The organism is Winogradskyella eckloniae, assembly GCF_013249045.1.
Lineage (GTDB): Bacteria > Bacteroidota > Bacteroidia > Flavobacteriales > Flavobacteriaceae > Winogradskyella > Winogradskyella eckloniae.
Map to the genome: position 1 here is coordinate 1 of NZ_JABRWP010000005.1, position 115,343 is coordinate 115,343.

Sequence of the window (115,343 nt, forward strand, 5' to 3'; positions counted from 1 at the left end):
AATTATCGGACAGAAGAGCTAAATCTACTAGAGAATATATTATCTCTAGAGGTATTGAACCTGACAGAATTGAAAGCGCTAGAGGATTTGGTGAAACTAGACTCCTTAACGAATGTGCTAATGGTGTTAAATGTTCTGAAGAAATGCATCAAGCCAATAGAAGATCATACTTCTATATTGTGGATAAAGAAGAGCAAAACTAATTACCTTTACTAAACGCTTAATTTGTTCTAGAGCAAGCTATATATAGCTTGCTCTTTTTTGCTTTGATGTTAATTGTTGTAAATTTGTACTTACTCGTATGAAATATTATCTAATTTTTACTTTTCTATTTTTACAGTTTTCGGTACTATCTCAATCACTAAAAGGCACAATTTTAGATAGTATTACAAATCAAAAACTGGCATATGTTCACTTATCTATAAAAGGTCAAAACATCGGAACATTCAGTAATGAAAATGGAAAATACATCTTAGATTTAGCAACAACTAAAAAGAAAGATTCATTAGTAATTTCTTTAATTGGATACCAAAATCAATATATTCCCTTGCTTCGATTATTAGAGTCTAAAAAGGATTCCTTAAATTTTAAAATGGTTTCTTTACCTGAATCTTTAAACGAAGTATTACTTCAAAGTAAGAAATTAAAATACAACAATAACACCATTAATCTTACTACAGGTAACAGAAAACAAACCTTCCCTACTTCCGTTACTTATGGGTCTGAAACGGCCACTTTAATAGAAAACCCAAAAGAAAAAACAGGAAAAATAGTTGCGTTACAATTATCATTTAAAACACGAACAAATAAAAATTTTAAAACATATCAAACTTATTATGGTTTAGCGTTTTACGCGATAGATGACCAAGGAAACCCTGGAGAACTACTTCATTTTGAAAATATCATTATAAAACCTAAAAAGGATCAAAAAAAATTAAAACTTAATCTCGAAAATAAGGATATTCCGATTACCAAAGAAGGTGTATTTATAGGTATAAAAACGATTAAACCAGATTATGTAATTACAGAAAGCTCCATGTATTTAACTACACCAAATATACTTTATACACATACCAATAAACCACTAAAATATTCGCGTTCACTATCAATGGATTGGGTAAAACATTCTAAAAAATCAGTGTATAAAAAGAAGTTTTACACCGTACCCTTTATTAAAATAGCGGTAAATTATGAGATCGATAAATAATGTGAACTTCATTTAAATTTACAGGAATATTCAAAAAAAATCTCTGATTAAATAGTAACCAGAGATCTAAAATAGTAATTCTATTTTGAGCTTATTCTTTAAAAATTTTAAGTGTTTGACCATTTTCGGTTTTTAACAAATAGATTCCAGAATTTAAATCAGAAAGATCAAGATTTTCATTATTATGTATTATTCCTTTCATCACTTGATGTCCTAATATATCATACATCACAAAACTTTGGGCTGTATTAAGTCCCGAAATATTTATCATTTTTTTAGCCGGATTTGGGTAATATTTAATCTTATTACTACGCGTCAAAACATCATTTACAGACAGTGTGTAACCTTGTAATGTCACCATAGTGTCTAACGGGTCTTCTTCCCAACATACACCTGCAAACAAAAGTGTATTCTTAGTATTAATATTCCATTCTGATTCTATAAACGTATTACTAGGTCCACTTCCATTATTTCGCGTTACAAAAGAATTTGAAAAATTCCACGATTTGGATTCGCCGTTTTCTCCATCAATTCCAAAAATATCTAGTACGTTATCATTATTAGAGGCATCCACTAGCCTAACTTTATCACCTCCTTCTACGCTAGACAATAAAGTACCCACTGTTGTATTTTGTGCCGTTCTAATTCCTGCAAAATTTTCATCAAATGCGTCGATATCGTTTACCAAATACAAAAAAGTATCTGTATATTGACCAACACCTATTGAATTATTTGTTACCCAATTACTTGCTGATGCAAATTGAAATTGAATTTTTAAATTAGTCACATCAACCGTGCCATCAACATATAATTCTATAAATCGAGGCGCTACTTCACCTGTTGGGCAATCCCCTTCTACCATAGTTGTTATTTTAACACTTTGTGCAAATGCCATACCTGTTAATAAAGAAACTAATAAGCTTAAAAGTAGAGTTTGTTTCATAATTTAAAATTTAGGATGAATAGGTTAGTAAAAGATTAAAGGTTTAATCTTTTTATTATCTGTTTTCTAAAAATGTAATCAATTTAAGTAATGCGCCTAAGACAGGACTAACGTTTAATAAACATATTAGTAAAATACCATTTACCTTCAGAATTTTGTTCTGCAGACACATCAAAATCCGTATGATCTCCTTCTATATTAGCTCTATGACCAGGACTAGCTAACCATGCATTTACTACTCCTTCTGCTGTATAAAAACCATAACCTACATTTTCGGTTACTTCATTTGCACTTGCATTTACTTCCAAACTTTGTTTTCTTAAGAAAAAATAATCATGAGAAACGTTATTTTCTTCAATCATATAATTGGTGTGTGTTAATGCTACTGCTTTTACCGTATCATGATTTTCTAAAGTATTTAAACCAATACTAATTCTATGTGCATTAATCAATTCCATGATTTCGATTTCTATTAATTTTGCTTGTGGTGTTGCTGGCACCTCAATTGTATTGATGTCTTCATCTAATGGTTCTGAAGAACATGAGGTTAAACTAAAAAGTACAATTAATGTTAGGATCGGAAGGAGTTTCAAAGCTTTCATAAGTTAGGTTATTTAGGTTTGGGATTACTAAATTAACCTCACATATATATTAAAATGTTAAAGAAATGTTAAAACCGATAAAATACATGTTATTCATCGGTTTTTAATGCAAAACATCGGCGAAATGCACATTTTAATCAAAATTTAGTGTAGAACAACGTCAAAAAAATGTATTTCGTCGTCTTTTTAAAAAATACACAATGCGCAAATATGATTTCTATATTTAGAAACAATTTTTAATACAATAACGAAGTGTGGATTGATAAATCTTAATTAAAAATTGATGTTATCAAGGTGATAAACGTTCAATTTTCCAATTGTAATCTAATTGTAACTTATACCGAATTCTATCATGTAGTCTATTTGGTCTACCTTGCCAAAATTCTAATTCGATTGGTCGTATTAAATATCCTCCCCAATATTTAGGTCGTTCTATTGGCTTACCTTCCAGTTTTGTTTCTAGATCACTTAAATTAGATTCTAATTCTGCTCTGTCTTTTACAACGTCACTTTGATTAGATACAACTGCACCCAATTGACTTCCTCTTGGCCGAGATTCAAAATAACCATCACTAAGATTTTCTGATATTTTTTCTGCTTTTCCCTTTATTATCACTTGTCGTTCTGCGCCATGCCAAAAAAAGGAAAGACACACATTAGGATTTTGTAGTATCGCTTTTCCTTTTTCACTATTATAATTAGTGTAAAAAATAAAACCTTCATGTGTATATTTTTTAAGTAGCACTACTCTACTTTTTGGGTAACCATCTAATCCCATAGTGGAAACAGTCATGGCATTGGTTTCCCCAACATTAAAATGCGTATCTACTTCTATAAACCAGTCTCTAAATAACTCTATTGGATTTTCAGGTACAGTATTTAACAACAGTTCACCCTTTTCATATGATTTTCTATAGTTGCTTAAATCTTTTTCCATAGCTGAAGTAAAATTATGTGGTTGTCTTAAAATTCAAAAGTTTTACCGTCTTTAGATAACTCTACATTTTCAAAAACGGTTTGGGCTTCTGCTTTAAATAAATCGTAATCATTATATCTGGTAGAATAATGCCCAAGTATTAAAGTATCTACATTAGCCTTCTTGGCTATTATGGCTGCTTGGTTGGCTGTACTATGTTTTGTTGGGTAACAACGTGCTTTGTCTTTTTCTAAGAAGGTAGATTCATGATACAAGATGCTGGCATCTTTAATTAAAGGAATCATTTGCTCATTGTAAATTGTATCACTACAATAGGCATAGCTTTTTGCAGGTGTAGGATCTTTAGTTACTTTTTCATTACTGATTAATACGCCGTCTTCATTGACCACATCATAGCCTTGCTTTAATTTACTAAAATATGCGGTATGGATATTGGCTTCATTGATTAGATTAATATCTAATTTACGCTCATTTTCCTTCTCTTTAAATAAAAATCCGTTGGTATAAATTCGATGTTTTAAAGGAATCGTATGGACTTCTACCTTACTATCTTCGAAAATTAATTGAGATTCATTAGAACTTAACTCATGAAAAATGAGTTCATATCTTGTCCAGCCACCAGCTAATTTCATTTGTAATGTTATAATCTCCTTTAATCCTTTTGGTGCATATATATGAAGTTCTGTTTCTCTGGTTAATAAGCTGAAGGTATTAACTAAGCCTATTAATCCAAAATAATGATCACCATGTAAATGTGAAATAAAAATATGTTTAATTCTAGAAAACTTAACCTTATTGCGTCTTAGCTCAACTTGCGTCCCTTCTCCACAATCTATCAGAAACATATGATTTTTTATCTCTAATACTTGAGAAGTTGGGTTTGTGTTAATACGAGGTGTTGCGCTGTGACAACCTAATATGGTTAATTTCATTTAATGTTTTTAATGCATTGAAAAGCAACTTTATCAATGGTCATTGAACTGTACCGTTTTAAAAGCCTAAATCGCGTTCCATATCTTCCATTTCAATAATATCATACGCTTCTTGTATGGTAGGCACTACTACAATTTCGTCTGGCATTTGATCGAGATCAACTTGGTCTGAAACGACAACAAAACTTTTTTTAGCACCTCGATGATTATTACTTAAACGCAAAAACTCAATAACATCTTCTAATGAAATTTTTTCTAAGCTAGACAATCTTACAATTAAATGATAATTTTTATAAGTATCATAAGCTTGTTCAATATTATGGACTAATGTTTTTACTGAAGCTTTTTCTTGCGCTATGATGGTGGTATTGCCGTCTCTATCTATAATCATATCTTACTGTTTTATTTTAGAAGCTAATAAATATATTACTGCCATCCTAACGGCTACACCATTTTCTACTTGATTTAGGATAATAGCTTGTTTAGAATCTGCTACATCACTTGTAATTTCTACACCTCTGTTTATTGGTCCTGGATGCATAATTACAATTTCTTTATTTAAACTATCTAATAGTTCTTTATTCACTCCAAATTGTTGTGTATACTCTCTTGTTGAAGGAAAATAACTAATATCCATACGTTCATTCTGAACACGTAACATATTAGCTACATCACACCATTCTAATGCTTTCTTTAGATTAGTTTCTACTTTTACACCTAGTGCTTTTATATACTTTGGCAATAAGGTTTTTGGTCCACAAACCATTACATTAGCACCTTGTAATTGTAAGGCATAAATATTAGACAACGCTACTCTACTATGTAAGATATCACCAACAATAAGTACGTTTTTTCCTTTAACAGTTCCTAATTTTTCTCGTATAGAATAAGAATCTAATAAGGCCTGTGTAGGATGCTCGTGTGCACCATCACCTGCATTAATAATACTTGCATTTACATGTTGAGATAAAAATACACCTGCTCCTGGATTAGGATGACGCATCACTACCATATCTACTTTCATAGATAATATGTTATTCACAGTATCTATTAATGTTTCTCCTTTTTTAACTGAAGATTGAGAGGCCGAAAAATTAATCACATCTGCAGACAATCTTTTTTCTGCTAGCTCAAAAGAAAGTTTTGTTCGTGTTGAATTTTCAAAAAACAGATTCGCAATAGTTATATCTCTTAGTGATGGCACCTTTTTTATTGGTCTATTTATAACCTCTTTAAACTGATCTGCAGTTTCAAAAATAAGGTTGATATCTTCTTTTGTAAGATATTTTATTCCTAATAAGTGATTGACACTTAATTCGCTCATTCTTATTTGCTTTTAGCTATTAGCTATTCGCCTTTAGCATTTCACTTAATATTTTATGCTATAACTCATTTATTTATTGACCAAATACACAGCGTCTTCTCCTTCATTTTCCAGCCACTTCACCTTAACTTTTTGATGATCTATTGCATCTACTTGTCGTCCTCTATAATTTGGTTGAATTGGTAAATGCCTGCTAAAACGTCTATCTATTAAGGTTAATAACTCAATATCTTTGGGTCTACCAAAAGACTGAATTGCGGTTAATGCAGACCGTATACTTCTTCCTGTGTATAACACATCGTCAATAAAAACTACATTTTTATCTTCAACAATAAAATCTATAATCGTTGTATTCGCTTCTAGTGGCTTTTCTCCTCTTCTAAAATCATCTCTAAAAAATGTAATATCTAAATGACCGAGTTTTATATTTTTAATCTTATGATCTTCCGTTAAAATTTTAGCCAATCGATCTGCCAAAAACTTACCTCTTGGTTGTATACCAATTAATACGGTTTCAGAAAAATCATCATGATTTTCAATGAGTTGACAAGCCAATCTATGAAGGGTAATATTGACTTCTTTAGAGTTAAGTAGTACTTTTTGACTCATATCGTTTCCAAACGTTGTTGGCTTACAAAGTTAGGGTAAAAAAATTTGTTTTCAATGGTTTTTCTTGCAAAGCCGAAAAGCGATTTATACTAAAAAACATAAATTCAGTCTTTTCGTTTTTGTTTTATGCGCAACAGGCCGAAACAGATTATTGCACCAATAACAAATCCAAGTAATAGATAATATTCAAAATTAAAGCTATCAATGTGATACGACATTTTAACGCCCTCATTGAATTTTACACGAGATAAAAGTTCTAATTCTTGAAATATATAAACAGCTCTTAGTATTGAAGTTAAGCCTCCAAATATGATGATAAAGATGAGGACATAAACACCATCAAACCAAAAGTTTATTTTAGTTAGCTTTTGAATAATATAATAAATTGGTGTAATGCCGCTTAAAATTATTGCAAAAACCAGTTGTGTTTTAAATCTCGAACTGATCGCAGTACTTGCCAATTCTACTTGATGAAGATCAACTATGCTAATTAAAGTTTCAAAAAACGATGGATAGCACAAAAAGCCAATTACAAATAGTAACAAAAATGATACAAGGAAGTTTATTTTTTTCATAGTACTAAAAATAAAAAAGCCTCTCGAAAAACGAGAGGCTTTTAATATAGATTAATGCTATTCCTTATTTTTTAAGGAATTGGGATTATTTTTTCCCGTCCATTTTATCTTTAAGCGCTTGTAAAGCATCATTTGCATCACCTAAAGTTGGTTTAGCTTCTGCTGCTTGAGCTTCTTGTTTTCTAACAGCTTGCTTAACGATTTTAGCTTCTTCTTCTCTAAATACTGCTGTATGAGATGCTACAACACGTTTGAATTCTTTATTAAATTCAATGATTTTGAATTCTGCTTCTTCACCTTTACCAAGTTTAGAACCATCTTCTTTTTCTAAATGACGTGCTGGTACAAATGCAACGATATCTTCGTTAAATTCAATAGTTGCACCTTTGTCTACCATTTCAGTAATTGCAGCTGTGTGCGACGTACCTAGAGCAAACTCAGTTTCGTACTTATCCCAAGGGTTTTCTGTAGTTTGTTTATGACCTAAAGATAATTTACGTCCTTCTACATCTAACTCTAATACAACAACATCTAAAGTATCTCCAACGTTACAGAACTCAGATGGATGCTTAATTTTCTTAGTCCAAGATAAATCAGAGATGTAAATTAATCCATCAATACCTTCTTCTAATTCAACAAAAACACCAAAGTTTGTAAAGTTACGTACAATACCTGTGTGCTTAGAACCTACAGGATATTTGTTAGTAATATCAGTCCATGGATCTGGTGTTAATTGCTTAATACCAAGAGACATTTTACGATCTTCTCTATCTAAAGTTAAGATAACAGCATCGATTTCATCACCAACAGATACGAAATCTTGAGCTGAACGTAAATGTGTAGACCAAGACATTTCACTTACGTGAACCAAACCTTCTACACCTTCTTCTACTTCAACAAAAGCACCGTAATCAGCGATAACTACAACTTTACCTTTTACTTTATCTCCAACTTTTACAGCTTCACCTAAAGCTTCCCAAGGATGCTTAGATAACTGCTTAAGACCTAATTGGATTCTTGATTTGTTTTCATCAAAATCAAGGATTACAACATTTAATTTTTGATCTAACTCAACAATCTCATTTGGATGGTTGATACGAGACCAAGATAAATCTGTAATATGAACTAAACCATCTACACCACCTAAATCTATGAACACACCATAAGACGTAATGTTTTTCACAACACCTTCTAATACTTGTCCTTTTTCTAGTTGACCAATGATTTCTTTCTTTTGTTCTTCAATATCTGCTTCAATTAAAGCTTTATGAGAAACTACTATGTTTTTGAATTCGTGGTTGATTTTCACAACTTTAAACTCCATAGTTTTATTTACATACTGATCGTAATCTCTAATTGGCTTCACATCGATTTGAGAACCTGGTAAGAACGCTTCTATACCAAATACATCTACAATCATTCCACCTTTAGTTCTACATTTTACAAAACCGTTAACGATTTCGCCAGTATCGTGTGCATTGTTTACACGATCCCATGCTTTAATTACTCTCGCTTTTCTGTGCGATAATACTAATTGACCAGTTGCATCTTCACGTACATCAATTAATACTTCAACTTTGTCACCAACAGCTAAGTTAGGATTGTAACGGAACTCGTTAAGAGAAATTACACCTTCTGACTTTGCGTTAATATCAATAATTGCATCACGATCTGTGATTGTAATAACAGTACCTTCTACCACTTCGTCATCTAATGTGTCAACGAAATTTTCTGATACTAATTTTTCAAACTCTTCTAATTTAGTGTCCTCAACTTGCTCAATTCCTTCTTCGTAATTGTGCCAATCGAATTCTGCTAAAAACTTTTCTGGGTTTGCTTGAGCTTCAGATACTACAGGAGCTTCTACTGTTACTGCTTCAGTTGCTTCAACTTCAGCTGGGTTTGTTTCTTTTTCAGACATGTGCTGAATTAAAATTTGTATTCTGTAGCCATAGAAATAACGCGAAAAACCTACAGAAGATATTAATTAAAATTAAGTTTAATTCCTTTTCATTTTCTTTAATTCGCTAAAAAGGGCTGCAAATGTACAACATTTCTAAGTTAAAACAAAACATTTACATCTAAATACTAACACCCTTAATTAGGTTAATTTCAACCGCTTAAGCCATTAATTTTACAAAGAGATAACCTAGAGATCAAATCTAATTCATTCTATTAAATTAATTTTATACCAAACTATATAAAAGCATGAGAACGTCGCTGTTATTTTTTACTTTCATATCTATATGTTTTTATAGCTGTAGTAATGACAATTCTGAACCTAACCCTCTTATAAACACTGGCATAATAGGCGAATGGAAAATTAACAGTAGAGGCATTGACAATACGTCTTCTACCGAAGTTGTATGTTGTGAAACCCTAATTTTTACAGATAACGATAATGACAAAGACTATATAGGTTATTACACCTTTATATATGAAGAAGAATATTATGGCGCTTTTACACTTAATACCGAAAACAATACAATAGCGTTTACAAATGGTAACGGGAACATAAATACCGAAACATTTTCACTTACAGATAACACGTTAGAACTTTGGTATTATGAAAATGAAAACCGTCATTGGACCATTTATACTAAAGTAATCGACGAATGAATTAAAAAAATAATGTGACTTTACTATAAATAATGTTTCACATAAATAAGAATATCAAAATGATGAATTTAGCATATAACTTGGCACATATTTTGGTATCTTTACAATACTATTAACAATTAAAATATTTAAACAATGGTTAAAGCAAAATACCAAGGCGTATTAGACTTAGGAGAAAAATTAAACATTCAGAATGGTGATGTTAGTGAAAAAGATGGTGTACTTCAGGTAACTGGAACTGCAGCAACTCAGTACGAAAAAAACTTAATTTGGGATAAAATTAAAGAAGCAGGTGGAGAAAACCCAGCTGATATTGTAGCAGATATTAAAGTTGCAGATGAGTCTGTATATGCTAGACACACTGTTGCTTCTGGTGAAACTTTAGGAAAAATTGCTAAGCATTACTATGGTGACGCAATGAAGTACAAAGAGATTTTTGCTGCGAACTCTGATTTACTTAAAAATCCGGATGTTATTCACCCAGACCAAGAATTAATAATTCCTAATCTATAATAGGAATTCATATAAAATTTTAAAAGCGACTTTAATGAGTCGCTTTTTTTTATTCATTAATCAATGCTGTGGCTAACATTGTTAGTCGTTCTAATTGCGCTTCAATTGTTAAATTAGAATTATCAATTTCTATAGCATCATTTGCTTTAATTAAAGGCGAGTCTTCTCTGGTAGAATCTATGCGATCTCTTGTGGTTACATTTTCTAAAACATCTTCGTACTTTAAATTATGACCTCGATCTAATAATTCTTTAAAGCGACGTTTCGCTCGTGTTTCTGCAGAAGCTGTCATGAATATTTTTAACTCGGCTTCCGGAAAAACAACTGTCCCAATATCACGACCATCCATCACAATACCCTTATCCTTGCCCATTAACTGTTGTTGTTCTACTAGTTTTCTTCTAACTTCAGATAATGTTGCTACAGGACTCACATATTTAGAAACGGTAAGTGTTCTAATATCGGCTTCTATATTTTTACCATTTAGGTAAACTTCTGCAAATCCAGCTGTTTCATTAAATTTAAATGTTATGGTGATCTCTCCTAACCTATCTATTAATTCTTCGGTATTAAAAAAATCTTCTCCAATACATTTATTTTCTAGTGCAAAATAAGTCACAGCTCTATACATAGCACCTGTATCTACATAGATATAATTGAGCGTCTTTGCCAATTGCTTAGCTATGGTACTTTTTCCTGTAGACGAAAATCCGTCTATGGCTATGACAATCTTTTTCATTGATGTGTTGTTTGTTTTATCTTCTTCTACCATCTAAATCAATTTGAAGCCCTAAAAAACTAGTATTAGAAGCACCTGAGTATCTTGCGTGTGTATAACTGAGTTTCATTTTATTTAGCTTTACACCAACACCAAACGACAAACCCGAAAAGTTTCTTTGATCTACAATTCGTAATTCCTCTGCTCGTCTAAAGTTATAACCAAATCTTAAATTAAATCCGCCTTCTGGAAACAATTCTGCTCCCAAAATTAAATGCCGTAATCCCTTATTAAAAAAACTTAATTTTTCTTGAGTTTGATTTCCATCTAAATCTGTAGTTGCTCTAGCAGGATTTTCAACAGAAATAGGCCATTGTTGCAAGTTTTCTAACGTTAAATGCCAACGCAATGGCATATTTTCTAATGTTTGCGACATTCCAAAGTTAATCTCAAATGGCAAAGGTTCGTGACTTCCGGCATATGTAGAAAACTGTGTACCAACGTTTCTTACAGTTAAAGCGGCATGAAAATCTAACTTTTCATTAATATACATAACACCGAAATCGAATGCGCCACCAACGGAATTGTACTGTTCTAATAGCGATGTTATAAATTTAATATTAGCACCTACATAAAAATCTGAATATGGAATCTGATAATTATAGCCAAATGAAATCGCTGTTTCATTTCCATTAAAAGTTCCTGTTGAGTTTCCATTTAAATCATAACCATCAAACGAGCCATAATTTATATAGGTTACACCAAAGTGAAAGGTTTGCACATGTCTATCCCAAGTGTAAGCGTAAGCTGCCGTTCCATAACTGATGCCACCTAAATAATTAGAATAATTTACAGCAAGCTGGTTATTCATTTGCCAATTAATGGACGCAGGATTATATAAAGCTTCTGTAACGTCATAATCAAAATTAGTGATTATTTTTCCGCCTAAAGCTGCTTGTCTTGGCGACGATACTAAATTTAGAAATTGATACGTCGATTCTCCACCTAATTGCGCGAACATTGGTATACTTATAAGTAATACAAATAGGGTAAAAATCCTTTTAATCATAGATTTTGCGAAAATATATCATTTTAATTAAAAAGTATATAACTAAATCTATCTTAAAACGGTTATATGATTTTTTTATTTTTATGGTAGAATTTATTTTTATCTCAGCTTTAATTCTTGGCCTACAATAATCAAGTTACTTGTTAATCCATTTAAACGCTTTAATTCACTTACCGTTGTGCCATTATTAAGTGCTATTCTATATAAATTATCACCATTTTTCACAATATAATATGTAGCATCATTTGTATGATATGTTGCTTCTGGCGTCGTTATTCTAAGCCTTTGACCAACTATAATTACGTTAGAACTTAAATTATTCATTTGTTTTAATTCATTAACACTTAAATTAAAACGTCTGGCTAAACTAAACAATGTATTGCCTCGTTCTACTATATAATAATCTGAATACGTTGTGGTTTCTGTATTAGAATAATTAGGTTCCGAAACTTGGTCAAGATTATAAACCCTAAGCCTTTGACCTTGGTCTATTAAAGTAGTTTCTAAATGGTTGGCTTCTTTTAACTGAGTTAATGAGACATTGAATTTTTTAGAAACATCTAATAAAGTTTCACCTGCCTTAACGCTATAATAATCCGAATTTACCATCTCTTGCTGCCCTTCGGTTTGCGAAAGAATTTGTTCACTACTAGTAGAATTATGTTGTGCTGTGTTTTCAACAGTTTTGGCTACAACTTCTACTAATTTAACCTCACCTGTCGCGACATTTAGTTTAGCTGGTTTTCCATCTAAAAAAACATCTTTATACTCAACAGCACTGGCAACTATTGAATCTTGTGCCATTGCACTAATACTTGATAATCCGAGGGTAAAAATGGATATAATTAATCTATAATTTCTTTGCATTTTTTACTTTTTGCTTGGTAAGTGCAAGTTTTAGCACATCACTCATATCTGTTACATAATGAAAGGTTAACCCTTTTAAATATTCAGGTTTAATTTCATTAATATCTCTTCTGTTGTCTTCACAAAGTAAAATTTCTTTGATTCGTGCTCGCTTGGCTGCTAAGATTTTTTCTTTAATTCCACCAACTGGTAATACTTTACCACGTAATGTAATTTCACCTGTCATGGCCAAACTCTTCTTAACTTTACGTTGTGTAAACAAAGATACTAAAGATGTTAACATAGTAACACCTGCACTTGGCCCATCTTTTGGTGTAGCACCTTCTGGCACGTGAATATGCACATTGTACTTCGCAAAAATTTCAGGGTTAATCCCAAACTCTTCTGCATTGGCTTTAATGTATTCCATAGCGATAGTTGCCGATTCTTTCATCACTTTACCCAAATTACCAGTAATAGACAATGCGCCTTTTCCTTTAGATAATATAGATTCTATAAATAAAATATCGCCACCAACACTTGTCCAAGCTAAGCCTGTAACAACACCAGCAACATCATTGTTTTCGTATTTATCGCGTTCTAATCTTGGGCTTCCTAATACTTCAATGACATCATCATTAGAGATTTTAATATTGTAAGCTTCTTCCATTGCAATATTCTTGGCAGCATAACGTACCATTTTTGCAATTTGCTTTTCTAAGCCTCTAACTCCAGATTCTCTAGTATAACCTTCCACTATTTTTTCTAATTGTGGTTTTGCGATTTTTAAAGCCTTATCATCTAAACCATGCTCTTTAAGTTGCTTTGGTAACAGATGACGCTTTGCAATCTCTACTTTTTCTTCAATCGTATAGCCTGTGACATTAATGATTTCCATTCGGTCTCTTAATGCAGGCTGAATGGTATTTAAACTATTCGAAGTAGCAATGAACATAACTTTAGATAAATCGTATCCCATTTCTAGGAAGTTATCATAAAACTCACTGTTTTGTTCTGGATCTAAAACTTCTAGTAATGCAGACGATGGATCACCTTGATGACCAGAAGATAATTTATCAATCTCATCTAATACAAATACTGGGTTAGACGTTTGCGCCTTTTTTAAACTCTGAATAATACGCCCTGGCATTGCACCAATATAGGTTTTTCTGTGTCCTCTAATTTCGGCTTCATCGCGTAGACCACCTAAAGAAATTCTCACATATTCTCTACCCAAAGCTTCGGCTACAGATTTTCCTAAAGAAGTTTTACCCACACCTGGAGGTCCATATAGACAAAGAATTGGCGATTTCATGTCATTTCTAAGTTTTAAAACGGCCAAATACTCTATAATTCTTTTCTTAACGTCTTCTAAACCAAAATGGTCTCTATCTAAAATTTTCTGAGCGCGTTTTAAATCGAATTTATCTTTGCTAAACTCATTCCAAGGTAAATCTAAAAACAGGTCTAAATAGTTACGTTGAATGGAATACTCAGCCACCTGAGGATTCATACGTTGCATTTTAGATAATTCTTTTTCAAAATGTTCCTTTACTTTATCGTCCCATTTTTTGTCTTTTGCACGTAATCGCATGTCCTCAATTTCTTCACCAGAAGACACTCCTCCACCCAATTCTTCTTGAATGGTTTTCATTTGCTGGTGTAAGAAATATTCACGCTGTTGTTGATTCATATCGCTCTGAACCTTATTCTGAATATCGTTTTTAAGCTCTAGCTTTTGATATTCTAGATTCATAAACTTCAACGTTTGAAGCGCTCGCTCTTTTAAATCGTTAATTTTTAATAATTCTTGCTTCTCCTCTACTTTTAGATTCATATTAGAAGACACAAAATTTATTAAAAACGAACTGCTTTCAATATTTTTAATAGCAAAACTAGCTTCAGATGGAATATTAGGACTTTCCTTTATAATATCTAAAGACAAATCTTTAATAGAATCTATAATCGCTTTAAACTCTTCATTATCTGGAGCAGGTTTTGCTTCTGGTATGTCAGATATTGTTGCCGTTAGATACGGTTTTTCTGAAACAACCTCATTTATTGCAAAACGCTTTTTACCTTGTATAACAACAGTAGTATTACCATCTGGCATTTTTAGCACCTTTAAAATACGTGCCACTGTACCTGTTTTATAAATATCTTTTGCAGTTGGATTTTCTACAGTTTCGTCTTTTTGAGATACCACACCAATAACTTTTCCGCCTTTATTGGCATCATTAATTAGCTTAATAGACGTATCTCTTCCTGCTGTAATAGGAATAACAACACCAGGAAACAATACCGTATTTCTCAACGGTAAAATAGGTAACGATTCTGGTAACGATTCGCTGTTTATTAATTCTTCATCTTCTGGAGTCATTAATGGAATTAATTCTGAATTCTCATCGAAATCCTGAAATGACAGATTGTCTAAATTTAAAAATTTGGATTTTTTCATATATATTTTCTAGCCATTCTGTCATAAACGCTTACAGAATAACATTATTTTAAATGTATTAAAAATTAACTTATTATTGAATATCAGCTATTTACAAGATATTCAAAGTTATTCACACTATAGTAATTTCAATTGTTATGCCATTACCTTTGATTGTCAAAAAAAGGTTACAACATTTTTATTTTAGTTAGTTTTTTAAGGCATCGCATATCATTTAATAAAAGCTTTATGTATGACAAAAATGTTGAAATTGAACTCGAAGCTGAACTTTAAAATTGTTTCCTTGACAGGAATTTACGGCTGTTTTTAAGATTTATTTAAAAAAAAATATTAAAACTGTAACACTTCAAAAAAGACGTCATCTATTAGTAAAAGCAATTGTTTTTTGACATCAACCAATCAAAATATCGAACAGTTATTAATCCTTTGTCAATCTGGTAACCAACGTGCACAGTTGGAAATTTACAACAGATACAACAAAGCGATGTATAACACAGCCATAAGAATAGTAAAAGATTCTTACAAAGCTGAGGACATTATGCAAGAGTCGTTTTTAACCGCTTTTACAAAACTAAAGTCCTTAGAAGACACCAACATGTTTGGTGCATGGCTAAAACGTATTGTAATAAACAATAGTATTGGCTATTACAATAAAAAAGTAAAACAAAATGAAGTGCCATTAGACACTGTAATTTATAAAGTAGACGATAACGACGGCATTGTTGAACCTAACCAGAACAATGAGAAAGTAAAACAAATCCTAGACGTTATGAAAACTTTAAAGCCCAATTACAGCTTAGGATTAACACTTCATTTAATAGAAGGTTACGATTACGAAGAAATCTGCGAGATAATGAATATCTCTTATGCCAATTGCAGAACTTTAATATCGAGAGCAAAAGAAAGTTTAAGAAAAAAATTAGTGCTAAAAGCATCTTAGTTTAATTATGAAAAACGATAATTTAGATAGTTTATTTGATGATTTAAAGGGTCAATTTGATATTGAAACACCTCAAAACAATCATCAACAACGGTTTTTAGATAAATTAAAATCTAACGATATAGCTTCAACAGAAGTTAAAAAATCCTCTGGTTTTAACTGGAAACCTTTTCTAGCAATCGCAGCTTCCATAATTATATGTTTAGGTCTTTTTACAACGTTACAGAATCAACCTGAAGATTTAGATTTAGCAAGTGTATCACCAGAAATGTCTGAAACACAAGATTTCTTTACAGTTACGATTGAAAACGAATTAAAAAAACTAAACAAAGAACGCTCTCCATTAACTGAGCAGATTATTAGTGATGCTTTAGCGCAAATTCAACTTTTAGAGAACGATTATCAAAACTTAAAAACAGATTTAACCGAAAGCGGAAAAAACCAACGTGTGATACATGCGATGATTTCTAACTTTCAAAACCGAATAGATATTTTAAATACTGTCTTAGAACAGATTGAAGTTATTAAAGAACTTAAAACAAATACAAATGAACCTAAAAATACATTATAAAATAGCCTTTTTACTTTTACTCATACCAAGTATTGTATTAGCAAACACTGGAGAAGACCTCAAGAAATCTTCAAAAGAACGCAGCATAAAAAAGACCTTTAACGTCTCATCTAACGCCACATTAAAAGTAGATAACAGCTTTGGTAGTGTCGATGTCATTACATGGGAAGAAAATCGTATTGATTTTGATATTCTAATCAAAGTTACAGGCAATAATGCCGAAAAGGTAGAAGAAAAACTAGAAGGCATTAATATTGAATTTTCTTCTAGTAACGACATAGTCTCAGCCATAACTCATATTAGTAAAAACAAAAGTAGTTGGTGGAATTGGGGAAAAAACATGAGCCTACAAATTGAGGTTAACTACGTGATAAAAATGCCTATTTCCGGGAATGTAGACTTATCGCAAGATTACGGATCTATTAACTTAGATCGTTTAAATGGTGTTGCAAACATTAGCTGCGATTACGGAAAAATAACAACTAAAGAACTCATGGCAGACAACAATAATATTCGTTTTGATTATAGCTCTAATTGCTATTTTGAATATATAAAAAGCGGAAAAATCACAGCAGATTACAGTGGTTTTACTGTAGCCAAGACAAAAGATTTATTCGTTAAAGCAGATTATACAAAATCTATTATTGAAGCTGCCGAATACGTAGAATACGATTGCGATTATGGCTCTTTAAAAGTAGATAACGTTAATAATTTTAGTGGTAAAGGCGACTACTTAACCTTAAGATTAGGTAATGTGTATAAATCCGTTGAGCTCAATGCAAATTACGGTTCCGTAAAAATTGACAGAATGGCCTCGAAAGCAAATCGTATTGATATCACTGCAGAATTTACAGGCATTACTATTGGACACGACGCTAACTATAATTTTAATTTTGATATCGATCTTGAGTTTGCTTCCTTAAGAGAATCTGACGGCTTTAATTTTACAAATAAAGAGATCGATCATACCGAAAAAAAATACAAAGGTTACTATGGCTCTAAGAATTCTGGGAATTTTGTAAAAATAAACTCTGAATACGGCAGTGTAACCTTTAAGAAGGACTAAACTCCATCAGTAGCACAAGATTACATCAATACAAAATCAATTAAAAAACGAACAATTATGAAATTATTAAAATCAATTACCATCCTCACGATTCTTTGCTCTACATCTCTTATGCAAGCACAATGGGGAAAATGGAAAAAAATTAAAGGTAGCGGAAACATCACCACAGAAACATTTTCTACAGCATCGTATGACGGCATAAAAACCGCAGGTGCTATGGATTTTAATTTGATACCAGGTAAAGAAGGACAAATTACTGTCAAAGCAGATGACAACTTAATGTCATACATTGTTGTAGAAGTTAAAAATGAAACTTTATCCGTACGTGTAAAAGATGGATATAATCTTAAGCCAAGCAGTACTATATCTGTTACTATTCCTTTCACTTCAATAAACGCGGTTTCTCTTGCAGGTTCAGGAAACGTAAAAAACTCAGGTACTATTGAGAGTGACGACATTAATATATCTTTAGCAGGTTCTGGAGATATTGAATTAAATATAGATACCAATGAAACCGAAAGTCATATTGCGGGTTCTGGTGATATTAAATTAGAAGGAAGCACAACAGAATTAACTCTAAAAGTTACAGGTTCTGGAAATTTTGAAGGCGATGATCTCAACAGTACTAATGTAACTGCCAAAGTTACAGGATCAGGAGGTGCTGATGTGGTTTGTAATGGCGAATTAATAGTGAGAATTACAGGCTCTGGCAATGTACATTACTCTGGCAAGCCTACACAAAAAGACACTAAAATCACAGGTTCAGGCAGTATAAACAACTAAACGAAAACACGTTTAACTACAAAATGGGATAAACCTTTGTTTATCCCATTTTTATTTTCGCCATTTTTATAAGCAATAAAATAATTTATATCACTTGGTACCCGTTTGAAAATCTGCTTTCCATTTCCCCCAATCATCCAAGAAATAATTTAAAATAATAGGATTATCTAAGGTATTTAATTTAGTGTCGGCAATCTTAATATCTTTTGGAAATACAAAGGTTTGCTCAACTTGGTTGGGATTTAAAAATTTTAAATCTTTTGGCAGTGTGTTTGCATTAATATTATTTGTAAGACCACTATTTTTAGCAATAATAAATCCCCAATCTCCAAAGGAAGGAATATAAGTATGATAAGGCTTTACTGTTTCAAAAACAGATTTTAGAGTATTGTTAATACAACTAAAAACAGTATTCGAAAAATATATTTCTCCTGCCTGAGTGACAAAAACACCATCCCTTTTTAAATTTCGTTTCACCATTAAGAAAAACTGTTTACTGTATAACCTCGCAATTGCTTGATTCGTTGGATCTGGCAAATCCGCAATAATAATATCGTATTGCTCATTATTATTAAACAAAAAGGTAAAAGCATCTTCAGCAATAAGATTTACTTTATCATTAGTTGCTGCATGGTTATTAATTTCTTTTAAATATTGGTTTTCTTTTGCCAATTGAAACATGGTACTATCAATATCTACAACATCGATTTGTCTAACTTTATGATTTTTTAGCACTTCTCTACTCGCTAAATTTTCACCACCACCTAAAATTAAAACACGCTTAGGGCTTGTGTGCATTGCCAATGGTACATGCACTAATGATTCGTGATAACGATATTCATCAGAAGACGAAAATTGAATAACTCTATTTAAATACAAACGCACATCATCACTATTCTTAGTCATTACAATTTTTTGGTAAGGGGTTTGCTCGTTTAAAACAATAGGCCTTTTATAAATCTTTTGATCCCAAACTTCTAAAAATCGGCCGCCAAAAATCACAAGAACAACTAACACTGAAATAACTAGAAATCCGTAAATACTGTTTCTTTTTTTGTCTTTTAATAAAGTATAATTCAACACAATACCTAAAAGGATATTAACAATTCCAAAAATTAACGACGAATAATATAAGCCAACAAACGGTAAAATTATAAACGGAAAAATTAGTGTTGCAATCAAACCTCCAATGTAGTCTAATGACAAAATATTAGATAAATTGTTTTTTATATTACTATCCTCTAACGCAAATGTTAATAATGGCACTTCCATACCAGTTAGTAAACCAATAATAAAGATAATCGCCAAACAGCTTATTTGTAAAACTGTAGGAGAAACATAAACAAACAACATGTAAAGCAACGGCACCGAAATACCACCAATAAATCCAAGTAAATATTCTACATTAATGAAAAAAATGAGTGGTTTGTTTTTTAGAAATTTAGTGAAAAAAGCGCCTATTCCCATTGAAAACAAATAAACACCAATGATTATTGAGAATTGTCTCACGCCATCGCCAAGAAAATAAGTTGCTGTTGTACTTATCAGTAATTCATAAATAATAGAACATAATCCTGCAATAAAAACAGCAAAAGGAATAATGGCTTTTTTTTTCATAAAAATTTGACTATGTTTGGTGTATAATAACACCTCAAAGATGAAGAAAAATTTTATAACAGGTCTTGCTTTAACTAAAAAAATAACTTTAATCGCAGCCGTGTCTGCTGCCCTAGCTTTTCAAAGTTGTGGAGAAGAAGATGGAAGCCCAAGAATTAAAGATGCACAAGAAGAAACGATTTACGAATCTACTAAAGGTGTAATTACAGAAGTTGAAGAAATAGAGCCAGGCGAAGATTATAAAATTATCGATGAGCGTATTATCGATGATAAAGAAAAATCTATTGCAATAGTGCACACTTTAGAAGGCACAGTAGATACTTTATCTTTAAGAAAACTAAAAGATGACGAATCTTCTTCTTACCGTCACTCAGGATTAAGAAGTATATTATATTACTCGTTAGCTGCGTCTTATTTTAATAGAAACATGGGTAATGTTTCGCCTAAACAAAGCAACTATAAAAACGCTTCGGCTTACAATAAGTCTACAGGTTTAAAAAATGATTTAAAGAGTTCGGCTACATCACGTCGTGTGAGTGTACCTGGTTCATCATCTAAAGGCTATGGCAGTGGAAAGTCGTTTAGATCGTTTGGAGGATAGTCGTTTTAAGGAAATTAAACGTCTTAAAAAGAAACACGTCCCAAATCGTTTACATTGGTTTTTAGGAGAAGATTATTTTTCTGAAGAATTATTAGGTATTTATCGCTCTGAAGTAGAACAATTACGTCGTATTTCTGATGAAGCTTTCTATTTATTTCAGCGTGCTACAGATAAAATTATTGCCGATAATAAATTAGGAGATCTTAATATTCCTTTATCATTTCAAAACAGTATTATTCATAGCTGGAAAAACAAGTCTAAGCATCCTTTTCTTTACGGTCGTTTTGATATTAATGGTGGATTAAAATCTGATTACGGCAGAATTATAGAATTCAATGCTGATACCTGCAGTACCATTCCAGAAACACTTTTATGGCAACCACTACAGTTGGCAGAATTAAAAGGCAACCCACAAAATTTTAATACACTAAGTGAGGATATTAAAATGACGCTTACTAATTTAAAAGCGACATTAACAAAATCCAGCCCAACTTTTTTGGGAACTTCTTTTGGTTATGTTGAAGATGTAGAGAACGTTAATTGCATAATTGATATCGCTTACCAAGCAGGTTTCAAGCCATTATATTCAAATCTTGAGAATGTAATTTTTTCAGATGAAGGTGTATTTTATGAAATCGGTGGAGAGTTTGAAGAAATCGATGTACTTTTTAAAATGGTCCCTTGGGATTGGATGTTTAATGACGAGCCAGAATTAGCCCAAACACTTTCTGAGCTCATAATAAATGATAAGGTTGTTGTTTTAAATCCACCATATACAGCCATTTGGCAGAATAAAAAATTCCTTGCTTATATTACTCAAAATTTCCCGAATAATATTTTAGCAGAAACCTATCTTCAACAAGAGGCACGATTAGGTGAGTATGTTAAAAAGCCGGTTTACGGAAGATTAGGCGAAAATATTGCTATAGAAACGGCAACAAAAGCAAGACTAGAATCTAAAGGTGACTACGGAAAACAAGATATGGTTTTTCAGAAATATTATCCTTTAAATCAAGACCTAGAAAAGTATTATTACCAAATTGGTATGTTTTATACTACAAAAGCTTCAGCGATCAACTTAAGAGCGCAAGACTCTCCAATTATTACGGATGATTGTGAATTTATGTCACACTTTATTATTTAAAAGCGTACACCTTTCTAAGGGCCAAATCCCACCTCATTTCTCAAATAATATATAAAATGTATCCTTGCAAAAAGTTACTAAAAACACGCTATGATACGTTATTATTGGAATGAAGAGTGGAAAACAATAAAATTTGACGATAATATTGCTGACAATGAGTTGTTTAAAATCTCTAACTACGGTCGTATAATAAATTGCAAAACACCAGAAGACACCTTAGTAAAAAAATACTACATTAATGGTTATCAAAATTTACCTGTAAAACAGAAAAAGAACGGAAAACAAACTAGTAGATATGTTCATAAACTTGTTGCAGAACATTTTTTAGACAAAAATGATGGTGAATTTGTGATACATCTTAATTACGATAAAACGGACAATCATGTAAAAAACTTAAAATGGGCAACTAAACGAGAAAAAGAAATCCATCAGTTTAGTAATCCTAAATTTAAAAACATTGTTAGAAAAAAACCTTCTAATACAAAACTTACCGAAACCAAAGTAAAGCTTATAAAAAGAAAAATAAACGATCCTAATCGTAGAACTAGAATGAAAATGATTGCCAAACAATTTGGTATATCTACAATGCAGCTTTATAGAATAAAATCTGGAGAAAATTGGAAATCTGTAACGGAATAATTAAAGTACCTTAGGTGTACTATTTCCTATTGCTTCACCTCTTTCAATTTGCTTAATTATTACATTATTTGAACTAAATGATTCCATAAGTAAATTCTGAATTATTTCGGCATTGAAAGGCTGACAAGAAAATATATCAATGGCAGCAAATTGATGTTCTGGCCATGTATGAATACTCACATGACTCTCTTCTAATAAAATAAAACCTGTGACACCAACAGGTTCGAATTGTTTAAAAGATTCATTTACTTTAGAGAGTTGAAGCTCTTTAACTATAGCATTTAAAACCTTTTGAACTTTAGGAATAAAAGATAAAGATTCTGCGTTGCAATTATAGACATCCCAAGTGATGTGCGTACCAAGCGAAGTTTTTAACATAAATAGATTGTAGCTACAAATTACTCTTCACCAGAGTATGAACTCATCATTAGAGCCATAAATTCTTGCGCATCGTATGCTTTTACCAAACTGGTGTAAGATTCGTCAGAATCTACCTCAACCATTTCTGGCAATGCTTCTCTAGGTCCATAATCCCATGTTACTTCATTTATAACATCACTAATAACATCATAGTTCCCTTCTATTGGAATCCCTAAAAATGTAACCTCTTTTCTTGTAAGATTTGCAGCATAACTATCTTGATACATTTCTGGTCCATAATATTCATCTGTTAATAAATACTCAGATAATGACGGATTAATCATATACACAGACTCTGTAAAATTAAATTTAATTATACTATCATTCTCTAATGTTAACTGATGTTCACCTTTGCCCATCTCTACCCAAACCACTTCTTTTGGTGGTACAACTACACGTAACGTGTCTACCACAACTTCAACAGAAAAATCTGTAGGATTATCTATAGCCAAATCTACATTATCACTACAAGAAGTCAATAATAAGGTTAATAACACGGAAAGTAAAAGTAGTTTTTTCATGAGTAAAAATTTAGTTACACGCAATATAAGAATAATTGATAATTATTTAGTTTGATTACATTGTAATTTTAAAAATTACAATTTCAAGTTAATACAAAACGGGTTATTTCATCATTAAATTTAATTTCGACTTCACGCTACTTTTCAAAAAAATAATGCTTCTTTACGTATATAGATCAAAAATAAATGTCATCAAATTGTAGTCAATATATTTAACTGAATCTACCGTTGAAATATTCACAATGAAATCCAGATAAAAAAACCTTATCGTTTACAAATTCTACTGGATGTGAATTTGTAACAAACCTTGAATATTAGACTTTACTTTCTTGTTTTACTTTTGGCACTCTAAACAATAGCGCAATACCTGCTAAAAAGAATATCACTAACAACAAAATGGCATTTCTCATACTACCTGTTACTTGATCTATCGTTGCAAAGATGCCCATTCCTATTACAATGCCTATTTTTTCCGCGACATCATAAAAACTAAAATAAGATGTTGTGTCTTCTGTTTTTGGTAAAAATTTAGAGTACGTAGACCTCGCTAAAGATTGAACGCCTCCCATAACCAAACCTACTAAACCTGCTGCGATATAAAATTGTAAAGGGGTTACCATAAAATAAGCGTACAGACAAAGTGCCATCCAAAAGAAGTTTATAACAATGAGCGTTTTAATATTTCCAAATTTGGATGACGCACGAGACGTAAAATACGCTCCTAAAATAGCAACTAACTGAATTATTAATATGCTCACAATTAGTCCTAATGTTTTTGCATCTGAATCTCCCCAAGCAATTTCCTCTTCTCCAAAATAGACCGCGACCAACATAATTGTTTGTACCGCCATACTAAAGACAAAAAAGGCTACTAAATATCGCTTTAATCGTAAGTTTTGCTTTAACTGTATCCAAACCTGTTTTAATTCTCGTAAACCATTGAATACAACATCTTTTGTTACTTTATGTCCATTAGAAACTCCGACTGGCAAAATATAAAATGTGTATTGACTAAATAGCAACCACCACAAACCAACCATTATAAAACTATACCTCATACCTACCTGAGCCGCAGTTTCTATAATCTCTCCGTTTTCGCCAATATTATCTGATATAAAAAATACATCTGGATACATAACCATAATAAGGTTGATGACTAATAAAATAACACTACCAACATAACCCATACTAAATCCTTTTGCACTAACACTATCTTGTTGTTCTGGAAATGCAATATCTGGCAAATAAGAATTATAAAAAACGAGACTTCCCCAATAACCTATTAATCCCATAAAATAAAACAACATACTCAAGTGAATGCTATCTAAACTAAACCAAAAAAGACCAATACAACCTGCACTGCCTACATAGCAAAAGAACTTCATAAAATTCTTTTTGTTACCTACATAATCGGCAATACCCGAAAGAATTGGAGAGGTAATTGCAACAATTAAGAACGTAAAGGCCGTAACATATGTAATTAAGGCTGTACTTTTAAAAACCATACCAAAAGCATTTACCGTTTTTTCGGTTTGACCTAAAAACAGAGCTGAATAGAATATAGGAAATATTGAAGACGCAATGGTTAAAGTATACACGGAATTGGCCCAATCATAAAATGCCCATGCATTGAGAAGTTTTTTACTACCTTTTTGAAGTTTATCCATATCTAATTTAATAAAAAAAGCTGCTCAATATGAGCAGCTTCTAAAGTAATCAAATATTATTAATTTTTTAATTTATTGGTCTAAATGATGTCGTACCAAATTTAGCCGCTTCAGCTTTTGCCGTTGGCGCTAAATCTTGTAAATTTTTAATTCTTGTATCATTACTTGGATGTGTACTTAAAAATTCTGGTGGTGCTTCACCTCCACTATTCGCTTTCATACGTTTCCATAATTCTGCAGCTTCATCTGGATTATAGCCTGCAATTGCCATAATTATTAATCCAACTTTATCTGCTTCAGTTTCGTGACTTCTACTAAATGGTAATATACCTGCTACATTTGAAACAACGCCAAAAGACTGATTAAAAATCCCTAAAGCTTGTTGGTCATTCGCCAATGCAACGTTACCTGCAACAGCTAATCCTTGTTGTAAATAAGAGGCACTCATTCGTTGTTGTCCATGATTTGCTAAAGCATGTACCACTTCATGTCCCATAATTGCTGCAATACCTGTTTCATTGGCAGCAATTGGTAAAATCCCAGTGTAAAATGCTATTTTACCACCTGGCATACACCATGCGTTTACTTGATCATCTTGAATTAAGGTATATTCCCATTGGTAATCATCTAAATACCCATGATTTCCATTAGCGACTAACCAACGCTCTGCCGCAGCTGCTATGCGTTGTCCAACTCTAGTAATCATTTCTGCATCTGAGGTTCCTGTAATTACTTTACTCTCCGATTTTACTTGGTTGTATTGCGCAAAAGCTGAAGGAAATAATTGATCGTTACTTACAAACGCTAATGTCTTTTTACCAGTAAAAGGGTTCGTTGCACACGCGTATACTATTCCAAAAATTAATACAACTAAAAGTACTTTACTATGTTTCATATTCAATAGTTTATTTTGTTTTACTAAAATACAAAAAAATCAATTTTAATTTTTAGACACATCTTTTGCGCAACAGTCACTTTAAATTAAGATTTAGTCTTAGCTCCTAGTATATGTAATTCAGAAAAATTCTTATCTATTACAATTGAGGTAATACCATTTACTTTTAAACTTTCAAGTTTAATCTTTTCATTATCCAATTGTATTTCTACAACATCAAATGGCAAGCCATGAAATTGAATTTTAAAAGTTTCATATGGTGTTACAAATTTACCTTCCTTATATTGGTTTATTATAAGCTCGTTTGCTTTACCTGTTAAGGTAAAGTTTCTTAAACTATAACGGCCTTTTGTATAATCAAATCCATCATTAGCATCACTAAAAAGTTCGCTATTTTCTTTTCCTAACTTATAATACACATCTAAGGTTATTTCAGTTATTTCTTTTTCACCAACGTATTGCTGTACTGGGAATTTTGGTAAAATAGCACCTTCTTTGACAAAAATTGGCATACTATCGATATCTGCATCAACCCACATCTCTTTACCTCCTTTTACAATATCATCATTCCAGAAATTGTACCATTTACCATGTGGAATATACATTCTTCTTCCTTTGGCATTTGGCTCTAATATTGGGCATGCTAAGATTTGCTCTCCAAAGACAAACTCATCTGTTCTGTAGTGCGTCTGTACATCTTCTTGGTCGTATAATACTAAAGACTTTAATAATGGTGTTCCGTTTTGAACATAATTCCAAAATGCAGTATATAAATATGGTAGTAATTCATAACGAATTTCTATGAATTTTCTAACAATTCCTGTTACATCTTCATCAAATGCCCAAGGCTCTTGATCGCCATGATCACCAGAAGAATGCACTCTAAAAAAGGGATGAAAAATTCCTAATTGAATCCAACGTGTAAAAAGCTCACCTTGTGGTTGCTCTGCAAATCCTCCTATATCACTACCTGCAAAAGAGAAACCAGACATAGCCATACGTTGTGCTTGTATATTTGCTATCCACAAATGTTCCCAAGTAGCGACATTATCACCTGTCCATGTTGACGTGTAGCGCTGCGTACCCGAATATGCTGAACGTGTTATTACAAATGGGCGTTTTGGATATGAATATTTCTTTAAACCTTGATACGTGGCTCTTGCCATTTGCATACCATAGATATTATGTGCTTTTCTATGACTACATGGATTACCATCATAATCATGTCTTACATCATCAGGAAACGTTTTGTTAGGTACCTCCATTACAGCAGGTTCATTCATGTCATTCCAAACACCTTTTACACCTATTTCTTCTATTAATTCTTGAAACAAGCCAGACCACCAATCTCTAACTTCAGGATTTGTATAATCAGGGAAATAACATTCTCCTGGCCATACTTTTCCTTTCATATAATCACCATCTGCACGTTTACAGAAATAATCTTTCTCTAATGCTTCTTTAAATACAGAATAGTCTTTATCTATTTTTATTCCTGGATCAATAATGGCTACCGTTTTAAAGCCGTCATCCATTAATTCTTTTACCATACGTTTTGGATCTGGAAAATATTCTTTATTCCAGGTAAAACATCGAAATCCATCCATATAATCAATATCTAAATAGATGGCATCACACGGTATTTGTAGTTTTCTAAAGGTTGACGTTATTTCTTTTACTTTACTCTCTGGATAATAACTCCATTTACATTGATGAAATCCTAATGCCCAAAGTGGTGGCAAATGATGTGGTTTTCCTGTTAAATCGGTATAACTTTCAACAACATCGTTCATTTTAGGACCATAAAAGAAATAATAGTTCATCTCACCTCCTTGCGCCCAAAAACTTGTTACATTTCTGCGCTCTTGAGCAAAATCAAAAGATGCCATAAAGGTATTATCAAAGAAAATTCCGTAGGCTTTACCATGATGTAATCCGGTATAAAACGGAATTGCTTTATATATTGGGTCTGTTTCTCTTCCATAAGCATAAGAATCTGTTACCCAATTGCTATAGCGTTTTCCCTTTAAGTTTAAATGATTTGGCTTATCTCCTAATCCATAATAGCTTTCACCATCATTAGAGGTCTTACTCATCTTAACTATGTTACCACCATATTGGTAGCTTTCTTCCCAGTGAAAACCACCTTCGTCTTGGTTAATAAGAACGCCATCTATTGCATCATAGATAGACACTTTCATATCATTTTTTGCAATTTCACATCGCAACTTAGACGTCGTAATCTCAAAAAATGTTTCGTGTTCTTCTATTTCTAACTTATTGTAACCAATACTAGCGTATTTGGTAATGGCATAAGAAAAATCGTTATCAAAGTTTCCTACCGTAGTATATCTAAAACGCAATAAACTATCTCTAACCACAGTGAGCTCTAATATAACATCATTCGCTGCTGTAAAATATAGTTTATCTACATCTTTTTTAAACTCAATTATATTCAGAGGAAATAAATTCCCTTTATTTTCTAATTCCGTATTTACAATCATAGGTCGTTTTTATCATAAAAATCTAATACAAAAAAAAGGAAAAAAACCAACAATCAAAAGGGATTACATCCGTTATTAGAAAATGTTACCAACTATATCGTTTTAGAGTGGTGTTTTTGCGATTATAGGAATATAAAACTTATATATAGTATATATCGCAACACTTAAAACAGCCATGTGATAGATAAAATTTCTAGTTTACCTAAATACCTCAAAAAATTGTACTAGTGATAGCCCATTTTAGCCATTATTATTAAAATACAGACCATGAGAATAGCAATATAGATTAACTTTTGCTTTAAACTTGTACATAAAAACAATCCACATATGGCAAGGAGAGACATAAAGCCTGTTTCTAATTTGGTAAAAAGAATACCGCAAATCATTATTATCAAAAAAAGGTGAGTCCAAGTACTTCTTGGTTTCCAAATTAAGAACAAAGCGACAATAGCTTCTACCAAAATTGTTAACCACGCATAGATTACCGTCATAATTCTTAGATTAGGTACAATATCAATTACAGCTATACTATGTTCTAAATTAGGATCTGATTCTTTTAATTTTTTTATGTTGTCTACATTCTGATTGGCTATTTCTAAGCTATCTGGAAAAAGATAAAATAAGGGTCTAAACATAGCACCTTGATTTATATCATGATAATAGAAATTTCCACTTATAAATTGACTTGAAAATAGCTTTTGAAAAACAGATAGCAATAATACAATGACTACGAGAGTTTGAATATTAACGAAGAGGATACTGCTGCGCTTGTGATAAAAAAAGGTAATCATTGATAGCACCATAAAACAAAGTAAAAAATGATGATTAGCTACCCAAAAATACGACCCAATTACATCAATAATTAGCAATACTAAAATAGTTAGCCAAAGCACGGGAAACGCACGTTTTTTATAATCTATAATCCAAAATACCAATCCACCAACGAGAATTGGAATTTTAAATACAAAAAAGTCATCTGCTAGTAACACTAAATAAATAACTGCAAATAGTGCTAATAAAAATTGTGCTATTTTAATTGGATCTTTTAAGCTATTTTTTATGTGAATCAATATACTCAAAGATCAGATTTTTTTAAATAAATTTCGTTTACTAAAGCCCTTGTAAAGGTTTTGTTTTTTAAACTTACTACTGGCTTCCATAATTGCACAAAAACACTATCCCTTTGTGTTGTTTCTAAAATTAACTTCGCCGCGTTTTCAATATTTTTATCGTTTGGCATTACCATTAAATAGCCCAACGTCTCTTTCATTTCAAGACTTGTTTTTACCAATGAGTCCACCGATAAATCAGGAATATAAATTTGGTTATAGTAATAATGAATTTCAGAATACATACCATAGCCTCCTCCTTTCCATTTACTCAGTTGTCTTTCTGACACAAAAAATAGCTGAACAGCAACTACAACAACAGAAAGACATGGAATGCCATATTTTAATAACAGTTCTTTTTTTGTATTAGACCTCATTTTTTAAAAGATATAATTTATAGACTTCAATTCTATAAAAATACAACCCATATGTCTATGTGTTTTAATGATAAGCGCCTTTCTACGAATGGCCTTATCTTATCTGTTTATTTAAAAAAGACCTCAAAAGTAGCTGAGTTCTTTTGAGGTCGGTTTACTATTATTTTTTACGTTTTTTTGATTTCGGTTTTTCTTTTTTTACTGTCTTTGAAGCCGATAATGCTTTTGCTTTACTCTCGTATTTAAAGACAACCATACCTAATGGTGGAATATCCACAGCTACGGACTGATCTCTAAAATGCCATGGCTCATCTTTAGTCGTTTTCAAGGAGTTCTTAAACTGACCACTACCAAAGTATGGTTTTAAATCACTATTAAATACTTCTTTTAATGTTCCTTTTCTAGGCAAACCTAATGTGTAGTTTTCCTTTGGAATAGGCGTCATATTACAAGCAATAATTAAATCATCTTTTTCGTCATTCCCTTTTCTTATATACGAAAACACCGAATTTTTAGAATCATTATAATCAATCCACTCAAAACCTTCTGCAGAAAATTGCTTTTCGTATAACGCTGGTTCATTTTTATATAGTGCATTTAAATCTTTTATTAATTTCTGCACACCTATATGTGGATCGTATTGTAATAAATACCAATCGAGGCTAGATTCAAAATTCCATTCACCGCTTTGCCCAAATTCTGCACCTTGAAATAATAACTTAGTGCCTGGATGCGTAAACATATAACTGTATAGCAATCTTAAATTTGCAAATCGCTGCCACTCATCACCTGGCATTCTTCCTAAAATAGATTTTTTTCCATATACAACTTCATCATGACTCAGTGGTAACATAAAGTTTTCCGTAAAGGCATACGTCATAGAAAAGGTTAAATCATTTTGATGAAACTGTCTATACACAGGTTCTTTTGCAAAATACTGCAAGGTATCATGCATCCAACCCATCATCCATTTCATCCCAAAACCTAATCCTCCCATATATGTAGGCTTAGATACCATAGGGAATGCCGTAGATTCCTCTGCTATGGTTTGAACATCTGGAAAAGCAGAATATACAGCCTCATTCATTTCTCTTAAAAATGACATAGCTTCTAAATTTTCTCTACCTCCAAACATATTTGGCTCCCATTCACCATCTTCTCTACTGTAATCTAAAAATAACATGGACGCAACAGCATCTACACGCAATCCGTCTGCATGATACTGATCTAACCAAAAAATGGCATTACTGATAAGAAACGATTTTACTTCATTTCTACCATAATTAAAAATTAAACTCTTCCAATCGTTATGATATCCTTTTCTAGGATCTGGATGTTCATATAATGCTGAACCATCAAAAAAGCCTAATCCATGAGCATCCTCAGGAAAATGCGATGGTACCCAATCTAAAATAATTCCTATGTCATTTTGATGCAACTTATCTACCAATAATTTAAACTCTTCAGGATAACCAAATCGTGATGTTGGTGCAAAATAACCTGTCACTTGATAACCCCAAGATGGATCATATGGAAACTCCATTACTGGCATTAATTCTACATGTGTAAAATTCATATCCTTGATATAAGCCACTAGCTCGTCTGCCATTTCTACATAAGACATAAATCGTCCTTCATCTACTTTCTTTTTCCAAGAGCCCAAATGAACTTCATATACAGAAAATGGTGCATCTTGCGCATTATGCTCTTTACGCTTTTTCATCCATTTGCTATCCTTCCATTTATACGTTTCGTCCCAAACTATAGAGGCTGTTTTAGGATTATGCTCTGCACGTCTGGCATAAGGATCTGCTTTTTCTGTTTTTATATCATTATTATTGCTTTGTATTTTATATTTATAGGCATGTCCTTTTTGAGCTCCAGGTACAAATCCTTCCCAAATACCACTAGAATCCCAACGTACATTTAGCTGATGTTCGCCTTCTACCCAAAAATTAAAATCGCCTATTACAGAGACGTTTTTAGCACTTGGCGCCCAAACGGCAAAATAAACACCTTCAACACCATCTAATGTTGTGACGTGCGAACCGAATTTTTCGTATAAACGATAATGTTTACCAGCTTTAAATAAATTTATGTCGAATTCCGTGAACCGACTGTATGCAATTACTTCTGCCATATATTAGTTGTTAATTATATTTGAAATTCCCTTTAACGGAATGACTGCCCATTGAGGACGTGAATTTAGTTCGTAACCTAATTCATAAACTGCTTTTTCTAGCATAGAATATTTTAGTAAAAATATTCGTTCTTGGTTGTAACCAATATTAAGATTGGCCTCTTGTACTTTGGTTACATATGTTTCTAAGAACACAGATTGTAAATATTTATATAAAATTTCGCCTGCTTCAAATAAATGTTCTTGATTATAGTTGTACAACTCAATATTATTAAAAATTGTAGCGTAAATAGCGTAATGAAAAGAACGAAACAAACCTGCAATATCCTTTAATGGAGGCTGTTTTACTTTTCTATCTCTAATGGTACTTTCTGGTTCGCCTTCAAAATCTAAAATATAAAAGTCGTCTTTCTTTACAAGGACTTGTCCAAGATGATAATCACCATGTACTCTTATTCGTTCGCCTTTTAATTTAGTCCAATCAAAATCAACAAAACGTTTTCTTATGAGATTCTTTTTTTCTAAAAACTCATTTGCTAATTCTAAAGCTAAACCGCTAAGTTTATCTATATTGTTTTCAATAATATTCAGTCTATTTTGAAACTGATATAACAATCTATTTTTTAACCAAACCTCATAATCACCATTAAAATGTGATGGTGTGAAGGCAGTATCTTCAAATTCACTTCCTAAAGCGATATGCATTTCTGCAGTTCGCATGGCGAGCGTTTGTATTTTATTAAAAACATTTAACCCAACCCAATCAATAATTTGAGCAGGCACATCTTTTATTTGTAATCTACCAAAATCTTCTACCTTCGGTAATGTTGAAATATCTATTTGTTTATACTCTAAATTTGAAAACACTTTATGAAACTCCACCAACATATATTCCCAGGCATCACCTTGATTCTCTACCATTTCTTGCATTAAACCAATAGTAACGTTTAGATTGTCTGCGTCCTTAATTTGAACACTTCCTAAATAGGCTGGAGTATTTTTAAAATCTTTTTTATCTGAAAGAAACCGACTCATTTCATAATCTGGATTGCGATCAGAATAAATTCTTCTAAAGAATTTCAACACATATTTTTCATTATATATGATGGACGTGTTACTCTGTTCTAAACCCATATGACGAGACGACTCGTACTTACAATCTTTAAACAACTCGCTTTTATGATAACGTACGCGTGTTTTATCTTTTGGTACTGCCGTTAATATTCGCTCAAAAACTACGCGTCTAAAGGCTTCAAGATTTATGGCATCAATAATAAACCCTTCTTGATTTTGAATGCTTATAGGAAGTATTCTATCATCTTTTGCAAAATTCTCATCAGACACAAACGCAATTGGCAAAAAATAGTGCTGGTAGAAGGACTCTTCAAAATTAACTTCTAAAATTAAGCCATAATAGACTTCACCATCTTTTTGTATTCTAAATGACTCTGCTAATTCTATATATTTTAAATGACTAGACTTACCACCATACCAACGTTGTTTTACGATATAATCTTCAAGAACATCAGACAAAAATGCTTTAATAAATGCCTTGTTTTCTAGAAGTTCTTCCCACTTATCATTAAAATTAAAAGGTGGATTATTGGGTTTAGTCGCAGTCATAATTTTTAGAATTATTTATGAATCTTAAAAATATGAAACGGTAAAGTTGGGTGTATTTCTACATAATTCCATTCGTTATGCCAGTTATAACTGCTTGCCGTTATTAGATCTTGAACTTGTAGTTGATGACCTGCTCCAATTCCTAATGCTGCTAATGGTAATTTTACGCTTCCTTGTTGTGCATAATGGTGATCTAAACTAATGATAATTAATAATTCATTTGTTTTATCTGCATTCCATTTGTAAAACGCAATAAGATTATCATTATGTATATCACAAAATTTAATATTATTGGTTTGCTGCAAGGCTTCATTTTCATGACGAACCGCATTTATTTTTGAAATTAATAAGGTTAATTTACTAACCTTAAACCAGTCGTAGTGTTTTACTTCGAACTTCTCGGACATGTAATACTCTTCTTTACCAGGAATGGCATCGTCTATCATTTGTTCAAAAACAGGACCATATATACCAATACTAGAACTTAACGTGGCCGCCAATGCATAACGTTGTAAATATTTCGCTTCGTTTGCACCTTGCAAATGGTAAGGATTAATATCTGGTGTATTAGGCCAGAAGTTGGGTTGCATATACTCGCGTTGTTCTGTTTGGGTTAACTCGGTCATATACTCAATAAATTCTTGCTTTGAATTTCGCCATGTAAAATACGTATAAGATTGAGTATAGCCTTGTTTAGCTAATTGCTGCATTACTTTTGGTCTGGTAAAGGCTTCTGCCAAGAATATAACATCAGGATGTTGTTTCTTAACTTCTGTGATTAGCCAATTCCAAAAATAGTATGGTTTTGTATGCGGATTATCTACTCTAAAAACATTAACACCACAGGCTACCCAATAAAGCATTGTCTCTAAACATTCTTGCCATAAATTTTTATAGTCTTCGCTTTCCCAATAAATTGGTAAAATATCTTGATACTTTTTTGGTGGATTTTCTGCGTATTGTACGGTTCCGTCTGGACGCCATTTAAACCAATCTGGATGTGATTTTACCCAAGGATGATCTGGTGCAGCTTGCAATGCGTAATCCATTGCAATTTCTATATTATGTTTTTTTGCTTCTTCTATTAAGCTTTTAAAATCTTCTACAGAACCTAGTTGTGGATGCAAATCTTTATGACCTCCATATTGAGATCCAATGCCCCAAGCAGAACCTACATCACCTTCTTTGGCTTCTGTTGTGTTGTTTTTACCTTTTCGGTTAACTTCACCTATTGGATGTACTGGTGGAAAATACAAGGTATCAAATCCCATCTGCTCTATTCTTGGCAACAATCGCTTGCAATCATTAAAAGTACCATGTTTACCAACTGTTTCAGATGCCGAACGTGGAAAAAACTCATACCACGTACTAAATCTCGCCTTCTTTCTATCAACGTAAACTTGGAGCTCCTTAGATGTATTTGCCAAATGCTTTTCAGGATATTTAACAAAAATCTCATGAAGCTTAATACTCATGGCCTCAGCTATGGCATCGTCATATTTTACGTCGTGTTTAAAACATTCTATACAATACGTTAAATAATCTTTTTCTTCTTTCGTCGCCTTTTTTAATAATGGTTCTAATAATGTAACGCCTTCTAGCAACTCTGATTTGACGTGTTGATTATCATCAATTTTTCGTTTTATTCCATGTTGCCAGTTTAATGCATAATCTACCCAACCTTGAACTTTGTAGATGTAATAACCTTGTTTTTCTACTAAGAACGAGGCTTTCCACTCATCGTTACCCATGTCATGCATTCTAACTTCATGCCATTTTTTTGCATTTTCGTGCTTGTATAATACGGAAGCTGCAATCACATCATGACCATCTACTAATACATGTGCATCAACATTTACTATTTCGTTTACAATACGTTTTATAAAAAACTCTCCGCAGTTAATTTGAGGTTGTACTGCATCAATAACTATTCGACTTTGGTTTTGCATTTTGGTTGGTTAAGTATTAGCGTTACAAAACAAAGCTAATAAAATTAGCCTCTGTTTTATGAATTAGAAAATGAATTTTTAAGGTTATATTAAAGTGGATTTATTGAATAATTGTACCTGACGGAATATGTGCATCTTTCTTAACGACAACAATGCCATCTTTCACAAAATAACTATCTGTTTCTTTATCTTTTAGTTTTTTTCCACCATTGATTCTTACATCATCACCTATTCTACAGTTTTTATCTAGAATCGCATTTTTTATAAAACAACGTTCTCCAATACCCATAAAAGTACTAACGTTTTGCTCTTGCACTTCTTCTAAAGATTCATAACGACTATTACCCATCATATAACAATTAATAACCGTAGACTCAGCACCTATGCGTGATCGTATACCAATTACCGAACGTTCTATTTTGGCTGCATGAATTAAACAACCATCTGCAATCACAGTCCGATCTAATAACGTACCAGAGATTTTTGAGGTTGGTAATATTCTTGCATTTGTGTAAATACGTTTCTCATTGTCATACAAATTAAATTGAGGAATAGCATCTGTTAAACCTAAATTAGCTTCAAAAAATGAATCTATATTTCCTATGTCTGTCCAATAGCCTTCGTATTGATAACTTAAGGTTTTATGCTTACCAATGGCTCCTGGAATAATTTCCTTACCAAAATCTACAGTTCCATCATCTTTCATTAACTTTACTAAAAGGTCTCTATTAAAAATATAAATTCCCATTGAGGCTAAATAATGTCTACCGCTATTTTTCATCTCATCACTTACGTTAGATGTCCAATCTGGCAATAACGACGCATCTGGTTTCTCTACAAACGACTTAATAATATTATTCTCATCTGTTTTCATAATACCAAATGAGGTTGCGTCTTTAGCATCTACAGGATAAGTTGCGATAGAAATCTCAGCGCCACTTGCTTCATGAGCGTTAATCATTTCGTTAAAGTCCATTTGATATAACTGGTCTCCAGATAAAATTAAAGCATATTCAAAATCATGTTGTAAGAAGTGATGCATACTTTGACGAACCGCATCTGCAGTGCCTTGAAACCACTCACCACTATGTATAGTTTGTTCTGCTGCTAAAACATCTACAAAAGCAGAACTAAAGAAACTAAAGTGATACGTATTCTTTATATGTTTATTTAATGATGCCGAATTAAACTGCGTCAATACAAACATTCTTTTTATATCTGAATTGATACAATTTGAAATTGGAATATCTACTAATCTGTATTTACCAGCAATTGGTACTGCTGGTTTAGAGCGGTTTTCTGTTAAAGGATATAATCTTGATCCTTGGCCTCCTCCAAGAATTATGCTTAGTACTTTATCGTTAATCATTATTTTGTTATTAGAGATTTATATATCGTTTCAGTTTGTTTTGCAATTGCGGTCCAATCGAAGAAATCTTCTACACGTTTTCTTCCATTTTTCGCCATTGTTCGTTGTAATTCTTTATCGCTTATTACCGTGTTAATGCCATTTGCTAAGTCCCTAGAAAACTGATCTGGATTTACAGGCTCAAATGGTGCACTTTTTTGTTGTTCTAATGCAATTAATAATCCCGTTTCTCCTTCTACTACAACTTCTTTAATACCACCAACAGCACTAGCGACAACAGCGGTTTCACATGCCATAGCTTCAATGTTAATTATTCCAAATGGCTCGTAAATAGATGGACAACAAAACACATCTGCATGAGAGTATAATTGTATAACATCTTTCTTATCTAGCATTTTATCTATCCAAACAATATTATCTCGAGTTTGAGATGCTAAATCTACAGCAGCCTTCATTTCTTGGCCAATTTCTGGCGTATCTGGTGCACCAGCACATAAAATAACTTGTGTATCTTTATCTATATATTTAATCGCATTGACTAAGTGAATTATACCTTTCTGCCGTGTAATCCTTCCTACAAATAACACATAGGGTTTATTTTTATCTATACCATAGGCTTCTAAAACTGTCGTATCCTCAACTACTACATATTCTTTAAGATCTATGCCATTATAAACCACTTCTATTTTACTTTCATCTACATCAAAATGATTAAGCACATCGACTTTTGTTTCTTCAGAAACCGCAATTAAACAATCTGCCATTTCTATTGCTGTTTTCTCAATCCAAGACGAGGCATCGTAACCTCTACCTAATTGCTCGCGTTTCCATGGTCGTAAAGGCTCTAAAGAGTGTGTTGTTACCACTAACGGAATGCCATAACACAATTTAGCCATAATACCAGCAAAATGAGAATACCAAGTATGACAATGTACAATATCTGCATCTATAGGATTGGCGTTCATTAAAAGCCCAGTACTTAAAGTTTTAAACACAGCTTTTAATTTATCATCAGCACCATCAAAATCTGAATTATCAAAAGGAAATCCTTTTACACTTAAGTTATTAGCCTTAACATCTTGATCTCCAAAGGCTCTTACTTCCATTTCCATAAGCTTTGAGAGCTCGCCTGCTAAATATTCAACATGTACTCCAGCGCCACCATAAACATAGGGTGGGAATTCTCGTGTAAAAAAAAGTGCTTTCATTAAATAAATTGTAAGTTTAAGGTTAGTTTTAAGACTAAAAAAAAAAGTGAATTTCAACTTTTCTATTTAGACTATCAATTTACAATTAAATATTAATATGTTAATTTAAAAGTGAAATTATTTCAATAAAAATAAATTTTAACACTGTTTACAGCAGAATACGCAGAAAAAACAGTTATAAGATTATTAAGTATTAACAAAAACACCTAATTTTTAACGAATCTATAATTTAAAAAACACTATGAAAACAGCACTTCCATTTATTATCATCTGCTTTCTTTTTAGCTGTAATTCTTCGGCTCAAAAAAAGGAAAAGAAAGAAGAAACTTTTGAAATCACAAAAACTGAGTCTGAATGGAAAGACATTCTTACTAAGGAGCAATACTATATTTTACGCGAAGCCGGAACAGAACGTCCATTTTCTAGCCCATTAAATAAAAACTACAAAAAAGGTGTCTACCATTGTGCTGCCTGTGATACGCCTTTATTTAAAAGTGAACATAAATTTGACTCTGGTACAGGCTGGCCAAGTTTTGACAGAGAAATTGAAGGCAATGTTGCTTATGGCACAGACACAAAGATAGGATACACAAGAGATGAAGAACATTGCGCGACTTGTGGAGGTCATTTAGGACATGTGTTTAACGATGGCCCTAAAGAAACAACAGGAAAACGTCATTGCATTAATGGTCTTGCTTTAAAATTTGTAGCTTCAGACGAAGAATAAACACACTTCTTCACCAAAATTAATTACTTGAAAACATTGTACTTCGTTTAAAATTAAAATTTGAATTATTACTTTTAAAGTTAGCAATTCAATTTTATGGAACAATCGTATTTAACAAGCGTAATTAAACAATTTGAATATTACAAAAGTCTTGGAGACAAAACATTAGAACAACTCTCAATAACAGCGTTAAAAACAGAACTTGAGCCCGACTCTAATTCAATAGCGATAATTGTAAAACATTTAGCAGGTAATATGCATAGCCGATGGACTAACTTTTTAACCGAAGATGGCGAAAAATCATGGCGAAATAGAGACGATGAATTTATTGATAACTATGGCTCAAAACAAGAACTAATTGAAGCATGGAACACAGGCTGGCAGTGCCTACTTTCCACAATTAAAAATCTAAACAACAAAGACCTAGAATCCGTTATCTTCATTAGAAATGAAGGTCATACAGTGACAGAAGCTATTAATAGACAGATGATGCATTATGCGTATCATGTCGGTCAAATTGTATTTATTGGCAAACTCATTAAAGGTAAAAATTGGACTTCCTTATCAATACCAAAAGGAAATTCACAGGTTTATAATGACGTAAAATTTAGCCAAGCCAAGTCTTTAAAACATTTTACGGACGACAGCTAAAAATTTTTGAAAGACTTGGCTTATTAAGGTCATTAATTAATTCATTCTATTATTTTTTGAATTAGAATTTGCTATAAAGTTTTGGGAATTTCATATTTTTGTAATTCATAGAACTAAAATAAAAAAACTTATCCATGAGTAAATACGATATTATAGTATTAGGAAGTGGTCCTGGAGGCTACGTAACTGCAATTAGAGCATCACAATTAGGATTTAAAACAGCTGTTGTAGAAAAAGAAAACCTAGGTGGTGTTTGTTTAAATTGGGGATGTATCCCAACTAAAGCGCTATTAAAGTCTGCTCAAGTTTTTGAATACCTAAAACATGCTGAAGATTACGGTTTAAAAGTAAAAGATTATGAACATGATTTTGATGCTGTTGTAAAACGTAGTCGTGGCGTTGCTGAAGGCATGAGTGGAGGTGTTAAGTTTTTAATGAAAAAAAATAAAATCGATGTTATTGAAGGTTTTGGCAAGCTTAAAACCGGAAAGAAAATCGATGTAGACGGTAAAGAATATTCTGCCGATCATATTATAATTGCTACAGGTGCACGCTCTAGAGAACTGCCAAGTTTACCTCAAGATGGTAAAAAAGTTATTGGTTATAGACAAGCTATGTCATTAAAAAAACAACCAAAGAAAATGATAGTTGTTGGCTCTGGTGCTATTGGTGTAGAGTTCGCTTATTTTTATAATTCAATGGGCACTGAGGTTACTATTGTAGAATATTTAGATAAAATTGTACCAGTAGAAGACGATGACGTGTCTAAACAATTAGAACGTAGTTTTAAGAAATCTGGCATAAAAATAATGACTTCTTCTGAAGTTACTTCTGTAGATACATCTGGAAAAGGTGTTAAGGCTACAGTAAAAACTAAAAAAGGAGAAGAAATATTAGAAGCTGACTTAGTATTATCTGCTGTTGGTATAAAATCTAATATTGAAAATATAGGATTAGAAGATGTAGGTATTGTTGTTGATAGAGATAAAATCTTAGTTAATGATTTTTACCAAACTAACATACCTGGTTACTATGCTATTGGTGATGTAACGCCAGGACAAGCTTTAGCGCATGTTGCTTCTGCTGAAGGTATTTTATGTGTAGAAAAAATTGCAGGACAACATGTAGACAAATTAGACTACGGTAATATTCCTGGCTGTACATATTGTTCTCCTGAAATTGCTAGTGTAGGATTAACCGAAGCACAAGCAAAAGCAAAAGGACTAGACGTTAAGATTGGTAAATTCCCATTCTCTGCATCTGGTAAAGCAAGTGCAAGTGGCGCAAAAGATGGTTTTGTAAAAGTAATTTTTGATGCGAAATATGGTGAATGGCTAGGATGCCACATGATTGGTGCAGGCGTTACTGATATGATTGCAGAAGCTGTGTTAGGTAGAAAATTAGAAACTACTGGTCACGAAGTTCTAAAAGCAGTTCACCCTCACCCTACAATGAGTGAAGCGGTAATGGAAGCTGTTGCAGATGCTTATGACGAAGTGATACATTTATAAATAAAATTTATAAGTCTAAATACAAAAAATGCGATTCAGAAATGAATCGCATTTTTTTATAATAACAATTATATATGCTACTTATAATTTTAACCCAATACCTAAAAACACACCATTTGGAGATATCTCTTGAAAACCAATAACATATTTCATATGTATGTCTAAATCTGAAAATATATTATAAGACAATCCTAAATCAGCTCTCACTTTTAGTTTAGCATTAAAAAAATCAAAAAAGTAATTTAAACTTGGTCCAACAAGAATATGAAAATCTTTTGCTGCACGATATTTTAGATATATCGGCGCATTTATAAATTTAAAGTCATTAAGACCTATATAAAGTAATTCTATTTGTAAATTGAAGGTCTCATCTACTTCAAAGTCGAGAAACACGCCTCCATAATAGCCTGTTTCTGCTGAAGAGAAGTTTCCAAAGCCACCAGTGTCCGTTTTAAAAAACGTTTTATTTAGTCCGCCTTTAACACCAAAATCAGATTGCGCCAATGATGTTAAAGAACCACCAATGGCAAACACCACAACTAGTATTTTAATTAGAGATTTCATTTAAAATCAATGACATTACCAAAAACTCTCTATTGCTAAATCATAGCTTTGCATTCCAAATCCTAAAATAACGCCTTTAGCATTAGGAGAGATATAAGATTGGTGCCTAAAGTCTTCTCTAGAAAACGTATTAGAAATATGCACTTCTACAACTGGAGTTGAGATTGCTTTTATAGCATCACCAATACCAACTGATGTATGCGTGTACGCTGCAGCATTTAAAATGATACCATCAAAACTAAACCCTACATCTTGTAGCTTTCCAATAAGCTCTCCTTCAATATTAGATTGAAAATAATGCAGTTCTATATTCGCGTATTTTTGCTTTAAAATTTCAAGGTAATCTTCAAAGGTCTGATGCCCATAAATTTCGGGTTCACGCTTCCCTAATAAGTTCAAATTAGGGCCATTAATAATTATAAGTTTTTTCATATAAAAAGAAAATAACAATCTATAAATCAAGAAGTAACAAACAACTTGTAACCTAACTGTTTTTTATAAACAATCAAAAATAATACTTAAAAAAGAATTATATTTTCTTGATAAAAACCTTGCTTCTATAGAATATATTTTATCTTTGAAATCTAATCAAATTAATTATAATTATGAAAAAAAACTTATTAAAAGGTGCTTTCGTAGCATTCGCAGCATTATCATTAACTGCATGTTCAATCACAATGCCAGTAACTGCAACTAGCAACCCTGTAGGTTCTAAAGTAGGTACTTCTACTGCAACTGTAATTTTAGGTGTTTTCGCTTTTGATGAAGACGCAAGTATCAGAACTGCAGCTAAGCAAGGTGGTATTACTAAAATTTCTACTGTTGATATTAAAACGACTACAGTTCTAGGTATTTACGGTACTTACGAAACTATTGTAACTGGTGAATAATATCAATTACATAAAAAAAATGGGTAAAGTAACTTTACCCGTTTTTTTTTACTTCTTTTTTAGCTGTGGAAATGTTTCGCAAAAAGAGATTTCTTTGTTTGACGGTCATTTATATGTGTTAAAATCGGGTGAACAAGAAATTAATAAAACAGCAGTAGAAGTTAAAGCGTCTGATGAATTAAAAAGCATATTTAACAAAAGCAATTTAATTTTATTTAAAGCAATTAAACACAAAGACTACAGCACGTATCTTTATATAGATTTAGATTCTTCTATAGTAAAAGAAAATAGCTACAAGACTAAACACATTGCTAATAATACTGTTATACTCTACCAACATATGGTAGATTCACTAAGTGAAATCACTGGCATAACTTATTTAAAAAACAATAAATTTGAGAATAGATTTTCTAAAGACTCTATTGCACATCAAAGATTTATTATTTCAAACGAAACACATGTTCAAGATTAAAAAAGTTCCTTACCTTATACTTATTTCTATATTCACAATTAGCTTTTACAATTGTGGTATAGTGAAACCTAAATCTACAGGGAAAATATCTAAATACGTTGAAGACTTTTTCTTAGGTGATGGTAAAATGCAATATTTTGTTCAGCCTTTAGACTATAGTAGCACCTTAGGTGAGGATGCCACTTTAGATGCAACATTTAGAAGAGCCGATAAAAAAAATGACTCCGTAACGGTAAACTTTTCGGTATTACTAAAAACCAATAGCAACATTAATACGGTTCTCATTAACAGCATTGATGGTGAATATACAACTAGTTCAGTAAGTACTTTTTACATGAATAAAGAAGAAAGTCTCATTTTACATAGAGCCAGTATTAAACTACCTTACAACGCTTACCAACAGCATTTACTCAAAGAAAATCATACTATTACTGTAACTTCCGAAGATGATACAGCAACCATTACGCCTACCAATAAATCTAATCAAAAACTAGAAAGCATCATTGCCATCTTAAGTGATTTGTTATAACATTATACAGTTTATCCATAACGAGTGTCATCACAATTTAAGCTGTAAATTATATTTTAGACCTTGGGTTTCAACCAAAATGCTATCCTTAAATTAAAGCTATGGTTTTAATCTAAGTGTGCACATATTCTATCCTCACCATTAAACTTTCAAGATTAGATTTTAAACATAACTCACTTACCCAAACAGGCTACCACGACTTCATAAGTCTATTTTCTTTGTTAAAAAAGAAATTGACTTTAGTAATAATGCGACTTCTGCGATATAATTCTTAACTTTCATTATGAAATGGAAACACGCAATCGCAGACTATAAGCATTACCTACAAATAGAACGTGGTTTATCAAAAAATTCTATTGAGAATTATTGCTATGATATAAAGAAACTTCTTGCTTATTTAGAAGAAAACACCATAAAAGAAACACCTTTAACAATTGATAAAAACGTTGTAAAAGACTTTATTTATCATGTTTCAAAATCTATTAATCCGCGCTCTCAAGCGCGTCTTATCTCAGGATTACGGAATTTTTTTGACTATCTCATTTTTGAAAATCACAGAACAACCAATCCATTAGAGCTTATTGAATCACCTAGAATTGGTAGAAAATTACCAGACACGCTTTCTATTGAAGATATTGACCGATTAATAAGCGCCATTGATCTTAGCTACCAATATAACGGTGTAAATCTAGGTGAACGCAACAGAGCTATTTTAGAAACTTTATATAGTTGTGGCTTAAGAGTTAGTGAGCTTATTGAGTTAAAAATTTCGGATTTATTTTTTGAAGAAGGTTTTATAAAAGTTACTGGAAAAGGAGACAAACAGCGATTTGTTCCTATTGGTGTTTCGACCATAAACTTAATTAATATTTGGATATCTATAAGAACCCATATCGATGTACAACCAAATTCAAAAGATATTCTCTTTTTAAATTTTAAAGGAAAAAAACTAACACGAGCAATGATTTTCACTATTATAAAGAAATTAGTGGACGCCATTGGTTTAAAAAAATCAATATCGCCACATACGTTTAGACATTCATTTGCCACACATCTCTTAGAAAATGGAGCTGACCTTAGATCTATACAAATGATGCTTGGGCACGAAAGCATTACTACCACAGAAATCTATATGCATGTCGATAGGTCACATCTTAGTGAAGTGTTAAACAAATTTCATCCAAGAAAATAATTTTAATTGCGTAATTTAACAGTGACAAATACAGACTAACAGTGTCTTAGTACAAAGGAAAAAAATATGAAATTCTCCAAATTCAACCTAACTAACTACAAGTCAAAATTTTACGAAAAGAATACGCTTTCGGATGAGGCTTTCGAGGATAAGAAACATCAAGTTGCACTTGAAATTTCTAAAGTCGGCATTTGGGATTGGGATATAAAAACCAACAAAGTAACGTATTCTAAGGAATCTAAAGAAATTATTGGATATGCTGCGGATGAATTAAAAAACACTGCTGATGCTTGGAATAATAAAATTCATTCTGATGATAAGGAGTCTTATTTTAGTGGCTTTAAGTCGCACTTAAAAGGTGAAATTGATTTTTATGAAAATGAATATCGTATAAAGTGTAAAAATGGTAGCTATAAATGGATTTTACATAAAGGCAAAGTTGTAGAGCATGATCACAACGGAAAACCGAGTCGCATTATTGGGACACACACTGATATTACCAACCTAAAAAGTACCGAAGAAAAGCTAAACCAAAACTTACATCTTATTACCAACCAAAATAAGAGGTTATACAACTTTACACATATAGTGTCACATAATTTAAAAACTCACATCGGAAACTTTAAAAACCTATTGGAGTTCTATGATGACGCAAAATCAGATGACGAAAAAGAAGATTTAATTGAACATCTTAGAACTATTTCTAATTCGTTAACCACTACCATTGTTGATTTAGACGATGTCATTAGCATTAAATCTAAAGCGCAAAACAATCAAATAAAAGAACGTGTTTACTTATATAATTGCTGTAATAAAATTATAGATAGTTTAAAAAGTGACAAGAACAAAAATGAGGTTACCATACATAATGCCCTTAGACAAGATGAAGTTATATTATCTAATACATCTTACTTAGATAGTATTTTTCACAACCTTATTTCTAACGGAATAAAATATGCTGATCCTAATAAAAATTCTCAGATAATAATTCAATCTATACATGATAAGGATAGCATCAAAATTTTAATTTCTGATAATGGTATTGGGATCGATTTAAATAAATTCAAAGATCAAATTTTTGAAATGTACCAAACATTTCATGGAACAGACAGAAAAGATTCTAGAGGTGTGGGCTTATACATTACTAAAACGCAAGTTGAAGCTCTTAATGGCACTATTGAAATTGAGAGTGAATTAGGGAAAGGCACTGCGTTTACAATTACCTTTAAAAAACAACGACGGTAATTTTTATATCCTAAAAAGATTTGCGTTCAAAATAAACAAATTGCATTTAAGCAACTTATGAATTAACATGCTGTAAATTGCCATGCTCTGGCACTTGCATTTCTGTTGGTGGCAATGTCATATAATCTCCATAGAACGTACTTAGGTATAAATCATAACCATCTAAAATCATTAATTCTTTACCTTCAAAATTAGTTTTTGAATACGTTTGTAAAATGGATTTTGGCAATATTTTACCTAAATATGCATATTTATCAAGAGACGAAAACATAACATCTGTTGCTTTATGATTATAATATGTTGCTAGTTTATGATATAGGTTAAGCTTATATTTTTTACTAAAAAGACGTCCAATAACATATAAAGTGCCAGTAGACATATAGCCAAACACACCTTTGTCTTTTGTAATTTTACCTTTTAAAGTCCCTTGAACAGCCTTTAATGCAAACAATTGTAATTTTTGCGGGATTTTAGCACTAGAAATATTATCAAAAACAAAAATATCGATACAGATGTTTGGGTTATCCTCAGCGACAAAACGGGTAACCCATAAATTGTTGCTCGTTATTTTAAAACCTTCTGGAATAACTTTTAAAAATTTATCATACTCACGTCTCTCAAATACCACATCAGCATCATCATCCCAAGGAATAAATCCTTTGTGACGTATGGCTCCTATCATTGTACCAGCAAATAGGCTATATTTTAAATTATGCGTAGTACAAATTTGGTCTAATGCCACTAAAAGCGTCAACAACTCACTATGTAATTTCTTAATATCACCCATTAAGTAATTGTTTTAATTGCGATGTAGATACGCCTTTAGTTCTTGGTAAATAAATGACTTCACAAAAGTCCTCAAGATGATTAAACTTTCCTTCCCAATCATCTCCCATAACAAAAAAGTCCACTCTATGTTCAACTATATCTTGTGATTTTTGCTCCCAGTTATCTTCAGGTATTACTAAGTCTACAAAATCTAAGGACTCTAAGTAGCGCTTTCGCTTTTTGTAATTAAACTTACACGTTTTTCCTTTGACTTCATTAAACTCATCTGTAGATAAGCCTACGATTAGCTTATGACCATAATCCTTAGATCTCTTTAATATTTCTAAATGTCCATAATGTAATAAATCAAACGTGCCATAAGTGATCACAGTTTTAAATTTATTTTTTAGAATTAGAGAAAAATCGACATTAAGTGTTTTTGTGGTTTTAAATATGAAAAAATTAAATAACGTATCTAATATAGGAAGGTTTTTAATGAGCTTAGGTTCTATAATTTTATGTAAAAGATTTAAGGTTTTTATGTCTTCTAAAACTACATTATTGGTCTTATCATCTGCGTTATAAAACCCTTTTTCTACAATTAATCCTAGTGTTCTGTTTCTACTTAAATCTGATAACGAGTTTAAACATAGATTACCAATACCACAACCCAAATTTGCTGTTTTGGTATCACATTTAAGATACTTTAATAGTATTTTTATTTCCTTAAAGCATTGTGTAAGAATAAAATAATTAGTGTTACTAGAATTAAACTTACCATCAATGTTACCCATATAAACAGCATAAATATTATTCAGCGCACAGAGGTATTCTGCACCATTGTTGTCTGAAGTAAAGTCGAAGAAAAAAACGGTATCTCTAAATATCTCTTTTACCTTAATGATATCAACTCTATTTTTATAACTCATGGTTAACAATGTAGGTGCGTTTCTTATAACTTCTACATTAAACGATGGTCCTTTAAGACTTATAAAATTCTTAAACTTAAGATCAATTGTAAAATAATCATGTATCGTTTTGCCTTGATCTAATAAGCCCTTAGACATATTTATAATCAGCGCGTCTTTATCAATATAAGATTCAAATATGAATTGATAATCTTTAAAAGAATGACTTGGAATGGCTATCAGTATTATTTTAAACTCCTTTAATAATTCAAAATTATATTCTGAATTTATCTGTTTATTGAGTCTAAAATTTTGGAAATACTCCTTATTTCTATGCTCTTTTTTTATTTGTTCGCTCTGTTTTTTGCTTTTTACAAATAAAGTAACCGAATTGGTTTTATTTAGTGAGAGTTGTTGAGCTACGGCAGTTCCTGTAGTTCCTGCGCCAATTATTGCAATGTTATTCATAATTTTTAATACTCTAAAATTGGTGCTTGAATTCGATTATTTTATTAATTCAAACTAACAATAGATAACTTAATAAATTACTAATAACATGGCATTAGCCAACATTATAAGGTTAGGTCTAATAATTTATTTTGGCAAGATAAACATTATTCTTATTCCTATTTAAATAGTAGGACAACTTACATAAATGTTCTATTAACTTACAAAAAACACAAATTTTATAGATCAAAATAACCCAACGCGCTCATCTTAAAAAATGTTTACTAGTACAAAAAAGCACGAATAAATTTCACATATAAAAAAAGGCAATCAAAAAAATGATTGCCCATTATATCTATTTTCTAATACATTATTTCGCAATATTAACAGCTCTGGTTTCTCTAATAACTGTAACCTTTACTTGTCCTGGATAGGTCATATCTGTTTGTATTTTTTGTGAAATCTCAAAAGATAAACTTGCCGCTCTTTCATCAGATACTTTTTCACTTTCTACAATTACACGTAATTCTCTACCTGCTTGTATAGCATAAGCCTTTTTTACACCTGTAAACCCAAATGCAACATCTTCTAAATCCTTTAATCGTTGAATATACGAATCCAATACTTGACGTCTAGCTCCTGGTCGTGCTCCTGAGATGGCATCACAAACTTGTATTATTGGCGACAATAATGTGGTCATCTCAATTTCATCGTGGTGAGCACCAATGGCATTACACACTTCTGGCTTTTCTCCATGTTTTTCTGCCCATTGCATACCTAATATAGCATGTGGTGTTTCTACATCAGTTTCTGATGATGGTACTTTACCGATATCATGCAATAAACCTGCTCTTTTTGCTAATTTTGGATTTAACCCTAATTCTGCAGCCATAACACCACATAATTTAGCAACTTCACGCGAGTGCTGCAGTAAATTTTGACCATACGAAGAACGGTATTTCATACGACCTACCATTTTAATTAATTCTGGGTGTAAGCCATGAATCCCTAAATCAATAACCGTACGCTTACCAACTTCAATAATTTCTTGCTCTATTTGTTTTTCAGTTTTTCTGACTACTTCTTCAATTCGCGCTGGGTGAATTCTTCCATCTGTAACTAACTTATGTAATGATAGGCGTGCAATTTCACGTCTTACAGAATCAAAACAAGATAATATTATCGCTTCTGGTGTATCATCAACAATAATCTCCACACCTGTAGCAGCTTCTATCGCTCTAATATTTCGTCCTTCTCTACCAATGATTCGGCCTTTTACATCATCTGATTCTATATTAAATACAGACACACAATTATCAACGGCTTCTTCCGTTCCTATACGCTGAATCGTATTTATAATGATCTTTTTAGCCTCTTGCTGAGCCGTTAACTTTGCTTCTTCTACTCTATCTTGTACAAACGCCATTGCATCTGTCTTCGCTTCTTCTTTAAGTGAGTGAATAAGTTGTTCTTTTGCTTCTTCTGCAGATAGTGCAGAAATTACTTCTAATTGCTTTATTTGGCTTTTATGTGCCTTCTCTAATTCCTCTTGTTTCTTTTCAAGAAATTCAGTTCGGTAATCGTAGTCTTTAATTTTAGACTCTAAAGATTGATTTGCCTTTTTAGCTTTATTAAGCTCATTAGAGATTTGAGATTCTTTATCTCTAATGCGTTTTTCCGCTTCTGCCATTTTTTTATCTCTCGATAAAATCACTTTTTCATGCTCAGCTTTTAACTCAATAAATTTTTCTTTTGCCTGAAGAATTTTGTCTTTTTTAATAGACTCTCCATCAGATTTTGCTTGTTTTAGAATTGTTTTTGATTCTAATTCTGCATTAGAAATCAATTTAGATGCTTTACCTTTTTCTAAAGATTTCGCTATAATATATCCTAATATTACTCCTAATATTGTGCCTCCAACTATATATATAATTGTGTTAGTATCCATGTTAATTGTTTAGTTTAGTATATAAAAAAAGCCTATATCAGTTATCGGTTTTGTATAAACTCCTTAAAAACAAGTTTAGGGCTAACAAGTTGATCAAAAATCTGTCTAAGATACTGCACTACTAAAACTAGTTTAGTAAGGACAGCACTAACAGCACGATTTTACAACTAAAACTCACCCTTTTTAAAGAATTGATCGTTGAGTTTATCAAAAAATGTAACTAATATAGGCAGTAACCTTAGTTTATTTTAAAGAACGTACGAGTTTAAATATGTTCACTTAACAATTCATTTAAAGCTTCTAACTTTTCTTGAATCTCTTCATTAACATACTCTTTATCTATTGATTTTTGCTCTACTTGAGCAGCAAATTGTAATGCACACATCGCTAATACATCTTGCTTATCTCTTACAGAATAATTTTGCTCAAATTGCCCAATCATCGCTTCAATTTTCTTAGAAGCTTTACGTAAACCTTCTTCTTGTACAGGATTTATCGTCAACGGATAAACTCTATTTGCAATAGAAAGTTTAATCTTTAATTGTTCTGGCATATCGTTTAAATTTACAACTTTATTCTGAGAGTTGACCTATACAATGGTCTATATCTCTTATAAGTGCATTTATTTTGAGCTTCGTTTCTCGTTTATTTTCGTCACTACCAAGTATTGAATTCGCCATTTTGAGTGTGTTATGTTTATCTACCCAATCCGCAATTTCTTCTTCTTGCTTCTTAAGCTTTAGCTGTTGTTGCTCTATTTCATTAGAAAGCTTAATATTCGCTTGTTTTAAAGCTTCTTGCTTATGTAAAATCTTACTGATTTTATTTTCTAACGCATCAACAATGTCTTCTATTTTACTCATTAAAGCAATTCAATACTATTGAAACAAAGTTAACATACCTATTTAAAAAACACAATTCTTTTGTGATTATTTTTAATAATCCTTAGTCTCACTTTAATAAAATTAGATTCTTATGCCTTAACTTTCCTATAACACGCTATAAATTAATCTCATTAAAAATAAAATTGGTGTAGAAAATATGATTGTATTAAAAATAATACAGTTTTAACATTTGTATTTCGTATCAAAATAATATTTTAGCTATTCGAGTCCATTTTATGAAACCATTTTTGCTTTTTTTATTAGTTTCTTGCTCTATTTATGGGCAATCTGAATATCCTCAAGACTATTTTAGGCATCCATTAGATATTCCTCTTGTACTTTCTGGAACATTTGCAGAATTGCGTTCTACACATTTTCATGGTGGTTTAGATATTAAAACACAACGTAAACAAGGCTTAAAAGTCTATGCAGCCGCAGAAGGTTATGTTAGTCGAATAAAAATTTCGCATTACGGTTATGGCAAGGCTATTTATATTACGCATCCTAACGGCTACACAACCGTTTATGGCCATTTAAAAAAACTATCAGACCGACTAGAAGAATATATCAAACAATGTCAATACGATAAAGAATCATATGAAGTAGAAGTGTTTCCTCATTCCGAAGAACTTTTAATAATGCCAAATGAAATTATTGCCTATTCAGGAAATACAGGTAGTTCTGGCGGACCTCATCTCCATTTTGAAATAAGAGATAATGAAGAACGACCAATAAATCCGTTGTTGTTTGGTTTTAAGGTAAAGGACTCTAAAGCACCTTTTGTTTCGGCTGTATTTGCTTATCCAAAAGATGAATTTGCTACTATAAATGGAAAAAACAAACGCACTCAATTGCGTTTAATACCGCAAAAATCAGGCGATTATAAAGTTGAAGAAATTACAGCTTATGGAGACATTGGTTTTGGTGTTACGTCTTACGATAAACAAGATTTAGCGCCTAATAATAATGGTGTTAGCAACATACAAACTGTTTTTAATGGTAATAGAAGCATTGAAGTGGACTTTAAGCGTTTTAGTTTTGAAGAGACTAAACACATTAAACGTTATGTTGATTACAGTTATTTTAAATCTAAAAAATCTAGAATTCAGAAACTATTTATTGAAAAAAATAATCCGTTAAGCTTATTTAAGGATGCCAATAACGACGGCTACGTAACCGTTGAAGATAGCACATCTACAGTTTACAAAATTAGAATTAGAGATTTTCATGATAATGAAACTTGGGTTACAGTACCTGTAAAAGGCAAACATATGGAAGCCATTACAGATAGTATAGTAGATGATTCAGAAAAATCACTTGTCTATAGTGATAAGACAACCACCTTAACTTCTGGTTTGGTTACGGTTAATTTTTATGAAAACACCTTATATGATGATGAGTTTATAGATTTCAAAGTCAATTCAGATACGCTCATATTACATGAAGACAAAATTCCTCTGCAAAAGAATTTTTATATAAACTACGATTTGTCAAAGTTTAAGTCTGAGCATCAGGATAAAATATTCATTGCTCAATTATATGGTTATTACAAAAGACCCAATTATCTAAATACCACTAGAAAAGGTGATATTCTCAGTGCTAAAAGTAAAACATTTGGAACCTTTGCGCTGGCTATGGATACTATTTCACCGACCATAAAACCCATTAACTTTCAAGATAAAAAATGGCTCAGTAAATACAGATATTTAAAAGTTAAAATTGACGATGACCTATCTGGAGTAAGTAAATACAGAGCAACGGTAAATGGCCAATGGATTTTAATGGAATACGATTATAAAACCCATACACTTACACACGATTTTAACGATAATGTCGTTAAAGACACCAAGAACGAATTAAAAATAATAGTGACTGATAATGTTGGAAATAGCACTACATTTGAAGCCATCTTTTATAGAAAATAAAACTAAACTATTTGAAACGCTTACACTTTATTATTTTTATTAGCCTACTATTTAGTACGCTTTGTTTTGCTCAATCTTCAATAATACGAGGTGTTATTTTAAATGAAGGTAATGTACCCATTGAAAACGTGAATATTAAAGCAAGTACTGGTGAAGGCACAGCGACCAATAGCAATGGGTTCTATGAATTAAAAATTCCTTCTGGTTCGGAAATCACAGTTGTATTTACCCATGTTTCTCATAAAAAAATTGAACAAAAATTTAATTTAAAAAATGGACAAGAATTAGAATACAACCCAGTAATGCTCGTAGAATATGAACAAATTACTACTGTTGTTATTAATAGTAATACCAGACTAACTACAGAAGGTGTTGTATCTATTGACCCAACAACGTTAAGAACCATTAAAGGTGCACAACCTGGTGTTGAAAACATACTTAAAACGTTACCTGGTGTTAATATTTCTAACGAATTAAGTACGCAATATTCTGTAAGAGGTGGAAACTTTGATGAAAACCTAGTCTATGTAAACGAAATTGAAGTTTACAGACCATTTTTAATTAGATCTGGTAATCAGGAAGGTTTAAGTTTTGTAAATACAGATTTAGTACAAAATGTGGACTTTTCTGCTGGAGGTTTTCAAGCTAAATACGGTGACAAACTTTCATCTGTATTGGATATTACATATAGAAATCCTGTAGATTTTGGCATAAGAGCAGATTTAAGTTTATTAGGTGGTAGTCTTGCCGCAGAAACCGTTTCTAAAGATGGTAAGTTTTCTGGAATCGCTGGTGTACGTTACAGAGATAATAGTTTATTACTAAATAGTTTAGAAACAGAAGGCAATGTAGAGCCTGTTTTTGCAGATGCTCAGACTTATTTAACCTATAGATTTTCAAGCAAATTCCATTTAAACTTTTTAGGGAATCTATCTCTAAACAAGTATAACTTTCAACCAGAGAATAGACAAACAAATTTTGGTACTCTTCAAGACCCAGTTGCATTGTTAGTCTTCTATGAAGGTCAAGAAAAAGACCAATACCAAACAGCTTTTGGTGCGTTTAAAGCTAATTATTTTGTAAATGACGACTTAACTTTAAAATTAATTGCATCTGCTTATCATACCACAGAACAAGAATATTTTGACATTTTTGCGCAGTATAGATTAGGTCAAGTAAACACCAATATTGGTGATGAGAATTTAGGTGAAGTAGAATTTAGTGAAGGTATTGGTTCTCAATTGACACATGCACGTAATGACTTAGATGCTTTTATTGTAAATGCAGAACATAGAGGTGATTATAAAATCGATGACAAAAGTACTATTGAATGGTCTGTAAAATACACTAATGAAGATATTAGAGATCGTTTGGTAGAATATGAGATTATTGATTCTGCTGGTTTTTCCATAAGACCTCCGCGATTTAGCGAACCCAATTATCAACCCTATGAGTCTTTTTCTGGTCCATTAACAGCATTTGAAGATATTAGAGCCTTAAATAGAGTTACCATCAACAGATTTCAAGCCTTTGGTCAATACAGTAAAAAAACAGAATGGAATGGTCATGAAGTTTTTTATAATGCTGGTATACGAACGCATAGTTGGTCAGTTTCGGGTGATAACGTAGAAGGTAAAACGCAAACGGTATTTAGTCCAAGAGGACAATTTGCCATAAAACCAAATTGGGAAAAGGATGTGCTTTTTAGAGTCGCAGGTGGTCTCTATCACCAACCTCCATTTTACAGAGAATTACGAGATTCTCTAGGCACCATTCAACCTGATGTTAAGGCTCAAAAATCATTTCATGTTGTCTTAGGAAACGAACAAAGTTTTCAGCTGTGGAAACGTCCTTTTAAATTAGTGGTAGAAGCCTATTACAAAGGAATGACCGATGTTAATCCTTATACTTTAGAAAATGTTAGAATTCGATACAGTGCTAAAAATAATGCAGAAGCCTATGCGTATGGATTAGATTTAAGACTTAATGGTGAGTTTGTTCCTGGTACAGAATCGTGGTTTAGTTTTGGCTATTTAAAGACAGAAGAAAATATTGATAATCGTGGCTATATTGCTAGACCTACAGATCAACGTTTAAAATTTGGTGTGTTATTTCAGGATTATGTACCCAATATGCCAGACTTAAAAATGTATCTTAATTTAGTTTATAACACTGGAGTTCCTGGAGGTTCTCCAAGTTATGCAGATCCTTACGTGTATCAATTAAGGTTAAGAGATTACAGACGTGCCGATTTAGGAATTTCATATCAATTGGTTAATCCAGAAAACACCTATAAGGCTAAATGGAAATCATCCGTAAGAGAACTGTCTATTGGTTTTGAAATCTACAATATGTTTAACAACCAAAATTCTATTACCAATACTTGGGTAAGAGATGTTTACAGCAAAGGCCAATATGCCATACCAAATTATTTAACACCTCGTGTTTTTAACTTAAGACTTTCTGCTAGATTTTAATTATTTTTCAAAAAACAGATCAATTTATCTCAAAAATCAGAGGAAATACCAATATCAACGACAAGTGATGCTTCAATAAATTATAAATTAAGTAATTTTGTAATTATCTAACTCACTTTAGATTACCCTACTAAGCTTTAGTGCAAAAATTTAAGAATATGAAACTTTCATTCTTTGCATGTGCATTATTTTGTTTTTCACTTTCATTCGCACAACTAAGTGTCCGCAACGACGCCTATCTGTTTGTATCTGATCAGGTCTTATACGTTAATGATGATGTGAATTTACAAGAAGCGGATTCAAAAATTTATTTACGAAACGAGTCTCAACTTATTCAAGGCTCAGGAACTACAGGAAATTCTGGTGTAGGAGAAATAAGTGTTTACCAAACGGGTAACGTGAATCAATGGAGTTATAATTATTGGTGTTCACCAGTAGGAAACAATTCCGCTAGCTATGGCAATGAAGATGCGCGTGTCAATTTAATTGATGATGCAACAGGCTTAATAACTTCAACAGATGCTTTATTTACATCTAACCATAATGGTAGCTCTAGCCCATTAACAATTTCTAACCGCTGGTTATGGACCTATCAACTATCTAATCAATATATAGATTGGGTATATGCTGGTGCTACAGGAAATATTGCGCCAGGCTTAGGTTTTACAATGAAAGGTAATGGCACAGGATTAACTGGTAGTCAACGCTATGATTTTAGAGGTAAACCCAATAACGGTACCATTGGAAATAGTGTAGCAAACGGATTGCATACTTTAATTGGAAATCCTTACCCAAGTGCTTTAGATGCTTCACTTTTTATTCATGACTCAAGTGTACAAGCAAACACTACTGGAACATTACTTTTTTGGGAACAAGATGGTACTGTTGCCTCGCACACGCTACAGGATTATATTGGTGGCTACTATACATTTACAATCAATTCTGCAGGTACTTTAATTACAGATGCACCTGCACCATTTTCAACCTATGATGAACAAGACAACTCATTTCCGCTAGCGATTCCTGCGAATGGAATGAAATATTCTAGACGTTATATCCCAATTGGACAAGGATTTATGATAGAAGGTACAACTGGTACAACGGCTGCACCTTCAATAATATATACAAGAAACGCGCATCGTGCTTTTGCAAAAGAGAGCGATGGTGAAAGTATTTTCTTTAGAGGAACCAATAATGAAGAAGAAAATCTGAATACCACTACAACGCAAATTCAATTTCAAGAAAATGGGTTACCAATTGTACCAGATGATTTTAAACGATTTAGAATTAATGTAGATTTTAACGTAAATGGATCTTTTTATACAAGACCGTTAATTTTAAACTTTCATGATTCTGCGACAGCAGGATTTGATTACGGCTTAGAATTAGTTAGGAATGCAAGTTTAGTTAATGATGCCTACTTTTATTCAGAAAACACTATATATTCTGGACAAGCTTTTCCTTTTGAAACAACCTTAGCCATTCCTGTAACAGTAGATATTGAACAGCAACAAGCATTGCGAATTAGAATTTTTGATATTCAGAATTTTGAAGCTTCGCAAGGTATTTATTTACATGACGTGGTAAATGATTCTTATATCAATTTAAGAGATCAAGATTACGAATTAAATATAGAACAAGGGAGTTATACAAATCGTTTTGAAATTGTATTTACTACGGAAAGTACGTTACATGTAGACGACATAGCTGCTTCCACGTTAAGTATAGTTCAAAACAATAACAATAGGCAATTAACGGTATTTAATCCTAATAGTATAGCCATTAAAACCATAGAGTTGTTTGATGTTTCTGGTAAACGCATTTATGATCTACCAATACAAACTATTTCTGATCATTATAATGTAGCTACGGCTTCAATAAGTGATGGTGTGTATGTTGTAAAAGTGTCTACTGCTGCCAATACCACCTTAAAATCGCAGAAAATAATCGTTAAGAACTAGCAAACTCTTTTAATATAGCAATAACATAATCTATTTCTTCCTTTGTATTATAAATACTAAATGAAAATCGAATAGAAGGTTGTTTTAATTGGTCTGTATGCAGTATTTCGGTTAAAACATGAGATTGTTGGTTGCTTCCACTTTGGCATGCACTGCCTTTAGAACAGGCAATACCTTTTAAATCGAGTTGAAATTGCAACATGGCTGCTTTCTCGGCGGCAATTGGTAAACACACGTTCACTAATGTATAGGTACTCATCGTTTCATTGTCACAACCACCATTAAAATGCACTGCACTTAGGTTAGATTTTAATTGATTTATAAAGTAAGACTTTAAATCTGAAACATATGTTTTATCCGATTCAAGATTTGTATAGGCTATTTTTAGTGCCTCATCCATACCAACAATGTTGTGTATAGATTCTGTACCTGCTCTAAATCCTCGCTCCTGCTCGCCTCCAAAAATTAATGGTTTTAGACCTGATTCTTTTCTCACAAAACAAAACCCAACACCTTTAGGCCCATGAAACTTATGAGCACTTGCTGCTAAAAAATCTATTGCAATCTCACTTAAATCTATTTTATAATGACCTACGGACTGCACAGTGTCTGAATGAAATAAGGCATTATTTGCCTTACATAAATCCGCAACTTTTTTAATATCTAAAATATTGCCTATTTCGTTATTAACATGCATTAAACTAACAATAGCTTTGTTACTTGTTTGTAGTAAATGCTCTAAATGTGCATAATCAATATAGCCACAACGATCAACATTAACATAAGATAATTTAATATTGTATTCTTTAACTAACTGCTCTGCAGTATGCAAAACGGCATGATGCTCAATTTTAGAAGTAATTATTTCAGTATATTCTAGATCTCTAATAGCACTGCGCAAAGCCAAATTATCTGCTTCAGTACCACCAGAAGTAAATACGATCTCTGATGCAGAAACCTTAAAGTAGGCTGCGATATTTTTTCTACACTGCTCCAATAAAGCTTTAGATGAACGTCCAAAACTGTGCGTTGAAGACGCATTGCCATAGTTTTCTTGCAATACTGTAGTCATACGATCTATAACTTCTTTACGAATTACTGTCGTTGCTGCATTATCTAAATAAACGTGTTTCATAAGGCAAAAATATTGCAAATAAAATTATTTAGATAATGGAGCGTTATAATTTTACAAATCCTTTATTTTTGTTTAAAATTGTTTCTATGATACGTCGTATATTACTACTAATTTGTTTTGCTTTTATTGTCGCCTGTGATGACGGTGATATCCTTACCATAGATCTTGAATTTGATGGAGAATTAGCTCGATGCGATAATAATATAAACTCATATTTATTATATGATACACGGACGAGTCCTAATGAAGCATTAATGCTTATTATTGATAGAGATGATGAAAACGAATTGTTATTTACCGAAGCCACCACATCAACCCTTACTATTGATGAAAACAATACAAGATTTATTTTAAGATCTTATAATAGATCTATAGAAAGCGACGAATTGTGTGATGAAATACCTCCTGGAGATTTAAATATTGTTGAGGATTATGAAGCCGATAGTGGTACCGTTAATATTACGTCTACCATTATAGATGATGACAACGATGGTATACCAAGTGAAGACGAGTATGGACCTGGTGGTATTGATGATCCGCAAGATTCCGATGGTGACGGCTTACCAGATTACAAAGACGATGACGATGATAATGATAATGTAAGAACGGCGTTAGAAATTGATGTAGCGAATGCTGATGGTGATGACGATCCGCTAACCAATGGGCTAGATACTGATGAAGATGGTACATTAGATTATTTAGACGACGACGATGATGATGACGGTGTTCTCACTCGTTTAGAGGATGCCTCTATTGGTCAAAACCCAAGAGCTCAAGAAAACATAGTTGCGGATGCTGAAGATATCGATACTTATCGCTATTTATACAACCATACAAGCGCTAATGATCCGTATGAGGATTCTGGTTTTATTTTAAGCACTTATACCAGATCCGTAACAACAAGTTTTATCATAGAAAATGCAGGATTTGACATTATCAATTCTACATATATAGATTACGGTGACTTTGAGATATCGTATACAGTAACTTATGTTCCGGAAACTACAGATTAAGGCGCAATATTCTGAAAAATTCTTACCTCAGTGGCACCTAATCCGTAAGTTTTATAATCTGCATCATAAAATTTAACATTATTGTACCTACCAAATAGCGTCTCTAATTCTTGGCGTAAAACCCCTTCTCCTACTCCATGTATAAATACAATTTTAGGAATTCGTTTTTTTATGGCAAACTCTAATTGCCTACGTGCTGTATCTAATTGTAGGTTAAGCATATCATATTTAGACATGCCTTTAGATGATTTTGTTAAATGATGAATATGTAAGTCTACTTCAAACTTTGGTGCATGTCGTTCCTTTGGCTTTACCGCAGGTGTGGCTGTACGTTTTTTTACTTCTTTTTCTTTTTTTACTGCATCAAAATCTGTGTTATAAATAGCATGTTCTAGGGTCGTACCAGACCCTAAAAGCATCAGTTCTTGTTTTTCAAATTGAAAATCAAAACCATCTATATCTTCTACTGTGACCGTATTTTCAGAAATCTTTGTTATCGTACCTGAGATATCATCATCTATAGTTTCTACCTTATCACCTATTTTAAATTTCATCTTCTTTTTCAGTTTTTATAAAAGACTCTTCTGGTTTATCATGCTTACTCGGGATATTTCGCGATGTTCTATAAATTCCAAACATCAATAAAGCAATACCACCAATTAAAACATAAGTGTTTTGTTTTTGTTCTGCTTGTGCAAAAAAAGCCACTAAGCCACCAACTACAATACAAACTAAATTAATGGTTCTGGATATATTCATAATTCATGTATTAAAACACAAAAGTACGCTTTAGAAAAATAATAAATTCAATAGTCATAGTATTTAGTAAAATCTTAATTTAGCGTTATGCTTACCACAATTAAAGGATTAGAAGATTTTATGTTACCTTGTCTAAATAAAAAGATATTTGGATATGAATGTATGGGTTGTGGTCTACAACGCTCAATAGCCTTAATTTTTAAAGGTGAATTTGTAGATGCTTTTTTTATGTATCCTGCGATTTATACTTTGATTGGTTTTTTTGTGTTTTTAATAATTAACAGTTTTAAAAATTTTAAAAACAGCAATAAAATTATCTTTATATTAGCAATCTCTAACGTTATAATAATCGTTGTAAACTATCTAATCAAAATATATTTAAAACAAATTTAACCATGGAACAACAAAAATTAAATACTGCAGCTGTATACGTTTTATCTATTATTGGATTATTATGTTGCTGTTTTGGCGGACTCGGTATTTTTCTTTCAGCGCCTGCTTTTTTTATGGCAAATAGTGGATTGAAAAAAGCTAGCCTAAGTCCGGATGACTATGAGCCAGCTAGTGTAAAAGCAATGACTACAGCAAAAACTGTTGCTTTAGTGGTTACTATAATTTGTGGTATTACCTTATTATATAATATCTATGACCTCTCTACAGGTGGATGGGAAGCTAGACAAGAGATCATCAACGAATTTATGGAAGGCTACCAACAAGGTCTTGAGGATGCTGGAGAATAATTGATTCTTAATTATATTAAACTCAAAAAAGCGATTTTCATTTAAGAAAATCGCTTTTTTTTATCTTTAACTCTAATTAAATTATTATTCAAATTCCTTTAAAGTCTTAATTATAATTGAAATACAATCTAATAATTGTTCTTTAGTCATCACTAAAGGTGGTGCAAAACGAATAATATTACCATGTGTAGGTTTTGCTAATAAACCATGGTCTCTTAGTTTTAAACAAATATTCCATGCTGTGTCACTGTCTTCTGTGTCATTAATTAAAATAGCGTTTAATAAACCTTTTCCTCTCACAGCAGAAACAATAGGGCTTGCTTCAATAAATTTAGACAACTCACTTCTAAATAATTGCCCCAATTCCTCGGCATTATTAGCCAAATCTTCATCCTTAACAACATTTAAAGCGGCTATAGCAACTGCTGCAGCTATTGGGTTTCCGCCAAATGTACTGCCATGATTTCCAGGTTTAATAACATTCATGATAGGATCATTGGCTAAAACAGCCGATACAGGATAAGCGCCTCCTGATAACGCTTTTCCCAGAATAAGAATATCTGGTTTTACATTTTCATGATCTACAGCTAGCATTTTACCCGTTCTAGCAATACCTGTTTGTACCTCATCTGCAATAAATAAAACATTATACTTTTCACAAATTGCCTTTGCTTTAGACAAATACCCTTCGCTAGGCACATACACACCAGCTTCACCTTGTATTGGTTCTACCAAGAAACCTGCTACATTAGCATTATTCTGTAAGGTCTGCTCTAACGCATCAAGATTATTGTATTCTATTTTAATAAATCCATTGGTATATGGTCCAAAGTTTTTACGCGCCACTGGATCGTTACTAAATGAAATAATTGTTGTCGTTCTTCCGTGAAAATTATTTTCGCAAACTACAATTTCGGCTTCATTTTCATCTATTCCTTTAACCTCATAGGCCCATTTTCTACAGAGTTTTAAAGCTGTTTCTACAGCTTCTGCACCAGTATTCATTGGTAATAGCTTATCGAAATTAAATAATTCTGAAGCAAATTTTTCATACTTACCAAGCATATCATTATAAAATGCTCGTGATGTTAACGTTAATGTTTGCGCTTGTGCAGTCATTGCAGCCACAATTTTTGGATGACAATGTCCTTGGTTTACTGCAGAATATGCCGAAAGAAAGTCATAGTATTGTTTTCCTTCTACATCCCAAACATGTACACCTTCTCCTCTACTCAATACTACTGGTAATGGGTGATAATTATGTGCACCATACTTGTTTTCTAATTCTATCGCTTCTTGCGATGTTACTTGGTCTAAAACAGCCATTTTAAAAATAATTTAATAAATGAATAAAATATCCATTCCTTATCTACCTTTATCCTTTCGAGAAGTCGAAAATTCAGCGTGGGAAAGAAATCATCCCTAGAGACTGCAAATTACTAAATAATAGTCTTCAAAAATAAATTAGTCCTTATTTTTTAACATCAATTTTTAAGATATATAACTTTTTTTTCAAAAAAAATCAATTCCTATGGAGTAGCTATAATTACACTTGCTACCACGATTTTAATAAATGCGATTTAGTAAAAAACAGAGGCATCTATGTGTCTTTTAAAAATATTAAGTGTCTCAAATATAAATCATTAACTATTCAACTTTAATTATCCATGGACTATTTAACAGAATTATTTAACAAATTAACGGCATCATTTGGTGAAAGCTTATCTGGTGTTATTGCAGCCGTTTTAATACTTATAATTGGTTGGTTTATTGCCGGTTTTGTAAAACGAGTAACGACTAAACTTATTAAAAAAACTGGTGTAGATGAGAAACTAAAAAACTCAAAACTTAAATTATCTTCATTTATCGGTAAACTACTTTACTTTTTAGTTATGATATTTGTTTTTATGTTGGCTTTGGGGAAACTTGGCTTAACAGATGTTTTAGACCCAGTAAAGAATTTACTCAACGGATTTACAAATTACATTCCTAATATTATTGGTGCAGGATTAGTCGCTTATATTGGTTATATGCTAGCCACTATTGTTTCTGAGCTGGTAGAGTTATCTGGTGATACTATTCAGAAATTTACACCTAAATTAAAATTACCAGAGCACATCAATGTTGTTTCAATTTTAAAGAAAATCGTTTTTATATTCATTTTTATCCCAATATTGATTTCTGCATTTCATATTTTAGACATGAAAGCCATATCAGAACCAGCGACAACAATGCTAAGTTCTTTCTTTGAAGCTATTCCTAGAATATTAGTTGCCACTATTATTATATTAGTTTTTGTCTTTGTTGGTCGTTTTGTCGCTCAACTCTTAAAAGAACTATTACAAAGTCTAAATGTAGATGGCTTAGTTTCAAAAATGAACATATCTGAGTATGTTGGCACTAAAAGTGTAGCTCATTTTATATCTAATATTGCCTATGCGCTGATTGTTGTATTTGGTATGCTAACGGCATTTGAAAAACTAGAATTCACACAACTTACTGAAATCATTGACACCGTATTAGCTTATGCTGGTAAAATCTTATTTGGTATTGTGATTATTGGCATAGGACTCATAATCTCTAACCTATTTACTAAAGCTTTAAATAGCAAAAACAACCCTTTTGTTGTGTCTATCGTAAAAATTAGCATCATAGCCATTTTTCTGGCTATAGGATTACGTTCTATGGGCATTGCAGATGAAATAGTGAATCTAGCCTTTGGTATTACCTTAGGTACAGTAGCACTTACCGTTGTATTATCATTTGGTCTTGGCGGACGAGAAGCTGCAGGAAAACAAATGGGAAAAATCCTAGAAAAATTTAATAAGCACTAAACGCCTTACCCTTAATTAATCAAAGCGGCTTAGAGAAATCTAAGTCGTTTTTTATTTGTGTTTACGCTAGAAGTATTCGCATCATTTTCAGCTTTAGTATTCGCAAAATTGCACCTATCTTTGCAGCCTAATTATCATAGAAAATGCCAAGAAGAGAACGGAACAAATTTGTAAAACGCGGACAAATTATAGAGCTATTAATTGAAGATTATGCATTTGGAGGCAAAGGCATAGGACGCATAAGAAATGAGCATGGCGAATTTGTTGTTTTCGTACCCAATACGTTACCAGGTCAGCTCGTAAAAACTCAGATTAAAAAGAGCAGTAAAAAATACGCAGAAGGTAAACTTTTTGAAGTCTTAAAGCCTTCAGAAGATGAAGTAGATATGCCATATCAAAGTATTCCGGGTGCACCTTATATGAATTTACCTATTGAAAAACAACATCAATATAAAAAACAAAGTACACTAGAGCTATTTAAGCGAATTGGAAAAGTTGATGATATCGAAGACAAATTTGATGAATTTGTAACCTCTCCAAATACGTTTCATTATAGAAATAAAATGGAATATGGCTTCTCTGCCATAGGTTATGACCACGATAAAAAAACTGATGTTGATGAATTTACCCTCGGATTTAAAAAACGTGGCACTTGGTGGTGTGGTGATGACTTAAAGAAAGATTCTGGTCTATTTGATGCCGAACTAGAAAATCATCTAAAAGCTATTAAGGCCTATTGCGTAGACACTGGTTTAGCGCCATGGCATCCACCAAAAAGAGAAGGCTTCTTTAGATATTTTGTGGTCAGAAAATCATACAAAACCAATCAACTATTATTTAATTTAGTGACCACATCTTATGATTTACCTCAATTTGACTTAAATAAATTTGCTCAGTATTTGGTGGAATTATTTGGTGACAGAGTTGCAGGTTTATTACATACTATAAATGATGAAACAGGTGATAGAACCATTGCAACCACAGGCCAAATCTCTTTAGTTTATGGTGCTGATAAAATCGTAGAAGAATTACTCGATCTAAATTTTGAAATTAGCATGAAAAGCTTTTTTCAAACCAACCCTAAATGTGCTGAAAAATTATACACTAAGGTTGTAGATTATGCCTTAGAAAACAAAGACGCCGTAGATAACACGGTTGTTTTAGATTTATTTTGTGGTACAGGAACTATTGGACAAATCATAGCCAACAAAGCCGAAAACACTAAAATTGTTGGTGTAGATATCGTTGCGGCAGCTATTGAAGACGCTAAAGAAAATGCGAAACGAAATCACATTGAAGGCCTAAAATTCTATGCTGCAGATGTAGGCAAATTTTTAAGTGAACACCCAGAATACACCAATAAAATAAGAACTATTATTTTAGATCCTGCCAGAGCTGGTATTGCGCCAAAAACTCTTAAAAAAATAATAAACCTAAAGGCAGAACGTTTGGTTTATGTATCTTGTAATCCAGCAACACAAGCAAGAGATACCGAGCAATTAATGGAAGCAGGTTATGCAATTAAAAAACTAAGTTTAGTAGATCAATTTCCGCATACAGCACATATCGAAACCGTAGTTTTATTTGAGAAATTATAAATGAAAAACATAAAATACCTTGTACTATGTATGGCCATTGCACTCATTAACTGTGAGCGCGATGATATTTGTGCATCAACGACAACGACCACGCCAAGATTAATCATTGAATTCTATGATATGGATGACGCTGAAGAATTAAAGGATGTGCCTAGACTCACAGCCTACGGTGAAGGTTTAGTTGTTGATGAAAATGGTATGGTTACAGAACCTACAGCTTCCTCTGATAGTATTATAGTAGATTATGAAAATGAAGATTTATATGTATTTGATACCAATACAGATATAATTGCATTACCATTAAAACTTACGGACGATTTAGGAAATAATTTTGTTACCACACGCTATGTTTTAGAAAAAGACACGAGCTCAAGGTTAGACACAGATGAAGATACAGTATCTAATATTGATATACTTGAAATCACCTACCAAATTGACTTTAGCTATGTTTCTAGAGCTTGTGGTTACAAAACAATATTTACGCAACTTAATGTTACTAGAATTTTAGACTCCAACCCATGGATTTCTAGTATCATAATTGAAGACAACATAGAGAATTCTGTAGAAAATGAAAACACAACACATGTACGCATCTATCATTAGAATTGTAACAATACTGCTGTTGTTTTCGGCAATGGCTTATGCACAAAACGACAAGAAAACAATTAACGATACCTTAGTGTACAAGCAAAAGTATGGTTTAAGGCTAGGCGCAGATATTAGTAAATTAGCGCGTACCTATTTTGATGATGACTATACAGGATTTGAAATTATGGGTGATTATCGTCTTTCTAAACGTATCTATATCGCAGGTGAAATAGGTAACGAAGAAAAAACACTTGAAACAGATTACCTCAATAACACAACCAAAGGCAGTTATTTTAAAGGAGGAATAGATATTAATTTCTACAAAAACTGGCTCGACATGGAAAACATGATCTATGCTGGCTTTAGAGTTGGTGCGAGTACATTTAGTCAGACTTTAAATAATTATACCATTTACAATGTGTATAATCAGTATTGGGACCAGCAATATTCAATTACTGAAGGAACAGAATTTACGGGATTAACTGCCCTTTGGACCGAATTACAAATTGGATTGAAAGCAGAACTATTTAATAATTTCTTTGCCGGAATTAATCTTCAATTAAAGGTGCTAATAACAGATAAAGACATTGACAATTACGAAAACCTCTACATTCCTGGTTATAATAGAACTTATGACAGTAGTGCTTTTGGAGGTGGATTTGGATTTAATCTATCGTATTTAGTTCCTATTTTCAAAAAAGATAAAGTAGTTATTCAAGAAAAAGAGGTTGAAGAATAGCGCCTTGTCATAATAACTGAACGATGCATGAGCGACGAGAAATCTCATAATTAGATGGATTTCTGAATCAAATTCTAATTATTAAATATTACATGGTATCTCGCCTTCCTTTGATAGGAATAAATATTTCTACTTTAAATACGCCAAAACATTAGCTTCTATTCTACTCTGAATATCCGAAACATCTGCTTTTACAAATGTATCACCAGTGATGTTTTCGTACAATTCTATATAACGTTCGCTTACAGATTCTATATATTCATCACTCATAAAAGGTACCGTTTGCCCTTCTAATCCTTGAAAATCATTAGCAATTAACCATTGTCTTACAAATTCTTTTGACAATTGTTTTTGAGATTCACCTTTATCTTGACGCTCTTGGTAACCGTCTGCATAAAAATAACGTGAAGAATCTGGCGTGTGTATCTCATCTATTAATACAATTTTTCCGTATTTGGTTTTACCAAATTCGTATTTGGTATCTACTAATATTAAGCCTCTTGCTGCTGCGATTTCTGTGCCGCGTTGAAAGAGTTTTTTTGTGTAATCTTCTAATACTTTATAATCGTCTTCTGAAACAATTCCTTTTTTTAGAATGTCTTCTCTAGAAATATCTTCATCATGGTCTCCCATTTCTGCCTTAGTCGCTGGTGTAATTATTGGCGATGGAAATTTATCGTTTTCCTTCATACCTTCTGGCATTGGCACACCACAAAGCATACGTTTACCTGCTTTATATTCTCTTGCTGCATGGCCAGACATATAACCTCTTATCACCATTTCTACTTTAAATGGTTCACATAAATGACCTACAGCCACATTTGGGTCTGGTGTAGCGACCAACCAATTGGGTACCAAATCTTCGGTTTCTTTCATCATTTTGGTTGCAATTTGGTTTAGAATTTGCCCTTTGTACGGAATTCCTTTTGGCATAACCACATCGAAAGCACTTAAACGATCTGTCGCTACCATTACTAATTGCTCATCGTTAATATTATAAACAGCTCTTACTTTGCCTTTGTATAGACTTTTTTGATTAGGAAAATTAAAATTGGTATCTGTAATTGTATTGTTCATTTTTTATAATCGCTTTTAACTACTTATGTCTTGTAATTATTATGGTTTGGTAAGCCCTAGCCCAGATTGAAGCGGCATCCTTTTTTGCCATTAAAGCAAAAAAGATATAGCGGAAAGCTGGAAATAGCTTCTAAAAAAAATTAATCTCTGTTTTCTATACTTTTATAGGCTGCTATGACTTTTTTAACGAGTTTATGTCTTATAACATCTTTATCATCTAGATAAATCATACCAATGCCATCTATATTTTTTAAAACTAATAGTGCTTCTTTCAATCCTGAAGTGGTACGACGTGGTAAATCTACTTGGCCAGGATCTCCTGTTAATAGAAATTTAGCGTTTTTTCCCATACGTGTTAAAAACATCTTCATTTGGGCATGGGTTGTATTTTGTCCTTCATCTAATATAACGAAAGCATTATCTAAGGTACGACCACGCATAAAAGCCAAAGGTGCTATTTGTATAACCCCTTTTTCTATATAGCTGTCTAGTTTTTCTGCGGGAATCATATCGCGTAAAGCATCGTACAAAGGTTGCATGTAAGGATCTAATTTTTCTTTTAAATCGCCTGGTAAAAACCCTAAGTTTTCGCCTGCTTCTACCGCAGGACGTGTTAATATAATACGTTTTACTTCTTTACTCTTTAACGCTTGTACGGCTAGTGCCACACCTGTATAGGTTTTACCAGTTCCGGCAGGTCCTATAGCAAAAACCATATCATTTTTACGCACACTCTCTACTAGCTTACGCTGGTTTGCGGTCTGCGCTTTTATAAGTTTTCCGCCAACGCCATGCACTATAACTTCACCGCTTTTTGCTGATGTTGCATAATCATCACTACTCTGACTTGTTAATACGCGCTCTATGACATTTTCATCTAACTTATTGTACTTGGCAAAGTGCTTAATGAGCATGGTCATTCTACGATCAAACTCTTCGAGAAGATCTTCGTCTCCATAGGCTTTAATTTTATTGCCTCTAGCCACTATTTTTAGTTTTGGAAAATACTTTTTAAGTAGTGCAATATTTGCATTTTGTGCACCGAAGAATTCTTTTGGTGTGATTTCTTCGAGTTCTAGGATAAGTTCGTTCAAAAGCGTGCTTTATTTAATGCGTTAATCTGTTTTCTTTTATTAATTTTGTACACCATACGTGTACACACAAAGCTAATAATTTTACAATCATAAATTTAAAAAAAATATCAACAATCAATCCATGGCTATAATCACTTTAACGACTGATTTTGGAGAAAAAGACCACTTCGTTGGTGCTACAAAAGGCGCTATTTTTAGTGAGCTTAATGAAATTAATATTGTTGATATTTCGCATTCTATTTCGCCATTTAATATTTCTGAAGCGGCTTATATTATTCAAAATGCATATAGTAGTTTCCCTAAAGGAACGATCCATTTAATTGGAATAGATTCTGAGTTAAGTCCTGAAAATAAGCACATTGCAGTTAAGTTAGACGACCATTACTTTATATGTGCCAATAACGGCATTATGAGTATGATTTGTAATGAGATTGCTCCTGAAAAAATTGTAGAAATTAATATACATGATAAGGTAGAAACTAATTTCCCTGTTTTAGACATTTTTGTAAAAGTGGCTTGCCATATTGCACGTGGTGGAACCTTAGATGTCATTGGAAAAGTTATTAACACTATTAAACCGATAAAGAATTTAATCCCGTTTGTTAATGATGAACAAAACCAAATTATTGGTAGTGTTATATATATAGACAATTATGGCAATGTGGTTACAAATATTAAACGTCCATTTTTTGAATCGGTTCAAAAATTAAGAAAGTTTGAGGTGTCTGCACGTAATCATAAATTTGATAAAATCTATACCAAGTTTACAGATATTATTGATTTTAGTGTTGAAGAATCTAAACGCAATGTTGATGGAAAAGGTTTAGTGGTATTTAATTCTTCTGGCTACTTAGAAATTGCGGTGTATAAGAGTAATTGCTTAACCGTTGGTGGTGCATCTACTTTAATGGGATTGAAAAATATGGATACGGTTACGGTGAATTTTTATAAAAATTAAAGGATTTGTTAGTAAGAATTGTAAAATTGAGTTTTGAACCTTCTAAAATTGAAGAATTCTTGGCTAATTTTGAAACGGTTAAAGATAAAATTAGGAATTTTGAAGGTTGTAATTTTTTAGAACTCTATAGAGATCAGCATAACACCAACATCTTTTTCACCTACAGTTATTGGAATTCTGAAGAGGATTTAAATACGTACAGACATTCTGATTTGTTTAAAGCTGTTTGGTCTAAAACGAAACCTTTATTTAATGATAAACCTGAAGCGTGGAGCGTAGATAAAATTGCGTCCCTTGGTTAGGTTGATGGTTGATAAGATAAAAAATGAAAAACTAAAAATTGAACACGAAATACTAATTACTGAACACTGAACACTGAACACTGAACACTGAACACTGAATTTAAACTATGTTAGCAATACTTAAAAAAGAAATAAGCACCTTTTTCGCCTCTCCAATTGGCTATTTAGTAATAGGTGTGTTTTTATTACTCAATGGTTTATTTCTTTGGGTTTTTAAAGGCAATTTTAATATTTTAGATAACGGCTTAGCCAGCTTATCTTCCTTCTTTTTATTAGCGCCTTGGATCCTTATTTTCCTTGTACCTGCGGTAACGATGCGTAGTTTTAGTGATGAGAAAAAACAAGGTACTTTAGAGTTATTGGTAACTAAACCAATTTCTCATTTTCAGATTGTATTAGGTAAATATTTTGGAGCATTTGTATTGATTATCATGGCTTTGATTCCAACATTGCTCTATGTTTACACTGTTTCGCAATTAGGAAATCCTCAAGGTAATCTAGACATGGGAAGCACTATTGGTTCTTACTTTGGTTTATTGTTTTTAGTAGGCGCTTACACAGCCATTGGTGTGTTTGCCTCTACGCTTTCAGACAATCAAATTGTCGCATTTATCATTGCCGTTTTTATCTGTTTCTTTTTCTATTTTGGTTTTGAAGGTATCTCTAATTACAATGTTTTTGGCGATCTTATTTACATGGAAAATTTAGGAATGTCTGCCCACTACAACAGTATGAGTCGTGGTGTAATAGACACTAGAGATTTAATATATTTTATAAGTATTGCCTTAGCCTTCTTATTATTTACAAAACTTAGAATTCAAAAACACTAATATGATCATCACACCTTTATTAATCCTATTTTTAATCGTTGTGTTTGTGCTATTGTTTTTGTTTTTAAACACAGTAGATAAACGCAAGTGGTTAACAGCAATAATTAGCCTGGTGTTAACCCCTTTTGTGTATTTCTATATGTTTTATCCGTTTATAAACATCATAAGCAACTATCATCATCAAAAACATTTTGATAGTGAGGCTTGGCTAGAAAATCCGGCATTACGTTACGAAATGATAGATAACACTATTGAATCTAACACACTCATAGGACTTTCAAAACAAGACATAACTGCACGTTTAGGAAAAGCAGAATGGCTCAGTTGGGACGATGCCAATAAAACCCATGACACCAATATATGGAATTATGGACTTGGTATAGAACCTGGCGCTTTTAATGACCAAAAAGAATGTGTGCAAATAATATTTAAAGACGATAAAGTTGTTGCTGTAAAACCTTATCAAGAAGAAATAACCTTCGAGAATGAAAAAGAATAAAACTATACTATATATCATAGCCATTATTATTGGGCTTGTTATTGTTAATGCCATATCGAGCTCCATATACCAACGCTTTGATTTAACCAAGGATCAGCGTTATACGTTGTCTGATGCTTCAAAAGCATTGATTAGCGATTTAGATTCGCCTTTGGTAATCGATGTGTTTTTAGAAGGTGACTTTCCTTCAGAATTTAGGTTACTTCAAACTGAAGTCAAACAAATGGTTGAAGAATTTCAACTAGAATCAAAACAAATTTTCGTTAACTACATTGACCCAGTAAAAGATGAAGCGACCCGTCAGCAATACATAGAAGAACTTACAAATGCTGGTTTAGAACCTTATATTAATACTGACAACAGTACCGGAAAAGTAACACAAGACATTATTTTCCCTTGGGCTTTTGCTAGTTACAAAGACCAAACTTTAAAGATTCCGCTTTTAAAACGAAGTATTACACTTGGTTTACCAGAGCAGATTAATAATTCAGTTCAATCTTTAGAATATGCCTTTGCGGATGGATTTAGTAAATTGGTTAAACCTAAAGAAAAAACGATTGCCATTTTAAAAGGTAACGGCCAGTTAGATGATATTTATATTGCAGATTTTCTAAAAACAATAAAACCATACTACAATTTAGCGCAATTTACTTTAGACAGTGTAGCGACCAATCCACAAGGGACTTTAGAAAAGTTAGAACAATATGACCTTGTCGTTTCTGTAAAACCTAGTATAGCGTTTTCTGAAAACGAAAAACTCGTTTTAGATCAATTTACCATGAATGGTGGAAAAAGTCTTTGGCTTACAGAAGCTGTGGTAATGGACAAGGATAGTCTGTACAATGCCACAGGAACTGGAGTTTCTATTATGCGAGATTTAAAGTTGAATGACTTTTTCTTTAAATATGGTGTTCGTGTTAATCCTACTTTAGTAAAGGACCTTTACTCTGCGCCTATTATGTTGTCTATTGGCGAAGGTAGTCAGGCGCAAATGCAACCTATTCAATGGCAATATTCGCCATTGGCAGCGTCTAACCCAAAACATCCTATTACGAAGAATTTAAACATTGTAAAATTTGATTTTGCCAGTCCGATTGATACCTTAAAAAATGGAATAAAAAAATCCATACTATTGCAAAGTTCACCTAAATCTAAAACCGAAGGTGCGCCAACAACAATTTCATTGGCCAATGTAACACAAGCTCCAGATGAAGCAAGTTACAACTTAGGCTCTCAAAACTTAGCTGTTTTATTAGAAGGTGAATTTACGTCTGTGTATGATAAACGTGTTTTACCATTTAAGGTAAAAAATTATAAATCTAAAAGTACAGCTACCAAAATGGTTGTTATTTCAGACGGCAACGTCGCAAAAAACGACGTTATAAAAAATAGACCTTTAGAACTAGGCTTTGATCAGTTGACAGGAAAATCGTTTGGCAATAAAGAATTTCTGCTTAATGCAGTGAATTACCTTTTAGACGACACAGGACTTATAAACATTAGAGCCAAAGAAATTACTGTCGCATTTTTAGATGCTGATAAAGTAAAAGAAACAAAAGGTACTTGGCAATTTATTAATATAGCCTTGCCACTCATACTTTTAGCTGTATTTGGTTTTGTATTTTATTTTTTAAGAAAACGCAAATACGCATCTTAAAATTCTTTAAAAGATTTATTACGAATTGTGTATTCTTAAGCCCATTTTGTTAATAAGTTTGTTTTATTAAACCCATCTATTAAGATATATTTGTAAGACCAATTAAAAGTATTAAACACATATATTTAGTATGAAATTTATTGTTTCAAGCACATATTTATTAAAGCAACTTCAAGTATTAGGAGGCGTTATTAATAACAGTAATACACTTCCTATTTTAGATAATTTTCTATTTGAACTCAGCCAATCAAAATTAACGATTTCGGCTAGTGATTTAGAAACAACAATGTCTGCGACGATCGATGTAGAAAGTGACTCTGAAGGTAGTATTGCTTTACCTGCACGTTTACTTTTAGATACTTTAAAGACTTTTCCGGAGCAACCATTAACTTTTGTTGTTGAAGAAAATAATACGGTTGAAATTAGCTCTAATCATGGTAAATATGCCTTAGCTTATGCTGATGGTGCGGAATTCCCAAATGCAGTTTCTATCGAAGATGCTAGTACCACAACGATAATGGGAGACATTTTAGCCACTGCCATTAGTAAAACTATTTTTGCAGCTGGTAATGATGATTTAAGACCTGTAATGAGTGGTGTGTTTTTTCAGTTTTCTCAAGATAACTTAACGTTTGTAGCAACTGATGCTCATAAATTGGTGAAATATACTAGAAATGATGTTAGTGCTACTGAAACTGCAGAATTCATTATGCCTAAGAAACCTTTAAATCTTTTAAAAGGAATTTTAGCAGGAAGTGATGATGATGTTTTAGTAGAATATAATGAATCTAACGCTAAGTTTACTTTTGAAAACTCTGTATTAATTTGCCGTTTAATCGATGGAAAATATCCTAATTACGAAGCGGTAATACCAAAAGAGAATCCAAATAAATTGGTAATAGATAGAACGCAATTTTTAAACTCTGTTCGTCGTGTTAGTATATTTTCTAACAAAACAACCCACCAAATTAGACTTAAAATTGCTGGTGCAGAACTAAATATTTCTGCTGAAGACATCGATTACTCAAACAAAGCCGAAGAACGTTTAACTTGTGATTATCAAGGTGACGACATGCAAATTGGTTTTAACTCGCGTTTCTTAACCGAAATGATTAATAATTTAGGTTCTGACGACGTACAGTTAGAAATGAGTTTGCCAAATAGAGCAGGCATCTTAACACCAATTGATGGATTAGATGAAGGCGAACTTGTTACCATGCTTGTAATGCCAGTGATGCTAAATAGCTAAATAGCTAAATAGCTAAATATAAGATAATTAATAAAGAAAGCACACTATTAGAAAGTGTGCTTTTTTTATAGTCTTAATCTGGTAACTTCTAATCTAAATAAAATTCATTTATATAAATATACGAACCATCGTAAACTCCCGTAATTTCAATACCATCTGCCCTTGTAAACGCAAAACTTAACTGAATACCATCTACGTCATAATCTATAATGGTTAAGCTTCCTTCAGTTATTTCTAAGCCAGTATTATTTCCGTTTTTGTAGCACTGAACAAATCCATCTTCATTTTCTCCATCAATAATACTTCCATTTACAACAAATTCTAAGCTTAAAATTTCATCGAAATCATAAGTGGAATTAGGAGTAAAATCAGAATCATTAATTTGTGCCGTAAATAAATCGACATTATTAATTGTAGTCCCTGAAAAAGAGTCTTCAATTTGTGCCTCTGTAATATTCGTTAAATTTAAATACACACTATTGAATGAAGTCTCGACAACAGCAGCATTCATTTCATATGCAGAAGCTTCTATTGTAATATTATTTTCATAAGAATTATTACTATCATCTGAGGCACAAGCGGTCATAACCAGTGCATATAATACTATCGCACCATATTTAAGTAATTTCATAATATATATTGTATGTGATTTTATAAAAAACGCTCACAAAAATGAGCGCTTTTATATGTTACTAATCTAGTTTTTAAAAAACTTCTGAGTTACCGATTTTGTTGCCGTTTTCATTTGAATAAGATAAAATCCTGCAGGTAAGTTAGACGTATCAATTCCGTGGTTAATAACCTGAGATTTTTTAACCAATTGTCCATTAACATTGTAAATTGCTACACTTTCAATTTGTACCTCAGATTGAATATATAATGTATCATTTACAGGGTTTGGATATAAATTTACTGTATTTGAACTTACAGACACCTCATCAAATCCTAAAGCGGAATTATATTCGTAGGCACCTAAATCTATAGTTGTATTAAAAAATCTATCGTTTCCGGATAAATCTAAACTTGAAAAAATTGCTGTGTTATAATACGTATTATCTCCTTGATCTATAATATAATTTGAAGCTGATGTTGGTTTATAAGCAGCATCTAAATTTAAATTATCCATTGATGGGTCTAATATCGTCAAATTACTTGCATTGTAAGTCCCAGAAGTTGCAGCTGATGTAACCTGCGCTACAGTGTTGTAAACATTAATGGTTTGGCTATTACCTTCACTTGTTTTACTGTTTTCAATATCTACCGTACTGAATTGGCTTCCATTATATTTATTTTGCCAAAAAATACTGTTTCTTGTTTCAAGACGAATCCAACCACTTCCACTAACGTTAACGACATGTTGTACGGAAGCATGGTTGTTAACGTTATTTACAATTGTAGCATTATTTAAATAGTGAACTATACTTCTGTTACCATTTGAAGACGTACTTCTTCTAAACCAAATTGCACCAAAGTCTGAATTATACGTATTATCTGTAAATAGAATATTTGACCAATGAGACGTTAACTCATCTAAATTTGAGGCACTATGCTCTACTAAAACAACACCATTATTGGTCGCATTGTTGGTTATTGCTACATTTTCAACCACCAAGTCTCCAGAAAATCTTCTCCAATCTAATAGTAAGCCTCCACTGTAATTTTCTGAAATCCATGTATTTTTCAAAGTAAAATTGGTAACATTGGTATTAGTTGCGATAACAGGACTAGCCCCATAGGTATACGCATTCTGAAGAACAAAACCATCAAAAATGACATTATCATCTTCAAGACTTACTAATGTTGTGGCATTATCGGTTTTATTAGCTGTAAAATCACCTTCAATATCATCACCATTAATATCTCCAGAAATAATAGTAGCATTATCTGTAAATACTTTAGTTAAATCGCGATCTGTTAAGGTTAACTCAGTACCATCAAAACCACCATAGATTTTTAAGTTTTCTAAATCTAATGTTAATACTGAAGCTGCTGTTACTGGAGTATAAACACCACTTGACACCCAAATTTCATCATTTAATAATGCATTATTTAGGGCATCTTCAATGCTAGTAAAAGCATCTGTCCAAGAGCTTCCGTCATTATTTCCTGTGGCGTTTGCATTAACATAATACACTGTAGGAATACAATTTTCACTATAGTTTGTGGTTGTATCTTTTGTCCATCCATTATCATACACACCTACTTGGTTTGGTGTATATCCTGAATCTATTTGTACACATGTTAAATCAGGATTATTATATACCTTCATATATACAAAATTAGAGTTATTGCCATTAGCCACATTTAAACTAGTAAGCTGATTGTCATATATTAACAATTGATTTATTTGAGGATAAGCACTAATATCAAAAGTTGTAAATTGGTTAAAAGCAGCGTGAATTCTAGTTAAACTAGGGTTATTGCTAATATCTAGACTACTGATTGAATTATCTTGGAAATCTACAGCAGTAAGCGTTGTGTTATTAGTAATATCTATACTTGTTAAGCTATTACTCGCCACAATTAATTCAGTTAATAAAGTATTATTAGAAACATCAATACTAGTTAAGTTATTATCGTTTGCTGTTAATGTATTTAAATTTGAATTCGCGGTAAGCACGATAGACGATATGGTATTGTCACTAATATTTAAAGCTGTTAAAACTGCTAAATTAGTCACATCTACATTTGTTAAGCTATTATCACTACAATTTAAATCAATAAGATTCGTATTTAAACTTACATTTAACGTAGATAAGCTATTATCGCTACAATTTAAAACCTCAAGACCAGTTGCCCCTTGAAGATTTAAATTTGAAATATTATTAGATCTTGTATTTAAAGTTGTTAAGGACGCTAAATTTGAAACATCTAAACTCGTTAAACTGTTATCTTCAGCATCTAAAATTATTAAAGAAGTCCCCTGCACATTTAAACTACCAATATTATTTTCTTTACAATTTAAATTGGTAAGACCTGTAATAGTTGACACATCTAAAGCCGTAATTGTATTATCACTACAATCTAATGCGATAAGATTGATGAAAGCTTCAATCCCAGTTAAATCTGAAATTGCCAAACTACTTACATCTAGTGCTCCCGAGACAGCCTGAGCTTCTGCAACAGATATTTCTTGATCATAATCTGTGTTAATTGCACTGTTACTAACTAAATAAGACTTAAAATTAGCATCTGGAATAGTGATGTAAGTTACGCTAACACTACAGTCTTCTACGACTCTAGTTTCTAAATCTCGCGTCCAACCCACATCATACAATCCTACGTTAGCGGGTGGCACAGTACCTGCATCTACTTGTATACAAGTAAGGCTAGAGTTGTTATAAGATTTCATATATATAAAATTAGCATTGTTGCCATTAGCTAAATTTAATTCTACAAGCTGATTGTTTTGACAATGAACTTGATTTAATGTTGGAATATTACTAACATCTAATGTGGTTATTTGGTTGTCCGCACAATGTAATCGTGTTAAACTAGTATTATTACTAACATCTAACGATGTTAGGTTATTTGCATACACTTCTAAAATGGTAATATTTACAAAGGCTTCAATTCCTGTTAAATCTGTAATGCCAAGTCCTGTTGCAGATATAGTTCCTGTAAAAGCCTGTGCTTCTGCTACAGAAATTTCTGAATCGCTATTGGTATTAATTGCTGTATTTCCTAATAAATAGTTTTTAAAGTTAGTATCTGGAATGTTCACATTTTGGGCCATTGCCGAAAACACACCAAAACACAAGCAGGTTATAAATAAGAGTACTGTTTTTTTCATTGTAGTTGAGAATTTTTATATTAATAGACTACAAAACAATAGTTATTGCCTGATTTTTCAATTTGTATTTTTCTGAAACTCTGCTATTTTTTTCTAAATAAAAAAAGAGTTTACAAGTTGTAAACTCTTTTTAAATAGAAAGTAAATGATTTATAAAATTTTATTCTATACAAGCAATATAATTACCATAAGGCGCTTTAATTGTACCTCTATTTATACCATTAAAATAAGCATTACCATACTCTCCACCTCCAGTGTAATCCCGTCTTAGAATAAACTCATAAAGCATACATTGGCCATCCGAGTTTTTCTGAATAACTGCACCAACAGCCCATTGATATAAAGGAAGTCCCGTTTCTTTATGTTTTACAGTAGACCAATTATTAGATGTTATATATTGGTGCGTATTACTCATACTATGCTTACTGTAATACAAATCTAAACCTTTTACAGCAATGGCTTTTAAAGCTTCATCGTTATCTAAAGTACCAGCATCTGGCAGCTTAATATTTTTTCTTTTTTCTAGCTCTTCTTCACTTAATTTTTTATCTTTCTTTTTAATCAAAGGTTTATCTAGTTTATCTTTTATTTTTTTTAAAAATTGTGCATGCGTCGGTTGAACAGCACCAATAGCTATAATAGTTAGAAGTATAAATAACTTTTTCATGATAAATAAAGTATTGAAAATTGATTGTTTATAACGTTTTAATTAGCATTTTCACAATTCATAATTTGTCCGTAAGGCATTTGGCCATGGATAACACCACCAAATTCTGAACTTCCATAACCAGCGCCATTGTAGTGTTGCTTAATTAAAAAGCCTTGTAAGTAGCAATCGTTATTTTTATTCTTTTCGGTGAATGCTCCTTTTATCCAACGGTACATAATGTGACCTGTATATTTATTTTTAACAACACTCCAATCGTTAGATTCTATATTTAGCATTAACAATTTGGCTCCATCTTTTGCAATGGTTTTAGACACATTTTCTTTAGCAAAATTCACTAATGGTGCATTACTATTCATGCTACCAGCTTTTGGCATTTTTATAGCATCTCTAGTAGATTTTGCCGCAGCTTCATAATTGGCTTTTAAGGTTGCTTCAAATTCTTGTACAATTGGCTTTGCTTTTTCTAACCATTCTAAATGAAATTGTTGCTCGCCTTTTCCAATTACGTTTAAAATTGTAATATCTTTTTCATGCATATACGATGGTACATTAAATGCGTGTCCGCCTTGGTGAGATGCAGCATAAATTACAAACACATCGTCTGCAATAAGCATACCTCTTACTAAAATTGGCATACCAGTGCCGAGTTCTAAAGTTTGTGATCTGTCTGCTCCCACTTTGGTTGTGAACATTCCTGAAACCAGTTCGTAACCTATATAACCTTCTGGTGACATAGCTTCTAATTCTGGCGTGGTTAAAAAGCGTAACCAAGAGTAATCTGGGTCCTGTGCAGGTAAAACATCTACATTATCACCCATATCTGTTAATTGACGTCTTAGTTTTACACGATCTACACCAACGGCACTCATGCCTTTAGTCATAGCAAATGGATACGACATGTATAAAAACTCATCACTTACACCAGAGCCTGTTTTAGGTTTATTGGCTTCAAGTTCTTTTTGTTTTTTCTCAAGATATTTTTGGTAATATAAATCTTGCTTTGCTTGATCGTTAGGATATTTTTTAGCTAATTCTGCTTTGAATTCTTCATCTGTATAATCGGTTTTAGATGAATTTTGATTCGAAGATGAAGTACTGCCAACCATTCCAGTAGCATTTTCATTTTTTGAAGATGAACTTGTATCTTCATTTTTATTCAGCTTTTTCTCTACTGCAGCTTTAGCTTTCTTCTTTAGCATTTTGCCTAATTGCGCATTAGCCGCATTGTAGCATAATGCTAATACTAATAATAGTATAATTTTTTTCATAAGAATTGTGTTTAATAGACTTCAAAAGAAGTGATTAAACACCCATTCTTAATAGCATTTTTTCTAAAGTGGTGGATTTTTTTTCTAAATGAAAACTTAATTACAAAACTAAAATCACAAAAACGTTTCCTTAATAACCTCTAAAAACTGATCGCGTTTAGATTTTGAAATAGGTATCCGTTTTTGGTTATTCATTAGTAAGTAATCACCATCGTCTTTTACCAATTCATCCACATATTTTAAGTTAATTAAATACGAACGATGACATTTAAAAAACATGGCATTTCGCTCTAATTGCTCAACAAAATGTTTTAATGGTTTACAAATGGTTTTTTGATTTCCGTTTATAAGTTGTACGTTAGTGTACATGCTATCTGCCTCAAAATAAACGATATCGTTATGAGACGCAAACATAATACCTTTAGGAATTTCTAAAGCTATTTTATCTATTGACAACTGTTTAAGCGAGTCGCGCAATTTGTTTAACTGGTCGTTTAAATTGTTGGCTTTTATGGCTTCTTCTGCTTTTGTAACGGCTTCTTTTAATTCAATAGTATCTAACGGTTTTAACAGATAATCTACCGCAGATAATTTAAAAGCTTCAATAGCATATCGATTATATGCTGTGACAAAAATGATTTTAAAATCGATACGATTTGGAAAATATTTTAGAATATCTAAACCCGATTGATTTGGCATTTCAATATCTAAAAATACTAGGTCTGGTTTTATAGACTTTATCAAGTCTACACCAGTTACTAAATCTTGAGCTTCAACGATATCTGTGATACTTGCACAATGCTCTGTTAGGAGATTAGACAGTAGGTGTCTGGCGCGTTTTTCATCGTCTATAATTATGGCTTTCATATCTTATTGAATTGGCATTGTTATAACCACCATAGTACCAGAAGCAATTTGATTTTGATTATATAAATCTTCAATACCGATGGTTATATTACGTTTTAATTTATTTTTATAAAGATGAACACGTTCTTCATTGGCTTTAGTAGCAAAGGGTTTGTGCTGTTGGTTAGGTCGTTTTAATTTTTCAGATTGCGCTCTACCTATGCCATTATCTTCTATTGTAATTTGTAAGATATTGTTTTTAACAATTTTAGCATCAACCGTTAGTTGTCTATCGTTAGATTTGTGTAATAAACCATGTTTTAATGCATTTTCCACATAGGGCTGAATGAACAACGAAGGTACTTTTATTTGTTTTGTTTTTATTTGATGATTTATGTTTATTTTATATTCTAACTCATCTTCAAAACGTACTTTTTCTAATTCTAAATATAGTTTTAAAGCGTTTAACTCTTCTTCTAAAGTAATTTCGTTTTGCTGGCTATAATCTAAATACATGCGTATTAAACGGCTAAACTTTACTAAATATGAGCTGGCTAATTCTTTTTCATTAGACACTATATAATCTTGAATAGAATTTAAAGCGTTAAAAATAAAATGTGGATTCATTTGAGAACGCAAATTTTCTAATCTCAAATTGGTTATTTTTTTATCTATTAAAATTTTATCAATTTCTGCAATACGCTGCTCTTCTTTTTGTTGTAAACGCCAACTAAAATAAAGCCATATTAATCCAAAAATAATAGAAAGTACTAAACCGTAAAACCAATAAGTTTCCCAAAATGGCTTTGCTATAATAAATGTTATTGGCCTAGCAAACACAGGTTGTTTTGCACTTACATTTTGCGCCTTAAGCTCAAAGGTATATGTGTTGCTTGCTAAACTATTAAAATTAACAAAATGTGTATTTAACGGAATGTCATGCCAGCTTGTATCAATTTGTTTTACACGATATTGATATTTAACGTTAGCATTGGATTGAAATCCGTTAGAATTAAATTTTAAACCAATGTTATTTAAATTATAAGGTAATTTGTAATGAGATTTAACCAAGGTGTCTATGTCGTTAATACTAACAGATTCTATTCTAACATCAGTAGTATTATACTCTTTAAATAGTCCTTCTTGTTTTGGAAGAATATAAAAGGCTTTAGGTGAGGTAATTATTATTTTATCTCGAAGAACCAAAAAGTTATTTACAGCAGTATTTAAACCATCTTGCTCACCCAACAACTTTAAAATTTTACTTATTGTATTATAATGAAATAGACCTAAATCTGTAGAAATCCAGAGAATATCACCATCTGATTGAATCTCATTAACTTGAAGTTGATTTGGTAGATTAATTTTAGCTTCTGATATGTTATTATTTTCTAATTTAAGTAATCCGTTGTGTTGTGTTGCTAACCAAATTGTCCTATTGTATTTTGTAATAGAATTTACTAGAAGACTATTTTTCTGGTAACTAATTTCTTCAGAATGAAATGTATTTAAATTATATTTATAAAATCCGTCTACATAAGAAACATATAATTGATTATTGAGAACTACTGACGCCTTTACTCGACTTTCTTTAATTATTTGTTTTTGTGGGTTGTTGAAAGGATTATTATATACAATACCTTGCCTATAATTACCATAAAATAGTTTTTCTTTACCAATTTTTGAAAAAGACTTGGCTACAGCAAACGTATGCTTTACATCTATAATTTTATTAGTTTTTAAACTTACTATATAAGATTCCGAAGAATTAATACTAACTATTAATTGGTCTTCATCAGTATCATAGTACAACTTACCAATAACTTTTTTACCAGGTAGTATTAGGCTTTTAATATGGTTAGATTCATTATAAAACAATAATTTACCATTGTTGGTTCCCAATACAAAATTATTATTCTCTAAAGCAACTGCTGCTGTAACCTTAGCATCAACCGCTTCTATATTTGTACAACGAATATTTAAATTTGGAGAAACAACAACACCATTGTCTAATGTTGTAAACCAATAATTACCATTAAAATCTACTTCAACATCTGTTATAGATTCGGCCTTAAACAATTGTTCTTTAAATTCTAACTTATTATGTTTTAAAGTATATAGAAACGCACCAGAACTTGTTAAGAACCAATAGTTTTCATCAATATTTAAAAGATTGTATATAATTTCATTTTGTAAAGCTATTGGTGTTACTATTTGTTTAGCATGGTTTTTAAATGTATCTACAAGATAAATAACATTGGTATTTGCATTTTTGTGTATAAAAAAAACTGCGTCTTTAAAAGCGAAAAGTTTTGGAGTTTGTATAAAATTTGAGCTTTTAATTTCTAAAATTTTAATAGGTTTATTATTTTCAAATTTGTACAATCTATGTTGCTTAATAAGACCTTCATTATTTATTAAAAATGTATAATTAGATAAACCAGTACTAGCACTGCTAAGACAAATGCCGTCAAACACTTTAGTAACTTTTTTAGTGGATTTATTAATATCATAAACACCTGTTACGGTAAATAATCGGATACTATTTCTTAGTATTTGGTAAGGTGCTAGTTGTCCTTTTGCTAATATATTAGCATCATAAAATAGCTTAAGACAATCGTTTTCTACATAAAATAATTGTCCATAAATATTATTACACCATAGCTTACCTTGCTCATCTAATTTTAGCTGAAATAGAGAATTGGCTTTTTGACTGTTATTAACAAAACGTTTGTAAGTCTGACCATTATAGCGATACAACCCTTTATCTGCTGCTAACCAAATGTAATTTTCATTATCTTCTAGTATATCATAAAATTCTACATCTGGAAGATTTGAAACACTTGCCATGTCTACAGTGACAGGATTTTGATTGACAGCCATTGCTATTTGGCATACAAAACCCAATAAAGCGATATATCTTTTAAAAATCCTCATTTTAAGAATAAACAAACTTAAACTATAATTATAAAAACAAATTTCTATTTTTCCGTAATACCTTAGTTTTTTTCTAAACAAAAAAAAGACTTATCAATTGATAAGTCTTTTTAAGTTCCATTTCTTTTAAATACTAACTAATAAAATTAATAGACAATGGATAGCTAGGTAATGCTCCATTACTAGCTTTTATGGCGTTTACAATTGGCATAACAAAAGCCAAGATTGCAACTAATATTAAAAGTAATATTCCCAATCCTAAAGCAAAAATTAAAGGAATGCTTATTAAAGAATATACAATAAGACTTATTTGAAAGTTTAATATAGATTTTCCGTGCTCATCCATACCTTCAACTTGTTCTTTCTGTGTTACCCAAAGAATTAATGGTGCTATTATTCCTCCAAAACCAGTCGCATAGGTTAGTAATTGAGATAAATGCGTTATGACTAATAATTGATTGTCTGTACGCTTTAACGTGTGATAATTTGATTCCATGATTAATGATTTTACACCTATATGACGTCATTGCATTAAAAATGTTACAGAAATTTTAATCCTAAAGATTAATTTTTATTCAATTTATAGAATATTAGCTTTGTGATTATCAGTCCAAACACACCACCAATTATAGAAAACAAGAAATTAATAAGCATTCTAAAAACACTAAAATCGCCATTATTCATTATAGACCAAGGGTCAAAACCTAAGCGTCCAAATGTTTTAATTAGTAAGATACTTCCAAAAACACCTATTAATGTATTGCCTTTAAAACCAAACGAATATTTCTTAAAAATATAACCAAAAGCATTAGCTGATATAATACCTATTGCAATACTAATTAATGATATGAGAGTTCCTGTCATTTAAATACAATTAATGACCATAATCCATGTTATCAATTTTTCCGCTTGTCAGTCGTTTTTGAATAATCATGTAAACAACGATAAGAATAAACCCAAGAATTCCCCATGTTAAAGCTACAGACAAACCATATTCCGATGCTGACGTGTTGTAAATCGTTAGATGCTCATGTACATCATTAACTGATGGTAATATCACAGGAAATAAAGACGCTAATGTTGACGTTATTCCTCCTAAAATTAATAAGGTTGAACACAAAAACGCATGACTATCTTTCTTTATTTTTTTAATAAAAAACAAACCAACCAAACCTGTTAAATAAACAACAGGAAAAACTAACAAATAAGGTTTGTCTGCAAAATTATCTAACGCGTTAGGATTTACATTCTGCCACACTATTAATGAAAGAACAGTTAGGACAGCTAGAGCAATATTCAATTTAAAAATTACGCCTTTAAGTTTATTATTGATTGATGCGCTGGTTTTTAGTATAACCCAATTTGCACCATGAATAGTTAAGGTGACTACAGAAATGATTCCGATTAACACGGTAAACCAATCAACGACACCAGGATGTTCTGTTAAAGGACTAAAACTACTATCCCATAATGGTAAGAAAAAATAATGCCCTTCGTGCGCAGCAATTCCATTATCTACAATACCTAAATTTACACCTCTTACGATGTTTCCTAAAGCAATTCCAAAGAATAAGGCTAATAATAAACTAGAAACACCAAAGGATTTATCCCAAATATCTTTCCACATTTGGTATTTAAATTGTCCCCTAAATTCTAAACCTATTGCTCTAAAAACAATTAACCAAAGCACAATTATGAGTGGTAAATAAAAGCCACTAAACACAGATGCATAAAATGTAGGGAATGCCATAAAAAGCATGCCTCCTGCTGCAACTAACCACACTTCATTAGAATCCCAAAATAAACCAGCAGATTTAGTAATGACTTCCTTATCCTTTTCTTCTTTTGCAAAGAACAAATGCACAATTCCTGCGCCAAAATCATAACCATCTAAAACAAAAAATATCGCTAAAACAATTGCTATTGCGATGTACCAAAATAGTTCCATAATTAATGTGTTTGATGTTTTGGACCTTCATTTATAGTTTTACCAACTAAGACCAAAAACAAGAGTCCTAGAAGCATATACAGCGCTACAAAACCAAGTAACGTAAATAAAGTATTACCTGAAGAGACTGTTGGCGAAATACCATCGCTAGTTTTTAATAAACCATACACTAAATACGGTTGTCTACCCAATTCTGCCGTGTACCAACCTGTTATATTAGCAATGTATGGAAACGGTACCAGAAACATTATCGTCCAAAGTAAAGGCTTCATGGTAAACAATTTTTTTCGCCATAAAAAGAACAGCGCTACAAACATTACTCCAATAAAAATGGTACCTAAACCTACCATAATATGGTATGAATAGTACAACGCAGGAATGTTATCTGGTAATTCTTCGGCTTCAAATTGGTCCATACCTGCAATTTGCCTATCCCAATCTTGATACGTTAAAAAGCTCAATATGTTTGGAACGGCAATTTTATTATCTAATTTCTTTTCTAACATATTGGGTTGCCCAATAAGGACAATTTCTGCACCTGCGTGTTCGGTTTCAAAAATACCTTCCATCGCGGCAAAAGTTCCTGGTTGATATTTTGCAACATTTTTAGCATTCCAATCGCCTGTTGGAAAAGCTACTAGTAAACTAGAAATTAATCCGAAAACCACACCTGTTTTTAAGAACAACTTTCCATACTCGGTTTGTTTATTTCTTAAAATATAGAATGCACCAATACTAGCGACAACAAAAGCAGACGTTACTACAGAAGCCATTTGATTATGTAAAAAAGCCGGAATTAACCAAGGATTTGTAAATAGTTCTGAAAAATTATCTAACACAAATTTTCCATTTTCTAAAACCTCATGACCTACAGGATGCTGCATCCAAGCATTAGTAGCCAAAATAAACCAACCGCTTGCCCAAGAGCCAATAAACACGAACAGGCCAGTTAAGAAATGTAATTTCTGACCCATCAATTTTTCTCCAAATATAAAGAGTGCCAAAAATGAGGATTCTAAAAAGAAAGAGAACATGCCTTCCATGGCTAAAGTCTGACCGATAATGCCACCTGTTAACTCAGAAAACTTTGCCCAATTGGTACCAAACTGAAATTCCATAGGAATACCTGTTACTACTCCCATTGTAAAGTTAACAGCAAAAATCTTCATAAAGAACTTCGCTGCATTGTTGTATTTTTCAATTTTGTTTCTAAGATATTTCCATTTGAAATAGACTATCATTAAAGACAATCCCATGGTTAGTTGCGGAAAAATGTAGTGAAATGTGATAGTAAAAGCAAACTGCAATCTATCGTAGAATAGCATGTCTTCCATATATCTAATTTTGGATATTACAAAGTTATGGATTTTACAAAGGTTTCTATGTCACATTAGTTACAAATTTTAGTGTAATTACGTTAAAATCAATTGATTTATTACGCAACAAATGTGATAATATTCTTCCCAGTAAATTTACAATAAGCAACTATACTATTTGAGCTTTTTCTTTACATTAATAAGATTACTAAAATTACAATAGCCATTTCATTATTACGTTCAATAACAAAGAAGAAATATTAGTCCTTTTATAAATACCCTTAAAAAAATAAAGATGCATAAACTTATATATTTCAGTATGTTATTTGTCACATTGGGTTATGCTCAATGCGGTGATAACGAAAAACATGGAGATTGTTACAAAGAAATTGATTCTAACTTCTTTGACAATTTATATCAAATTAATGATTCTATTTACCGTTCTGAACAACCAAATAAACAAGGTTTTAAAGAATTGGAATCTTCTGGAGTGAAAACCATAGTCAACTTAAGACGTTTACGTAATGATAATAAAAAAGCTGTTAATACTGACTTGCAATTAGAGCATATTCCTTTAGCCACCAAATATGTTACAGAAGATGATATCATTGAGGTTTTACAAGTTATGAATAGTGCAGAAAAACCGCTTCTAGTGCATTGTTGGCATGGTTCTGACAGAACAGGTGTAATAATTGCTTCTTACAGAATAATTTTTGAAAATTGGACAAAGGAAGATGCCATTAACGAATTTAAAATTAGAGAATTTGGTTACCACAAAAAGAAATATCCAAACCTTATTAGCTTATTAGAAAATCTTGATATTGAAAACATTAAGAAAGAATTAAAATTAGACTAAAAAAAAGGATAGCTAATCAAAACTACCCTCTTTTAAATATATAATTAATCCAATTTAGTTCTTTTTGTTTTCTTCTTCTAGCAAATCATTAGATACATCTTTTGGCCTTCCTTTAGACATAAAATTAATTAGTATACCAACTAAGGTTATACATACTACAGCGAAGATTGCAATCATTACAACGCCACTTGTCCAGCTATATAAAGCAATTGAAGATTTAATCATGAGATTGTTATTATTTCTTGATGTAAAATTAAGAACTTACTTCATCTAGAAATATGACATTTATCATGTATTAAAAAAACTTAATTAGAATTTGATATTACTTTAATTATTTCATCTTTCTGTAAAACGCCAGACTGTCTCCAAACTTGCTTGCCGTTTTTAAAAAGTAACATGGTTGGCACACCTCTTACTTGGTATTTTGTTGCTAAAGATTGATTTTTATCTACATCTATTTTAATGATAGCAACATCATCGCCTAACTCGTCTTTTACCTGTTTTAAAATAGGACTCAACATTTTACATGGTCCGCACCAATCGGCAAAAAAATCCACTAAAACGGGTTGGTCTTTATTTATTATTTCTGAAAATTTACTCATACCTGATATTATTTATTTATCAAATGAAATACGCCATATACCTCTTACTTCATTTTCGCAAAAATCATCTGCTTGGTGTTAGTCGTAATAACGTAATAAACCTTTACACTATTACTCAATTTTCCTTTGGCTTAATTCTATTAGAGAAACCGTATTTTTACACCCAATTATGGATTCACTCACACAAATTGTTTTAGGTGCAGCCGTTGGCGAAGCTGTTTTAGGAAAAAAAGTTGGTAACAAAGCCCTTTTGTATGGTGCTATTGCTGGTACAATTCCAGATTTAGATGTGTTGGCTTCGCACTTTACAGATACGGTTTCTGCATTAGCTATGCATCGTGGCTTTACGCATTCTGTACTATTTTCAGTGCTCTTTGGGCCTATTTTTGGTTGGTTGGTTTCTAAATATGAGAAATACAAAGATTTTAAAGGTTGGGCTTGGTTATTTTTCTGGGCATTTATAACGCATCCTATGTTAGATGCACATACCACTTGGGGAACACAATTCTTTTGGCCTTTAGATTTGAGATTAGCTTTTAAAACCATTTTTGTAGTAGACCCAATATATACCTTACCGTTTTTAATTTGTGTTATTTTAGTGCTGTTTCAAAAGCGAACGTCTAAAAAAAGACGGGTTTACAATACTATAGGTCTTACATTAAGTACAACTTATTTAGCACTTACATTTCTGCTTAAAAGTTTAGCGTTTGCCAAATTTGAAGACGCTTTAAAACTTCAAAATATAGCCTACCAACAATTAGACACCAGACCTTCTGCATTAAATACAGTACTTTGGAATGCTAACGTAGACACTAAAGACCATTATCTCATTACCGATTATTCCTTTTTTGATACACAAGCCATTTCATTTCAAACGTATCCTAAAAATCATCATTTATTAGGCAATCTTATTGAAAACGAGAAAGTAAAACGAATGATTGCCATCTCTGAAGGTTGGTACACCATTAATCAAATAGACGATAAATTATACTACAACGATTTACGTTTTGGTTTGATGAATTTAAAACCCAATTCTCAAGATTTTGTGTTTAAATATTTAATAGACGTAGATGCTTCAGGCCACGTTAATTTTATTGAACAAGAGAAAAACCAAACCGACGGAAAAGCATTATTATTGCGTTTATGGCAACGTATTAAAGGTAATTAATGCCATTTTAATTGTTTTCGTTCTTGCCAATATTTGTCACTAGAAATTCCAAAAGCACTTAATTGTTCGGTTTCAGAATTGGTTAAAGCTATTGACTCTGCTCGTATATTAGCTTCTAAATGAGCTTTAGAATTGGCACCACTTAAAACAATAGCTTTCGGAAAAATAGACCTGCAATATGCCAATGCAATCGCGTCTTCTCCTACTTTATATTTTTGGGCTAAAATACCCATAAACGTATACAGGTTTTTATAATCAAAATAATTTGAATTCGGAATTAATCGTCCATTAGCCAAGGCTTCCTTTATGATAAACGGCCCAGACAATTTTTGTAATTCGTTTTTATATTGTGCTAAACTTTGGTCTAAAATATTGAATGTACTTTGATACGATTGAAACAAGGTTTCATTCTCAACTTCAATAGATAACGCTTCCTCTAAAATCTCAGTTTGGTTATTGCCAGTTGTAGACAAACCAATGGTAATATTGTGCATTTTCTTTAATTCGTGCAAGCGTTTTAGTACCTCTAAATTATCTAAAACACCAGTGTCTAATGTTGCAGAATGTATTTGATACAATCCTAAATTGGGTAACAATAATTGAGATTGTTCCCACTGTTCATTTAGTTTTTTAAGGGAATGCTCTTTTACTTCATGTATTGTGGCATCTGGCTGAAAATTGGCCACATACGTATAACCCCATTTTGTAGAGACTTTGATGTTTGGGTCGTTTTTTTGTTTTAACCAACCGACCAGTAATTCTTCTGCTAAACCATAACCAGGCGATGTATCAAAAAATCGAACACCGTTGTTGTAAGCCTCATCTAAAACTTTTAATCCATCAGTTTTAAATGCTGATAAGTTAAAGGGTTTCTCATCAGCATTTTCCTTAATATTAATGTAAACTGGTCTGCCAATTGCAGCTGTTCCTAGACCTAAATATTTTAGTTTCAATACGTCTTAAAAGTTTTAAAATAAGTTGGTATTAGATATAAGACTCTTCAAATCTTAGAAAATGACATGTGTAGCCATTTGGATTTTTTACTAAATAATCTTGATGATACTCTTCTGCCTTCCAAAATGGTGCAAAAGGTTCTAAGGTTGTAACCACTTTAGAATCCCATTTACCAGAAGCATCAACAATTGCTATCATTTCTTCTGCAATTTGCTTTTCTTCTTCATTCTGATAAAAAATAGCAGAACGGTAACTAGACCCTTTATCATTGCCTTGTTGGTCTACTGTTGTAGGATTGTGCATTCTAAAAAAGTAGTCTAAAATTGCTTTAAACGAGGTTACATTTGGGTCGTAAGTTAATTCTAATCCTTCAGCATGGCCTGGATGATACTTATAAGTTGGGTTCTCATTTTCGCCACCTTGGTAACCAACTTCTGTATCTATAATTCCGGGACGTGTTCTAAACAAATCTTCCATTCCCCAAAAACAACCGCCTGCTATATATGCTTTTTTATATTCTGACATTTTTCTCTTTATTTTTTATTTAAAATAACACTAATCTTAGTCTCTATCTTTATAATAAATTACACTGATTTAGTAAAAATTTTTCTGTTTCTAAGAACTACAAGATAACATAGAACACCCTACTTTATCTCTTGCCCATTCTGGTCGTTTTACAAACCATTTTTCTGAATTTGGTTGCTCATCGTATGGTTTTTTTAATAGATTGAATAATTCATCTATTAAATCATAATCGCCTTTATCTGCATCATCTATAGCCAATTGCGCCATATAATTACGAAGCACATATTTAGGATTTACCTTATTCATTTTAGATTTTCTTTCAGCATCTGATAAGGTTTCAAGCGCTAAACGTTCTTCATAAGTTTTAAACCAAGTAGACCATTGTTGTTTAATTTCGTCTGAAATCTCTTCTGGTTTATAAAAGGCATATTCAATTGAAGCGTACCAATTTTCTGTATTTTCCTTTTCTAAATTTGCTAAGTTTCTGAAGAAGATAGTCATATCAGTTTCCGAGAGTTGTAATACGTTTTCTAAGGCTTCAATGAGTTGAATATCATTTCGGTCTTCCACTTTTAAGCCTAATTTAGAGCGCATCATATGTTGAAGCTCTAGTTGTACTTCAATTTGGTAATTATTAAGAATTTCTTCTAAAGGTTCTACCTCTTCTACCAATGGATACAGTGCGTTGGCCAGTTGAATTAAATTCCAAAGTACAATATGTGGTTGTGTACCAAAACGATACCTTTTGTGTGTATTATCAGTTGTATTTGGCGTCCAACCTTGGTCGTAACCTTCTAACCAACCATAGGGTCCGTAATCTATGGTTAATCCAAGAATAGACATATTATCCGTATTCATTACACCATGCACAAAACCAACGCGTTGCCAATGTACCACCATATCTAAACTGCGTTTTGTCACTGCTTTTAGAAAAGCGATATAGGTTTCTTTAGACGGTTCGCCTAATTCAGAGTAATGATTTCTAATAGTATAATCTACCAATGTTTTTAGCGTTTTTGCATCGCCTTTTGACGCAAAAATTTCGTAACTACCAAACCTTAAAAACGATTCTGCTACTCTACTTACAATGGCACCTTTTTCGTAAGCTGCATTACCATTATACATAACATCTCGTAGCACCTCATCTCCAGATAAACTTAAGGATAATGCTCTTGTAGTTGGCACACCTAAATGAAACATGGCTTCACTACAAAGGTATTCTCTAATGGAAGACCTTAAAACTGCCAAACCATCTGCTGAGCGCGAATATGGTGTTTCGCCAACACCTTTTAACTGCAAAGCCCAATGTTTATTATTGTGCTCTACTTCCGTTAAATTTATAGCGCGACCATCGCCAAGTTGTCCTGCCCAATTACCAAATTGATGACCTGCATAACACATGGCATACGGTTTTGTATTGGGAATGACCTCAGCACCTGTAACTACGTTTAAAAATTCTTGTGTTGTACTATCAGCTTCCGTAAGCCCTAAATTCTCTAACATCTCTGGCGACACATGAATTAAAGACGGCTTACTAGGAATTTTTGGTATAACATAAGAAAAGCACGCTTCCTTTACCTGTCTTCTAGAATTCTCTAAAATTTTATCTGCAGGAAGCTCTTTATTAAACCTATTTTTTATGTTGAATTGAATTGCCATAGTATAAGTAAACCTTATTCTGAAACTTGTTCTTCTGTTTGAAGCACCATAGATTCTGAATTGATGCAATAACGTAATCCACTTGGTTCTGGTCCATCTGGAAACACATGACCTTGGTGTGCATCGCAAGTATTACATTGCACTTCTACTCTAACCATACCAAAGGCTGTATCTTTTATATATTTTATAGCGTTTTCTTTTATAGGTTGCGAGAAACTTGGCCAACCAGTACCTGAATTAAATTTAATTGTAGAGTCAAACAATGGTGTATTACAACAAACACAATTGTATTTACCAGCTTCATAAGTTGTACATAATCCACCAGAATGTGGTGCTTCTGTACCTGCTTTTCTGGTAATTCTAAATTGTTCTGATGTTAAAATTGCTTTCCATTCTTCTTCTGTTTTTTCAACTCTTCGGTCTGGTTTTGGGTTTCCATTTACCGAAAAACTGATAATATCTTTCCACGTTAACATAGCTCTATTTTTTATCGTTTAGACGTTATTTTATTAAATTAATTACATCTACGTACAAAGGTATTAAACTCCTACTTATTATTTCTTTTTTATCGATATTGTATGTTAATGCATAAAAAAAGAGAGCCATATAGACTCTCTTTCCTTGATAATATTGAACGTGTACTAACGTCTTTTCTCAAATATTTTCTTAATAATTCACTTATTGCTTTCTATTACATTAAAAATTATAATTCTTATTTACAGTCTAAGAAAAAAGTCTAATGTTCAAAACACTGACATTGGAAGGATTGTGAATAGGGTTCCAATGAAATAAGTGATTGCTATTTTATTCCGAATATATCCTTAAATTAATAATATAAAGACGTCTGTTTACATGTTTCAATATGTTTTTTGTAATATGTTTGTTTTGCATTTAAGCAATAATCCTTAGCTAATGTGTAATCTTTAAATAACCCAATTGGCGTAACATCATTATACATTTTCCTATAAAATCCTATTAGTAATCTGCTGGCTGCCGAATTTATTACGTAAGACTCGGTTATTTTTAATTTTTCTAACTCTTGATTCTTAGCAATTAATTTAGCTATAGATATTGTATAAGTGCCACGTGTTTCTTTTAAATCAATTAAAAACGGCATTGGTTTTTCGTTACATAAGTTAGCGATAGCTTCTATATAAGATTCAATAACTTTTTGTTCTAATTTTAAATTAGGGACAGAATTATTAAACTCACAATAGAGTATTTCTGTATGATCTGTCCAAAAAACAGCATTATTAAATCCTATTACTTTACTCATAACTTTGTATTAACTTACGTTATAAAAAAACTGATAATCTTTATGACAGTATCTTAACGCCAAATTACTATCGGTATAAATTCTATTAGGCACAACCCTTTTATTTGTAATATTGTTAAGCGCAAGTATCACATTTAAACTTGTTGTACGTACTAAAAACACTCTAGAAATAACTAAAGTATTTATGGGTACACTCTTAGAAATAAGCATAAATATCTCAACAGCATGAGTACCTCTGAGTTGTTTCATATCTATTAGAAACGGCATGTATTTTTTATCATATAAAAATGTAATAGCATTAAATAATGCCTTTTCCGTTCTAATTCTGTTATAACTTTTAAAAAAATCTGGGTTAATTTTACAATGAATTACATCTTGATCTACCCAAAGTTTAATTCCTTCATATTGAATTATGTTACTCATATAGTCTAATTTTGAAAATAATAAACCAATTGATGTGCCAAAAACAAATAACTCTTAAAACAAAATGTCTAAATAATTGATTTTCAGTTAATTGCATTTTGTCGGATTTTTTGACCAAAGAACTTAACACACGGAATACCGTGACTAATAATTTCAATTTTAGCCAAACAACGGCATACCGTTAATTATTTTGACTATAATTATATGTTTATCAACACATTACACCAAATAAGTTTTATAGGTTATATCTGCGTTTTGAGCCTTATTTTTGAAGATTATCATTAAAAATGAAATAAATTGAGAAGAAATTGAAGTACAACAACGGCAATTGATCCTTTTACCGATAGCCACATCTATCGCTGTATTGACAATAAAAATTTGAATGGATTAGCATTTTATGATTTTTAAACTTTTATCGTATAGGTGCTTATATATCTTAAACGTTCTAATTATAACCGCACTATTTTGTACTATTTCTCCAACTACTTTTAAATTTAAATGAAATTTAGTCTGAAAAACTATTTTGTTGGTTGCGTATGCCAAACCAATACAAGTCTAGAGGGATTACTATACCTGAAGGTGTTTAATTAATTGCTATTATGAAAATTTATGTCTACTTACTGCATTAAAACTTAAATAATCTTCCTTACAAAATTTCATTGCTGCCTTATAGTTTTTAAAAATCTTATTAGGCACCACTTGTTTTACCAAGAGATTGTTTAACATTAAAATAAATTTAAAACGATATGAATTGACAACAAAAATTCTAGAAAGCACCATTTGTTTAATCCTTGAATTAGTGGAAATAATATTAAAAAGCCTTAAAGCACAAGGTCGTTCTAGTTCTACGACATCAATAAGTAAGGGTAAATATGAACCTTCTGATAATAGCGGTATAACATCGCTAAAACATGCAATCATTTTTCTACTTGTATATTTTGAAAAGAAATCAGAATTTGGTTTACAATGAATTACATCTTGATCTACCCAAAAACTTACACCATCTAATTGAAGTACGTTTCTCATATTTAAATATTTAAGATACAGTATTCAATTGCTGTGCCAACTTAAATACAATCAATGCAAAACATTAATTATCAGCGCATTATAAAAGCAACCCAACATTAACAAACACACTTAATTCACGGAATACCGTGAACAAAAATCATAAATACCTAAGATATAACGAATTACCACCTTATTAAATTAACTTTTTCACGCCGAGTTTTGTCATCCTGTCTCGTAGTGTACTCGGCTTTAAGCCTAACAACTCTGCAGCACCATCAGAACCAGAAATTTTCCAATTACATTGCTCTAATACCTGAAGAATATGATTACGTTGAACCGCGTCTAATGATAAATCTTTACTATTAATAGACTTCGTCTTTTGACTTGTAGATTCGAACCCAGGAATTATTAACGTGTTTTCTGAAGATAAAATTGAGGCGCGTTCTATTAAATTTTCTAATTCTCTAATATTTCCAGGCCAATCATAAGCAATGAGTTTAGTCATCGCTTCATCGCTAATAAACTCAATATGTTTACCATATGCCTTGTTAAACTTATCTACAAAATGTTCTACTAACAAAGGAATATCATCTTTTCGTTCTCGTAATGGTGGAACATTAATAGGAAATACATTTAACCTAAAATATAAATCTTCTCTGAACTGTTTTTTTCTAATTTCTTCAATAAGATTTCTATTGGTCGCAGCAATAACTCTTACATTTAATTTTTTGACGTGAGCTCCACCTACGACTTCAATTTCGCCTTCTTGTAAAAATCTTAGAATTTTTGGTTGCATATCTAACGGCAACTCTCCTATTTCGTCTAAAAACAAGGTGCCGTTATTTGCTAATTCGAACTTACCAATTTTATCGCTGAATGCACCTGTAAAAGAGCCTTTCTTATGTCCAAACAATTCACTTTCTATAAGCTCTCTTGGTATGGCAGAACAATTTACTTTTATTAATGGATCATTATTGCGATGCCCAATATTATGAATTGCTCTTGCCAACAATTCTTTTCCTGTTCCAGATTCGCCTAACAGTAAAACAGTAGCATCAGTTGGTGCCACTTGTTCAATTTCTGTTAAAACATTTGCAAATTTAGCACTTCCATAAACCATGTCTTCATAATTAAACACAAGATCTAACTCATTTCTCAGGTATACATTTTCTTGTTCTAATTTTTCTCGTAATTCATTCAATTCTTTATTTGCAATTGATAATTCATCATTAGCTAAGACTAATTTTTTCTCAGCAAGCTTGCGTTCAGAACTTTCTACTAATAACGAAATAATACTAGCTATGGAAGAAGCAAATTCTAACTCTTCCGCTGTCCAGTACCTTAACTCATTATTTTCACTAATGTGTTCAAAACAAACAATTCCATAATGCCCTTTGGTACTATTAATAAAGACATCCATTAAAGACGTTATATTATTAGGTTTTAAATACTGATCCGTAAATCGTTTTGTTACTGCATTATTTTGGGCGTCATTTATTAAAATGGTTTGATTTGTCTTTAAGGCTTCAAAGTAACTAGGATTATCAGCATAGGTGATACAATTACTACTGTTTTTACTCGCATCATTTAATACACTTAAATTTTCGCAATTAATTGCACTCCTATCTTCATTAAAACTCCAAATGCTTACCCTTTCTACATTTAAAGTTTTCGAAGCTAAGCTTGTTATTTTTTTAAACGAGGTAACTAAATCTTTACCAACTAACCTCGTTAATTCTAAAATCACATGTTTTTTTTCAGTAGATTTTTTTTCTTTTTCTATTAAAATTTGTTTTGCTTTTTCTACTTCAGAAATATCTTGCATGGTAGCAAATATCGCAATGACTTCATCATTATTATTTTTAATGGTACCTGTATAAAAAGAAGCTTTTATTATTTTGCCGCACTTCTTAACAATATCGTATTGAACCACTTTTGCTTTTTCTTCAGCAACTTCTTTATACCTATTTAATACACTGGCATGATCTTCTTTTTTCCAAAACGGATAAGGATGTTGAAGACTTAATAGTTCTTCCTTGGAGTAACCTGTTATTTTACTTATTGAATCGTTTACTAAAATGAGCTTAGTATCTAAGCTTGCTATGAGTAAACCTTCTTGCATTGACATTATTAGTTTATCATTAAACTCTTTTGATAATTTTAGTTCTATTTCTGCTTTTCTTCGTTCTGTAATATCCTGAACCGTTGCAAAATTTGCGACTTTGACACCGTTTTCATCATTAATTCTAGACACTATAAGCTGAACAGGAAATCGCTCTCCATTTTTTCTCACATAAGTATTAACGTAACTTGTTTCATTTTTATCCTCTACTAACTGTTGATAGCGCTTGTTATTGGCATCTACCAATGCTGGGTCAGAAAATGGATAAGGTCGTTTAACACCTAAAAGTTCTTGCTCAGAATAACCCACCATTCTACAAAATGCAGGATTTACACTTATGATTTCGGACTCTGAATTAATAACATACAAACCTTCTTGCATGCCTTCTAAAAGACCTGAAGAAAATTCTTTCTCCTTTTTTATCGCTTTTAATATTTTTTGCCGTTCTGTAATATCCCTAATGATACTTACAACGGTTCCATCGCGTTGCATTTTAGCAGACACCTCACCCTCAATTATTTTACCATTTTTACAACGAAATTGTCTTTGGAGTACTACAGATTTACCATTTAGTACGTCTTGATATAGGGCTTCATCTCTGATAATAGAATCTACTAAAAAGTCTTGCAATTTTAACTTTGAAAATTCAGTTTTGGAATAACCTAACATCACGTAAGTTACCTTATTAAAACCGTATATGTTACCATCAAAATCATACGTTATTATAGCATCTATCGCTTGCTCAACCAAAGATTTATAGGATTCATCCTTTTTCTTAATTTCCTCGGTAATTCTATTTTTTTCAATAGCTATTACAGCCAAACTTACTGCAAAATCTAGATCCTTAATTTCCTCCGAGGTTGGCGAATTAATAGCGTTACTGTATATAGCGAATGTGCCAAGTGTTATATTATCTTTTGAAAGTACAGGGACACACCAGCACGACTTTAAATTATGCTTTAAGGCTAATTCTCTATCGAGTTCCCATAATTGATCTGTTGCAATATCAGCAACTACAACCTTTTTTTTAGAATAAACAGCAGTGCCACATGAGCCTCTATTTTCTTGTACCTCAATTGTAGTAATCGCTTCTACATAAGTCTGTGGCAATGAAGGTGCAGCACACATTTCTAAATGAGTTCCTTCTTTATTTAATAAACTAATTGATCCATAATAGCCACGATTTTCAGATTGATAGTTTAATATTAATTGTTCTAAAATTTTATTGAGAGGTGTATTAGACGCAAATAAATCTAATATCTCATTTTTATGAATTAATGATTTTTCAATTTTTTTTCTCTCTAATATTTCTTTTTCTAGCTCTAGATTTTTTTGTTCGAGCTTGCTAATTAATCGTTTACTATAAAACCTTAATACTTCCTTTTCTGAAAAACCTTCGCTTTTAATGTTTTTAGGCTCAACAATTTCTTGTTTTAGTACATTTTGTATAACCGGAACTATCTTATCATAATCTGTTGGCTTACGTAAAAATTTTACAGCTCCTAATTTTAAAGCTAATTCTTCATCTAATTTTTCTGTATATGTAGAGGTATAAAATATAAAGGGAATGTTTGAATAGGCTTCCTCTTTTTTACAGGCTTGACAAAACATATAGCCATCCATTACAGGCATTAATATATCAGAAACAATGACGTCTACTTTGTTTTTAGATAATTGATCTAATCCTTCTTTACCGTCATAAGCTTCTAATACTTTAAAACCTGATTTTTCTAATATTACTCTAAGTAAATAGAGGTTCTCATATATATCATCTACAATTAATACAGTACTCATTCCTCTAGTATTTTAGTTTTTTAGCATAAATAGTTTCCATTTCGGTTACAAATGTATCTGTGTTTATTGGTTTTTCTATATAACCGTCTGCTCCTGCATTAATTGCTTTTTCTCTATCTCCTGCCATTGCATACGATGTTACCGCAATTATCGTCGTTTGTTTGGGTAAGTCGCTAATTCTTAACCTTAAACAAATTTCATATCCATCCATATCTGGTAGTTGTATATCTACTAAAATAATTTTTGGATTATTTTTAAGCGCCAAATCAATCCCGTCGTTTCCGTTGAAAGCTTTTAGAACATTGTAGTTACTACCTTCTAAAAGGTAGGATAACATGTACATATTTTGTTCATTATCTTCAATAATTAAAATAGTTGACTTCATTTGCTTTTGACTTCATTAAACAAGTTCTGAAATTAATTTCTTATTCAACTTGAAAAATGGGTTAATTTAAATCTTCTTTTTTAACGGTAACGTAAATGTAAAATTACTGCCTTTTCCTAGTTCACTATTAACAAAAATAGTACCTCCTAGTTTTTCTATAAGGCTTTTACTTATTGTTAATCCCAATCCTGTACCCTCTTGTTTACGACTTAAACCATCTTCTAGCTGAATAAATGGTTCAAATAATTTATTAATATCTTTTTTGCTTATTCCTATCCCTTCATCTATGACTTGAGTTATCACATCTTTATCTTTAACTTCTACCTTTACTGTAATTACACCTTTATCTGAAAACTTAATTGCATTGGTAATTAAATTGATTAAAACTTGCTCAATCCGTCGCTCATCGCTATTTAATACGATTTCTACTTGGTCTATTTCTGTAGTTAATTCTAGTTGTTTTTTTTCAATTTGTGGTTGTAAAAATGCTATTGTTTTTTCTATGGAAGTGAGATAATTAAATGGTTGATAGGCTACATTTAATTTGCCAGCTTCAATTTTAGAAATATCTAAGACATCATTAATTAATCGTAATAAATTTTGCCCACTCTCTTTCACCATAGAGAGCTGCTTTTTTTGTTCATCATTCAAAGGTCCTGCTAATTCCATTAAAAGAATTCCTGTAAAACCAATTATGGAGTTCATAGGTGTTCTTAACTCATGCGACATTGTTGCGAGAAACGCAGACTTCATTAAATCTGCAGATTGTGCCTTTTGTTTTTCTTTTTCGAGTTCTATAGATTGTTCGTTTATATCTTCTATTAAATTTAATAAGGCTTCTTTACTATCATTTAGCTCTTCTGTTCGCTGGCTTACTATATTCTCTAGGTTATTTTTTAGGTTAAGCAGTTCTTTTTCACTAATGATTCTTTCGGTTATATCTTGTATGGTTCCAAAGAGTTTAATGAGATTATTATTTTTATCATATAATAATTCGCATTGCTCATCTACATATTTTATACGTTCTCCATCTAACAATAAACGATAGGTTGTTTGATAATTTTTATTGTATTTAATAGCATCTTCAACGGTTTCATACAGGACATCTCTATCATCTGGATGCACAATAGCATAATACCCTTTTCTAGTAACCTGAAATGAATTAGGGTCTTTTTCAAAAATTCTATACATCTCTTCAGACCATTTAATTTTCTCCGTATTAATTTCTAACTCCCAACTACCAATGCTCGCTATTTGTTGCGCTTTATTTAAGTTAGACTCACTTTTTCTAATTTGTTTTTTGGTGTTTTCGTGTATAAACTTTAATTGTGTTTCTTGACTTTCTAACTTTACCTTAATTAATCTATTGAATCTAGCCGACATCCCTATAAAGTACCAAAACACCCAACCCGTAAATAATGTAATACTTAATCCGACTAGCATAAACCATATCGCCGAGTTTATTTTCTTTTCTTTATGTTTTATATATAGTCTCCATTCTCCATATGAAATCTTTATCGGTACCACATATTCTTGCATAGACGATAAATCATTATCAATAAAATAGCTTTCCTCTCCTGTCATTCCGTTTACTCGTGAAAGCTGATATTCAAATTGACTATCATTTACATAATTAATACCTAATTCATCAAATAAAGTGGACAGTTTCGTAATGACAGCGGCAAAACCATGGAATTTATTATCTATATAAATGGGTTGCCTACTAATAATGCCTACACCACCTTGCTTTAATTTTACAGGACCAGCAATAAAAAAATCTTTTCTTTTCACAGTAGTATATGCACCTGTGCTCGCGGACTTACTGGATCCAATATTATAACCAACTACGGCATTTCCTTCTAAAGGACTTACATGTGTAATCGTCCAAGTGCTATCTACTAATTCTACTACATCAAAATAATTTTGATTATCTAGTAATTCTGTTGCAATGTCATCAAAATCTTCAGGAATACCATTGCGTTCTATAATATATGCTAACGACTTTGTTGCAGAGTAATTATACATTATTAATGCTTGTAAACGCTCTTTAATAAGACTTACTTCTGCATTTAGTTTACGTTGTTGCTCACTTTCATTTATTAAATACTTTTGGTAAGAAATAAATAATGCCATTCCGCTTAGAATTACAAAAACCAAAACAGCAGCTACCATTGGCCTTTTTATATAATGATATAAGCCTTTTAGAACCATACAAAAACCAATTTATTATTTACTAATAAAACTGCCATATAGATTTTAATCATTCTTGTTTTTTAATGTCTTTATAATGTCTTTTAGTTCTCTCATTCTTATTTCCCGACCTACAAATAATTTGTTCATACGCTCTAATTGCGCATTTTTAGAATTCACCTCTTCTGTTCTCAATGCTACCAATTCTTCAAGGTTATTTCTATAATTTTCTAATTCTTGTTCTGTTATTTTTTTCTCTGTATTATCAACTACAGCAAATAAAGCATGTGTTTCTCCTGCAATTTCTATTGTTTCTACAGAGCACAATAAACTTATTTTTTTTCCGCTTAATAAGGTTCTGTCTATTATCTCATTTTGTAAATATCTATTCTCCAGAAGTTTTTCATACAGTCTCTTTTTTTGGTTATAATAAAAATCATCTAAGACTTCTATATTTGCCCCTTCCATAGTTTTACCAATTAAATGCTCTCTTGTAGACTCTAGCATTTTTGCCATGGCTTCATTAACATCTACTCTAACTTGATCTGTATTGACAATGGAATAACCTATTAAACTAGAGTTAAATACTTTTGAGAACTTCTCTTCACTTTCCGCTATTCCTTTTTCAATTTCTATACGTTCGGTCACATCTTGAACCATGGTAAAAAACGACTCTATTTCTTTTGTTGGCGATAACAATACCGAATTATACCACTCACAATATATAATGTTTTTGTCTTGGGTATAGTTACGATTTATATATCTATTATTTTTAACAGTTCCGTTAATTAATTCGTTGTATGCAACTCTAAAAACCTCTTTATCTTTTTCGTAGATTAAATTGAGTTCCTTAACGTTTTTACCTACAACATCTTCTGCAGACCAACCAAAAATATTTTTGGCCTGTGGTGACCAATTGGTAATTTTAAAATCCTTATCCCATTCTATGATACCTAGAGGAGAATTATTTAAATGCGTTGTAAGACGCTGATGTGTTTTTCTTATTTCTTCTTCTGCCTTTTTTCTCTCTGTAACATCTCTGAGTACACCTAATAATAACATATTTCCACCATCGTTATAACTGGTTTTTTTAATTGAAAATGTCCTAGGTTCTTTACCATTAAAATTTACTGTTTCTTCGTTAACGTGCTCTAGACCAGTCTCAAACACTTTTTTATCTATATTGAAAAAAGATTCGCGCTGTCTTGGCGGTAATTTTTCTTCCATTGTTCTACCCAAAATAGATTCTTTAGGAAGACCAAACACAGCACAAAACGCGTTGTTTACTAGCACCAGTCTACTTTGATCGTCTTTAACAAAAATAGGATCACCAATATTGTTAAGGATATTATTAAGGTATTCTTTATTTTTCTGTTCTTTTTCTTCTGCTATTTTTCTATCTGTAATATTTAATGTAATGCCTATATAACCATTAAAATCGTTATTAGAATCTAAAGTTCTAATCGCCTTATTAGAAAGCCAAATTATTTCCCCATTGGGATCAATAAGCCTAAACTCAAATGTAATGTCTTTATGGTCTTTTACGGCCTGTTCCCATTCTTTAATGGCTTTTTCTTTATCCTCTGGATGTATCGAATTTGTCCATCCATAACCCATAATATTCTCGAATGTTTGACCTGTATAAGCTAGCCATTCTTCATTTACATAATTACACATCCCTTCCCTATCTGTTTGAAAAATAGCAACTGGAGCATTAGATATTAAACGCTTAAATAGTTTTTCACTATCAATTAAATCAATTTCTGCCTTTTTTCTTTCAGTAATATCTAACACTGTACCTTGAAGTCGTATGGCTTGGTCGAATTCATTAGTTACCACTTCTAAGTCTACCTTAACATATTTAATAGAATTATCTCTCCATATGACTCTATATTCGAAGGATTCAGAACCTTTAATTGCAATTGTCTCTTGGATTAAATTATCATGAATGAATTTATCTTCTGGATGTAATCTACTTAATACTGTTTCATAATTTAGTTGCGTCCCCTTATCAACATCATAAATATCATATAATAAGTCAGACCAATAAATTTCGTCATTTTTAATATCCCAACTCCAATACCCTATTTTACCAATTCTAATTGCTGCATTAACTTGGGATTGCATTTTCGCAATTTCTTTTTCAACTTTTTTACGTTCTGTTATATCTCTAATAACACCTATGATAAACTTATTACCATTACCGTCAATAAAGCGTGTTTTCTTAGTGGATAAAGATCTCGTATTTATTTTATCTAGAGTGAGCGTTTCTTCTTGTATATTAACCAACCCTGTGTCTAAAACACTTTGATCATTTTGTAATAAACGGGATCTTGCATCTTCAGGAAAATAATCTACTAACGTTTGGCCCAAAATATTTTCTTTGGACATATTAAAAATTGAACAGAATGCATCAGTAGCCAAAACAATTCTGCTTTGGTCATCTTTTACAAAGACCGGATCGCCAATATTATTTAATATATTTTCTAGATACCTTTCGTTTTCTATAAGTTGCTTTTCTGCATGTTTACGCTGCGTAATATCTATACAAACACCAATAAACCCTTGTAATTCACCTTTAGCGTTATATAAACGCTCTGATTTTACCGTGAGCCAAAAGGTTTTACCTATCTTTTTATTATAAAATCTTAAATCTACATTATACTCAGTTTCATTTTCTACTGAATCTTGCCAAAGTTTTATAACCTTTTCTTTATTATCTGGATGTAAAGCATTAGACCAACCAAAGCCCATCGCTTCTTCAAATGATAAGCCTGAGTACGCCATCCATTGCTTATTAACAAAACTACAACTTCCTGATGCATCGGTTTTAAAAATACCCACAGGTGCATTGGCTGTTAATCCTCTAAATAGCAACTCACTATTTATTAATTGTTCTTCTGCTAATTTTCTTTCTGTAATATCAATAGCCATTCCTATATAACCATTAATATTGTCATCAGCATCGCATGTTCTAACGGTTTTTACAGAGACCCAAACTACCTTATTATTTTTATGTAAAAACCTAAACTCAGTTTCTAATTCTACATTTTTTGAAGACAAATACTCTTGCCATTCCTTCTTTACTCTTTCTGAATCTTCTGGGTGCATCGCAGAAGCCCAACCGTAACCCATAGCTTCATCGTATGAAATACCAGCGTATTGCGTCCACTTTTCATTCACATAATTACAGGAGCCCTCAATACTTGTTTGAAAAATTCCGGAAGGCGCTTCAGAAGACATGGTTTTAAATAAACTTTCGCTATTAATTAACTTTTCTGCCGCAATTTTTCGTTCTTCTATATTAGTAGCAACTATACCCATAGAGATTGGCTTACCTGTTATGTTGTCTCTGATTAAAAAACCAGACATCTCCATCGGTATTAATGCGCCTGTTTTAAAATGTCTAAACAGTACCTCACCAGTCCACTTACCATCTTTAAATAAACTTGGCATATGTTCATCTTCAATCACACTTCGATACGCATCTGGAAAAACATCAGCTATAGACTCTGGCAAGCTCTCTTCATCTAACCCAACCAATGCTCTACCCATAGAATTTAAATAAAAAGGAACACCTTCTAATGAAGCCAAACCAATAAACTGATCACTAGTTTCTATTAAAGAACCCAACATTTGATAAGAGTTATCTCTTTTCTTCTTTTCCGTGATATCCTTAAAATAAATAGTAACACCTTCTGCTGAAGGGTATATTCTGTTTTCAAACCATTTATCTAATCGCTTGTAATATCCTTCTATCGTCTGAATTTCTTGTGTTTGTTTTGCCTTATGATATTGCTTAGAGAAATACAAATCTTCATTATCTGGAAATACAGACCAAATTTGTTTTCCTATTAAATCTTCAGGATTTTCTCTTAAAAACTCACCTGTCTTTATATTAGCAAAAGTAAAACGCCAATCATTATCTAAGGTTACAAAACCATCTGAAATATAATTTAACGCATTCTCAATTTTAAAAGCTGGCTTCTGTGCCAATACTTCTTTTTCGTAATTAACATCTATGGTTTCTGTACTCGATTTGAATATTGAAAGCACCTCTTTTCTTTGGGTACGTAAAAAATCGAGATTAATTTTCTTTTTATCAATGACTATTAAATGGCAATAAAGTAAGGTTGCATATAATATTCCAACAACAATGTTATGCAGAAATTGAGATACAAAGCCTGAAGATTCTAACAACTCAGGTTGAGGCATTAACAAATAAAAAACAAAGCTATCAAATACTAAAACGGTAACTAATGACAGTACTAAAACAAAAAAATAAGGAACACGTCTTATTGCTTGTACTATATACTGATAAACAATAACCAATAAAATCAATTCTATCACTAAAATAATAACATTTAGAGACAACATTTTAATATTATATAAAAGCACAAGGTTTTCCCATCCATGATGGCGTAAATCCATAAGTTCAGCATTTTGAACCCAAGGCATCATTACAGCCAAAACTAGAGTTAACAAGAGTGCACCAGTAATAAGTGCTCTTGTACACTTTACGCCTTCTTTAATGTATATCAGCAGCACCGAAAATAGAAAACCACCAAACAAAACTACCGATACTAAACCAAAAAGGTGGTCATCAAAAATTGTTACATCTAATCTTCTTCCCAAATATCTAGAAAAAAACAAAACAGCACCTAAAAACATAAATAGAGGTGCTAAACCAAAATTGGATCTTAATTTATACAGAATGGAGAAACTACATGTTGCTAACAGCAATCCTAGTAGCAAAATAAAATAAATAATCATAAAGCGGTTTAGTTAGTTAGTGAAGCGAAAGAAGTTAAGGGCTTATTCACAAATCAAACTATACGGCATAATTTACAAAATTATTGCAACTATTTTATCAAATCAAAGTTATTAAAATTATATTTTTTTTAACATTTAAAACGCTAGTTAGGTAGTCACTTATGACTCAATCAATTATGATAATCTTATAAACTTTCGCTACAAAATCCATCTAATCACATTAGGCTCAAATAAAAACCAGAAGATCTTAGTGCTTAGAATTATTAATAAGTATGAAATTAAAACTATTACTTTCTGATACAATATTTAACGTCTCTTTATTATAAGGGATAAGAATATATGCATGGTACACATGAGGTACAAATAGTATTATTTATAGATACAGAAGTATAGTAAAAGAAGATTATTACTGTGACTTTTTATACTTGCCTATAATTTCTTCAAAATCATCCTTTATAAATTCCCAATGTTTTCCATTAAGGCAAATAGGATTAAAATCTTCATTGGCTTCGTCAAAGAACGTAAAATTTTGGATAATTAAATCTCGATCGTGTGTATAAGGATATCTTTGCTTGTGTAAATCTAACATTTGGCTAATACCATAAGATTTAAGCAAATCGTGTAAATCCCAAAAATCCTTTTTTCTTCCACCTCTTTGTACTACATCAACTTTCATTGCTATAATTTCCTCAATAGTTGCCATTCTTATATCATCAACTTCAATATAGGGTTGAATGAAAGTGTCTGTATAATATAAATCGAGTTTTATTGTATGGTCTTTGTCCTCTCCAACAAAATAACTTTTTCCCATTGCTGGTGGAACGTTTAAAAAATCTACATATTGAAAACTTTCTGTTAGATGTTTTTCAATGGTATCAAAATCTAATGTTCCATATTGCAAATCACTAAACAAATCAATATCAATGGACTCTCTATGCCCTATTTGTAAACTCAATGCTGTACCACCCACCAATCTAAAACCATTGAATACATCGGATTGCATTAATTTTAGTAAGCTATTTTTCAATAGTTCATCAACCGTATTATAATATAGCATTATACCTTTTCTTTGTTTCTATAAATAGTGTAGGGTTTACGAATACCTCGTGCAAGTGCTTCTTCAATTTTTTCATTGGTGTAGAAACGTTTAATTTCTTCTTTTTCAATGTCGTTTCCACGCTCAAATACACGTTTAATAACTGCAATACTTTGCTTTTGCCAATCTATTTTAGAAATATCTGTATCCCAAAACAATGAAGTTCTTAAAAGATTTAAGTTTGGGGTATTTTTTTCTACTTTATTTTTTTCTTCCTTAATATCAAAATAGGTTTGTAGCAATGCAAGTGTTCCCTCTTCTAAATTTAGTTTTTTTTCAATTTTTAAAGCTAGAGGCGTATTCAGTTTTCGTTTGCCTTTGGAAATGGCATTAATTGTCTGCGGATATTCATCAATAGACAAAGCAAAAGGGCGTTGTGAAATGCCTTTTTTGTTTAGTAAGCGTTCCAAAATTATGCCTGGATGAATGCCTTTGTATTTGTCTATTAATTTACTCATATTACGAATGTAAACAATTTTGTTTACATCTTTCCATATAACTTTAAGTTTTCATTTTTTCTAATGTGTCTTCGTTTGTAATCAGCTGTAGTTTCACAACCTTTATCGTATTCTATTGACAAACTAATTTTACCACTTGCTAGTTTGCGCTTTTATAATGTTATCTTCATAATGCAGTATGTTTGTACTACATATTAAAAAAATGCAGTACATATGAGGTAACATATATAAGAACAAAGCGAAGGAAAAGAAAAATACGCTAACTACTTGACAGTAAGAGAAAAGACATTTTATTTACCAATACAGAAATTAGCGAAAATATTACCCAACAAATCATCATTGGTTATCTCACCTGTTATTTCTCCAAAATGATATAAGGCTTGACGAATATCTATAGCTAATAAATCACCAGACAATCCTGTTTCTAGTCCGTGTTTTACTTTTTGTATTTCTTCAAAAGCTTTTAGTAGAGCATCATAATGACGTGAGTTCGTCACAATAGTTTCATTATTTCTTAATGCACCTGTATTAATTAAATTGAGAAGATTATTGGTTAACTGCTCAACGCCAAAACGCGTTTTTGCAGAAATAGGAATCACTTTTATGGCATTGGTATGTAAAACTGTACTTATATTGGCTAATTCTGTATCCGAAATCTGATCTATTTTATTCAACACAACCAAAAGCTGCTTTTGAGGAAACTTATTCTTTACCTTTTCAATCTCAACTGTAATATTCTTTAAGGCTGCAGTATTAGACGCCAACTGTGCACTATTTACTAAAAACATAACGACTTGAGCTTGTTCAATTTTCTCAAATGTTTTCTTTATCCCAATACTCTCAACAACATCTTCAGTCTCTCTAATGCCTGCTGTATCAATAAATCTAAAACCAATACCTCCTATAGAGATTTCATCTTCTATGGTATCTCTTGTTGTTCCTGCTATTTCAGATACAATAGCACGTTCTTCATTTAACAAGACATTTAGCAAAGTAGATTTCCCTACATTTGGTTCGCCAACAATGGCTACCGGAATTCCGTTTTTTATAACATTACCAACTGCAAAAGAATCAATTAAACGTTTCAACACAAAATTGATACGTTCTATGAGTTGTTTAAACTGTGTTCGGTCTGCAAACTCAACATCTTCCTCTGCAAAGTCTAATTCTAACTCAATTAATGATGCAAAGTTTAAGAGCTCTTCTCTCAACTTTGCTATTTCTGAAGAAAAACCGCCACGCATTTGTTGCATAGCAATTTGATGCGAGGCTTCGTTGTCACTAGAAATTAAATCTGCTACAGCTTCGGCCTGACTTAAATCGAGCTTACCATTTAAAAATGCTCTTAAGGTAAACTCACCTGCCGTTGCCATTCTACATCCATGCCTTAAAAAGAGTTGAATAATTTCTTGTTGAATATAAGATGATCCATGACAAGAAATCTCGATAACGTTCTCTCCTGTATAAGAATTTGGGTCTTTAAAAATTGAAACTAATACCTCATCAATGGTCTTATCGCCTTCAATAATATGACCTAAATGAATGGTATGCGTTGCCTGCTGACTTAAATTTTTGCCTGATATAGATTTGAAATATTTAGACGCTATAGTTATAGCATCATTTCCTGACAATCTTATAACTGCAATGGCACCACTTCCTGAAGGTGTTGCTAAAGCTACAATAGTATCGTTATGCATTTTTCAATTCTTTATTGCAAAAGTATTGTAAAATATGTGATTTAAAATGAGAAACCGGTTCTAATTAGATGGTAACTTACTTCAACTTCCCTGTTTTATGTAATACAAAGAGAATAATTATAGGAATGGCTAATAAGCCAACGTAGCCCAAATTTGTTTGAAATATACTTGGATACAATATTAAAGTAATGACATAACCACCAACTGCACCACCAAAATGGGCATCGTGCCCAATATTACCTATACTTTTTTTCATCCCATAAATGGAGTACAATAAATAACCAATACCAAATACGTAACCAGGAATTGGGATAGGAATAAAATACATGTACAAACTCATACCTGGTTCTAATAAAATGGCCGAATACAAAATACCTGTTACTGCACCACTTGCACCAATAGCACTGTACCAATATTCGTCTTTATGAAAATACAGAGATAAAAGATTTCCAAAGATTAAACTAGCAAAATAGATGATTAAAAAATGAACCGAACCTAGCCTAGCGACAACAAAATCTGCAAAGAAATACAAAGTAAACATATTGAAGAAGAGATGTGTTAAATCAGCATGAAGAAACCCAGAACTTAACATTCTTATTTGTTCGCCACGTCTTATACTGCCTACATTGAATTTAAATTTTTCAAAGAATCCACGATCGTCAAATCCCTTAAACGAAATGATACCGTTCGCTGCAATAATAACTATGGTTACTATACTTATTCCTAAATTATCCATAAACTCTATTCTTAGAAATCAAATATATATATTTGTGCTTAAATGCAATCATACTTTAATGCAACTTATTGCTTACATCTTAGTTTACCCAGTTCTTTGGATAATTTCCATCTTACCTTTTAGATTACTCTATGGTTTTTCGGATTTAATTTACCTGTTAATGTATCGCGTTTTCGGATATAGAAAATCGGTTGTAAAAGAAAATCTACGCTTAGTTTTTCCGGATAAATCAGAGAAAGAAATCGCTAAAATAACTAGCCAATTTTATCATCATTTTTGTGATATGATGGTAGAGGCTTTAAAATCTATGACTATTTCTGAGGCAGAATTAATTAAACGTTATAAATTCACTAACATAGAATTAATTAATAATCTTGAAGACAAACAGCGAAGTGTAATTTTAATGTGTGGACACTATGGAAGTTGGGAATGGATTTTTATTCTTCAAAAGTATGTAAAACATAAAGGCTATGCGGTATACAAACGATTGGCTAATAAGTATTTTGACAAATTAGTAAAACAAATTAGAGCAAGACACAATACGTTTTTAATAACGACTAAAGAAACATTTAAAGTTCTATATGCTGCAAAGCAAAAAGGAGAATTAACAATTAACGGCTTTGTATCAGACCAATCACCAAAAGCGCATAAAGCATTATATTGGAATACCTTTATGGGCATAAATGTACCAATGTATGTTGGTGCTGAAGTTTTGGCTAAAAAACTAGATATGGCAGTTGTGTTTTTTAGTGTAAAACGCATAAAGCGTGGTTACTATGAAACCACCTTTAAAACGATAACAGAACATCCAAAAGAACTTAAAGATTACGAAATCACAGATATATTTTTCAAACTTCTTGAAGAACAGATTATCGAAGCTCCTCAGTTTTACCTTTGGACACATAAGCGATGGAAACATCGTGATAAAGTGCCTGCTAAGTTCTCTTAAGATTTAAGAATCAAATTGTCTTAAATGATGATCAAAATGCTTCCATTGTAAAATCGCCCATTCTTCTGGAGTAAATTTCCCGAAAAATGAATGCGGATGAGTAGTACATTTTTCTGGTCCGTTGTTATGAAACGTTTTTACTAATTCAATAGCTTTATTTTTTTCTTTTTCAAATTCTCTAACATCGGTAAATACATAATTATTATCCGTAGGAGAGTTTTTAGAAAATGGTTGTTCATTCAAAACCTTACGTTTCATAAAGCCTCCAATTAGTCTTCCAATAAATATGCGGTTAGGAAAATTTAATCCCATGGCTGTTTCTAGAGATACATTTAGATGTGCAAGCATTTGACCGATATTCATTTTCCCCCATTTCCTTTCAGCGTTTGGAGAAAGTTTTTCAAGCCGTTCTACAATGCCATTTAAATCAGATGTATTAAATAAATTGTTCATTACTACAGATTACATACTTAAATTAAACCAATTATTAACTTCAGAATAACCAGAAGTTTTATCTACTAAAGTTTTATGCACAAACTCATTATTACACTTAGAATATTCGTAGTCCTTTGCCCATGTCTCATGATTTTTAGCTAAATCAAGAATACAATCACAGACAAATTCAATTTCAGCATTAGTCGTTGTAGGATGAATAGACATACGTATCCAACCCGGTTTTCTTACCAATTCACCAATTGAAATTTCATTCGTTAACTCATGAGACATTTGCTGATCTACGTGTAATAAAAAATGTCCGTAAGTACCTGCACAACTACAACCACCTCTTGTTTGAATGCCGAATTTATCATTCAGTAATTTTACAGCCAAATTAAAATGTAAATCGTCTATATAAAATGAAATAACACCCAACCTGTCTTTATGTTGACCTGCAAGAATGTGAATATTTTCAATTCCGTCTAGCTTAGAAAAAATAATATCCACCAATTGATGCTCACGTTGCAACATATTTGTCACACCCATTTGCTCTTTTAAACGAATAGATAATGCTGTTTTAATAGTTTGAAGAAATCCAGGTGTACCACCATCTTCTCTATCTTCAATATTATCGATATACTTGTGTTCTCCCCAAGGATTCGTCCAACTTACGGTGCCGCCTCCAGGACAATCTGGCACCATATTTTTGTATAGTTTTTTATTAAAAACCAATACACCAGAGGTTCCTGGACCACCTAAAAACTTATGCGGCGAAAAAAATATGGCATCGAGTTTCGCTTCTTTATCTTCTGGGTGCATATCCATAGTAACATAAGGCGCAGAACAGGCAAAATCTACAAAACAAACACCTCCATGTTGATGCATTAATTTAGCAACATCATGGTGCGGAATTTGAATTCCTGTTACATTAGAACCGCCTACAATAGATGCAATTTTAATAGTACAATCTTTATATTGCACTAACAACTTTTCTAAATTCTTTAAACAAAACAAACCCTCTTCATTAGGAGGAACCACTTCAACTTTTGCCATCGTTTCTAACCAAGTTGTTTGGTTAGAGTGATGTTCCATGTGCGAAATAAAAACCACAGGCCTCATTTCATCCGGAATGGTTGTAAACTCCTTTAAATTCTCAGGTACCTTTAATCCAAGTATACGTTGAAACTTATTGACTACACCTGTCATTCCATTGCCAGAGACAATAAGAATATCATCTTCGTTGGCATTTACATGTTCCTTAATAATATGCCTTGCTTTATGGTATGCCTTTGTCATTGCTGTACCAGACACCGTCGTTTCTGTATGTGTGTTCGCAACAAAAGGGCCAATATCATTACAAATCTTTTCTTCTATAGGTCTGTATAAGCGACCAGATGCTGTCCAATCTGTATAAATGATTTTTTGCTCACCATATGGCGACACAAAAGTTTGATTTTGGCCAATTATATGTTGTCTAAACTTACTGAAGTAGTTTTCTAATTCTGTAGATTCTGTAGTGTTAGGTTCTATAATCATAGCCAAATATTTTAATCAATAAGACTTCTATTCATAGAAAATAGAAGTCTTATTATTTAATAATTTAAAAGTATTTAAAGATACTAAATATTAGCAACTTTCTTAATTTCTGCAATAAAACGATCAGCTAAAGTATCTGCTGCTTCTTGGGAAGGCGCTTCTGTATAAATTCTTATAATTGGCTCTGTATTACTCTTACGTAAATGCACCCAACTATCTGCAAAATCTATTTTTACACCATCTATAGTTGTTAAGTTTTCATGACTATAATTAGATTCCATTGTAGATAAAATACCGTCAACATCTAAACCAGGTGTTAACTGAATTTTCTTTTTACTCATAAAGTAATTTGGATAAGACGCTCTCAGTTCACTCACTCTCATTTGCTTTTCGGCCAATAAACTTAAAAATAAAGCCACACCAACTAAAGCATCACGTCCGTAATGAGAATCTGGATAGATAATACCACCATTGCCTTCTCCTCCAATAACTACATTGTTCTTTTTCATTAAAGTAACCACATTCACTTCACCTACTGCACTCGCTTCATAAGTTCCGCCATGTTTTTCAGTAACATCGCGTAAAGCTCGTGTAGAACTCATGTTACTAACCGTATTTCCTGGGTTTTTACTTAACACGTAATCTGCACAAGCTACTAATGTGTACTCTTCACCAAACATCTCTCCTGTTTCGTCCATAAAAGCCAAACGATCTACATCTGGATCTACAACGATACCAAAATCTGCATTTGCCTTTACAACTGCATCTGCCAAATCCCCTAAATGTTCTTTAAGTGGTTCTGGATTATGCGGAAAATGACCTGTTGGGTCACAATATAACTTTACAGGCTCTACACCTAAACGTTCTAACAATAATGGTATAGCTATACCTCCTGTTGAGTTTACACCATCTACAACGACTTTAAAGTTAGCATCTTTTATGGCATTTACATTAACGAGTTCTAAGTCTAAAACTTCATCAATATGCATATCTATATAAGCATCATTTACTGTAATTTTACCTAAATCATCTACTTCAGCAAAATTCATTGTATTCGATTCAGCGATCTCTAAAATTTTCTGTCCTTCAGCGCCATTTAAAAATTCGCCTTTAGCATTTAATAATTTTAAAGCATTCCATTGTTTTGGGTTATGACTCGCAGTTAAAATAATACCACCATCTGCATGTTCTAATGGTACAGCTATCTCAACGGTAGGTGTTGTAGACAAACCTAAGTCAACAACATTAATACCTAAA

General features: G+C 32.0%; 106 protein-coding genes, 1 other RNA gene and 1 pseudogene (1 of these 108 running past the window's edge). 38 read left to right on the forward strand and 70 right to left on the reverse strand.

Annotated features, from left to right (window positions below):
• Both HNV08_RS09535 and HNV08_RS09540 read left to right on the forward strand, forming a co-directional pair.
• Window positions 1-203 (forward strand): annotated as a pseudogene (locus HNV08_RS09535) (OmpA family protein); the annotation flags it as partial.
• 98 nt (window positions 204-301) lie between these two features.
• Entirely contained in the window at window positions 302-1,207 is a 906-nt protein-coding gene (locus HNV08_RS09540; RefSeq protein ID WP_173281090.1) for a carboxypeptidase-like regulatory domain-containing protein, read from the forward strand.
• A gap of 91 nt (window positions 1,208-1,298) precedes the next feature.
• Here the strand turns inward: HNV08_RS09540 and HNV08_RS09545 are convergent, their stop codons facing one another.
• The 9 genes from HNV08_RS09545 to rpsA all read right to left on the reverse strand — a co-directional run bounded on the left by HNV08_RS09545 (window position 1,299) and on the right by rpsA (window position 9,050).
• Window positions 1,299-2,150 (reverse strand): T9SS type A sorting domain-containing protein, encoded by an 852-nt coding sequence (locus tag HNV08_RS09545; protein WP_173281091.1) that lies wholly within the window; start codon window positions 2,148-2,150, stop codon window positions 1,299-1,301.
• A gap of 107 nt (window positions 2,151-2,257) precedes the next feature.
• Window positions 2,258-2,752, reverse strand: a complete 495-nt coding sequence (locus tag HNV08_RS09550; RefSeq protein WP_173281092.1) for a CAP domain-containing protein — start codon at window positions 2,750-2,752, stop codon at window positions 2,258-2,260.
• A 289-nt stretch (window positions 2,753-3,041) separates the two neighbouring features.
• Window positions 3,042-3,689, reverse strand: coding sequence for a pyridoxamine 5'-phosphate oxidase (gene pdxH / locus HNV08_RS09555; protein WP_173281093.1), 648 nt, complete (start codon window positions 3,687-3,689; stop codon window positions 3,042-3,044).
• 26 nt (window positions 3,690-3,715) lie between these two features.
• On the reverse strand, window positions 3,716-4,621 hold the full coding sequence (locus HNV08_RS09560; RefSeq protein ID WP_173281094.1) for a ribonuclease Z: 906 nt from the start codon (window positions 4,619-4,621) through the stop codon (window positions 3,716-3,718).
• A gap of 58 nt (window positions 4,622-4,679) precedes the next feature.
• On the reverse strand, window positions 4,680-5,012 hold the full coding sequence (locus HNV08_RS09565) for a ribonuclease Z (RefSeq protein WP_173281095.1): 333 nt from the start codon (window positions 5,010-5,012) through the stop codon (window positions 4,680-4,682).
• A 3-nt stretch (window positions 5,013-5,015) separates the two neighbouring features.
• Entirely contained in the window at window positions 5,016-5,945 is a 930-nt protein-coding gene (locus HNV08_RS09570; RefSeq protein WP_173281096.1) for an aspartate carbamoyltransferase catalytic subunit, read from the reverse strand.
• A 69-nt stretch (window positions 5,946-6,014) separates the two neighbouring features.
• Entirely contained in the window at window positions 6,015-6,554 is a 540-nt protein-coding gene (gene pyrR, locus HNV08_RS09575) for a bifunctional pyr operon transcriptional regulator/uracil phosphoribosyltransferase PyrR (protein ID WP_173281097.1), read from the reverse strand.
• Between the two features lie 104 nt (window positions 6,555-6,658).
• The gene (locus HNV08_RS09580) at window positions 6,659-7,129 is read right to left on the reverse strand and encodes a hypothetical protein (protein WP_173281098.1); all 471 of its coding nucleotides are present in this window, start codon (window positions 7,127-7,129) and stop codon (window positions 6,659-6,661) included.
• Between the two features lie 85 nt (window positions 7,130-7,214).
• Window positions 7,215-9,050 (reverse strand): 30S ribosomal protein S1, encoded by a 1,836-nt coding sequence (rpsA, locus tag HNV08_RS09585; RefSeq protein ID WP_173281099.1) that lies wholly within the window; start codon window positions 9,048-9,050, stop codon window positions 7,215-7,217.
• 287 nt (window positions 9,051-9,337) lie between these two features.
• Here rpsA and HNV08_RS09590 point away from each other — a divergent pair, with 287 nt between their 5' ends.
• Window positions 9,338-9,748, forward strand: a complete 411-nt coding sequence (locus tag HNV08_RS09590) for a lipocalin family protein (RefSeq protein ID WP_173281100.1) — start codon at window positions 9,338-9,340, stop codon at window positions 9,746-9,748.
• A gap of 135 nt (window positions 9,749-9,883) precedes the next feature.
• Window positions 9,884-10,261 (forward strand): LysM peptidoglycan-binding domain-containing protein, encoded by a 378-nt coding sequence (locus HNV08_RS09595; protein ID WP_173281101.1) that lies wholly within the window; start codon window positions 9,884-9,886, stop codon window positions 10,259-10,261.
• Between the two features lie 49 nt (window positions 10,262-10,310).
• Here the strand turns inward: HNV08_RS09595 and cmk are convergent, their stop codons facing one another.
• The 4 genes from cmk to lon form a co-directional block, all read right to left on the reverse strand.
• On the reverse strand, window positions 10,311-11,000 hold the full coding sequence (cmk, locus tag HNV08_RS09600) for a (d)CMP kinase (RefSeq protein ID WP_173281102.1): 690 nt from the start codon (window positions 10,998-11,000) through the stop codon (window positions 10,311-10,313).
• Window positions 11,001-11,016: 16 nt separating this feature from the next.
• Window positions 11,017-12,048 carry a type IX secretion system protein PorQ gene (gene porQ / locus HNV08_RS09605; protein WP_173281103.1) on the reverse strand — a complete coding sequence of 344 codons (1,032 nt, stop codon included), beginning with the start codon at window positions 12,046-12,048 and terminating at the stop codon, window positions 11,017-11,019.
• Window positions 12,049-12,147: 99 nt separating this feature from the next.
• Entirely contained in the window at window positions 12,148-12,915 is a 768-nt protein-coding gene (locus HNV08_RS09610; RefSeq protein WP_173281104.1) for a LysM peptidoglycan-binding domain-containing protein, read from the reverse strand.
• A complete protein-coding gene (gene lon / locus HNV08_RS09615) occupies window positions 12,899-15,352 on the reverse strand; it encodes an endopeptidase La (RefSeq protein ID WP_173281105.1) in 2,454 nt (817 codons plus the stop codon). Before lon ends, HNV08_RS09610 begins: the two co-directional genes overlap by 17 nt.
• A gap of 385 nt (window positions 15,353-15,737) precedes the next feature.
• On the opposite strand from lon, the gene HNV08_RS09620 reads away from it, so the two are divergent.
• Genes HNV08_RS09620 through HNV08_RS09635 form a run of 4 tightly spaced genes read left to right on the forward strand, consistent with a single transcriptional unit; the run spans window position 15,738 to window position 18,712 of the window.
• Window positions 15,738-16,292: an RNA polymerase sigma factor gene (locus HNV08_RS09620; protein ID WP_173281106.1), complete on the forward strand. Its 555-nt coding sequence runs from the start codon at window positions 15,738-15,740 to the stop codon at window positions 16,290-16,292.
• A gap of 7 nt (window positions 16,293-16,299) precedes the next feature.
• Entirely contained in the window at window positions 16,300-16,863 is a 564-nt protein-coding gene (locus tag HNV08_RS09625) for a hypothetical protein (RefSeq protein ID WP_173281107.1), read from the forward strand.
• Window positions 16,841-17,929 (forward strand): hypothetical protein, encoded by a 1,089-nt coding sequence (locus HNV08_RS09630; RefSeq protein ID WP_173281108.1) that lies wholly within the window; start codon window positions 16,841-16,843, stop codon window positions 17,927-17,929. Before HNV08_RS09625 ends, HNV08_RS09630 begins: the two co-directional genes overlap by 23 nt.
• 57 nt (window positions 17,930-17,986) lie before the next feature.
• Window positions 17,987-18,712 (forward strand): head GIN domain-containing protein, encoded by a 726-nt coding sequence (locus tag HNV08_RS09635; protein WP_173281109.1) that lies wholly within the window; start codon window positions 17,987-17,989, stop codon window positions 18,710-18,712.
• 90 nt (window positions 18,713-18,802) lie between these two features.
• Here HNV08_RS09635 and HNV08_RS09640 read toward each other — a convergent pair whose 3' ends face one another.
• On the reverse strand, window positions 18,803-20,362 hold the full coding sequence (locus HNV08_RS09640) for a polyamine aminopropyltransferase (protein WP_317170229.1): 1,560 nt from the start codon (window positions 20,360-20,362) through the stop codon (window positions 18,803-18,805).
• Between the two features lie 7 nt (window positions 20,363-20,369).
• Between HNV08_RS09640 and HNV08_RS09645 the strand changes: the two genes are divergently transcribed.
• The 3 genes from HNV08_RS09645 to HNV08_RS09655 all read left to right on the forward strand — a co-directional run bounded on the left by HNV08_RS09645 (window position 20,370) and on the right by HNV08_RS09655 (window position 22,713).
• Window positions 20,370-20,930 carry a hypothetical protein gene (locus tag HNV08_RS09645; protein WP_173281111.1) on the forward strand — a complete coding sequence of 187 codons (561 nt, stop codon included), beginning with the start codon at window positions 20,370-20,372 and terminating at the stop codon, window positions 20,928-20,930.
• Window positions 20,893-22,074 carry a glutathionylspermidine synthase family protein gene (locus tag HNV08_RS09650; RefSeq protein ID WP_173281112.1) on the forward strand — a complete coding sequence of 394 codons (1,182 nt, stop codon included), beginning with the start codon at window positions 20,893-20,895 and terminating at the stop codon, window positions 22,072-22,074. The genes HNV08_RS09645 and HNV08_RS09650 overlap by 38 nt, the downstream gene beginning before the upstream one ends.
• Before the next feature lie 90 nt (window positions 22,075-22,164).
• On the forward strand, window positions 22,165-22,713 hold the full coding sequence (locus HNV08_RS09655; protein WP_173281113.1) for an NUMOD4 domain-containing protein: 549 nt from the start codon (window positions 22,165-22,167) through the stop codon (window positions 22,711-22,713).
• Here the strand turns inward: HNV08_RS09655 and speD are convergent, their stop codons facing one another.
• From speD to glgA, 12 genes are all read right to left on the reverse strand, one after another.
• Window positions 22,714-23,091, reverse strand: a complete 378-nt coding sequence (gene speD / locus HNV08_RS09660) for an adenosylmethionine decarboxylase (protein WP_173281114.1) — start codon at window positions 23,089-23,091, stop codon at window positions 22,714-22,716. It abuts the gene before it with no gap.
• A 20-nt stretch (window positions 23,092-23,111) separates the two neighbouring features.
• Window positions 23,112-23,654, reverse strand: a complete 543-nt coding sequence (locus HNV08_RS09665) for a hypothetical protein (RefSeq protein ID WP_173281115.1) — start codon at window positions 23,652-23,654, stop codon at window positions 23,112-23,114.
• Window positions 23,655-23,968: 314 nt separating this feature from the next.
• Window positions 23,969-25,321 (reverse strand): MFS transporter, encoded by a 1,353-nt coding sequence (locus HNV08_RS09670; protein WP_173281116.1) that lies wholly within the window; start codon window positions 25,319-25,321, stop codon window positions 23,969-23,971.
• 67 nt (window positions 25,322-25,388) lie between these two features.
• Window positions 25,389-26,216 (reverse strand): M48 family metallopeptidase, encoded by an 828-nt coding sequence (locus HNV08_RS09675; protein WP_173281117.1) that lies wholly within the window; start codon window positions 26,214-26,216, stop codon window positions 25,389-25,391.
• An 86-nt stretch (window positions 26,217-26,302) separates the two neighbouring features.
• Window positions 26,303-28,720 (reverse strand): glycoside hydrolase family 31 protein, encoded by a 2,418-nt coding sequence (locus HNV08_RS09680; protein ID WP_173281118.1) that lies wholly within the window; start codon window positions 28,718-28,720, stop codon window positions 26,303-26,305.
• Between the two features lie 224 nt (window positions 28,721-28,944).
• Window positions 28,945-29,799 (reverse strand): hypothetical protein, encoded by an 855-nt coding sequence (locus tag HNV08_RS09685; RefSeq protein ID WP_173281119.1) that lies wholly within the window; start codon window positions 29,797-29,799, stop codon window positions 28,945-28,947.
• On the reverse strand, window positions 29,796-30,206 hold the full coding sequence (locus HNV08_RS09690) for a hypothetical protein (protein WP_173281120.1): 411 nt from the start codon (window positions 30,204-30,206) through the stop codon (window positions 29,796-29,798). Before HNV08_RS09690 ends, HNV08_RS09685 begins: the two co-directional genes overlap by 4 nt.
• 160 nt (window positions 30,207-30,366) lie before the next feature.
• Window positions 30,367-32,346, reverse strand: coding sequence for a 1,4-alpha-glucan branching protein GlgB (gene glgB / locus HNV08_RS09695; RefSeq protein ID WP_173281121.1), 1,980 nt, complete (start codon window positions 32,344-32,346; stop codon window positions 30,367-30,369).
• Between the two features lie 3 nt (window positions 32,347-32,349).
• Window positions 32,350-33,969, reverse strand: coding sequence for a maltokinase N-terminal cap-like domain-containing protein (locus HNV08_RS09700; protein WP_173281122.1), 1,620 nt, complete (start codon window positions 33,967-33,969; stop codon window positions 32,350-32,352).
• 11 nt (window positions 33,970-33,980) lie between these two features.
• Window positions 33,981-35,918, reverse strand: a complete 1,938-nt coding sequence (locus HNV08_RS09705; protein ID WP_173281123.1) for an alpha-1,4-glucan--maltose-1-phosphate maltosyltransferase — start codon at window positions 35,916-35,918, stop codon at window positions 33,981-33,983.
• Between the two features lie 100 nt (window positions 35,919-36,018).
• On the reverse strand, window positions 36,019-37,287 hold the full coding sequence (locus tag HNV08_RS09710) for a glucose-1-phosphate adenylyltransferase (protein WP_173281124.1): 1,269 nt from the start codon (window positions 37,285-37,287) through the stop codon (window positions 36,019-36,021).
• A complete protein-coding gene (gene glgA / locus HNV08_RS09715) occupies window positions 37,287-38,495 on the reverse strand; it encodes a glycogen synthase (protein ID WP_173281125.1) in 1,209 nt (402 codons plus the stop codon). Before glgA ends, HNV08_RS09710 begins: the two co-directional genes overlap by 1 nt.
• Before the next feature lie 241 nt (window positions 38,496-38,736).
• Between glgA and msrB (HNV08_RS09720) the strand changes: the two genes are divergently transcribed.
• The 3 genes from msrB (HNV08_RS09720) (at window position 38,737) to lpdA (ending at window position 41,384) form a co-directional block, all read left to right on the forward strand.
• Window positions 38,737-39,222, forward strand: a complete 486-nt coding sequence (msrB, locus tag HNV08_RS09720) for a peptide-methionine (R)-S-oxide reductase MsrB (RefSeq protein WP_173281126.1) — start codon at window positions 38,737-38,739, stop codon at window positions 39,220-39,222.
• Window positions 39,223-39,318: 96 nt separating this feature from the next.
• A complete protein-coding gene (locus HNV08_RS09725) occupies window positions 39,319-39,873 on the forward strand; it encodes a DUF1572 family protein (RefSeq protein WP_173281127.1) in 555 nt (184 codons plus the stop codon).
• A 134-nt stretch (window positions 39,874-40,007) separates the two neighbouring features.
• A complete protein-coding gene (lpdA, locus tag HNV08_RS09730; protein ID WP_173281128.1) occupies window positions 40,008-41,384 on the forward strand; it encodes a dihydrolipoyl dehydrogenase in 1,377 nt (458 codons plus the stop codon).
• A gap of 81 nt (window positions 41,385-41,465) precedes the next feature.
• On the opposite strand, the gene HNV08_RS09735 is transcribed toward lpdA, so the two are convergent.
• Both HNV08_RS09735 and aroQ read right to left on the reverse strand, forming a co-directional pair.
• Window positions 41,466-41,948, reverse strand: a complete 483-nt coding sequence (locus HNV08_RS09735) for a hypothetical protein (RefSeq protein ID WP_173281129.1) — start codon at window positions 41,946-41,948, stop codon at window positions 41,466-41,468.
• 15 nt (window positions 41,949-41,963) lie between these two features.
• The gene (gene aroQ / locus HNV08_RS09740) at window positions 41,964-42,380 is read right to left on the reverse strand and encodes a type II 3-dehydroquinate dehydratase (protein WP_173281130.1); all 417 of its coding nucleotides are present in this window, start codon (window positions 42,378-42,380) and stop codon (window positions 41,964-41,966) included.
• A 173-nt stretch (window positions 42,381-42,553) separates the two neighbouring features.
• Here aroQ and HNV08_RS09745 point away from each other — a divergent pair, with 173 nt between their 5' ends.
• The 5 genes from HNV08_RS09745 (at window position 42,554) to HNV08_RS09765 (ending at window position 46,276) form a co-directional block, all read left to right on the forward strand.
• Window positions 42,554-42,838, forward strand: a complete 285-nt coding sequence (locus HNV08_RS09745) for a TRL-like family protein (protein WP_173281131.1) — start codon at window positions 42,554-42,556, stop codon at window positions 42,836-42,838.
• Window positions 42,839-42,857: 19 nt separating this feature from the next.
• Window positions 42,858-43,310, forward strand: a complete 453-nt coding sequence (locus tag HNV08_RS09750; protein ID WP_173281132.1) for a hypothetical protein — start codon at window positions 42,858-42,860, stop codon at window positions 43,308-43,310.
• Window positions 43,297-43,839: a hypothetical protein gene (locus HNV08_RS09755; protein ID WP_173281133.1), complete on the forward strand. Its 543-nt coding sequence runs from the start codon at window positions 43,297-43,299 to the stop codon at window positions 43,837-43,839. The genes HNV08_RS09750 and HNV08_RS09755 overlap by 14 nt, the downstream gene beginning before the upstream one ends.
• Window positions 43,840-44,122: 283 nt before the next feature.
• On the forward strand, window positions 44,123-45,031 hold the full coding sequence (xerA, locus tag HNV08_RS09760) for a site-specific tyrosine recombinase/integron integrase (RefSeq protein WP_173281134.1): 909 nt from the start codon (window positions 44,123-44,125) through the stop codon (window positions 45,029-45,031).
• A gap of 66 nt (window positions 45,032-45,097) precedes the next feature.
• Window positions 45,098-46,276: a PAS domain-containing sensor histidine kinase gene (locus HNV08_RS09765; protein ID WP_173281135.1), complete on the forward strand. Its 1,179-nt coding sequence runs from the start codon at window positions 45,098-45,100 to the stop codon at window positions 46,274-46,276.
• 55 nt (window positions 46,277-46,331) lie between these two features.
• On the opposite strand, the gene HNV08_RS09770 is transcribed toward HNV08_RS09765, so the two are convergent.
• The 6 genes from HNV08_RS09770 to HNV08_RS09795 all read right to left on the reverse strand — a co-directional run bounded on the left by HNV08_RS09770 (window position 46,332) and on the right by HNV08_RS09795 (window position 51,210).
• Entirely contained in the window at window positions 46,332-47,063 is a 732-nt protein-coding gene (locus HNV08_RS09770) for a LicD family protein (RefSeq protein WP_173281136.1), read from the reverse strand.
• Complete coding sequence (gene tagD / locus HNV08_RS16345; protein ID WP_173281137.1) at window positions 47,056-48,420, reverse strand: glycerol-3-phosphate cytidylyltransferase; 1,365 nt, start codon at window positions 48,418-48,420, stop codon at window positions 47,056-47,058. Before tagD ends, HNV08_RS09770 begins: the two co-directional genes overlap by 8 nt.
• Before the next feature lie 349 nt (window positions 48,421-48,769).
• Window positions 48,770-50,347, reverse strand: coding sequence for a ribonuclease Y (gene rny, locus HNV08_RS09780; RefSeq protein ID WP_173281138.1), 1,578 nt, complete (start codon window positions 50,345-50,347; stop codon window positions 48,770-48,772).
• A 56-nt stretch (window positions 50,348-50,403) separates the two neighbouring features.
• Window positions 50,404-50,551, reverse strand: a non-coding RNA gene (gene ssrS, locus HNV08_RS09785) — 6S RNA.
• Between the two features lie 61 nt (window positions 50,552-50,612).
• Window positions 50,613-50,900 (reverse strand): cell division protein ZapA, encoded by a 288-nt coding sequence (locus tag HNV08_RS09790; RefSeq protein WP_173281139.1) that lies wholly within the window; start codon window positions 50,898-50,900, stop codon window positions 50,613-50,615.
• Window positions 50,901-50,919: 19 nt separating this feature from the next.
• Window positions 50,920-51,210 carry a hypothetical protein gene (locus HNV08_RS09795; RefSeq protein WP_173281140.1) on the reverse strand — a complete coding sequence of 97 codons (291 nt, stop codon included), beginning with the start codon at window positions 51,208-51,210 and terminating at the stop codon, window positions 50,920-50,922.
• 269 nt (window positions 51,211-51,479) lie between these two features.
• Here HNV08_RS09795 and HNV08_RS09800 point away from each other — a divergent pair, with 269 nt between their 5' ends.
• From HNV08_RS09800 to HNV08_RS09810, 3 genes are all read left to right on the forward strand, one after another.
• On the forward strand, window positions 51,480-53,156 hold the full coding sequence (locus HNV08_RS09800) for a M23 family metallopeptidase (protein ID WP_317170230.1): 1,677 nt from the start codon (window positions 51,480-51,482) through the stop codon (window positions 53,154-53,156).
• An 11-nt stretch (window positions 53,157-53,167) separates the two neighbouring features.
• Entirely contained in the window at window positions 53,168-55,633 is a 2,466-nt protein-coding gene (locus HNV08_RS09805; protein WP_173281142.1) for a TonB-dependent receptor, read from the forward strand.
• Between the two features lie 158 nt (window positions 55,634-55,791).
• On the forward strand, window positions 55,792-57,594 hold the full coding sequence (locus tag HNV08_RS09810; protein WP_173281143.1) for a T9SS type A sorting domain-containing protein: 1,803 nt from the start codon (window positions 55,792-55,794) through the stop codon (window positions 57,592-57,594).
• On the opposite strand, the gene HNV08_RS09815 is transcribed toward HNV08_RS09810, so the two are convergent.
• Window positions 57,584-58,729, reverse strand: coding sequence for a cysteine desulfurase family protein (locus tag HNV08_RS09815; protein WP_173281144.1), 1,146 nt, complete (start codon window positions 58,727-58,729; stop codon window positions 57,584-57,586). The two genes, HNV08_RS09810 and HNV08_RS09815, sit on opposite strands and share 11 nt — an antisense overlap.
• An 86-nt stretch (window positions 58,730-58,815) precedes the next feature.
• Between HNV08_RS09815 and HNV08_RS09820 the strand changes: the two genes are divergently transcribed.
• Window positions 58,816-59,742 carry a hypothetical protein gene (locus tag HNV08_RS09820; RefSeq protein ID WP_173281145.1) on the forward strand — a complete coding sequence of 309 codons (927 nt, stop codon included), beginning with the start codon at window positions 58,816-58,818 and terminating at the stop codon, window positions 59,740-59,742.
• Here HNV08_RS09820 and HNV08_RS09825 read toward each other — a convergent pair.
• Both HNV08_RS09825 and HNV08_RS09830 read right to left on the reverse strand, forming a co-directional pair.
• Window positions 59,739-60,296 (reverse strand): Smr/MutS family protein, encoded by a 558-nt coding sequence (locus HNV08_RS09825; RefSeq protein WP_173281146.1) that lies wholly within the window; start codon window positions 60,294-60,296, stop codon window positions 59,739-59,741. The two genes, HNV08_RS09820 and HNV08_RS09825, sit on opposite strands and share 4 nt — an antisense overlap.
• Window positions 60,286-60,501 carry a hypothetical protein gene (locus tag HNV08_RS09830; RefSeq protein ID WP_173281147.1) on the reverse strand — a complete coding sequence of 72 codons (216 nt, stop codon included), beginning with the start codon at window positions 60,499-60,501 and terminating at the stop codon, window positions 60,286-60,288. Before HNV08_RS09830 ends, HNV08_RS09825 begins: the two co-directional genes overlap by 11 nt.
• Before the next feature lie 120 nt (window positions 60,502-60,621).
• Between HNV08_RS09830 and HNV08_RS09835 the strand changes: the two genes are divergently transcribed.
• Entirely contained in the window at window positions 60,622-60,894 is a 273-nt protein-coding gene (locus HNV08_RS09835) for a DUF2752 domain-containing protein (protein WP_317170236.1), read from the forward strand.
• 2 nt (window positions 60,895-60,896) lie between these two features.
• Window positions 60,897-61,241 carry a CCC motif membrane protein gene (locus HNV08_RS09840; protein ID WP_173281149.1) on the forward strand — a complete coding sequence of 115 codons (345 nt, stop codon included), beginning with the start codon at window positions 60,897-60,899 and terminating at the stop codon, window positions 61,239-61,241.
• An 84-nt stretch (window positions 61,242-61,325) separates the two neighbouring features.
• Here the strand turns inward: HNV08_RS09840 and rocD are convergent, their stop codons facing one another.
• Entirely contained in the window at window positions 61,326-62,567 is a 1,242-nt protein-coding gene (rocD, locus tag HNV08_RS09845) for an ornithine--oxo-acid transaminase (protein WP_173281150.1), read from the reverse strand.
• A 341-nt stretch (window positions 62,568-62,908) separates the two neighbouring features.
• On the opposite strand from rocD, the gene HNV08_RS09850 reads away from it, so the two are divergent.
• The 4 genes from HNV08_RS09850 (at window position 62,909) to HNV08_RS09865 (ending at window position 67,000) form a co-directional block, all read left to right on the forward strand.
• The gene (locus HNV08_RS09850) at window positions 62,909-64,075 is read left to right on the forward strand and encodes a mechanosensitive ion channel (RefSeq protein WP_173281151.1); all 1,167 of its coding nucleotides are present in this window, start codon (window positions 62,909-62,911) and stop codon (window positions 64,073-64,075) included.
• A 143-nt stretch (window positions 64,076-64,218) separates the two neighbouring features.
• Window positions 64,219-65,673 carry a 23S rRNA (uracil(1939)-C(5))-methyltransferase RlmD gene (gene rlmD, locus HNV08_RS09855; protein ID WP_173281152.1) on the forward strand — a complete coding sequence of 485 codons (1,455 nt, stop codon included), beginning with the start codon at window positions 64,219-64,221 and terminating at the stop codon, window positions 65,671-65,673.
• On the forward strand, window positions 65,674-66,276 hold the full coding sequence (locus HNV08_RS09860; RefSeq protein ID WP_173281153.1) for a DUF6452 family protein: 603 nt from the start codon (window positions 65,674-65,676) through the stop codon (window positions 66,274-66,276).
• The gene (locus HNV08_RS09865; RefSeq protein WP_241697207.1) at window positions 66,242-67,000 is read left to right on the forward strand and encodes a DUF6048 family protein; all 759 of its coding nucleotides are present in this window, start codon (window positions 66,242-66,244) and stop codon (window positions 66,998-67,000) included. Before HNV08_RS09860 ends, HNV08_RS09865 begins: the two co-directional genes overlap by 35 nt.
• Window positions 67,001-67,129: 129 nt before the next feature.
• Here HNV08_RS09865 and HNV08_RS09870 read toward each other — a convergent pair whose 3' ends face one another.
• Both HNV08_RS09870 and HNV08_RS09875 read right to left on the reverse strand, forming a co-directional pair.
• On the reverse strand, window positions 67,130-68,077 hold the full coding sequence (locus HNV08_RS09870) for a phosphoribosylaminoimidazolesuccinocarboxamide synthase (protein WP_173281154.1): 948 nt from the start codon (window positions 68,075-68,077) through the stop codon (window positions 67,130-67,132).
• Between the two features lie 140 nt (window positions 68,078-68,217).
• Window positions 68,218-69,171: a PhoH family protein gene (locus HNV08_RS09875; protein ID WP_173281155.1), complete on the reverse strand. Its 954-nt coding sequence runs from the start codon at window positions 69,169-69,171 to the stop codon at window positions 68,218-68,220.
• A gap of 121 nt (window positions 69,172-69,292) precedes the next feature.
• Here HNV08_RS09875 and HNV08_RS09880 point away from each other — a divergent pair, with 121 nt between their 5' ends.
• The 6 genes from HNV08_RS09880 to dnaN all read left to right on the forward strand — a co-directional run bounded on the left by HNV08_RS09880 (window position 69,293) and on the right by dnaN (window position 74,666).
• The gene (locus tag HNV08_RS09880) at window positions 69,293-70,129 is read left to right on the forward strand and encodes an SAM hydrolase/SAM-dependent halogenase family protein (protein ID WP_173281156.1); all 837 of its coding nucleotides are present in this window, start codon (window positions 69,293-69,295) and stop codon (window positions 70,127-70,129) included.
• 5 nt (window positions 70,130-70,134) lie between these two features.
• Window positions 70,135-70,431: a putative quinol monooxygenase gene (locus tag HNV08_RS09885; RefSeq protein WP_173281157.1), complete on the forward strand. Its 297-nt coding sequence runs from the start codon at window positions 70,135-70,137 to the stop codon at window positions 70,429-70,431.
• A gap of 107 nt (window positions 70,432-70,538) precedes the next feature.
• Window positions 70,539-71,261 (forward strand): gliding motility-associated ABC transporter permease subunit GldF, encoded by a 723-nt coding sequence (gene gldF, locus HNV08_RS09890; RefSeq protein WP_173281158.1) that lies wholly within the window; start codon window positions 70,539-70,541, stop codon window positions 71,259-71,261.
• A gap of 1 nt (window position 71,262) precedes the next feature.
• The gene (locus tag HNV08_RS09895) at window positions 71,263-71,760 is read left to right on the forward strand and encodes a hypothetical protein (RefSeq protein ID WP_173281159.1); all 498 of its coding nucleotides are present in this window, start codon (window positions 71,263-71,265) and stop codon (window positions 71,758-71,760) included.
• Window positions 71,747-73,417, forward strand: a complete 1,671-nt coding sequence (gldG, locus tag HNV08_RS09900) for a gliding motility-associated ABC transporter substrate-binding protein GldG (protein WP_173281160.1) — start codon at window positions 71,747-71,749, stop codon at window positions 73,415-73,417. Before HNV08_RS09895 ends, gldG begins: the two co-directional genes overlap by 14 nt.
• Before the next feature lie 130 nt (window positions 73,418-73,547).
• Window positions 73,548-74,666 (forward strand): DNA polymerase III subunit beta, encoded by a 1,119-nt coding sequence (dnaN, locus tag HNV08_RS09905; protein ID WP_173281161.1) that lies wholly within the window; start codon window positions 73,548-73,550, stop codon window positions 74,664-74,666.
• An 88-nt stretch (window positions 74,667-74,754) separates the two neighbouring features.
• Here dnaN and HNV08_RS09910 read toward each other — a convergent pair whose 3' ends face one another.
• The 10 genes from HNV08_RS09910 to HNV08_RS09955 form a co-directional block, all read right to left on the reverse strand.
• Window positions 74,755-75,297 (reverse strand): hypothetical protein, encoded by a 543-nt coding sequence (locus tag HNV08_RS09910; protein WP_173281162.1) that lies wholly within the window; start codon window positions 75,295-75,297, stop codon window positions 74,755-74,757.
• A gap of 66 nt (window positions 75,298-75,363) precedes the next feature.
• Window positions 75,364-78,459, reverse strand: coding sequence for a T9SS type A sorting domain-containing protein (locus tag HNV08_RS09915; protein WP_173281163.1), 3,096 nt, complete (start codon window positions 78,457-78,459; stop codon window positions 75,364-75,366).
• 160 nt (window positions 78,460-78,619) lie between these two features.
• Window positions 78,620-79,126 (reverse strand): hypothetical protein, encoded by a 507-nt coding sequence (locus HNV08_RS09920; RefSeq protein ID WP_173281164.1) that lies wholly within the window; start codon window positions 79,124-79,126, stop codon window positions 78,620-78,622.
• Between the two features lie 38 nt (window positions 79,127-79,164).
• On the reverse strand, window positions 79,165-80,397 hold the full coding sequence (locus HNV08_RS09925) for a hypothetical protein (RefSeq protein ID WP_173281165.1): 1,233 nt from the start codon (window positions 80,395-80,397) through the stop codon (window positions 79,165-79,167).
• A 114-nt stretch (window positions 80,398-80,511) separates the two neighbouring features.
• Window positions 80,512-81,264 (reverse strand): LytR/AlgR family response regulator transcription factor, encoded by a 753-nt coding sequence (locus HNV08_RS09930; RefSeq protein WP_173281166.1) that lies wholly within the window; start codon window positions 81,262-81,264, stop codon window positions 80,512-80,514.
• Window positions 81,265-81,267: 3 nt separating this feature from the next.
• Complete coding sequence (locus HNV08_RS09935; RefSeq protein ID WP_241697208.1) at window positions 81,268-84,180, reverse strand: sensor histidine kinase; 2,913 nt, start codon at window positions 84,178-84,180, stop codon at window positions 81,268-81,270.
• A gap of 133 nt (window positions 84,181-84,313) precedes the next feature.
• The gene (locus tag HNV08_RS09940) at window positions 84,314-84,676 is read right to left on the reverse strand and encodes a DUF4870 domain-containing protein (RefSeq protein ID WP_173281167.1); all 363 of its coding nucleotides are present in this window, start codon (window positions 84,674-84,676) and stop codon (window positions 84,314-84,316) included.
• 68 nt (window positions 84,677-84,744) lie between these two features.
• Window positions 84,745-85,044: a hypothetical protein gene (locus HNV08_RS09945; protein WP_173281168.1), complete on the reverse strand. Its 300-nt coding sequence runs from the start codon at window positions 85,042-85,044 to the stop codon at window positions 84,745-84,747.
• Window positions 85,045-85,054: 10 nt separating this feature from the next.
• Window positions 85,055-86,128, reverse strand: a complete 1,074-nt coding sequence (gene cydB, locus HNV08_RS09950; protein WP_173281169.1) for a cytochrome d ubiquinol oxidase subunit II — start codon at window positions 86,126-86,128, stop codon at window positions 85,055-85,057.
• A gap of 2 nt (window positions 86,129-86,130) precedes the next feature.
• On the reverse strand, window positions 86,131-87,462 hold the full coding sequence (locus HNV08_RS09955) for a cytochrome ubiquinol oxidase subunit I (RefSeq protein ID WP_173281170.1): 1,332 nt from the start codon (window positions 87,460-87,462) through the stop codon (window positions 86,131-86,133).
• 277 nt (window positions 87,463-87,739) lie between these two features.
• Between HNV08_RS09955 and HNV08_RS09960 the strand changes: the two genes are divergently transcribed.
• Entirely contained in the window at window positions 87,740-88,300 is a 561-nt protein-coding gene (locus tag HNV08_RS09960; RefSeq protein WP_173281171.1) for a phosphatase domain-containing putative toxin, read from the forward strand.
• 54 nt (window positions 88,301-88,354) lie between these two features.
• On the opposite strand, the gene HNV08_RS09965 is transcribed toward HNV08_RS09960, so the two are convergent.
• Window positions 88,355-88,525, reverse strand: a complete 171-nt coding sequence (locus HNV08_RS09965) for a hypothetical protein (RefSeq protein ID WP_173281172.1) — start codon at window positions 88,523-88,525, stop codon at window positions 88,355-88,357.
• 80 nt (window positions 88,526-88,605) lie between these two features.
• Window positions 88,606-88,902: a thioredoxin gene (gene trxA, locus HNV08_RS09970; RefSeq protein WP_173281173.1), complete on the reverse strand. Its 297-nt coding sequence runs from the start codon at window positions 88,900-88,902 to the stop codon at window positions 88,606-88,608.
• Between the two features lie 169 nt (window positions 88,903-89,071).
• Between trxA and HNV08_RS09975 the strand changes: the two genes are divergently transcribed.
• A complete protein-coding gene (locus HNV08_RS09975; protein ID WP_173281174.1) occupies window positions 89,072-90,070 on the forward strand; it encodes a metal-dependent hydrolase in 999 nt (332 codons plus the stop codon).
• On the opposite strand, the gene HNV08_RS09980 is transcribed toward HNV08_RS09975, so the two are convergent.
• The 15 genes from HNV08_RS09980 to HNV08_RS10060 all read right to left on the reverse strand — a co-directional run bounded on the left by HNV08_RS09980 (window position 90,067) and on the right by HNV08_RS10060 (window position 111,166).
• Window positions 90,067-91,023 (reverse strand): aldo/keto reductase, encoded by a 957-nt coding sequence (locus tag HNV08_RS09980; RefSeq protein WP_173281175.1) that lies wholly within the window; start codon window positions 91,021-91,023, stop codon window positions 90,067-90,069. The two genes, HNV08_RS09975 and HNV08_RS09980, sit on opposite strands and share 4 nt — an antisense overlap.
• Window positions 91,024-91,054: 31 nt before the next feature.
• Window positions 91,055-91,549 carry a peptide-methionine (S)-S-oxide reductase MsrA gene (gene msrA / locus HNV08_RS09985; protein ID WP_173281176.1) on the reverse strand — a complete coding sequence of 165 codons (495 nt, stop codon included), beginning with the start codon at window positions 91,547-91,549 and terminating at the stop codon, window positions 91,055-91,057.
• A gap of 90 nt (window positions 91,550-91,639) precedes the next feature.
• The gene (locus HNV08_RS09990) at window positions 91,640-93,202 is read right to left on the reverse strand and encodes a protein adenylyltransferase SelO (RefSeq protein ID WP_173281440.1); all 1,563 of its coding nucleotides are present in this window, start codon (window positions 93,200-93,202) and stop codon (window positions 91,640-91,642) included.
• Window positions 93,203-93,222: 20 nt separating this feature from the next.
• Entirely contained in the window at window positions 93,223-93,684 is a 462-nt protein-coding gene (gene msrB, locus HNV08_RS09995) for a peptide-methionine (R)-S-oxide reductase MsrB (RefSeq protein WP_173281177.1), read from the reverse strand.
• Window positions 93,685-94,034: 350 nt separating this feature from the next.
• Window positions 94,035-94,484 carry a DUF7793 family protein gene (locus tag HNV08_RS10000; protein WP_194241998.1) on the reverse strand — a complete coding sequence of 150 codons (450 nt, stop codon included), beginning with the start codon at window positions 94,482-94,484 and terminating at the stop codon, window positions 94,035-94,037.
• 9 nt (window positions 94,485-94,493) lie between these two features.
• Window positions 94,494-94,907 (reverse strand): hypothetical protein, encoded by a 414-nt coding sequence (locus tag HNV08_RS10005; RefSeq protein ID WP_173281178.1) that lies wholly within the window; start codon window positions 94,905-94,907, stop codon window positions 94,494-94,496.
• Window positions 94,908-95,504: 597 nt separating this feature from the next.
• A complete protein-coding gene (locus tag HNV08_RS10010; RefSeq protein WP_173281179.1) occupies window positions 95,505-95,933 on the reverse strand; it encodes a hypothetical protein in 429 nt (142 codons plus the stop codon).
• A gap of 175 nt (window positions 95,934-96,108) precedes the next feature.
• Window positions 96,109-99,831, reverse strand: coding sequence for a sigma 54-interacting transcriptional regulator (locus tag HNV08_RS10015; RefSeq protein WP_241697209.1), 3,723 nt, complete (start codon window positions 99,829-99,831; stop codon window positions 96,109-96,111).
• A 4-nt stretch (window positions 99,832-99,835) separates the two neighbouring features.
• On the reverse strand, window positions 99,836-100,216 hold the full coding sequence (locus HNV08_RS10030; RefSeq protein ID WP_173281180.1) for a response regulator: 381 nt from the start codon (window positions 100,214-100,216) through the stop codon (window positions 99,836-99,838).
• Between the two features lie 66 nt (window positions 100,217-100,282).
• Window positions 100,283-102,427, reverse strand: a complete 2,145-nt coding sequence (locus tag HNV08_RS10035; RefSeq protein ID WP_173281181.1) for a sensor histidine kinase — start codon at window positions 102,425-102,427, stop codon at window positions 100,283-100,285.
• A 45-nt stretch (window positions 102,428-102,472) separates the two neighbouring features.
• Window positions 102,473-107,179, reverse strand: a complete 4,707-nt coding sequence (locus tag HNV08_RS10040) for a PAS domain S-box protein (RefSeq protein WP_173281182.1) — start codon at window positions 107,177-107,179, stop codon at window positions 102,473-102,475.
• 406 nt (window positions 107,180-107,585) lie between these two features.
• On the reverse strand, window positions 107,586-108,236 hold the full coding sequence (locus HNV08_RS10045; RefSeq protein WP_173281183.1) for a nucleotidyl transferase AbiEii/AbiGii toxin family protein: 651 nt from the start codon (window positions 108,234-108,236) through the stop codon (window positions 107,586-107,588).
• Entirely contained in the window at window positions 108,236-108,733 is a 498-nt protein-coding gene (locus HNV08_RS10050) for a helix-turn-helix transcriptional regulator (RefSeq protein WP_173281184.1), read from the reverse strand. Before HNV08_RS10050 ends, HNV08_RS10045 begins: the two co-directional genes overlap by 1 nt.
• Window positions 108,734-109,023: 290 nt before the next feature.
• On the reverse strand, window positions 109,024-110,430 hold the full coding sequence (gene mnmE, locus HNV08_RS10055; RefSeq protein ID WP_173281185.1) for a tRNA uridine-5-carboxymethylaminomethyl(34) synthesis GTPase MnmE: 1,407 nt from the start codon (window positions 110,428-110,430) through the stop codon (window positions 109,024-109,026).
• Between the two features lie 76 nt (window positions 110,431-110,506).
• Window positions 110,507-111,166: a rhomboid family intramembrane serine protease gene (locus tag HNV08_RS10060; protein ID WP_173281186.1), complete on the reverse strand. Its 660-nt coding sequence runs from the start codon at window positions 111,164-111,166 to the stop codon at window positions 110,507-110,509.
• A gap of 58 nt (window positions 111,167-111,224) precedes the next feature.
• On the opposite strand from HNV08_RS10060, the gene HNV08_RS10065 reads away from it, so the two are divergent.
• Window positions 111,225-112,115 (forward strand): lysophospholipid acyltransferase family protein, encoded by an 891-nt coding sequence (locus HNV08_RS10065; RefSeq protein ID WP_173281187.1) that lies wholly within the window; start codon window positions 111,225-111,227, stop codon window positions 112,113-112,115.
• 3 nt (window positions 112,116-112,118) lie between these two features.
• On the opposite strand, the gene HNV08_RS10070 is transcribed toward HNV08_RS10065, so the two are convergent.
• The 3 genes from HNV08_RS10070 to glmM form a co-directional block, all read right to left on the reverse strand.
• Window positions 112,119-112,568 carry a DUF1569 domain-containing protein gene (locus HNV08_RS10070; protein WP_173281188.1) on the reverse strand — a complete coding sequence of 150 codons (450 nt, stop codon included), beginning with the start codon at window positions 112,566-112,568 and terminating at the stop codon, window positions 112,119-112,121.
• 9 nt (window positions 112,569-112,577) lie between these two features.
• A complete protein-coding gene (locus HNV08_RS10075) occupies window positions 112,578-114,086 on the reverse strand; it encodes an aminotransferase class V-fold PLP-dependent enzyme (protein ID WP_173281189.1) in 1,509 nt (502 codons plus the stop codon).
• 83 nt (window positions 114,087-114,169) lie between these two features.
• Window positions 114,170-115,343: the 3' portion of a phosphoglucosamine mutase gene (gene glmM / locus HNV08_RS10080; RefSeq protein WP_173281190.1), read on the reverse strand. Its footprint extends 215 nt past the window's final position; 1,174 of the gene's 1,389 nt are visible here — the last part of the coding sequence; its start codon lies beyond the right edge, outside the window; the stop codon is at window positions 114,170-114,172.

Coding starts and splice junctions, on each gene's coding strand:
- HNV08_RS10070 (WP_173281188.1), bottom strand. CDS start 112,568: ATGAACAATTTATTTAATACATCTGATTTAAATGGCATTGTAGAACGG.
- HNV08_RS09910 (WP_173281162.1), bottom strand. CDS start 75,297: ATGAAATTACTTAAATATGGTGCGATAGTATTATATGCACTGGTTATG.
- msrB (WP_173281126.1), top strand. CDS start 38,737: ATGAAAACAGCACTTCCATTTATTATCATCTGCTTTCTTTTTAGCTGT.
- HNV08_RS09770 (WP_173281136.1), bottom strand. CDS start 47,063: ATGGGTGATATTAAGAAATTACATAGTGAGTTGTTGACGCTTTTAGTG.
- HNV08_RS09650 (WP_173281112.1), top strand. CDS start 20,893: ATGGCAGTGGAAAGTCGTTTAGATCGTTTGGAGGATAGTCGTTTTAAG.
- HNV08_RS09820 (WP_173281145.1), top strand. CDS start 58,816: ATGATACGTCGTATATTACTACTAATTTGTTTTGCTTTTATTGTCGCC.
- HNV08_RS09870 (WP_173281154.1), bottom strand. CDS start 68,077: ATGAACAATACAATTACAGATACCAATTTTAATTTTCCTAATCAAAAA.
- HNV08_RS09725 (WP_173281127.1), top strand. CDS start 39,319: ATGGAACAATCGTATTTAACAAGCGTAATTAAACAATTTGAATATTAC.
- HNV08_RS09690 (WP_173281120.1), bottom strand. CDS start 30,206: ATGAGGTCTAATACAAAAAAAGAACTGTTATTAAAATATGGCATTCCA.
- HNV08_RS09810 (WP_173281143.1), top strand. CDS start 55,792: ATGAAACTTTCATTCTTTGCATGTGCATTATTTTGTTTTTCACTTTCA.
- HNV08_RS10030 (WP_173281180.1), bottom strand. CDS start 100,216: ATGAAGTCAACTATTTTAATTATTGAAGATAATGAACAAAATATGTAC.
- HNV08_RS09625 (WP_173281107.1), top strand. CDS start 16,300: ATGAAAAACGATAATTTAGATAGTTTATTTGATGATTTAAAGGGTCAA.
- HNV08_RS09925 (WP_173281165.1), bottom strand. CDS start 80,397: ATGAAAAAAATTATACTATTATTAGTATTAGCATTATGCTACAATGCG.
- gldF (WP_173281158.1), top strand. CDS start 70,539: ATGTTAGCAATACTTAAAAAAGAAATAAGCACCTTTTTCGCCTCTCCA.
- HNV08_RS09865 (WP_241697207.1), top strand. CDS start 66,242: ATGAAAACACAACACATGTACGCATCTATCATTAGAATTGTAACAATA.
- HNV08_RS09655 (WP_173281113.1), top strand. CDS start 22,165: ATGATACGTTATTATTGGAATGAAGAGTGGAAAACAATAAAATTTGAC.
- HNV08_RS10060 (WP_173281186.1), bottom strand. CDS start 111,166: ATGGATAATTTAGGAATAAGTATAGTAACCATAGTTATTATTGCAGCG.
- HNV08_RS09580 (WP_173281098.1), bottom strand. CDS start 7,129: ATGAAAAAAATAAACTTCCTTGTATCATTTTTGTTACTATTTGTAATT.
- HNV08_RS09860 (WP_173281153.1), top strand. CDS start 65,674: ATGAAAAACATAAAATACCTTGTACTATGTATGGCCATTGCACTCATT.
- HNV08_RS10000 (WP_194241998.1), bottom strand. CDS start 94,484: ATGAGTAAAGTAATAGGATTTAATAATGCTGTTTTTTGGACAGATCAT.
- tagD (WP_173281137.1), bottom strand. CDS start 48,420: ATGAATAACATTGCAATAATTGGCGCAGGAACTACAGGAACTGCCGTA.
- HNV08_RS09825 (WP_173281146.1), bottom strand. CDS start 60,296: ATGAAATTTAAAATAGGTGATAAGGTAGAAACTATAGATGATGATATC.
- glgA (WP_173281125.1), bottom strand. CDS start 38,495: ATGAAAGCACTTTTTTTTACACGAGAATTCCCACCCTATGTTTATGGT.
- mnmE (WP_173281185.1), bottom strand. CDS start 110,430: ATGCATAACGATACTATTGTAGCTTTAGCAACACCTTCAGGAAGTGGT.
- lon (WP_173281105.1), bottom strand. CDS start 15,352: ATGAAAAAATCCAAATTTTTAAATTTAGACAATCTGTCATTTCAGGAT.
- porQ (WP_173281103.1), bottom strand. CDS start 12,048: ATGATTAAAAGGATTTTTACCCTATTTGTATTACTTATAAGTATACCA.
- rpsA (WP_173281099.1), bottom strand. CDS start 9,050: ATGTCTGAAAAAGAAACAAACCCAGCTGAAGTTGAAGCAACTGAAGCA.
- pyrR (WP_173281097.1), bottom strand. CDS start 6,554: ATGAGTCAAAAAGTACTACTTAACTCTAAAGAAGTCAATATTACCCTT.
- HNV08_RS09680 (WP_173281118.1), bottom strand. CDS start 28,720: ATGATTGTAAATACGGAATTAGAAAATAAAGGGAATTTATTTCCTCTG.
- glgB (WP_173281121.1), bottom strand. CDS start 32,346: ATGGCAGAAGTAATTGCATACAGTCGGTTCACGGAATTCGACATAAAT.
- HNV08_RS10050 (WP_173281184.1), bottom strand. CDS start 108,733: ATGAGTAAATTAATAGACAAATACAAAGGCATTCATCCAGGCATAATT.
- HNV08_RS09700 (WP_173281122.1), bottom strand. CDS start 33,969: ATGACTGCGACTAAACCCAATAATCCACCTTTTAATTTTAATGATAAG.
- rocD (WP_173281150.1), bottom strand. CDS start 62,567: ATGGCTGTTTTAGACCAAGTAACATCGCAAGAAGCGATAGAATTAGAA.
- HNV08_RS09560 (WP_173281094.1), bottom strand. CDS start 4,621: ATGAAATTAACCATATTAGGTTGTCACAGCGCAACACCTCGTATTAAC.
- HNV08_RS09550 (WP_173281092.1), bottom strand. CDS start 2,752: ATGAAAGCTTTGAAACTCCTTCCGATCCTAACATTAATTGTACTTTTT.
- HNV08_RS09965 (WP_173281172.1), bottom strand. CDS start 88,525: ATGATTAAATCTTCAATTGCTTTATATAGCTGGACAAGTGGCGTTGTA.
- HNV08_RS09735 (WP_173281129.1), bottom strand. CDS start 41,948: ATGAAATCTCTAATTAAAATACTAGTTGTGGTGTTTGCCATTGGTGGT.
- HNV08_RS09670 (WP_173281116.1), bottom strand. CDS start 25,321: ATGGATAAACTTCAAAAAGGTAGTAAAAAACTTCTCAATGCATGGGCA.
- HNV08_RS09565 (WP_173281095.1), bottom strand. CDS start 5,012: ATGATTATAGATAGAGACGGCAATACCACCATCATAGCGCAAGAAAAA.
- HNV08_RS09675 (WP_173281117.1), bottom strand. CDS start 26,216: ATGAAACATAGTAAAGTACTTTTAGTTGTATTAATTTTTGGAATAGTA.
- HNV08_RS09705 (WP_173281123.1), bottom strand. CDS start 35,918: ATGCAAAACCAAAGTCGAATAGTTATTGATGCAGTACAACCTCAAATT.
- HNV08_RS10010 (WP_173281179.1), bottom strand. CDS start 95,933: ATGAGAAACGTACTTCAATTAGATGGTGTAAGTTTTTGGGTAGATCAA.
- HNV08_RS09790 (WP_173281139.1), bottom strand. CDS start 50,900: ATGCCAGAACAATTAAAGATTAAACTTTCTATTGCAAATAGAGTTTAT.
- HNV08_RS10015 (WP_241697209.1), bottom strand. CDS start 99,831: ATGAGTACTGTATTAATTGTAGATGATATATATGAGAACCTCTATTTA.
- HNV08_RS09835 (WP_317170236.1), top strand. CDS start 60,622: ATGTTACCTTGTCTAAATAAAAAGATATTTGGATATGAATGTATGGGT.
- HNV08_RS09935 (WP_241697208.1), bottom strand. CDS start 84,180: ATGAGGATTTTTAAAAGATATATCGCTTTATTGGGTTTTGTATGCCAA.
- HNV08_RS09645 (WP_173281111.1), top strand. CDS start 20,370: ATGAAGAAAAATTTTATAACAGGTCTTGCTTTAACTAAAAAAATAACT.
- HNV08_RS09880 (WP_173281156.1), top strand. CDS start 69,293: ATGGCTATAATCACTTTAACGACTGATTTTGGAGAAAAAGACCACTTC.
- HNV08_RS09745 (WP_173281131.1), top strand. CDS start 42,554: ATGAAAAAAAACTTATTAAAAGGTGCTTTCGTAGCATTCGCAGCATTA.
- trxA (WP_173281173.1), bottom strand. CDS start 88,902: ATGAGTAAATTTTCAGAAATAATAAATAAAGACCAACCCGTTTTAGTG.
- rlmD (WP_173281152.1), top strand. CDS start 64,219: ATGCCAAGAAGAGAACGGAACAAATTTGTAAAACGCGGACAAATTATA.
- HNV08_RS09710 (WP_173281124.1), bottom strand. CDS start 37,287: ATGATTAACGATAAAGTACTAAGCATAATTCTTGGAGGAGGCCAAGGA.
- HNV08_RS09595 (WP_173281101.1), top strand. CDS start 9,884: ATGGTTAAAGCAAAATACCAAGGCGTATTAGACTTAGGAGAAAAATTA.
- HNV08_RS09795 (WP_173281140.1), bottom strand. CDS start 51,210: ATGAGTAAAATAGAAGACATTGTTGATGCGTTAGAAAATAAAATCAGT.
- HNV08_RS09915 (WP_173281163.1), bottom strand. CDS start 78,459: ATGAAAAAAACAGTACTCTTATTTATAACCTGCTTGTGTTTTGGTGTG.
- HNV08_RS10075 (WP_173281189.1), bottom strand. CDS start 114,086: ATGATTATAGAACCTAACACTACAGAATCTACAGAATTAGAAAACTAC.
- HNV08_RS09840 (WP_173281149.1), top strand. CDS start 60,897: ATGGAACAACAAAAATTAAATACTGCAGCTGTATACGTTTTATCTATT.
- msrA (WP_173281176.1), bottom strand. CDS start 91,549: ATGTCAGAATATAAAAAAGCATATATAGCAGGCGGTTGTTTTTGGGGA.
- dnaN (WP_173281161.1), top strand. CDS start 73,548: ATGAAATTTATTGTTTCAAGCACATATTTATTAAAGCAACTTCAAGTA.
- xerA (WP_173281134.1), top strand. CDS start 44,123: ATGAAATGGAAACACGCAATCGCAGACTATAAGCATTACCTACAAATA.
- HNV08_RS09955 (WP_173281170.1), bottom strand. CDS start 87,462: ATGGAAGACATGCTATTCTACGATAGATTGCAGTTTGCTTTTACTATC.
- HNV08_RS09930 (WP_173281166.1), bottom strand. CDS start 81,264: ATGAAAGCCATAATTATAGACGATGAAAAACGCGCCAGACACCTACTG.
- HNV08_RS09830 (WP_173281147.1), bottom strand. CDS start 60,501: ATGAATATATCCAGAACCATTAATTTAGTTTGTATTGTAGTTGGTGGC.
- lpdA (WP_173281128.1), top strand. CDS start 40,008: ATGAGTAAATACGATATTATAGTATTAGGAAGTGGTCCTGGAGGCTAC.
- HNV08_RS09815 (WP_173281144.1), bottom strand. CDS start 58,729: ATGAAACACGTTTATTTAGATAATGCAGCAACGACAGTAATTCGTAAA.
- HNV08_RS10040 (WP_173281182.1), bottom strand. CDS start 107,179: ATGATTATTTATTTTATTTTGCTACTAGGATTGCTGTTAGCAACATGT.
- cmk (WP_173281102.1), bottom strand. CDS start 11,000: ATGAAAAAGATTGTCATAGCCATAGACGGATTTTCGTCTACAGGAAAA.
- speD (WP_173281114.1), bottom strand. CDS start 23,091: ATGTTAAAAACTTCGCTTGGTACGCACATCACTTGGGATGTCTATAAT.
- rny (WP_173281138.1), bottom strand. CDS start 50,347: ATGGATACTAACACAATTATATATATAGTTGGAGGCACAATATTAGGA.
- HNV08_RS09665 (WP_173281115.1), bottom strand. CDS start 23,654: ATGAAAAAACTACTTTTACTTTCCGTGTTATTAACCTTATTATTGACT.
- HNV08_RS09945 (WP_173281168.1), bottom strand. CDS start 85,044: ATGACAGGAACTCTCATATCATTAATTAGTATTGCAATAGGTATTATA.
- HNV08_RS09975 (WP_173281174.1), top strand. CDS start 89,072: ATGGATTCACTCACACAAATTGTTTTAGGTGCAGCCGTTGGCGAAGCT.
- HNV08_RS09570 (WP_173281096.1), bottom strand. CDS start 5,945: ATGAGCGAATTAAGTGTCAATCACTTATTAGGAATAAAATATCTTACA.
- HNV08_RS10035 (WP_173281181.1), bottom strand. CDS start 102,427: ATGGTTCTAAAAGGCTTATATCATTATATAAAAAGGCCAATGGTAGCT.
- HNV08_RS09610 (WP_173281104.1), bottom strand. CDS start 12,915: ATGCAAAGAAATTATAGATTAATTATATCCATTTTTACCCTCGGATTA.
- HNV08_RS09590 (WP_173281100.1), top strand. CDS start 9,338: ATGAGAACGTCGCTGTTATTTTTTACTTTCATATCTATATGTTTTTAT.
- gldG (WP_173281160.1), top strand. CDS start 71,747: ATGAAAAAGAATAAAACTATACTATATATCATAGCCATTATTATTGGG.
- HNV08_RS09755 (WP_173281133.1), top strand. CDS start 43,297: ATGTTCAAGATTAAAAAAGTTCCTTACCTTATACTTATTTCTATATTC.
- HNV08_RS09750 (WP_173281132.1), top strand. CDS start 42,858: ATGGGTAAAGTAACTTTACCCGTTTTTTTTTACTTCTTTTTTAGCTGT.
- HNV08_RS09920 (WP_173281164.1), bottom strand. CDS start 79,126: ATGAAAAAGTTATTTATACTTCTAACTATTATAGCTATTGGTGCTGTT.
- HNV08_RS10005 (WP_173281178.1), bottom strand. CDS start 94,907: ATGAGTAACATAATTCAATATGAAGGAATTAAACTTTGGGTAGATCAA.
- HNV08_RS09630 (WP_173281108.1), top strand. CDS start 16,841: ATGAACCTAAAAATACATTATAAAATAGCCTTTTTACTTTTACTCATA.
- cydB (WP_173281169.1), bottom strand. CDS start 86,128: ATGGAACTATTTTGGTACATCGCAATAGCAATTGTTTTAGCGATATTT.
- HNV08_RS09545 (WP_173281091.1), bottom strand. CDS start 2,150: ATGAAACAAACTCTACTTTTAAGCTTATTAGTTTCTTTATTAACAGGT.
- aroQ (WP_173281130.1), bottom strand. CDS start 42,380: ATGAAAAAACTTATAATTATTAATGGCCCTAATTTGAACTTATTAGGG.
- HNV08_RS09635 (WP_173281109.1), top strand. CDS start 17,987: ATGAAATTATTAAAATCAATTACCATCCTCACGATTCTTTGCTCTACA.
- HNV08_RS09850 (WP_173281151.1), top strand. CDS start 62,909: ATGGACTATTTAACAGAATTATTTAACAAATTAACGGCATCATTTGGT.
- HNV08_RS09895 (WP_173281159.1), top strand. CDS start 71,263: ATGATCATCACACCTTTATTAATCCTATTTTTAATCGTTGTGTTTGTG.
- HNV08_RS09540 (WP_173281090.1), top strand. CDS start 302: ATGAAATATTATCTAATTTTTACTTTTCTATTTTTACAGTTTTCGGTA.
- HNV08_RS10045 (WP_173281183.1), bottom strand. CDS start 108,236: ATGCTATATTATAATACGGTTGATGAACTATTGAAAAATAGCTTACTA.
- pdxH (WP_173281093.1), bottom strand. CDS start 3,689: ATGGAAAAAGATTTAAGCAACTATAGAAAATCATATGAAAAGGGTGAA.
- HNV08_RS09960 (WP_173281171.1), top strand. CDS start 87,740: ATGCATAAACTTATATATTTCAGTATGTTATTTGTCACATTGGGTTAT.
- HNV08_RS09765 (WP_173281135.1), top strand. CDS start 45,098: ATGAAATTCTCCAAATTCAACCTAACTAACTACAAGTCAAAATTTTAC.
- HNV08_RS09940 (WP_173281167.1), bottom strand. CDS start 84,676: ATGGAATCAAATTATCACACGTTAAAGCGTACAGACAATCAATTATTA.
- msrB (WP_173281177.1), bottom strand. CDS start 93,684: ATGTTAACGTGGAAAGATATTATCAGTTTTTCGGTAAATGGAAACCCA.
- HNV08_RS10065 (WP_173281187.1), top strand. CDS start 111,225: ATGCAACTTATTGCTTACATCTTAGTTTACCCAGTTCTTTGGATAATT.